Here is a 115,343-nt window from a genome sequence, read left to right as displayed (position 1 = left end):
TATTCACCGGTAGGTGGAACAAAATGTAATATTTTCGCGCAAGATGTGATGGCTGCGATGTCGGCTTCCTTGCCAGGTGGCTTAGCCAATCAAATGGCTGATGCTTTACTGAATAAAAAGGCGCCGGGCTGGTCCTCTGTAACTTTTCAGGATGCTCAAAAAAGAGCAAATCTCGGGTACCCTACCATCGGGATCAAAAAAGCGGACGGACATGGTCATGTCGTAGTCGTCAGACCGAAGGGATCATCGATCACGATCTTGAAGGAAGTACAGATCGCTCAGGCGGGGACCAAAAATTACAACAGTAATACTATTAATTATTCTTGGGTGGCAGCTGATCTGCCTGGCGTAAAATTCTATACACACGACTAAGTGGTTTTGAGATATTGGCAATCTAAACAACCCTGGAGGCAGATCCATTCGATCTGCCTCCAGGGTTGTTTTTTTATTTTGAAACAGAATGATTAGATACAATGAAGGCTTTGCCTGGCTTGATAAAAGCAACAGCATAACCATTAGAGAAGGAAGAAGATTCCGATCTGTATTCAAGCTTGGTCAGCAGTTGACCTTGGCGATTGATGTAACCGAATTTTCCGTCCGAAACAGATGAGTTTGCTTGTTTACCGACTAAAGCAATGCCTTCCTTGAATGGAGCTGTAACGTCATATTTTTGTTGATATTTAATGATCAATGTTCCGGTTCTATCAATAAACCCAACCTCATTTTTCGCATTTTTCACACTGGCCAGGCCCTCGCTAAAATCCTGTGCATCCGTAAATTTAAAGGGAATCACGACTTTTCCCTGTTTATTGATGAATCCCCATTTACCCTTGGCATTTTGTACTGGAGCTAATCCTTCCGAGAAGTCTCCGCCGGATTTGTATTGAGGTGGAATGACTTCTTTGCCTGCCGTATTGATATAACCGTATAGCCCCTTGCTATTTTGAACAATAGCCAAGCCATTCGAGAAACTACGGCTGTATTTATATTGATAAGGAATCGCTAGTTTACCGGAAGCATTCACAAAACCAATCTTCCCAGTGTTAGGGGCATAGGCAAGAGCCAGACCTTCTGTAAATACATATTCTGAATCCACATTTTCTTTAAAATGAGAAAGGATTTTTCCCGTTCGATCTATAATTGCATTTTCTTTGGTGTCTGCTATTGTGACCTTGGCTTTGCCTTCGGAAAAGACATTGGCTTCGGTATATTGGCAAGGAATAACCAGTGTCCCTTTGGTATTAATGTATCCATAGAGATTGGTTTTTGTATTTTTGACTACAGCTCGTTGCTCTTGAAAATCACCAATAGGTTTAAGCTCGGCGGGAAGAGAGAAAGCTTTTTGTCCTTTGGTATTGTAATACACAAGGTTTCCGGCAGATGTTTCAGCGGCCAATAAGCCATCATGGAAAGCGCCATCGCTTGAAGGACGAGCAATGTTGTAATCTACAGCGGTTTTAGAGACTTCAATGGTTGTTGTACTGGATGCGGCCCAACCTGTTCCTATAACGGAGAGGCTAGTCACCAGAATCAATGCAGCAAATCCTAACTTTTTCAACATGTATAAGCTCCTTTGTGAGTTGATTTTTAACTTCGGGCTTCAAAGAATTCTGCCCTCATACGTAAGGCCTTCCATAATATAGACGATAAAAATGTAGGAATGTTTCTTGATATTCAAATTTTTTCTAATTTTCAGTGTGTGAAAGCTCTAAACCTGACCTACATCTTTCGGATGCTCAACAGAGAGTTGCCGTTACGCATAAACTCATACGGGATCTTGGCCTCCGTCACCCGTAAGCCTTCTGCCTCCAGCTCAAGAATCAAACGATCTAGCAGATCGTAACGAGTGCCTGTTAAATCGGTCAGAGGAAAAATGCGGACTTCCTCTGAAGCCACTCGTAGCAGTTCGTGTACCGTATTTTTATGAAACTCATAGTCGAGTCGATCACTATACCTAAACAGAAAATGGGCAGACAGCACGATATTAAACTCTGTTCATCCTCAAAGCGAAGCTCTGGTAGTACCGCAGCAACGTAGCGTTCTGGGTGCTTCCTCATATATCTGCGTGCAATCCTGAAGTGCTTGATGCCGCTGCTCGCTAAGCCCTCGCACATCTCTTATAGTGAGAATCGATTATTATTGAGAGATTTAAGATAATATCAGTTCATTTTTCAAAAAAAGAAGAAAATGTGTCATTTTAAAAAAAGTCTATACATATATGTTAAATGTATAGACAAATCCGAAAAGCGGATTTATAATTACGCTGTAAACGTTTTCTAGTAGTTATCATCCAATCAGACCTTGAAGGGAAGGAATAATCATGAAGAGAATTTTACTGGCGTGCAGCTCAGGTATGTCTACAAGTTTGCTGGTTACCAAGATGCAGGAATATGCTAAGTCCATTGGAGATGAGGCTGAAATTTGGGCAGTAGGTCAAGATCAGGCGGCAGAAGATATGGCTAAGGCTGACGCGGTATTGATTGGCCCGCAAATGAGTTTTCTTAAAGGACAACTGGAAAAGGAAGCATCTCAATATGGTATTCATGTAGAAGTGATCGACATGATGGCCTACGGAATGGTTGACGGTAAGAAAGCCTATGAACAGGCCGTAAAGCTGGTGGAACGCAAAAATGGATAAGATCAATATAGCTGAACTGACGGAAGAGCAAATTAGTTTCCAACTTATTCTTCACAGTGGAAGCGCTCGCAGTAAAGTAATTCAAGCGCTGACTGAATATCGAAATGAAAATGTAGAAGGTGCGGACGAACTGCTCAAAGAAGCCAAGCAAGATTTACGTGCTGCACATGATATCCATTTTCAAATGGTTAAGAAGGAAGCGGGAGGTACTCAAACTCCCTTCTCGCTCCTTCTGATGCATGCCGAGGATCATCTGATGTCCACGGTTACCATGAAGGATCTGGTTAAAGAACTACTGGAGCTGTTCAAATCCAGAAGTTTATAGCAGGACCTGTAAAATTGTGAATTTTGGGACATGAAATGCTTGCAACTCTATTGATGCAAGTCACTTCGCGGGGAGGAATAGGCTTTGTTTGAAAAATTAAGCCGGATACTGATACCTATTGCCGGTAAACTGAACAACAACCGCTATCTTACTGTACTGCGTGATGCATTTATGTTGTCATTTCCATTAACAGTTTTTGGCTCCATCATTGTCGTTATTATCAATCTGCCGTTTCTAAAAGGTTGGATGGGCGACGGTAATTATGCGACTTTTAACAGTCTGCTGAACATTGCGCCGAGTGCCACCCTGAACATCATGACCTTATTCGTGGTTGTCGGGATCGGCTATTATTTATCCCGAAGTTATAAGGTCGAGCCCATATTCGGCGGCATGATCGCGTTGGTCAGCTTCTTGATGCTCACCCCGTTTGTGCTGACACAAGAAAGCGGTGCCACGATTGCTGGTGTCATTCCGTTGGATCGGATTGGGGCCAAAGGCATGTTCCTTGGCATGATCGTTGCTTTTATAGCTGCTGAAATTTACCGAAGAGTGACACAGCGGAACATTGTTATCAAAATGCCTCCAGGCGTTCCGCCAGCTGTTGCCAAATCGTTTGCCGCTTTGCTTCCGGCGTGTATCACATTGGGCATATTTTTGATCGTTAATATTGTAGTTACACTGACTCTTCATAATAACCTGCATGATCTGATTTATCATGCTGTACAGGCACCTCTGGTGCATTTGGGCAGTGGTATTATACCTACATTAATTGCTATTTTCTTTGTTCAGCTTTTATGGTTCTTTGGGCTTCATGGTCAGATTATTATCAACTCAGTCATGGAACCGATCTGGAATACGCTGGCACTTGAAAACTACGAAGCTTACTCCAAAGGAGCAGAACTGCCGCATATTATCACCAAGCAGTTTGTGGATATTTATACCGTAGGTATCGGTGGTACAGGTATGACACTGGCAGTCGTGCTCACGATTCTGATCTTCCTAAAGAGCAAGCAATTGAAGCAGGTCAGTAAGTTGGCCATTGGACCAGGTCTATTCAATGTCAATGAACCCGTCATTTTCGGTTTGCCGGTTGTGATGAATCCGCTTATTTTTGTCCCATGGGTCATTGCTCCAATGATCGTTACGCTGATTACTTACTTCGCGATGTCCACCGGGCTTGTACCGCCGCCTAACGGGATACAGGTTCCTTGGACGATGCCGTTGTTCTTTAGTGGAATGATGGCTACGGGATCTCTAATGGGAGGCGTACTGCAGTTGTTTAATATGGCTGTCGTTTTTGTCATTTGGTTCCCATTCCTGAAATTTATTGATCGGATGAACGTCCGTAGAGAGCAGGAAGAGGAGCTTAACCAAGCAGCCATTGCAGGTAAGGATCAAACTGTTGGAATGTAAAGTGAATGAGCTGCTGGGTTAGCGGTTTGTTCATTGGAAAAGAGAGAGGAGTAGAGCTGTGAATCATACCGAAATGAAAGATATCGAGCAGCAAGCCATTCAATACCGTTTTCCGTCCGACTTCTGGTGGGGCTCATCAGCCTCAGCTACCCAGACAGAAGGAACCGTAGAGGGAGACGGCAAAGGACCGAACATCTGGGATTATTGGTTTGAGCAGGAGCCAAACCGTTTTTATGACGGGGTGGGACCTGGCGATACATCCCGCTTCTATACTCGTTACAAAGAAGATATTGCACTTATGAAAGAGCTTGGTCATAACTCCTTCCGGTTCTCCATTTCCTGGTCACGCCTGTTTCCGGCAGGAAGAGGTGAATTGAACCAGAAGGCGGTTCAATTCTATAATGCCGTCATTGCAGAGTTGAATCAGGCAGGGATTGAGCCGTTTGTGAATCTGTATCATTTTGATTTGCCGATGGCTTTACAGGAAAAAGGAGGCTGGGTAAACCGGGAGACGGTCGAAGCTTACGTGGATTACACTAACACTTGTTTTGAACTATTCGGAGATCGTGTAGCCAAATGGTTTACACATAACGAGCCGATTGTCCCGGTGGAAGGCGGCTATCTGTACGATTTCCACTATCCAAATGAAGTGGATTTCGGGAAAGCTGTACAGGTGGGATATCATACCCTGCTATCGAGCGCGAGTGCCATTAAGGCTTACAGAGAAGGCGGTTATAAGGGCAAAATTGGTATTATTTTGAACCTGACGCCAACTTATCCGCGTAGTCAGCACCCGGCAGACGTGCAGGCTGCTGAAATATGCGACGCGTTCTTTAACCGTTCCTTTTTAGACCCATCTGTGACGGGAGAATTTAATCCTTTGCTCGTGGAGTTGTTACGCCAAGAGGGATTCGTACCAAACATGGAAGACGGAGACCGGGAGATTATACGTCAAGGCACTGTGGACCTGCTGGGGATTAACTATTATCAGCCGCGCAGAGTCAAGGCTCGCGAAAGTCTTCCGAATCCAGATGCGCCTTTTGTGCCGGAACGATTCTTCGATTATTACGCCATGCCTGGTCGTAAGATGAATGAGATGCGAGGCTGGGAGATTTATGAGAAGGGCATTTACGACATTCTGACCAACGTCAGGGAGAATTATGGAAACATTGAATGCTTCATATCAGAAAACGGAATGGGTGTTCAAGGCGAGGAAAAATTCAGGGATGAGAACGGCATGATCCATGATGACTATCGCATTGATTTTATCCGTGAGCATCTCAAATGGGTCCAACGGGCCATCTCAGAAGGCTCCAATGTGAAAGGCTATCACTTATGGACATTTATGGACAACTGGTCCTGGACGAACGCTTATAAAAATCGTTATGGCTTCGTATCTGTCGACCTTCAGAACGAAGGCAAAAGATCCGTTAAACAGAGTGGGCACTGGTTCAAACAAGTGATCGAAAATAACGGATTCTAAGGTGGTGGGTGGTCCTCTGGACCACCTTTTTTTATCACCAAGCCAAGTTACCCTGTATACTGCTGGTGAGAAAGTATATTGTTCGGTATACTTACTTATACCATAATACCTCGATGTCCCCGCCTGCAGAACCAAAAGAACCAGCGCTACCGATATTTTTGGTAAAATGCTGACATAAAACAAATTTTAGTACAGGTGGTAGACAGATGAATAAATACCAACGGATTGCACAAGAGGTCAAGAAGCGCATTATAGATAAGACCTATAGCAGTGATGATCCGATCCCCGACGAAATTTCACTGGCCAGTGAGTTCCGGGTAAGTCGGATGACGATTAAGAGGGCATTGGATACGTTGGTGTCGGAAGGGCTGTTGAATCGTAAAAGAGGGCACGGAACCTTTATCGTCAAATCGGTCTATAATGGTCCGGTTAATGTCGTTGTGAATGAAATGCTGGGGCTGACCAACGTACTGCGCGGGAAAGAAATCAAAAGTAAAATCATAGCCTTTGACGTTCAATTTCCATCTGAAGAGGTAGCGGCGCATCTATTTATTGATGCCAATTCTCCTGTGTATCATGTAGTCCGTCTGCGTATTGTAGAAGGAGAGCCGTATGTGATAGAGCGCACATACATGCCTACCAAGCTGATCAGCGGTATTACCGAGCAGGTGTTGCACGGCTCAGTGTACAAACATATTAAGGAGGAGCTGGGCCTTAATATTGTCAGTTCACATCGTACCATCCGTGCGTCCAAGTCGACCGAGCTAGATTGGGAACATTTGGATTGCGGTGCGGATGATCCAGTTTTAGAAATTGAGCAGGTAGGTTATCTGGATACGGGTATACCGTTTGAATACTCATTCTCACGGCATCGGTATGATAAATTTGTGTTTACCACAGTAAATCGGATACGTTGAGCGAATGAGTACGAAACAGGTGGTAAAGCAAACATGGCAGAAGAAGCCTATCTAATATGGGATTCTCCTGCCTGTTCTTTTTTAATGAAGCAAGTTAATGACCAAGCAACCTGACTTCATGCACCGTTGGGGTGTACCAGTTGTTTGGATTATTAAATAACACCGCATTAACAAGATTGATGCGCACGTAACGGGCTTGGAAGTTAACTTTGTCACTGGTAAAGCCATATGTGGTATTGCTTGTGCGGTCAATGGTGGAATAATGAACACCATCCGTACTATATTCGATTTTATACTTGTAATATGCCTCAGATCCTTTGTACATAAACCATGAAATATCCACTTCGCTAATCGTCTTGGTACTGCCCAAATCGACCTGCCACCATGCAGGCCAGGATGCAGATGTAGCCTTCCATGAAGTTTGAGGGTTACCATCGTTCGCCAGTGAAGCCGGAGAAGCGGAGGCGGCTGAGCTGGCAGTTGCTGTTTTGCCTTGCGCGTGATTCACAAGAGAAGGCAGGATGACTGTGCCTGTGGCAGCATCCAAATCCCAACTACTGTACCAATTGAGGGTTGCCGTTTTATTAGCATCATTCAAGGTCAGTGGCAACCAAATAAATTTGTGATCGCTCAGATTGAGCGGGTTCCAGCGGTCGCCCATATAGATGTAGCTGGTTCCAGCGTTGCCTGTAATTGTGGCGATGGAGTGGATTTGTGAGCCATAAGCCGCCGGATCGCCGAAAGGCGACAAAGCAGACCAGCTTCCAGTCATGGAGCTGGCGGTTGCATAAGCACCCTGATTCGGATACCAGCCGGATGCCTGTGAGGTAAACAGGTAGTAGGTGTTATTCTTTTTCACAACAGCGGGGGCTTCACGATAGCCATTTTCAAAAATCCAGCCAACGAACGACTGCACACCTGTATAATCGGCCGTCAGCTTGAAGATTGCCATCGTATCGTTGGCGCCGCCATTTTTACGGGAAGCTGTAATGAGGTAGCCGCTACCGTCAGTATCCGTAAATACCGTCATATCACGAGACTCATAATTCAGCGGGCGGAAGCTGCCTTGGTAAGTAAAATTCCCGTCGGGTGTATCGCTGGTAGCGACAGCTACGCGACCGAGTGAGTAGTCCGTGCCATTTTCATAGTGTGCCCATAATACATATTTTCCGGTGGATTTGTTGTAAATGACTTTGGGACGCTCAATTTTGCTTGAATTCAGCTCAGGGGCGGAATCTTTGGTGAGAATACTACTGCGGAAGGACCAATTTTTCAAATCGGTCGAGGTGTATACGTTCACTTTTTCAAATTTCCAGTTTTCGGCATGCTCGCCGTACCAATAATAAGTGGAGCCTACTTTTAGGATATTTCCGCTGTTTGCCTGAATCGGGTTACCTGCGGTGTCTTTCCAATCTGTTCCGTTCGTAATGGCTGTGCTTGCTATTGCACTCAAGGAAAGTTCTGCATTAGCGGCGTCTATACCATTCAGCGATGGGTTCATCTCGCTCCCATAGGTTGCTTGCGTAACGCCTGTAGTATTGGCATGTACCGCATTAGGTTGAAGACCTGCACCGACCACTGCGAGTATAATACAAATCCATGCGGCTAACGATTTGCTGTTGCTGATCCACTTCACGATATCATCTGCCTCCTTTAACACGGATAGGATGGGCCAGAAGGGCTTGTCCGGCACCTCATCTTTGATTTTATCTTAACTGGAAGCGTTTACAAGTGGAATAAATTGAAGTCTTTAGAATGGTAAACTGCTGTTAGAAGAAAGAGCAAATTTGATCATTACATACGAAATAGGTATATAGGGAAGCTCGTCACTTATATCAGAATTGTTTGTGATTGTGCGCTTTGTCATTGACACGTTCATGAATTATTTCAAATTTAAAGTGACTGGAATCACATAAACGATTGCTTTATGTGGGTATACTTGCTTTAATTGAGGGTTAACAAAAGGGAACTATGTTAATAACAACTATTGTTCATCTTATTTTGGAGAGAAGAGGGATACTACGATGTTAAGTGAGCAAACCATTGCAACGATTAAATCGACTGTACCTGTTTTGGAGGTACACGGAACTACGATCACCAAGCGTTTTTACCAGATGATGTTCGAGGCCCATCCCGAGCTTCTCAATATATTTAATCACGCGAATCAGAAGCAAGGACGTCAACAAGGTGCGTTGGCCAATGCTGTATATGCGGCCGCACAGCACATTGACCGTCTGGAGGAAATTCTTCCGGTGGTACGTCAGATTGCACATAAGCATCGTAGTTTGGGGATTAAGCCAGAGCATTATCCTATCGTCGGGAAATATCTGCTCGCTGCGATCAAGGACGTGCTAGGGGATGCAGCAACAGATGAGATCATCAACGCATGGGCCGAAGCCTATGGTGTGATTGCGAATGTATTTATAGATGTGGAAGCTGAAATGTACAAGAACGCTGAACAGCAGCAGGGAGGCTGGTCAGACTTCAAGAACTTTGTTGTGCAGAAAAAGGTTAAGGAAAGCGACCAGATTACGTCCTTTTATCTGGTGCCGCAGGATGGACAGGTGCTGCCTGCATTCGAGCCTGGGCAATATATCAGTCTGCAGATGCAGATTCCGGGTGAACATAACACCCACATCCGTCAATATAGCCTTTCAGATGCACCGGGCCAACCTTACTACCGGATATCCGTAAAACGCGAGGACGCCGTCGGGTCTCGCCCAGCGGGTAAAGTATCTGTGTATCTGCATGAGCAGGTGCAGGAGGGCGATGTGCTGCGGGTGTCTGCACCTGCGGGTGATTTTACGCTGGATCAGACAGATCGCAGACCTGTTGTATTGATTAGCGGTGGAGTCGGGCTAACCCCGATGGTCAGTATGTTGGCTTCCTTGGTGAAGTCTGCTCCAGATCGGCCCGTCACCTTTGTCCACGCAGCGGTCAACGGAGATAACCATGCTCTGCGTAATGAGGTGGAAAAGCTGGTCGCCACACATGCACAGGCGGCCGTTCGGTGGTGCTACAGCAGACCAACCGAGCAGGATCGTCTAGCCCAGGCTTTTCACAAGGAAGGACGTTTGGATCTAGCTTGGCTGCAATCCGTAATACCGGAACGTAATGCCCAATATTACTTTTGCGGCCCTGTGGGATTCATGCAATCGGTATACGGCCTGTTGAAGGAGTGGGATATCCCTGCATCGGATATCCACTATGAATTTTTTGGTCCTGCCAGTGCATGGGAAGCAGAAGCGCAGTGAGACATTAAAAAAGACGAAGGATCGTTGTCCTTCGTCTTTTTTGTGTTTATTACTGTGAGGAAATCCTACTCATTTGTCTCTACGCTTCTTCAGAGTGTGCCCATATTTTCATGACGTGGGCACACGCAAAAAATCCATATGCTGCGGCATATACTGGCGTAAAGCTTCTGGAATGCGGATCGAACCGTCCTCTTGTTGGTGATGCTCTAGCAGCGGGATCAAGATCCGAGGCGAAGCGACCGCTGTATTGTTGAGTGTGTAACAATATTGTAGCTTGCCGTCCGCGTTACGGTACCGGATGTTGGAACGACGCGCCTGAAAATCAAGCAGCTGGGACGACGAGTGTGTTTCGCCGTAAGCCTGTCGACTAGGCATCCATGTCTCAATGTCCACCTGCTTGTAGGTTTTTTGCGACATATCGCCTGTACAGACAGCCATCTTGCGGTAAGGCAGCTCCAACAGTTGAAGCAGATCTTCCGCATTACGCGTAATCTCCTGAAACATCATCTCTGAAGCGTCCAAGCTCGCCTCACAGATGATGACCTGCTCCACCTTGGCAAACTGGTGCACACGATACAGTCCGTGAACGTCCCTTCCGGCCGAGCCGACCTCGTTGCGGAAGCATACGGATACCGCCGCCAGCCGAATCGGATCTGTAACGTCCACAATTTCTCCGCTGTAATACGAGACCAGCGGAACTTCCGAGGTGCCTACAAGCCATTGATCCTCCCCTGCGATACGGTACGTCTGATCCAATCCAAGCGGGAAAAAGCCAGTGCTGCGCATTGCCTCGGAGCGTACCATTAATGGAACGTCCAGCAGCTGAAATCCTCGTTCGCTTAGCAGATCAACAGCAAGCTGCTGCACAGCCCGGTGCAACGCCACCCCAGCTCCCGTCAGATAGTAGTTACGGGTACCAGCTGTTTTGACACCGCGAGGCACGTCGATCAGGTTGTGAAGCTGGCCGAGCGTCATGTGATCCTTGGGTTCAAATCCAAAGTCAGGTATCGCCCCGACCCTCTCCAATTCTATATTATCTTGATCCGACTGGCCTCGCGGCGTATCTGGGGATACGATATTAGGCATTAGAAGCAAAAGCTGTTGAAATTGTTCCTCTACTTCCTGTTGCGGAACTTCCAGAAGATCTAGTCGTCCGTTAATTTCTTTAACCTGCCGCTTAGCCCGTTCCGCCTGTTCATTCTTTCCGGCATGAATCAGTGCCCCAATATCCTGACTGCACTGATTGCGTGTCTGACGAAGCTGTTCTACTTCCTGAAGCAACTGCTTTCTCCGATCATCCAGGGTTAACAATTCTGCGACCGATACCTGTATTCCTTTGTCGTCTGCTGCTCTCTGAACTTGCTCTTGATGCTCTCTGATCCATTTGATATCCAACATGACACCGCACTCCTTCTTTGGATAAAAATACAAAAAGCGCCCTCATCCACATGGGACGAGGAGCGCTTTGATCTCGCGGTGCCACCCAAATTGACCGGACAGCATGACTGATGTCATGACTCTCCAATCCACTTTGCTCCGCTTTAACGGGCGGGTCCGGTTTACTTAGGAACATATCGCCATATCGTACACTAACGTATAATCCTTGGCGTAAACGCCTCCGAGTTGGATGCTCTTCATAGGCATAATGTCGTTTGCTTTTTTGTTAGTATACGGATTTTTGGCAAGTTAATCAAGGGCGTGAGTCTGTACATTGGATTACTTCCGTTTTTCAACATGATCTTTCCAATAAAAATAAATACACAGTGTAAATAATTCGGATTTCATGTTTGCGAAGAGGAAAGGTAGGCTTTATTTCTTATGTATATCCATTCTGCTTCATCTGCGATGATGAAACTGGAAGAATATTTAAGTAATAGCCTCAATTCAGCGTCCAAAATGGGCTATAGTCTCTATAATGCTATTTTAATTTCATGTAAAATGTATTGATTACCAAAACGAACAGCGATGGAGGAGAACATGGAGGATTTTAAAGATCGTTTACATACGATCCGCCAAGAACAGAATAAGCTGCTCAAGGAGTATCAAACATTAATTGCAGATTACGAAGCTTCAGATATCATTCTGGAGAATGAGGTGCTGCGAAAAAAGTTCGAGGATTATCAGGCTCGCTGCATTCATTTGGAAGAGCGGGTACGACATATTGAGCAGGAAAATGGTAAGCTGCGTACTGCGCTGACAGAGCAAATGCTGAGCGAAAAGGCGAATATGGTTCGCATTTCGCGGGAAAAGCTGGAGACCTATTTTGCTTCCAGAACCGCAGAAGGGGAAAATCGGCTGACATCCATTGAGTATGGGGCTAAAAACCGGGTGGACCAGCTTATTCAGCAAACCACCCATGAGCTTAAAGAGGATCAGGATGAGATCGTCGTTAGACTGAGACTATTCTCAGAGGAGATTCGTGACCGGATCATGGAGCAACGCAGGCGGTTTCAGGAGGCAGAGCGCAAATTGCTTCATCAGACGGCACACGAGCTCCATCAACTCGGGGAAGAAGAGATCAGCGAAGAAACGATGCAGAAGCGTATGAAGCAGAATCAGTTTGAAATGATGCTGGGATTGAACTGGATTAACAAGCTAGGAATTTTGCTTATTATCTTGGGTGTGGGAGCCGCTTTTAAATACTCATACTCAAACTGGTTTACAGGAAATATGAAGGGCGTTGCCTTCTTTTTGCTAGGAGCGCTAATGTTGGGCGGCGGCGAGTGGTTGTATCGCAAGCAGAAGCAGACCTTTGCTCTCGGTATTTTGGGCGGCGGTATTTCTGTACTGTACGGGTCCATATTTTATAGCTACTTTTTGCTAGAAATCATAGGAATGTATACAGGCATAGGCTTGTCCGTTCTAGTTACGGTGACCGCTGTGCTGTTGTCATTAAGATATGAGTCTCGAACGATATGTTCCTTCGGTTTAGTAGGGGGATATCTTCCGTTGTTTTCCTATATGGCTGCAAACGGGTTGGAAGGAAACGCGGTGTATATTGCGATGGGTTATCTATTCCTGCTGAACCTGTTGATCCTGCTCGTATCCTTCCGCAAACGGTGGGTCATCGTGCAATATATCAGCTTTCTACTCAATACCCCATTAATGGTTGTACTCACGTGGTTATCAGACAGCACTATAGCCAGCATGCTGTATGCAATCATTACATTTGCGATGTATCTCGGGATGACACTGTGGGTGCCGTTCCGATTCAAAACAAAACTATCATGGCTGGATTTCTCCCTGTTGGCCCTGAATACAGTCGTGAGCTGTTCCGTTCTGTATTCTCTGTTCAGTGATGCAGGCCTCGATGATTACAAAGGATTGCTGGCACTCGTCTTTTGCTTGGTGTATGGGGGCTTGGGCCAATGGATTCGTCGATATATTCCAGAGGAGAAACAAACCAAAATACTATTTTATGCGACATCATTGACCTTTGCCATTCTCATGATTCCGTTCCAGTTTGGAGTCAGATGGTTGTCTATGGGCTGGTTAATCGAGGCAGTGCTCCTCACATTATATGGACATCGCTATCGCTTGAAGGAATTAGAGCGTGCAGGTTGGGGCATTCTAGGGATGTGTCTGGGCGCATTCTTTTTCATCGATTTCCCTATATATCTGTTATCAGGCTTTGAGACGGATTATTTTGGGCTCAAATATACGCTCATTACATTGGGAATGTTGATCGTTACTGTCTTTTATGCGATTGAATTTAGCCGTCCGAATGCTTTCAAAAACAATCGTTTGTACGAAATGCATATCATGCAAGGATTTAAGTATGTAGCTTTGGTGAACGTGTATTTCTATCTTTTGTATGAAGCTGGTCATTGGTATAACATCGTCGTATCTGATGAGTTTGCACATTACACCTTGTACAAGGTATTGTTGTTCACCTGCGTATCCCTGGTGTTAGCTTATTTCCTGCCTAAAGTGAGGCTGTTGTACGATCGGGTGATTAAATACTATAGCTTGGCATTGTACGTCATAGGCTACGCGCTGGCATTGGTGGTTACCGTAGCGATTCCAACCTTGCATGAGGATTACGCGCAGAATACGGCTGCTGATTACGTGGCGTTAATTGTACTGGCAGCCTTTAATGTACTGGTATTCTTCAGCAGCAGGGACTTCCTAAACGCACTGATGACTCGACAGTATAGAAGTAATGAGCTGTATCCGGTCATTATGGGAGTATATTTGTTGGGTATCATTACCGCCTTTCTCGGAGTTCAGTTCCGTCTGGGAGACGCAGGTCTTGTGTTCAGTCTGGTGTATCTGCTGCTGGCTATTTTGTATATTGTATACGGCTTCCTCAAACGAGTGGTCTACATCCGCCGATTTGGATTGGGTTTGACCCTGCTATCGACAGGTAAGCTGCTTTTGTACGATCTACATTTGTTAACGTCAGGAAGCACTATTGTAGCCTATTTCTCCTTTGGGGTTGTATTGCTGGCCATTTCGTATATTTACCAAAAAGTATCCAATCGTATGGGAGAGACCATTATTAAGAAGGATACTGAAGAAAAAATGTAGTTTTTTGTTGTATTGTGTAGATACCGAACATTATGAAAATAAATCCGGTAATAGTGAAAAATTATGCATGACCTTACATCCTACTTACGCTATAATGAGAAAAAATTATTTATGTACGCATGCTCAAGTTTATGCGTAAGTAGAGAGAATGAGGGGGATACCATGAATTTGGGCAAGGGGAAGAATAACCTGTCTGATAAGAATGAACGCTTCTCGTCGGCTGGATTCATTTTGGCAGCGATCGGGAGTGCGGCAGGACTAGGTAACATCTGGAAATTTCCGTATATTACCGGACAATATGGCGGAGCTGCATTTTTCTTGTTGTTTATTGTCTGCTTGTTGCTTGTTGGTTTGCCTGTGCTTTTAGCAGAGCTTGCGCTTGGTCGTGCAGGTCGAGGAAGTGCTGCCTCTGCAATGGTGAAAGTAGGCGGACATCCAATTTGGGGCAAGATGAGCATTATGTTTGTTATCGTGCCGTTTGTTATTTTGTCGTTCTATGCCATTGTAGGAGGATGGACACTGCATTATGCTGTAGAGGCATTTAGCGGAAGTCTGTTTTCTAATAATGATTTTGCTGGCCAGTTCGCTTCATTTTCTTCCGGCTATGCACCGTTGGTGTGGTTGTTAATTGTTTTTGCATTTACAGCAGTCGTGGTTACCCTAGGGGTATCGAACGGAATTGAAAAGTTCAATAAAATTCTGATTCCTGCTAAGGTTATCCTGTTGCTCGTGTTGATGATTAACGCTCTCATGTTGCCAGGTTCTGGTGCGGGTGTATCCTTCTTTTTGAATCCCGACTTTTCTAAGCTGAGTATTGAGTCTGCATTGGTTGCTTTGGGACATGCCTTCTTCTCCCTCTCACTGGGGATGGGGATTATGGTCACATATGGTGCTTATGTGGATCGTCGACAATCGCTGGGTGGAGCCATGCTGGCAGTTGGTGGCGGGGATTTAATTTATGCGTTTATCGCAGGTATGATCATTTTCCCTACAACCTTCTCCTTTGGTATTAACCCTGCCCAAGGACCGTCATTGGTCTTTATTGCTTTACCGGCTGCATTCTCTGCCATGCCTTTCGGAGCTTTCTTCGGTGGTTTGTTCTTCGTATTGCTGGCAGTTGCGGCATTAGGCTCTATGGTATCCCTGCTGGAGGTACCCGTAGCTTATGTTATGGAGCGGTTCCGTTGGGGCCGGGTTCGCTCGGTTGTCATCGTATCGATCCTGTGTCTGTTGCTGGGTGTCCCTTCTGCATTATCTATGGGGTTGGTTCCAGAGTTAAAGGTGGGCGACAAATCCTTCTTTGACTTTGTTGACTTCACAGCGTCCAACATCTTCTTGCCACTCGGTGGCTTACTGATTGTTATATTCACAGGGTACTACTGGAAAACTGCTGGCGAGCATGCCAATCTCAAGCCTATTTGGTTCCGTGTATGGTTGTTCGGCCTTCGCTATGTTGCACCGATCCTGATGTTGTTGGTATTCCTTCATACTTCAGGGATCATCAAATTTTAATAGATACGAATTTTAAAAAAAGGTATTTTCTTCCTAAGGGAAGAGATGCCTTTTTTTGTATATCTATCAGCAGTTACCTAACTGTGGAAAGGAATGATATAATAAAAACATTGTCATTAATTTTAACTTCAATGAAATCATTACGATTATGAATTTTTATATAATGAATGAAAAGGCTACAGGGCACCGCACAGACGATGTGCAGGAGAGGGAAAGGGCAGAAGAGCATTGAAACAGACAGAGAGTTCGAATTTGCAAGAAGGACGGCGGCTGAAATGAAGTCTAATCGGTTGTCGTCACAACGTCGTTATATGCCAGGTTTGGATGGATTAAGAGCACTGGCGGTCATCGCAGTCATTGTGTATCATCTGAATCCGGATTGGTTGCCGGGTGGTTTGTTGGGTGTAGGCGTCTTTTTTACTTTGTCGGGGTATCTGATTACAGATATTCTAGTCAGTCAGTGGGATACATATCATAGTTTTAAAATGAAAGATTTCTGGGTGCGTCGTGCCAGAAGGTTGCTGCCTGCCATGCTGACGGTTGTGGCTACCATTGTCCTGTGCTCGTTGCTTTTCGATCCGTCACGGCTTACGGCCTTGCGCGGAGATGTACCTGCTGCATTGGTGTATATGAGCAATTGGTGGTTTATTTTCCATCAGGTTTCGTATTTTGAAAGTTTCGGCCCTCCTTCTCCCCTTGGGCATCTGTGGTCGCTTGCGGTGGAGGAGCAGTTTTATATCCTGTGGCCTTTACTGCTGGCGCTTGGGCTAAAGTACATGCCCAAGCGTATTGTACTGGCCGGATGGGTGATTTGTCTGGCGTTAATATCCGCGCTCCTCATGGCCGTGATTTACGTACCGGGAAGCGATCCGAGCCGGGTATATTATGGAACGGATACACGTGGCTTTGCTCTACTGATTGGTGCGGCGCTGGCCTTGGTATGGCCAAGCGGCAAGCTGAAAGAGCATGCTTCTGCGAAGGCGCGCCTGCTTCTCGATGGCATCGGTGCAATCAGCTTGCTGCTGCTATGCCACTGGGCGTGGGCCTCGAATGAATATGATCCATCTCTGTACCGCGGCGGCTTGCTGGGGATTGCTGTGATCACTGCTATTGTGGTCGCAGCGTTGGCACACCCAGTGAGCCATCTCGGTCGCCTGCTTGGACGCAAGCCGCTACGCTGGATAGGCGCCCGTTCCTACGGACTGTATCTATGGCATTTTCCAGTTATCACGCTAACTACACCTCAGGTGGACACCGATGGTGTGCATGTGATGCGTATCGTTATACAATTGCTAGCTACCATACTGCTGGCGTCTCTCTCGTTTAAATATATCGAGGAACCGATTCGGCACGATGGATTCCGGCACTGGATTGCAGGAATTCGTTCAACGGTTCGCCGACAGGTACGGTGGAGATGGGTCTCTACAACCGCAACAGCAATGCTTTGTATAGGTATTGGTGTGGGTACAGTTCACCTGTACGTGGTATCTCCTGACGCAACGTTGCAGGCAGCATCTAGTGATGAGAAGCCAATTGCAAAGGCAAAGGCGATGCCGCCGCTTCACGGAACGGTGTCCGTAGCTTCCAAGGAGCCTACAGCCATCAAGCCACAAGGAGTCCAGGACAGTAAAGCTCCGTCTCAAGCCCAGACGCCTAAAAACACGACAGTCAAGGCTGGTACTGCGGATGGCGTTACGACGAAGACGGAACCTTCGACTACATCCAAACAGGCTAAGTCTATGACAGGCGATGGTTCGAGCGTGACCGCCATTGGAGACTCTGTCATGCTCGATGTACAGTCGTACATTGAGGAATACTTCCCGGGGGCCGTTGTGGATGGACGGATCGGCCGTCAAATGACGGAAGCGCCTGCTGTACTGGAGCAACTGAGACAAAACGGACAGCTGGGTAAGACGGTGATTATTGAACTGGGTACGAACGGCGCTTTTACCAAGGACCAGTTATCTGATCTGCTCGCCAGCCTGAAGGATACGAAGCGTATTATACTTGTGAATACCCGTGTACCACGGCCCTGGGAGAGCATTGTGAACAAGCATCTTGCCGAAGCTGCATCCCAAGATCCGCGAATTACAATGATTGACTGGTATGCAGCAAGTTCTGGTAAAAACTCATATTTTGAGCATGATGGAGTACATTTAAAACCTAAAGGCGCTAAAGCCTATGCATCTTTGCTGGCTGAGGCCCTAACGAAGCAATCTTAATGAGCAGAACCGCAATGATATTCATAAATTATGCAAATGCAAGATAAGAAACCACCGGGAAGTAGGTTGTCCGTCCCCTGGTTGAAGTGCACCCTTAAACTTTCATTGGCTAAACCTCAGAGTTTTGCAATGTTCGTTGTAAGGTGCCCTTTCACCCTGCTCCGGTGGTTTTTCTTATTTTGGTGTGGAGGTACATAATCTAATGGAAAAGGGTTATTCACATAGTAGAACAAGTGAGCACCGCTTGAAGAGGAACAGAAGAAGGCTGATACTGATTGCTATTATATTATTTGTGGCAGGCTGTATTACTTTTATTGCGATAAAGGTCTCGGATAGCAAGCCACACGCGCCGACCCAGGAGCTTGCTAAAAAAATGGATTCCGGCTCATCAAATATTAAATCCAGCGCAGGGGCAAAGGGTAAAGCGGCCTCTCCAAAAAACGATCCCGATGTAGAAGACGGTGCCTTTGTCGAAAAATATTTAAATCAGCAAATGCTAGGACAAATGCCCGATGGAGCTGATGGTAAAAAAGTGGCTTACTTATCCTTTGATGACGGACCATCCGTGACGGTCACACCTCAGATATTAGATATTCTGAAAAAGCAGAAGGTCAAGGCAACCTTTTTTATTGTAGGTAAAGAAGCCAATGAAAATGAGCATACCAGGAACCTTATCAAAAGAATTGCCAAAGAGGGTCACGCGATAGGGAACCATACGTACTCACATAATTATAAATATTTATATCCGAACAGACGAGTAAATACGGATCATGTTATGCAGGAGATCGAGAAGAACAATCAGGTTCTAAAAAGCATTCTGGGGCCAGAATTCTCCACCAGAATGATCCGCTTCCCTGGGGGCCACATGACATGGAACAGAAGAGATCCACAGGGAATGGCTGCTCTGGATAAGGTTTTGCGTCAAAAGGATTACCATCAGGTGGACTGGAATGTATTAACGAAGGATGCAGAGGGAAGATCCAAGAAAGCACCGGCACTAATCAACCAGTTTATAAGGTCAGTCAAAGGTCGAGAAAAAGCAATCATACTCATGCATGACACCTATGGTAAAGAAGAAACGGCCAAAGCATTGCCACAAATCATAGAATATCTGAAGAAACAGGGATATGAATTTAAAGTTATGAAGTAAGTAAGGTAGGCATAAATGAGGAAAGGACGGGGCTGATCGCCACCGTCCTTTGTGCTATCTAAGAGTATATAGTCCGCATCGTTTAGATGCGCTCCGCTTCACCCATCGCCTGAATGAAAGCGCCAATACCTTTGGGATCGTTAGTTATAATCGGCTCACTGATATAGTAAGCGAAGGTACCATCCCGGCGATCCTTACCTCCCAGACCGCTTACTTGTACTGTTTTGTTCAGATTCACAAGTCCTTCTTCAGTAATCGTGATAAACTCATCAATAATACCTTTACGGATGATTTCCGCTTCTTGACGATAATGCTCTGGCAGATAGCCTTTGCGAACACCTTTAGCAATAGCATATAGAATCATGCAGGAAGCAGATGCTTCCAGATAGTTGCCTTTCACATGGCCCAGATTGAGCACCTGATAAAAGACGCCGCTTTCCTTATCACGCACTTTCAGCAAGGCCTCCAGTGTTTCGTTCAGCATATCGATCAAGACGGGACGATCTGCATGATCTTCTGGGATGTAGTCCAGCACGTCGACGAGTGCCATGACAAACCAGCCCATTGAGCGGCCCCAGAAATTTTTGGAACAGCCTGTTTCCGGGTTGCACCAAGGCTGCTCCAGCTTCTCATCCCAAGCGTGATAGAGCAGACCTGTTTCAGGATCACGCGTATGCTTGTAGCATAGCTTGAATTGCAGGGTCACATCGTCAAACTCTGATGGATCTCCGAATTCGCGAATAAACTCAGCATAGAACGGGGCACCCATGTACAAGCCGTCAAGCCAAATTTGATACGGATAAATTTGCTTATGCCAGAATGCGCCCTCGCTTGTGCGTGGATGTTTTTCCAGCTGACTGCGTAATTGGAAGGCTGCCTTTTTATAGCGTTCATCTCCTGTGGCACGATACAGAGTGAAGAGCAGCTTACCGTTATTTACGTGGTCAATATTGTACTCATCTACTTTATAGCGCTGAATCACGCCATTTTCGTCAACAAAGTGATCCATATGTTTTTTTATATATTCCATATACTTGGGATCACCTGTCAGTTCGCCAACCCATTCCAGACCTCTGTAAATCACGCCATGGTCATATTCCCATTTCTCATAACGTTCTGGACTCCGTTTAAGCACGGATTCGCTCATACGTACAGCCCAGGATTCTGTTTTTGTAGGATTGGTTGTTGGTTGCGAAGTTGAATTTGCCATGATACAGTCACCTCTTCAGTAAAGTTTAATCTGTAATTGTTATTGCTGATTACATAGACGGAGTGTGTGTCTTAGGGTCAACGGGTCTGCTCTTGAAGCCCACATTGTTGTTGCCCCAGCACCGCTCGTAGCTGAAGCCTGTCAGCTGTTCGAACACTTTGCGAGCCTCTGGCTTGGCTGATTTCATCGAGCCGCCGTTTTTGAGGCGGTCAATCTCGGCGATTAGCTTCTTGTGGCTGTCAATATCCAGCTTCATTACGACAGAAGCAATCATCCCGATGATCGCGAGAACGATCGTACCCACCACGAGTACATAAAAGATAGCGTGCTGAGCAGAGACTGGCTGACTTTCAGCTCCGGATACAAAGCCAAAGTGCTGTAACACCCAGCCGAGAATGAAAACGACAACGGCCCGCACCATTTTTCCGGCAAAAGTCATCATACCCGCATAAATACCTTCCCGGCGACGACCAGTTAACGCTTCATCCACATCGGCAAGGAACGTGTATTGATTCCAAGGGATGTAGTAGACGCCACCCGTACCAAGTCCCATGAACAGTGTGATGACATATAGCCACATCATTGTATTAGAGGCTCCCGTCATATAGAGCAGGCCATAACCTGCTACGCTAAAGCAAACGACGACGAGTGCGGCGATGAAAGGCATACGAAACCCTTTACGCACACAGAATTGGATGAAGAAATAGGTAGAAATTAATTGAATGACAGAGTTAAAGCTGTTCAGATTGGATACCATCTCCGAGCTTTGGAACAAGGAGAAGACAATAAAGTACGTAAAAGCTGAAGTAAACAGCCACTCAGCTGAAAATCCGCCCAGGTACATCCCAAGATGATGACGGAACGTCTTGACCCGAAAAGTAGAGGAAATGTCGATAAACAACTTTTTCATGGAATCTATAAAGGAAAGCGGAGCTTCACCTTCCAGTTCCTTTTGCAGTTCTTCACTTGGACGTTCCCAAGAGTTTTTGTACAAGAAAGCCATGGCAATCAGCAGAATTGCTGCAAAAACGAGACCGGTATACAAGAAAGGCAATGGAGAGTCTTTGCCGTAAGCAGCAATAAAGCGACCAGGGATAAAAGCGGCAGCAAAATTGGCGATTTTACCAAACATGGCCTTCCATCCAGTCAATCTGGAGCGTGCGCCGAAGTCTCGGGTCATCTCGGACGCTAGTGCTTCATACGGCACCATGACAGAGGTGTACACCAGTTCAAACAGCACGTACGTACTCAGGTAATACCAGAAGCCCAGCCCATCTATCCAAAGCATCGGATACACGAGCATCAGCGGGATACCCATCATGATGAAAAAACGGCGTCTGCCGAATTTACGGCCTAAGCGGGTTCGGTGAAAGTTATCGCTGATAAAGCCCATGATCGGATTGCTGACCGCATCTATGATGCTGGCAACAGAGAAAATGGCTGCGGCCTGAACAGGAGACAGTCCGCAAAAGGTTGTATAAAAGTACATTAACCATGCACCGCTAATAGCAAGTGCGCCACTTCCCAGCATGTTACCGCTTCCATAGGCAAGTGTATGTTTCAGTGTGATTTTTCGTTCCATGATCTGTTCACCTCATATTTTGTCTGGTTATGAGGACAATCACCGGTCGCTATATTATGCAGAATTGTCTAGGTTGGTAGATGGGCCAGGCGTCCTGATTAGGTAGAGCTTTTACCGTGCCCCTATATTTCCGCTCGGAGTACCCGAGCCAATCAGATCGCTTCCTTTGGCCAGCTTAAGGAAATCACCCAGCTGGATGGAACCGTCTGCGCCTCGAGTGATGGAAGGCACGAGACTGACAAAGTCGTCTGCACTGGCTGCGAGACCTTTGGCATTCGTCGTTTTTTTGTTTTTCCACCAAACGTTTGAGTTATCTTGATCTGTGCCACTTGTTTTATCACTTGCTGTTCCTTCAAAAGAGAGATTGTTAATGAACACGTGTTCACCCTTATCAAAGGCGAAATTGCTTTGTCCATTGTCCCATGAAGTATTGTTGGTCAAAGTAATTGTGCCAGGGTTGCTATTGTAGGTGAATCCGTGTTTTTTGTTCTGGAAAGCAATACTGTTTTTTACAATATGGTTGACTTTGATTTTGTCTCCACCCAGCTTAAAGCCGTTGCCGTCACTGTTCGCAGTAGACGTTCCATCAGAGGTTTGCCCGTTGTGATGGGCCACACTGTTCAAAATGGTTACGGCACCGATAGGGCCTGTTTCCGTTTTGCTGTACAGATCCCAGCCATCGTCTACGTTGTACGCTGCCAAGCAGTTATCGAACACATTGCCTGATCCTACAGTCAGCTTGGCTGCGAAGCCATCGGCATCCTCACCATTATCGGGATCGGCATTATCGTGAGAGTAGGAATTCAAGATCAAATTGTTCGCAGGCCACTCACTGGTGGAAGCGTTAGGGGAATAACGCCCGAGTTGAAGTCCGGTGTCCCGATTGTGGTGGGTTTCCACATTTTCAATTCGGTTATTACTGCCGCCGATATAGATACCGTTATCTCCGGCACCTTTGACTTCAAGACCTTTGACCAGCCAGAAGTCTCCGTTAAGCTGAAGTCCCCGATTGGCTGAACCAAAGGCCTGAGCAGAAAAATCAAGTACAGGCTTTTCGCTACCGTAAGCGACTAACCCCTTGAGTGAGCCGTTACTGCCGTTATTTCCACGCTGAATTGTAATCGTTGAAGAGTAGGCGTAGTTACCACCGCGCAGGTAGATGGTTTTACCAGGAGCAATTTGTGTCAGTGCTGCTTCGAGGGTGGTAGGACTAGATATCGTGCCTGGATTGGACACGTTACCATTAGGAGCCACATACAAATCACCTGCCGCTAACGTGGTGGAAACAGCTGCTGAATCGGTTGCGCTGACGGCCTCCTCTGTGAGTGTGGTAGAGGGGAGGTTGTTGGATGGAACATCTGCGTAAGCGGTTCCAATAAAGAAAGAAGAAGCAAAAACAAAAGAAACACCGAGTCTTAGAGCGTTAAAGCCGTTTTTTGAACGATCATTCCGTTTAAACATGTAAATTCCTCCTTATCTGAGCTCATATTTTAAAAGAAGATAGCACATATAAAAGTGGATCATGCTGTCTTTCCATTAAAAAACAGGACACCTCCTGGGGGGACAGATTGATCTATCATAAGTCCAAAACGCTCTAAGAAGTATATGCACAGTGTAATATATGTTAACGTTTGCATCAACAGTTTTTTGTTGTTTTTTTGATATTGTGAAAAAAAAGTTCACACTTTTGTTTCAACTAAAAATATGGTTTTGCAAGGCTGGGAAAATTTGATTATACTTAAACATTATACATATAATAGAAATGAAAACTGTTGAAAAGGTGGGTTTAGCGCATGGAGAGCGGGAAGCATTTGACGAGTTCAACTTCCGAACCATTGCAGGAAAAGCGACCGCGAATGAACAATGAGATGATCGATTGGCTTAAGGCAATTATTGTTGCCATTGTGCTCGTGTTCATTATACGTTGGCTGTTATTTGCGCCATTTATTGTTGAGGGAGCATCCATGGAACCGAATTTCAAAACAGATGAACGAGTGGTCGTGAATAAGGTAATTTACGATTTTCGTGACCCCAAGGCAAGCGAGGTTGTTGTATTCCATGTAAAAAAGGAACAAAAGGACTTTATTAAGCGTGTTATTGGAGTGGCTGGAGATACCATTCAGTATCAAGGTGATCATCTTTATGTGAACGGTAAGAAAGTAGAGGAGCCATACATTCAAGGAGCTATCCAAGATGCTCACGCCAAGGGAGAATTATATAATAATGTGGACTTCCCAAACGGATCCATAACCGATTCCAAGGTTCCTGAGGGGTATATTTTTGTGATGGGTGACCACCGCAATAATAGTAGGGATAGCCGTGCTATTGGTTTTGTTTCCATCAAGGACATTGTTGGACGTGCGGATGTGATCTTTTGGCCGATGGATAGCGCGCAATGGGTTAAGCATAAATAATGTCAGAGTACGGGCATGGACATCACGAAGACAAGAGGACTTGCGTAAACTTTACGCAAGTCCTCTTTGGGCCATCTGTAAGGGATAGTTGTCTCAGCCTTTGACGGCCCCGGCCACTACGCCCTTAACAATATATTTTTGCAGAAAGATAAATACGATAATGGAGGGCAGCACAGCCATTACCATCGCGGTCATGGCATATTGCCAGTCTGATGTATATTGCCCAACGAAGGTATAGGCAGCCAGCGTAAGTGTTTTGGTGCTGGGTGAGCCGTTAACCATGAGAAGTGGAAGTAGAAAATCGTTCCATATCCACATCACGTCGATAATAACAATAGTGGCGGTGACCGATTTCAGCAGAGGAAAGATGACGGAAAAGAAAAGCCGAAAGCCTGAGGCTCCATCAATCTTGGCGCTTTCGTCAATCTCGACCGGAATGCCTTTCACGAAGCCGTGATAGATAAACACTGCCAGCGGGGCTCCGAAACCCCAGTATAGCAGGCCAAGTCCCCAAGTGCTGTCTGCCAAATTTAAGTCTTTTGCCAGTCGCAGGACAGTGAGCATGATGGACTGAAACGGGATCAGCATCGGCATAATGCATAGCATGTAAATCACGGAGCTCCATTTGCTTTTGGTTCTTGCCAGCTTGTAGGCCGCGATGGAGGATATCAGTACGATACCTGCCAGGCCGACGACGGTGATAATCGTGTTATTCAGAAATAAACGAGGATAGTCAATGAACTTCCATACGTATACGTAGTTATCCAGCGAAAGCTGCTTGGGCAGCGCAATGACGTCGGTCATGACCTCAGCAAAGCTTTTGAACGAATTGTTAATGGCGAGAAACAGCGGGTACAAGAATAACAGCGATAATACAATCATGCCCGCTTCCAGCAAAATACGTCCTGTACGGCTGCGTTGCATCAGGCTTCAACCTCCCTGCGTTTGAAAATAGACAATTGAATAATCGTAATGATCAGTACTGCAACGAATAAAATCAAGGCTTTGGCTGTTCCGTAGCCATACAGATTGTTCTGGAACGTATCTCGGTAAATATCATACGCAATGCTGTATGTCGTACCTCCTGGTCCACCGCCAGTCAGAGATAAAATGACGTCAAACACCTTGATCGAGTTGGTCAGTGCCATGAAGACCGAGATCGTAATCGAGGGTGCGAGCATTGGCAAAATAATACTGAAAAATCTCCGGATCGGCCCTGCTCCGTCAACGATGGCAGCCTCTTTTAGATCCTCAGGTACAGATTGCAAACCTGCAATATAAATGACCATGTAAAAGCCAATGGATTGCCAGATGGATACCGCCAAAATGGAAATAAACGCGAGCCCTTCCTCGCCTAGCCAACTGAGCTGGAAGATGCCCCAGCCTGTACTGTGGTCCAGTGACTCAAAGCCTTGCATAAAGATGAATTTCCATATAAAGCCGACAATAACGAGGCTGAGGATATAAGGTATAAAGAAAGCCGCGCGTAGCCAGGCCGAGCTTTTGAGCTTCATGTCGAGGACGAGTGCCAGCAAAATGGCCAGCACGTTTACCAGCACAATGTACAAAATGGCGTATTTGATTGTAAACCAGGCTGCATGTGCAAAGTTAGCGTCTCCGAGCAGGATTTGCTTGAAGTTATCTAGACCCACGAATTTCGGATGTTTGGATATGCCGTTCCACTTGGTCAGGGAATAGCGTATCGTCATCAAAAACGGAATATAAAATGCAATTGTAATGCACAAGATTACGGGCAGTGTGAATAAACCAAATTCCAGCTTGCTGCCCTTGTCGCCCCATGTTCCCCTTTTTTTCAGCATAACGCACCTCTTTTTCTCAGCATTTTCCGGTCTTTCGCTCCAAGCTGTTTAAGATATAATGAAAGTATAGGATAGCCCCTAGGGCCGGACCAATGGATTTAAGAAAACAGTTGAGGGTAAAAATGTGTACGCTTTCAAAAGGGGCGGTTATCATGATGTCAGGGCGTGTAGGGACAATTCTTCGATCCATGTGGAAGCGGATTACGCAAAAATTAGTGAACAAGCTCATTCTGCTTTTTACGTCGGTCATTATTCTGGTGGTGGGCTCACTCACGATTATTTCCTATCAGATGATTGAAAAGGAGTCAGTCAACCATAGCATCGCCAGCACGACGAATAATCTGCTGCTGGTCAATCAGAATTTGGAGGATTACTTGGAGGGGATGCAGCAGCTGGCTCTGCCACAGCTTCGCTATAACGATATCATGAACGCGATTGCTAATGAGAATCGGGACTATGCTGCACGAATGGTCATTGAAAATTACTTGCGCAACATGTTTTATTCCCGCAATGATCTGGAAGCGATCTATCTATATGTGGCGGACCGCCATCAATACTACGTAGTGACTAGGGAGACGTATAACATAACGGTACGCAAAGGAATAAACACGGATCTTCCCAAGCTTCCCTGGTATAAAGAGGCGATGGCCAGCACTGCAAACGAATCTTTTCAATCTTTTGTGGAATCCCGCTCTGATATGGGCTATGTGGCGCCGCAAGCCAGTTTTATGGCTTACCATCGAGTGCTGAGATCGATTGCATCCCGTCACCCGCAGGCAGTGTTGTCCTTTTATTACAACACGAGCGCTGTAGATGAAATCATGCGGAATATTCCACTGGGTAAAGGGGATCAACTGATGCTGATCAGCCCCGAACGGGTTCCCTTTTATGTGAACAGTCTTCCGCTGTATGAACGAATGCGTGATTCTGGAGTATTAGCTCAGATCGGAGAGGGAGGAAGCGGACAAGTAACGTGGTCAGACAGCAACAGCAACCAGGAGTATTTGGTCGTTTATGATGCAGGCCAAAAGGACGGGTGGCAGCTCATCAAGCCGATTCCATACCGCCAAATTTATGAAGCCGCTACGACCACACGGAATTGGAGTTATGTCATCGGGGCTTTATTTTTAGGTGTGTCTATTATTTTGGTGACATTGACCTCGAACGCGATTACCCGACCTTTACATAAGCTATCTACCCAGATGAAACGGTTCAGCACCGGAGATTTTGAGGCAAGGGCTCCTGTGAAGGGGCACGATGAGATTGCCTATTTGTCGCTGCATTTTAACGAAATGGTCCAAAGAACCGAAGAACTTATTAATGAGCGCTATCGTATGAAGCTGGTCGAAAAGAATGCCATACTCAAGGCGCTGGAGGCTGAGATTAATCCCCATTTTCTGTACAATGCCTTACAAGCCATATCCACACAGGCATTAAAGCGGGAGATGTTCGACATGGCGGATATGGTGGATGCATTGGCCCAAACTCTGCGCTATTCCATCAACGGCAAGGATATTGTAGCTGCCCGCGAGGAGCTCAGGCATATTGAACGGTATATAGGTCTGCAAAAGGCAAGATTCGGGGCGAGACTCCGAGTCGAAGTGGTATGGGAGGACACGCTGATGGAGCTGCCGATTCCGAGGTTATCCGTGCAGACGTTGGTAGAAAACTCTATCAAGCATGCGTTGGAAAAAGTATCAAGCGACATTCTGATCGACATTTCGGCCGAATCAGGTGCTACAGACGCTACAATTGCAGTCAGGGACAACGGACCTGGAATTTCAGAGGACAAGCTGAAAGTAGTGCTGGATTCGTTCGATGAAAAATGGGAAGACCGGGAGAGCGAGCATATTGGCCTGAAAAATCTGAACACACGGTTGAAGCTTTTGTATGGAGATCAGGCAGGGTTATTCATACTTACGGATGAAACAGGAACAGAAATGAGAATGCAAATTCCCCGGGGAGGAGTCAGCCATGTATAACGTATTGATTATTGACGATGAAGAACCGTTACGCGAAGCCATTCGTATTGTTGGAGACTGGGATCGTCTGGGTATCGAACATATTTATGAGGCGACGAATGGAAAGTTGGGAATGGAGCTGCTGGGTCAGCACCCTATCGATGTGGTGATGGTCGATATGAAAATGCCGGAGATGAATGGCATCGAATTTCTTCGTGTTATCGAGAAGGCGTATCCCCATCTGCTGACGATTGTCATTAGTGGCTACAACGACTTTGAATTTACACGACAAGCGATTCAATCGCGGGTGGTAGATTATCTGCTTAAACCTATCAACCGCCAGGATCTGAATCAGGCACTGCGCAAGGCGGTGGACATTCTGGAAAGCCGTAAGCAAAGCCAAGACGAGTTCATTAATCAGAGCATTACGCTAAATATGTCACTACCGAAGCTGAAAGAAAAGCTCTATATGTCCATTTTGGACGGTAGCTTTAAAAAGCAGGCCAATACCGCGTTGCTGCCATTGATTGGAGCAGATCAGCAGGAGAACCGCTTTGGCGTGATCGTGCTGCGGCTGCTGAACAGGGATGAGATTCGCAGGACACGTTTTCATGGCGATGCCGATCTGATGGATTTTGCTGTAACGAATGTATTAGCGCAGACATCAGATGAACGGTTGCGTTGTTTTAGCTTCCCCCATCCGCGAAGAGAGCGTGAGGTCGTTTCTATCTGTACCCTGGCCTCAGGACAACAAGAACATATGTCCCTCCTACTGGCACAGGTGGCACAGAAGGCGGTTGCGAACCTGCATGGGCTGTTCAATATGGTGGTAGCAGCCGGCGTGGGCAAGCTCTGTACAGACGTGGTGGAGTTGGCTTCTGCTTATAGGGATGCCAAGACGCTCATTCGCAGCACGGATGTGTTGAAGTTGGAAGGAGAATCTATTCTCCATACGGTGCCCCGGCAAGTGGGTGCGTCAGAGGAAGTGCCATGGACGGATCGACTGTTGTCGATCCAAAAGGATGCTCAGACCGGTCAAGCAAACCGGGCAAAGGTACTACTGAGCGATCTGTTGAAGCAATTGGCAGCAGGCTCTGTTTTCCGTTTGCAGGATGCGGACCGATTGCTGCGGGAGTTCCATTTTTTACTGAGAGAAGCAACGATTGAGCTGGGTACGCCTGTGTCTGCGCCTAATCAGGAGGAAACCTTAGGAGAACTGGGGCGCGTGGTTGAAGGCAATCTGTCTGCTGATTTTACGAGCCTTGCCGACTATAGTCAGAGATTACACCGCATGCTGGAGCTTTACATTGCCGGGGTCCAACATGCACAAGCGGGAAACCAGCCCTTTGATATTACAGAAATCAAAAGGTATATCGACCGTTACTATTTTGAAGATATCAAAATCTCATTTTTTGCCGAAACCTATTTTTTGAGCCGGGAATATCTGATGAAATTGTTCAAACAGCAGTTTGGTTACGGCATTCACGAATATGTACAGAAGGTCAGAATGGACAAGGCAAAGGAACTGCTGGGTGATTCCAGTCTGAAAATTCAGGAAATTTCCGATATGCTCGGTTACAAGGATAAAAACTATTTCAGTAAGGCTTTTCGCAATTATTATCAGGTGTCACCGTCGGAGTATCGCGTGAGCCTGCAATAAACCACTTTTTTACCCTTAACGCTTCACTAATCTGCCTTTTTAAATTGGACTATATTTTTTAGAATGAGCGCATGGACGTTGATCACAAACAAATGGGGGAGTATCCATGTTAAAGAAGATGATGGCGTTATCCGGCAGTTTGCTTTTGACGGTCGGTTTGTTGAGCGGATGTGGAGGCAGCGGCGGCACAGATGCGGCTAAAGAAAGCACTGGCGGCAAAGGAGATTTGAAAACGGTTACAATAAATATGTTTACAGCCTCACCGGAGTATACCGATGCTTTTAACGCGTATATCGAGGAGTATAAGAAGGTCAAACCTAATGTGAAGATCAATCTGGAGATCATGCAGGCAGACTACAACACAATTCTCAAGTCAAAAATAGCTTCAGGTAGTACACCGGATGTGTTCCAGACCACAGCCGGAGGCGACATCGACACCTATGCTGATTATAGTGCCGATCTGACCAATGAACCGCTGGCAGCAGCCATGACGGATGCTGTCCGGGCGAATATGAGTTCCAGTGACGGCAAAGTGTTGGGATTCCCAGTCAAGGGGAACCTGTTTGCGTTGATTTACAACAAAGATTTGCTTACCAAGGCTGGGATAACCTCCCCACCGAAGACAATTGCGGAGATGCAGGATGCTGTTACTAAGCTAGAGGCGAAAGGTATTACTCCATTTGCTAATGCGTATAAAGAGTGGTGGGTATGGAAGCATATCTTCCAACACTATGTAGATGCTGCTGCGCAGGATGCTGGCGTAGAGCCGAAGCAACTTGTTAATGATTTTATTGCAGGTAAAGCGAAAATCAAGGACTACCCCGTGCTGTACAACAACTTCTTTAGCTTCATCGATCTGACGGTGAAGCATGGTACAGATAAGCCGCTGGAACGGGACAGCAATGCAGAAGTGAGCGATTTTGCCTCTGGTAAAGCTGCGTTTATGACGGGCAAAGGTGCATGGGACGAGGAAGCAATCAAGAAAATTAATCCTGATCTCAAGATAGGCATCATGGGATATCCGGTGAGTGACAAAGCGGATCAATCAGTCATCATTACTGGTGCGGATCAGGCGCTGCGTATCAACAAGGATTCCGAAGTATCCAAGGAAACGATTGAATTCTTCAACTGGCTGTACACTTCGGAATACGGTAAGAACTGGTTCTCCCAAGTAGCGAAGGTAATCCCTCCAATCAAGGATGCGCCGCTTCCTGATCTGGAAATGCCTAAGGAAATGGAGAGCATTTTGAAAACATCCAAGTCTGGTGATCTGTCTGTCAACTACTCGCTGGATACATTCCACCAAAAGTTTGGCGAGCTGATGCAAGCTTATATTAGCGGCAACATGAACAAGGATCAGGCGGTTGCAGAGATTGAGAAGGCATGGGTTCAATTAGGCTCAGCGCAATAAGACTAGTTTTCGCAGAGGTGCCCGTAAGGGCGCCTTTTTGTGTTATGGCTAAGAGTCTGGAAAAATGCAGACAAAAAAATATTTAATAATATTTAAATATTTACTTGCAAAAAGTTATTAAGTTGTGGATAATAGATTGTGTGCAATATATCTACAACATACGATATACATAATGACTGCACGGTGCAAATATGAGGGATACTCCAGTTGGGGAATCTCTTTGTTTCGTTTGGACTGTGCCGATTATGCTTATAATAGACCGTGTAATTTGGAACGTATTTTCATTTATGTGGTAGAGATAAAAAGGAGATGAACGCTTTGAATAATTCGTTGTTTACACCGTACACTCTGAAGGATTTGGAATTGAAAAACCGGGTGGTTATGGCGCCGATGTGTCAATACTCGGTGACAGACAAGGACGGAATTCCGAATGATTGGCATCATGTCCACTACCTGAGTCGGGCTATTGGAGGCACGGGCCTGATTATTATAGAAATGACGGACGTGGAACCGGATGGACGGATTACGGATTACGATCTGGGGCTTTGGTCAGATGAACATATTCCGGCGTATAAAAAGCTGGTTGACGGTATTCATGCGCACGGGGCCAAGGTTGGCATACAGCTTGCCCATGCAGGCCGTAAAGCTGAGGATGCAGCAGAGCCGGTGGCTCCTTCGGCCATTGCATATCCGGATGTGAATTATAAACAGCCGCGTGCATTGACCACGGAGGAAGTGCGTGGCATGGTGCAAAAATTCGCAGACGCCGCCCGTCGGGCAGTTCAAGCAGGCGTGGATACGATTGAGCTTCACGGTGCACACGGTTACCTGATTCACCAATTCCATTCGCCAGTTACGAACAAGCGAGATGACGAGTATGGAAAGGATCTATCCCGTTTCGGCGTAGAAGTCATTCAGGCTGTGCGCAAGGAAATGCCTGCGGGTATGCCGTTAATCTTACGCATCAGTGCGGTGGAATACGTAGATGGTGGATACGATGTGGATCATGCCATTGAGCTGAGCCGAGCATATCAGGCTGCAGGCGTAGATATGATCCATGTCAGCTCGGGCGGAGAAGGCCCGGCTGGAGCCAGAAAGCCAGGCAACTATCCGGGCTATCAAGTGCCGTTTGCTCGCCAAATCCGCGAGGCGCTGAACATCCCAGTAATCGCCGTCGGCGTACTGGATGACCCAGCCTTGGCGCAGTCTGTAATCGGCAATGAGGATGCCGATCTGGTCGCTGTGGGACGCGGATTGCTGCGCGATCCTTATTGGGCGATTCATGCAGCGGTGGCGCTGCGTGGCGAAAAGCCTTCCGTACCTGAACAATATCAACGTGGCTACTGAGGCCTAAGTAATCCCACGTTGTTTATATATAAACAGGCACCTGCAACGAAGTGTACGCTTCGTCGGGTGCCTGTTTTGTTTTATCGGGATAATGATTGGCAAATGAATAAATGTGATTGTTTTTACATTTTGTGGATAGTACAGTCTGTATAATAATTATATTTGGTGTGTATAGGAGTAGGAGGAAGAAAAAAATGCAGTATGTTATAGAAACAAAAAAGCTTCGCAAACAGTTTGGGATGTCGATAGCTGTAGACGATATTTCCTTACATGTAGAACAGGGCAGTATCTACGGTTTTCTAGGTGAAAATGGAGCTGGAAAGACGACAACCATCCGCATGCTGATGAGGCTGGTTGAGCCTACAAATGGGGAGGTTTTTTTATTTGGCGAGCGGTTGGAGAAAAGCTATCCTTCTATTTTCTCAAAAATAGGTACGATTATCGAAACACCAGGTTTATACGAAAATCTGAGTGCACGAGATAATCTGAGAATCTGCTGTACGTACATGGGGGTGAAGGATGATGGGAGAATTGAACGAACCTTAACTACGGTGGGGTTAGAGCATACGGGGAAGAAGAAGTTTAAGGATTTTTCCCTAGGAATGAAGCAACGATTAGGAATTGCCAGGGCACTTGTTCATGATCCTGAGTTGCTTATATTGGATGAGCCGACGAACGGACTGGACCCATCTGGGATTAAGGAAATTCGTCAGCTATTGAAGCGATTGTGCGAGGAAGACGGGAAAACGATTCTTATCTCCAGCCACATCTTGAGCGAAATTCAGCAGTTAGCTACACACATCGGGATTATACATAATGGAAAGTTATTGGCGGAAAATCGTTTGAGTCGGTTGGAGGAAGGTTTTGAGCAATATACAGACCTAAAGGTAGACGATGCAGAAACAGTACAAACGTTTCTGCAAGAACACATGAAGCAGCTACAATCTCAGGTGATATCCCCACAACAACTAAGAATTCATAGTCCGATTGAGAATACATCTACGCTAAATAAACAGTTAATAGATCATCAGTTTTCAGTCTATGAGATGCACACTACAAAGCAGACGCTAGAAGAGTACTTTCTGACACTCATTTCAGAAGAGGGTGGGCGACGTGATTAGAGCAGAACTCATTAAGCTTAAAGGTTCTAAAGCCTTCTTGTTGAGTTTTATTATATTGCTGGCTATTATACTGTTGGAATTCACGACGAGCGCTATTTTTTACAGATATTCAATTGATAAGAGAGGTTGGACCTACTATTTTAATGGAATAGTTCTTCTGGTCAATGTTGCAGCCGGATTTATCAGCTATTACATTTTAACTGGTCATATTTTTGCAAGAGAGTACCAGGAAAACACGCATCTGTTTATGTTTACCACGCCTGTCACTAGAGTTAAATTTTATTTTAGTAAATTGATCCTTATTTATGGATTTATTATTGGGTCCTTATTTTTCGTTTTGTTTTTGTCTGCATTATTAGGCATGTTCATTACAGATCGTCCCTTAACGATGGCTATATGGGTATACCAAATCCAAGTGTTTGCTAAAATGTGTGTGATGCATGCGATGTTAATCCCGATCGCCTCTTTTTTTGCTATACGCTGGAAAAGTCTTATGGTGGTTGTACTCGTAGTTTGTACTGCTATATTTTTAAATTTTATGTACAAAAGTGAATGGTACCCTTGGATTGTACCCTATCTTTTATCCCCCAATGAAGGAAGCGCGGTCAGACACGTCAATATTCCCGTAGCGTGGTTGAGTTTATCCATAACCTTTCTTCTTGGATTGTTTTTATCTATATGGACATATCAAAGAAAAGACTAAATGGGGAGTTTTTTGAAAGGAGGGTTATTGTGCTTGACCTGTTTAAAGCAGAGTGCTTAAAGCTGAAAGGAACCAAAATTCTTTGGTTGAGTGTGATAATTTTAGTATTAACCATTGTTTTGGAACTATATAGTTACGCGGGTAGTCCCAAGTATTCCATAGATCGTGATGGTTGGAATGACTATTTTATGAGTATTGTTACTCTTATTAATTTCCTAACTGGGTATATGAGCTATTATATTTTGACCTGCTATATCTATGCGAGAGAATATCAAGAGAGGACCCATATGGCCCTGTTTACAAACCCAGTTCGCCGAACTCGGATTTACTTCAGCAAGCTGCTCGTTATCTATATGTACATCGCTGTTAGCCTGCTGTTGGCATTTGTGCTATCTACAGTATTAGGTACGTTTATTACGACCAGACCGCTAACTTTTGATATCGTTATGTATCAGCTTGGGATCTTCGCTAAAATGATTCTTATGCACGCTATGCTCATCCCGATCATTACGTTCTTCGCCATTCGTTGGAAAAAATTCGTGCCCGCCATTATTGGGATGTGTACGGTTATGTGTTTAAACTTTGTTTTAGTTAATACACCGGGGAATACCTTTTATCCATGGACAGTGCCGTTATTGTTTTCTCCCCATGGTGACATGGGCAGAACATTTACGAATGTTCCTGGAGGAATCGTCAGTATTTGTTTCATTTTTGTACTAGGGCTTTTATTGGCGTTAAGAAGCTATACCCGTATAGAGACAAAGTAGAGTGTGTAAGCAGAAAAAGACGATGAGTGTTTGCATAAGATTGGCTGGATAAGTATGTAAAATGTTGTCGCTTAAGGACGGATTTACGTGCTATAATTCCAGTAACAACAGAATGGCTTAGGTGGGCGGTCGGCTAAGTCTCCCGGAAGGGAGGTGATGCCTGTGGAGGTTAAGGATGCTCTGACATTAATGATGATGTTCGGCACGCTACTAGTAGCGTTGATCGGATTAATCGTTACGATTGTTATTGCGCTGAACCAAAACAAAAAGAAATAGACCGCCCTGGAGAGGGGAACACGGTCTATTTCTAATAGCTAGCCCTTTTCAGCCGACCGCTCTTCAAAGCGGCTGTTGCCAAGAGTAGGGATGTTACAGCATCCTTGCTCTTTTTTAGTATATCCTTCTACCTTTTATTTTAGCATATCTGAATAACCAATGTAACTGAATGCCGCTGTTTACTTGGTGAAAATTTTAACTTCCTTTGGAGCAAGAGTCACAGTGATCGAACCGTTGTTAATCTGAACGGAGTCGTTGCTCAGCTGGTTAGTCAGGCGGGTTCCGTTGGACAGATTATCGAAGTTGCCAATCGTGCGGGTTTGACTATTCCAGGAGTTGTTGATAAATACGATGGCCTCGTCGCCATTTTTAGAGCGCTGAAAACTGTAAAAGGAGTCGTCGACCCATTTTTCCTTTTGGCTGCCGTTTTGCAGAGCAGGGTGGTTGTTGCGCACAGAGTTCAGCTTAGCGATGTACTGATAAAGGTCATGGTTGGCGTTGAAATTCATATTCTCCCGATTGGCGGGATCATCTCCGCCATTAAAGCCTTGCTCAGTGCCTTGGTAGATGATTGGAATTCCGCGTGACGTCAGAGTAAAGCCCAAAGCAGTTTTGAGCTGTGGCCATTTGTCATAGTTAGCACCCGGCTTGCCAGAGGCGTCATTCAGGAAACGTTTTACATCATGATTGTCGATAAATACACCGTTGGTCTGAGCATCGCGATAGTAACGATCATCGGAGTAGCGATCCTTGATTTTTCTCATGGATTGATCGTGTCCGAATACGTCCTTGATTGTATAATACATCGGAAAATCTAATGCGGCATCGAGATACCGGGTGTAATCCCCCACATAAGCAGGGTCGCCATGGAAAATTTCACCCATGGTGAAGGTATTGGCGGCTTGGTCAAAATCCTTTAGAAAACCCTTCGGTACATGCTTGGCGGTATCCAACCGCAGTCCGTCAATGCCTGTCTCATTAAGCAGCCATTTGATCCAGTTTTTAAGCTCGTTTGCGGTAGCGGGGTTTTCATGATTTAGGTCATCCAGTCCAGCTACATCACCATTTTCGATTTTCCATTGATTGTTGGAGTTGTAGTCCCCGTCTGTAATGTCACCATTGTGATGATACCAGTCTGCTTTGTCGAAAGGAGCCTTGGCAAAGCCGTTCCCCGGTTGGAAATCACCTGTGTGATTCACAACTACGTCCAGCATCACAGCAATATTTTTGTCATGTGCCTTGCGAACCAGCTCTTGGAGCTTGTCCATTGTTCCGAGATGCCCATCTACTGCATAAAAATCATACGTATGATAGCCGTGGTAAGCGTATTCACTTTTTTGCATCGTTACTGGGGTAATCCAGATCGCGGTAAACCCCATATTTTTAATGTAGTCGAGTTTGTTAATAATACCTTGAAAATCGCCACCATGCCACTTGCGCTGATCACTATTGTTGGAATTGAAGCCACCGTAGTCATCGTTGGATGGATCTCCGTTGCTGAAACGATCTGTCATGATAAAATAAATGCTCTGTTTGCTCCAGTCTGTGTTGAGAGAAGTGGGGTTGGAAAGGGTACCCAAATCCATAGGGGTAAAGGCGCCTGAAGGCGCCTCCGTTTGAGCAGTTACTTCAACTCCGTTAGAGTTGGGTGCGTAGGTAGAAGTGCTTACGTTTAAGGATACACCTGAAAGTTTTTCTGTTTGGATAGGTCCTGTAACTTCGTTGAGGTCGGTTGCGTAGGTGGAAGTCACTACGCTGAGGACGCTCCCGGAAGGTGCCCCTGTTCGGATAGTTCCTGCGGCTCCGTTAGAGCCGGGCGTGTAGGTAGAAGTTCCAGTGCTGAAAAGGTAGTTTTTGGTATTGTTACTGTCCCAGTTGTTATTGCCATCATTAAAAGCGGCTTCCAATTGGGAGGCAGAACCGATATCGACGGTAATTTTAGCATAGCCGCTAATTTCGGCATCCTGCATTTTCACACCAGGTGCAGCAGTCCAGCTACCACCAGCCGGACGGTAGTGAATGTAAGGTGAGTTAAAGCCTTTTTTGTAGTATACCGTTACTTTGTTAGTTGTACCGCCGCCATCCCCGGGATTCGCACCCGATGGAGCGCCTGAAGTGATCGTTCCTGCATTGCCACTATTACCGGGCGTGTACGTAGAAGTGCCCGTGCTGAAGGAGTAGTTTTTGGTGTTGTTGCTGTCCCAGTTGTTATTGCCGTCGTTAAAAGCGGCTTCCAATTGGGAGGCAGAACCGATATCGACGGTAATTTTAGCATAGCCGCTAATTTCGGCATCCTGCATTTTCACACCAGGTGCAGCAGTCCAGCTACCACCAGCCGGACGGTAGTGAATGTAAGGCGAGTTGAAGCCTTTTTTATAGTATATCGTTACTTTGTTGCCTGTACCGCCATTATTGTCAGGCTTGGCTTTGCTGATGATATATTGTTTGAATCCACTCAACTCACCGGTTGGTGAGCCATCATTGTTGACGAGATTGTTGATGCGCAATAACGTAAACCCGTGATAACCGAACTTCGTGATTTTCTCCTCGATTTTTTGGAAGCCGCTACCGCCTGTCGGAAGTGCATTTTCACCATTCAGGCGAACACCCTTGGCATTCGCGATGGAGGAGACGGTATCAACCAGGGTGGACGGCAGCGAATAATTCGGTGCTGTGCCACTGTCACTCATCTCTAGGCAAGTAAATGTCAAGTCTAGATCGGCATCCTTGAATTTCTGAATGAGACGGTTGTAATCATAATATCCACCCGCTTGTTCTGTGCCGTGCGGCATGGCAGGATTGTTCATTTGCCAGTGCAGACCGGAAATTTTGGCCCCGATCCGGACACCGAACACAGAATCGAAGTTTTTGTGGGCAGCTGCTCCGATGACACCTAGATGCTTCTCAAGCACACTTTGGTACCACGACAGAAAATCCTTTCCATACACGGAGTTATACCCGCCGTTCGTGTAAAATCCATCCCCATCAGTCGGTGGATTGATTTGGCTAAGGCTGGTAAGCTTGGTGCCCCAAGCAGCATTAATCTTGTCCAATGATCCGTACTTGTCATTCATAGCTGTGCGGAATGCATTTTTGGCTGTTTCAGTATAAGCTTGGAACTTGCCTCGTCCCGGGTAGCTCCATCCTGCTGCTGGATAGTAGGACGGATAGCGCAATTCCCCGGAAGGACCGCCGCTCAAATAAATTTTGGGAATGATACTTTTATACCCGGCAAAGTTTTCAGCGAATGAGGCATACAGCTCATCATATTGTTTACCGGTTCCTCTCCACAATGGGGAAAGGGCTTCACTATTGTCATAGCCGCTTTCGTCCTTGAACTGCATTTCATCTGAACTGCCCTTGCTCGACAGCCAGCTTGGCAGTGGGATGTTGCAGTCATCTCCTACATTTCCTCCACACTTATGCGTTGAGATGATAGGAACCCACTTCAGTCCCGCTTCTTTCACGGCATTTGCATAGGTTTTGTAGTAACTCCAATCGAACTGGTTATCTCCTGCGCTCTCCACATAGCCCCACCAGACGTCGGTAGTGATGGCATATACGCCATTGTTTTTCAACGTTTGTAGCTGCTTTTTAAAGGAACCCCAGTCATTGATTTTCGCCAGCGGTCCCATAACGGAAGCTTGAAAATCATCTGCAACCGCAGCGCTCGCCGTATTAGAGGGTGAGCCAATGAAGGCGGTCAGAGACAGCACAAGGCTTAATAGAAGCATACACCCTTTTTTCCATAGACTTCGATACAAGGTCAAACCGATCATCCTCCCCAAAGCATAGTCTAATTCGACAACATTTTGTAAACGTCTACAAAAATAGTATAAAGCAAGCGGTTGCATAAAAAAGAAGAATTTATTGCACACTCAGGGTGGACAAATATGACATTTTACGTTAGCAACCGTGTGCATAAATTAGACCATGCAAAAAAAGACACAGGTCTGAGTAAGACATGTGTCTTTTATCGCTATTCCCGTGAAAGGGGAGGCAAAACCCAGTGTGTATGCAAGCAACGCATGAGGCTATCTGCTTAATAGATAGGGCGATTTTTTTCGTCGGGAATACCACTTTTGCGATAAAAATACGTATTGATTCGATCCCGCCATTCCTCGGCGTGCTCAGCCTGATGTTCAAGCCGTGTCAGCACCTGTTCGTAGATTGTCTCATGTAGTTGCTCTCGCAGACTAATCCATGTTGCATGAAGATGTGCCGCACGCTTTGCACCTTCAAAGTGAGTATCATAAATGTGCTGTATGACCGTTTGTCCGGAGTGGAGCACATGCGTATAAGGGACATGATGAAAAAATAAGAGCAGCTCATCTGGACAGCTGTCTATAGATTCGTAGATCCCGGCAACAGGAGGAAAATATTGTCCTGCATAGCCTGTTCCCGTTGCAGTCGTGCGATCTACCCCGATTCCCCAGCAATCGGCAAAATGGTAGGTGCCCCACATTGAATATTCATATCCATCTACATCTGGCCCATAGTGGTGATTGGGACTGACCATCCAGCCAACCCCGAGAGGAGCAGTGTAGGACTCGTAGATATTCCATGAATCGAGCAACATTTGCTTAATGGTAGGAATCAACTCGGTATCATCGGCATCCTTACCTTGGTCGCTGAATGTCAACCGAACCCATTCATCCGCGATTTCATCTGCGGATAGATCCGGGTCCCATGCCAATCGGCCGTAGCCGTAAAGATTGGACTGGGCGAGCAAATGTCCGGTCCAATTGGTGTCTGCACCAATATTGGAAACAGCGGCTATTCCAAAGTTCGTGCCCTTGGGAACATGATTCGTTGGCTCCTCCTGGAAACTGCCGCTGCCTGCATGGACAGTAGCCTTCCTGTGATGAGAACCAGATTCGCTGTTGCTATGCAAAGCGCCACTCACGATACGTTTGATGGTGGAGCCTTTCCCCTGTGCATAGGTGTCAAAATCAAGCACTTCCTTCCATTGCGGAACCAGGTAACATAGATGCTTTTGTTGTCCGGTATACTCCTGTGCAATTTGGAATTCCAGCAGTACCTGAGTGGCTTCCAGCGCGCCGAACAGGGGGGATACAGGCTCTCGCACCTGAAAATCCATAGGGCCATTTTTAATCTGTAAAATGACATTATCCCGGAACAGTCCATCCAGCGGTTTAAAATGGTCAAAGGCCGCGCGAGCCCGATCCGTCTTGCGGTCACGCCAGTCCTGTTTGCAGTCGTAGACAAAGCAACGCCAAATCACACGTCCGCCATAGGGCCGTAGTGCATCCGCCAGCATATTGGCTCCATCGGCGTGGTGGCGTCCATAGCTGAAGGGTCCGGGCCGATTTTCAGAATCGGCCTTGACCACAAAACCACCCAGATCGGGAACGGCTGCGTAAATCTCCTGGGCCTTGGTCTTCCACCATTCAGCTACACCAGGGTCTAGAGGATCGGCTGTAGTTAATCCACCGAGCTGAATCGGGCTGGCATAGTTAATGCTCAAGTAGATTTGGATACCATAGGCGCGAAAGATGGCAGCTACTTTGGCTACATCCGGTAAAAAACGATCTGTTATCAGCTCGGTTTCTACCTGATGGACATTCACATTGTTAATGGATAACGCCTGAATGCCTACAGAAGCAAGTAGACGGGCATAGTCTCGAAGGCGCTCCATATTTGTAGTAAAGGCATTGTTGTTGTAGAAAATAGATGCGCCGGCATATCCACGTTCAACACTACCATCCATGTTATCCCAGTGATTGATCATGCGTATCGGATTAGCTGGATTGGACAATAGGTCTAAACTGGGAGCATGCAATGATTCTTTGGCAGTGGGCTTCAGCTTGCCGTCTAGTCCTCCTTGCAGGTAGCGCAGCAAGTGAAAGACTCCATATAATACCCCTTTGGAGGTCTGACCCGCAATTATAACGCACTGTCCTTTGATATCATCGTGATCTTGACCGGTTGAATCAGCCAGTTTCTTAGCCTCTACCCCGCGAATTCGATAGCCTTCTACGCTCACTTCTGCCTGTTCCTCTGCACTAAATCGTTCTGCAATACATGAATGGTCTTGGAACGTACCCAGCGCAACGAATGGTACATGGACAGGAATGGTACTCATCTTTGGCTGCTGTCCAAACATAGAGGCCAATCCTTGCTGAAGCTCACTCGCAGCTGTCTGAAGCACTTCATCATCTGTGTCATGAACCACGATGACCCTGCACCAAGCAGGCATTTTTTCTATAAGACGATCGCGGTGGTAGTGTAGCCAAGCGTCATAGCCGCTCCCTTTAGGCATATCCATACGCTTGCTCATATTATTTGAACCTCCTTTGGGCGAGTGAGGGTTCGTTTGTCTTAGACATGCTGCTTCTCATCTTGACTCATATGCTGAGGGAGGGTAAACCGATTCCCTTTGCCTTCATACAGCCACAAAATAGCGGTAACCCCGCGTGGGTAATATTTGCTGCCGTGGGCAATGCCGGAGAGCATTTGGTCGCTCCAGCACCAATAGGATTCTTCAGGATGGAGGAGCCATGAAACATGGGCTGCGTCAGCCGCCTGCCCAGTTTCCTGCCAAGGCAGTTCCAGCAGCTCACGGGCAATAAACTGAGACAGATAGATTTTGCTCAACCAGGAGTTGTTACTGGTCGAGGATAGCTTCCAGCCTCCGTCTTCAAATAGACAAACTCCTGGTACCAGTACGGTTTGCAAATGGCGTCGAAGTGCTTGGATATATCCACCGAACCGCCCATCAGGCTCAAGCGCATCCTCGCATCCTGTAAAATAGGGGAAGATTAGCCCTTCAATGGCAGGAATAATCTGTGAGTCGTTGCCTTCCTTAATGACTGCAGGGATATAGCCCTTGTCTGTCATGTGAGCGGTGATCGATGCTGCGCATTTGTCTGCCTGTGAGCCAGCTTCCTGTGAAAGGGAGTTAAGCCCCTTTGAGGCAAATATCTTTTCCAGCGCAACATATACCGCCCAGCATTTGCTGCCTAAATAAATGTTATTGCGGGACTGACCCAAGGATACATCTAGACTATCGTAAGTCGTAATTTCTGCGCCCCCCTGGGTTCTTGAGCTATCCAGGCCCATTAAGCCGTTTCGTTGTGCCGGATCTGGATGATCCCGCCGCAGCATGCTTTCGAAGCAGTCGCACAAGACAGGCAGCATACGTGTCGTAAATGACTGATCCTGTGTCTGCTCGATATATACCGTGGCGCAGCAAAGCCAGTTCACCAGTTCCTCGTGGCTCATGTAAGAGAAGCAGTCGTCAATCCCTGCCAGTTCATAACAGGAGTACCCCTGCCGGGAGAACACATTGGCCACGCCCATATCATGCGTAAACGTGATCCCCCCCGGATAGGATTGTTCCTCTCCCGGGAAGCGCACCTCATCCCGATAGCTGTACCTTTGGACAAACCATTCTAGTTCGTTGCGTACCGTCCATGGATTCAAAATCAATTCATAATAAAGCTGATCCGCCGTCAGATCGAGTGTATTCATCATTCGGTACTCGCCTTCGTTCACAATCCAGATCGGTTCGCCATCCTCTTGCTGACTGAGCAATTGGGTGCTGCCATAATAGCTGTGAATTGCCTGAGCGAGCATAAATTCCTGATCCGGACTCAAGTTCGCCGATTCGATCCAGTCATTCCCCTGAATACAAGCTGCAGTCAGGTCGGTAAAATGCTTCAACGCATAGCTTCCCACGTCTTCAATATCCTTGAACAACCGGGTATAGTAATACGATGCTTCGATGCCTGTTGTCACAATGCCGCCGCGATAAAAGCATATGGCGAAGGAATACGTGCGCTTCTCTCCTGCGGGAACGTCCATCAGGAGCGCACCCGTTGTGCCCAGGCCAAAGGATAAGTTATCGGCCATGGTCTCCCCGAGCAGCTTCTCCATTGCAAATCCGCTGGCAGGTATGGCTTCACTACTGTTGGTCACAATAGCTGTACTTCGTCCTTGACCGATGCCTGTGAGTCTTCCCTCCAATTGAGGAGAATCCATAATGTCCCTGCGTGGATCTTCCCCTATAATACGTATGCCGCTATACGGATCACTGCCCTGATAGCCGAAAAAGGCTCTCCGTGCAGCAGCACCCTCTGTATTATCGATCGTCAGCTCGGCAAATACAGCCGGAACTAACGCTGCCCGCAGCTCATCTATGCCGGCAATTCCCGGCTCGGGCACCGGGCGAACGGGAGAGTACAGCCGGAACGTCAAATCGCTTGCCTGCCATGTATCTGTTCCTGCTTTTAACTCACGGGTGATGTCCTGATCGGCAAAGGCAACGAGCAGAGGCTCCGTTTTTTTATCCTTTTTCTCCACATCGTAGCGGGTACTTTCGTCCTGTGTGGATGCGAAAAAGGGAAGCGCCTCATAGGATCCGCCATCCCTGGATTGCAGTCCGATGTATACATTTTCATCGGCAGGCTTGCCCAGCTCCAGGCCGAGTCCGCCGCGATTACCCTTAAACCCAAGTGTAAAGCTGGAGAATGAACCGATAGGTGCATGCTGCGTGTTATAAAATATATTTTTCGACATATATTGAAACCCCTTTCATAATAAAATGTAACGTTGACTAACTTCAATTAGAGCCTAGCATGACATGTGCCGAGGAACCATTGTCAAATCGCTCCACTATTTATCCAAATCGCGCTGAAAACGATATACTGGAGGATATCGATGTAAATGAGCCAGGAGGGAGAATATGTCGTCACCACGTTTACCGAAGAGTCCCCATGATCCAGACCTTACGGTCTCCGGAGAGGAATTCTTTTTTCCCGATGTGCGAACTACGGTCAATCTATTTGCCATTCATACACGAAGTGTCGGAAGAGACTGGAGTTATCCACCACATGAACATCCGCAATATGAAATTAACATCGTGCTTGCGGGAGAACAGATCATGGTTGTGGATGGTCGCAGCTATATTCAGCGACAGGGTGATCTGATGCTTTTGCGCCCGGGAATTGTGCACTCCAGCTGTAGTAACGGGGAGGGATTTACGTATTTTTGCATGCATTTCGACATTGATGATAAATTGTTTCTTTCGCTACTGAGCCGTTTGGAGCAAGTGCTTTTTCCTGCGGATGGCACGGTGGCAAGGCAGATGGAGCCAGCGCTGGGCAAGCTGCTTGATCTTTCTGCCCTGGATGACATGGGGATAAATGGTGACTCGGTGGCAAAACGTATGCGGATTCAATCTGCTGTATTTGAACTGTTCGCAACGTTGTGGGAGGCTGTATCCAGTGAAGCTGCTCATCTGCCGGGACGTGGATATGTGCAGGCAGAGCTTGCTCATCAGATTGCCAGTCGTCTTCAGGGCAGAGTCAATCTGTCTTATAGACAGGCCGGCTCGTTGGAAAAACAGGATGGGATTGAGGGTATTTCATCCGAGCTGGGTATTAGCGTGTCCCATTGTAATCGCGTATTCCGTAGTGTTTTTGGCGTATCTCCGCGTGTGTATCTATCCGAGCTTGTCTTGCATGAGGCCAAGCTGCTGCTGGCTGATCCGCAATGGTCGGTGCAGCAAATAGCCGATCTGCTAGGCTATGGGGATATTGCACATTTTAGTAGGCAATTCAAACGCTGGTCTGGCCAGTCGCCGACATCCTACCGTAAGAGCGTAGCCCCTGAAAGCTCATCCGAATAAAAATATATATGATTATAAAATAGTTATGATAATATCCTTATGAAGGAGATGACAATAATATGAGTTTACATAATCAACCTGTTGTCGTGATTGGTTGCAGTGCAGGAATAGGGCTGGCAACAGCCGTAGAAGCAGCAAATGTAAGGAGCAAGTATCGTAATCGCTGGCCGTTCTGCAGACAGGCTGGCGCAAGCGAAGAAGGCCATTCCTGCAAAAGCGGTAGAGACCTTCGGAAGCGTGCTGTTCCTGGATGGCGGTTATACACTGATCTAATTTGCGGGAAACTAACGTGTACACGTCCACCAGTCCAATACATGCTTACAATGTGTTGAACTGGTTTTCTTTTTACAGGAGATGTAGCGAGAGGGATCAGGTGGATTATAAAATTCTACAGATATTGCAAAATCAAGCCCGCATGTCCATGACTAATCTTGGAGTAACTTGGGTAATATGGTAGACTTTTTGTTGAGGTATACGTTCTTATGATACGCAAGCTATTTGCGAAAGACTATTCCGTAGAATTTCAAGTTTCAATGAGTTTCATAAATTCATTTCTACTTGAAAAGGAGATATCACATGTTGAAGAAAGCAGTTCATACCATACTCTTTGTTGTGATTTTCTTTATAACCGTAGATCAGGCAAATGCTGCACTCCCTAAATATTTGTACAACCTTGTTCTTAAAGTAAACAATGTTGAAGTCACATCTGATGCAAATCCTTATATCGAACGAGCAACCAATACAACGTATGTCCCTATTAGATTTGTATCAGAGAGTTTGGGCGAAAGTGTAAGCTGGAATAGAGAGAAGCAGGAGATTACAATCCTTTCTGAGCATGGTGAAATCGTACGTCTGACTGTCGGGAGTAAAGTGGCTTATGTAAATGATAAAGAAAAAATAATGCCTAGTGCGCCTGTTATGCCAGAATCACCCAATCGCGTGATGGTGCCTCTAAGATGGGTTTCAGAGATTATGGGGGCGACTGTAAATAGTGCCCTAATAAATGAGACTATACATGTAAACATTATCAAGCCACATCTAAGTAACATTGACTTATTCTGAAAGGCGACAACTCTGTATAGGCATGGGAATATAGGGATGAATTTTAGCGAGGGAGGTTTTATTAATTGAAGATTGCATTACGTAAGAAGTTGGCTTGTTTGATTGTTCTTGGAGGGGTCTTGACCTTAGTTGCTACTGGTTTTGGAGGGGATAAGGAACCTTATAAACTTCCCGATAAGCCTAAAGAGGCTGCTGTCTCGACATTTTCAGAATATATGAACGCCTCTATGAGTCGTGACTACGATAAGATGCTTTCGCTGTCTGATGATTATCGTTTTAAAACAGAGCGGGCACGACTTAATTTTCTAAAAGCCCAAGGGACACCGATTGATTATCGTATCATGTCTGTGGATGATTCTGACCCTTCCAAGATTGTTGTTTCTTCGATAACGAAGTATGAGGATATGGAGTTACCTCCTATCAAGCATATTCTTGCTTTTGAAGAAGGAAAGTACAAGCTACAAATGAGGAATGTAGTGGTCAATATGATTCCTTCTTCACCTGACTATAAAACAGTCGAGTACGAGCCTGAGAAGGTAGATAATGATTTAGAAAATCATTTCAAGTAATTATTCTTTTGATTTTCTAATCAAACGATCGATAACATATCCTATGAGATACCAGAAACCTATTGTAGTGAAGTAAACAAGCGCTATGGGGATATGTGTTTTTCGCACAAATTGAAAAGATTCATACACCCAAACCAACGGGCTAATAATAGCCAAAAGTATATTATAGTCGTCATATCCCGTAATATTTACAGCAATAACTATACATGAGACTAGGACCAACCAAAAGCGAAAGGACTTCATTGCCCATACCTCCATTCCATTTTCAAAAGAGAAGCCGCGAGACGATTAATAGCATTCTGATCGCAGCGGCTTCTTGGGATTCTTCTGCTCTACACTTTTCTCACAGGGCGCAACACCGCGTAGCCGTATCCCTCAGGGAAATGCCGTTGATAATCCTGCTTCGTTTCCTCATCCCATTCATACCCCAGGCTGCTAGGATCAAAGTTCCAAGCTTTCTCCTCCACCGTTCTCATAACGTCTCCGTTGTTTTTTAAATAATTGAAGGGTGGGTGGAAAAAAACCAGGTAATCTGATTCGGGGATGTCCCGGCACTTCATTCCTGCGGGAATCTCTCCGGTGTAGTCAGCGGCAACCGGTATTCCATAGAGGTAGCCCTTCTGACCATTCTGATAGAACCAGCCTGCCGTTTGGCCCAATTGTCCGGGAAGCTTGAGGTGAGACATGCTTTCCAGGGTTCCGCAAATTTCATCACAATTATGACCATTTCTCCAGAAATCGCCGTAATTTCGAGAAGAAATATCCCAGAGACCAATAAATTTGTGTGCTGGTATATGCTCAATTTTGACTTCGGCTTCTTGCAAATGCTCTTTAACCATCTTATCCCGCTCCTTCAAATGGTAATGATAAGGAGAGAACACCTCAACGCGAATGGCTAGTGGAATAGGTCTCGGCTCCTTCTGGTATACAGCCGGAGTTACCTCAAATGCTTTTACAAATGCTCGTGTAAAAGCTTCCTGTGAAGAAAACCCATACTTTATGGCAACATCGAGGATGCGGACATTGCTATCCCGGAGTTCAAGAGCTGCCCGGCTAATCCTGCGCATCCACACATAATCCCTTAATGTCATTCCTGTCAGAGAATGAAATTGCTTTGTACAGTAGTAAGGGGAGTAGCCTAGCTGGTCGGACATTCTCAACAACGATGGTGCTGAGGTAAGATTATTATCAATCCAATCAATCATAAGCTGGACCATTTCGTTCCATTCGTACACGGGCGGTTCCCTCCTTTCGATTTCATCTTAACAGCCGGAGTGCAGGAAACATTTGACTTGAGTTGCATACACACTTTTGTTTTGTCTGTTTACTCTTCTACATAACGGATATATGGGTGTTGAAAGAATCTTTGAACAGACACGAAATCATATTGTTTTCCTACAACCAGAGGAGGAATTCTAGACTGTGAGGAAATCTATAAATCTTTATATCCGCCTCCGTTAGAGGCATCTCTCTGTACAACTAAGTAATCGTGCAGCTATTTTATTCTTTGTAATCAACATTTGCGCACCCCCATAATCTATGTATAAGTCAGGAGACATAAGAAAAAGAATCTATACTATTCCGTCCTTTCATCCGCAATAAAATATGTATGATTGGTTATTTATCCTGTATATGTATATTTTATGACGTATGTTCGGATGATGAAAGTATTTTTCACACAAAAAGCCTACCTACCGGAACACCGGCAGATAGGCTTTTATAACTTAAACATTCACTTACTTCGTATTCTATGCAGTCGGTGCCTTTACATTGCAAATGCATCGACAATGCATCCTGATCTATCGTTAGTTATTTTTACGCTGACGGGCGCGGGCCTCGCCGCCTTTGCGGCCTGCTTCTTCTCTGCTCATTTTCCCGTCGCTATCACTTTGGTCTGAATTGCCACGGGCTTCACCGCCCTTGCGACCGATTTCCTGATAGAACTCCTTGCCATGGTTTTTGGAAGTGGCTTCGCCGCCTTTTTCACCAATCTCCTGATAGAAGTCCTTGCCATGACTTTTGGAAGTGGCCTCGCCACCTTTTTCGCCGATCTCTTGGTAAAATTCTTTGTCGTGATTTTTAGCAGTAGCTTCTCCACCTAAACGTCCTGCCTCTTCGCGACTCATTTTGCCATTTTGGTTGTTGTTAGCCATGTTCAATCACTCCTCATCGAATTTTAGTAAAGCGTCTACGTGTATCTATTAACCCTCGTGTCAGGAATTAAACATGTCTATTTAATTTTGATAAATGGAAAATGGTTGGTAAATAACTGGGTATACCCGTCTCTATCAGACTTCCCAGGACTCTGTACGCAGTTGTTGCTGGCGGGTAAATAATGTCGGGTAAATGAACAGGCTGAGCAGCACGCTGGTCAAAATGGCAGAAGTCATGGTAGTGAATACGATGAGCAATTGCAAACGCACGGCGACAATTGGATTGGCGCCTGCAATGATTTGTCCGGTCATCATGCCGGGAAGCTGGACAAGCCCAAGTGTTTTCTGCCCCTCAATGGTTGGAATCATACTGGAACGTATACAATTCTTCAGTATAGGGAAGATGGCTTGTCTCGGTGTTCCTCCCAACGCAAGAATAAGCATGATTTCAGGCTTGCGCAGCAGGACTTCCGACTTGAGCCGCGATACCAGCAGACTGGACAAAATCATGGAGCTGCCAATGATCATGCCGCTAATCGGAATCATGTACCGGGCTGTCGCCGGAATGATATGCAGGCCAATTAGAAATGCCTGTGTAACGATTTCCACACACAGCAACGTCAGAAATGACTTCCACATAAGCTGGGGAATAAAACGTCCTTTGCGCGCAACATTTTGAGAAGCTACAGTGATCATGAGCAGAATGAATAACACGATAAATCCGTAGCTTTGCATCCCAAAAATCAAATGCAATACATATCCAATCACCAGTAGCTGAACGGATGCTCTGATCGTGGCAATAATAATATCTCGGTCCAGACCGAGTTTGAAGGACTTGGACATGACGATGGCGATAAATACAAAACCAAGAGAGAGAATCAAGGCAACAATCGTCATACCCATTCTCCTGCTACAAACTTGCGGGTTTCACTATGTTGTGGAGCGTTAAAAAACGTTTCCGTATCCGCTTGTTCTACTAGTCTTCCGTCGATCATCAGCCATGTTTCGTGGCCTACCCTGTGGGCTTGTTCCATATGGTGCGTAATCCAGATCATCGTTGTTCCCTCTTCTTTGTTCATTTGAAGCAGCAGTTCCTCGACCTCTTTGACTGAGGCGGGGTCCAGTGCAGAAGTAATCTCATCCAGTAGTAAAATATCCGGACGGTTCGCGAGCGTCCGCGCCAGGGCCAAGCGCTGTCTTTGTCCGCCGGACAGCTCCTGCGCCTTTTGCCCCAGCAGGTCACGGGTAAGTCCTACGCGCTCTAACAGGCCAACCGGATCTTCCAGTACCGTGCCATGCAGCCGCTCTACAGTCTGGAGATTGTAGAGGACCGTTCCCTGAAGCATGGGGGCATCTTGAAAAACCAATGCTACTTTCCGTCTCAGTTCAGGGATTTCCCACTCGGTTATAGGCTTGCCGAGGACGTTGATTTCTCCTTCATCCGATGCTAGCAAAAGATTGCATAGTGAAAGCAGTGTGCTTTTACCAGATCCTGACGGACCGACCAGTGTCGTGATTTTTCCGCGCGGGACCTTTGCCGTAACTCCGTTCAGGACAGCACGTTGTTGTCCCGACCCGGTGAAATATTTAGTGACACGATTAAACTCAATAGCTGGAAGTGGATTGGGTTCCATAGATATAGCTAGCTCCTTTGCAGGGAATCGGAAAAGATATCGAATCTGCTCTATAATCTCTTTGTATTATAGCAGTAATATCCTACCGGCTCTTCTTCTAAAAAGAGTTAGTGTATGGAGCTGTTGCAAACGGTACTTTCTTTGTATAAACTAACAGGATTAGTTAAGATGAAATAAGAATTTAGTCTGTATATGTATACGAAATTAACCTTACATAGGAATTTAACGAAAGGGGACCGGATGATGTCACCTAGAAATGGAGTAAAGCTACAAGATATCCTGGAGGCTGCCGAGGATGTTGCCAATGAACGAGGGATGGGAGAGGTCACGCTCACTACATTGGCGCAAAAGCTGCATATTCGTCCTCCATCTTTGTACAACCATGTGGACGGATTGAACGGATTGCGTCAAGCGCTGGCATTACATAGCCTCGAAAAGCTAGAGGAAGCATTGATGAGCGCAGCCGTAGGCAGAGCAGGCGAAGAGGCGCTGATTGCTATGGGGAGAGCGTATATGCAGTATGCGCGCGAGCGGCCTGGTTTGTATGAAGCGATGCTGTATGCAACCGACCGAAATGATACCGAGCTGAGACACGCAGCGGATCGAGTAGCGGAACTTATCCTTACCGTGCTATCCAGTGGCTACGGCTTCAACGAAGCAGATTGCATTCATGCAGCGAGGGGATTCCGCAGTCTTCTTCATGGTTTTGCCTCACTTGAACAAAAGGGTGGCTTTGGTTTACCTGTGGATGTGGATCAGAGTATTGAAGTGATGATGGACACCTTTTGCGCAGGTCTTCGCGTGTTACAGCAAAAGCGAGAGGGAGAGCATTCAGATAAAAACTGAGTTCAATCTGATATAGCCCATATGATTGCGTCCTGGACTCAAAGGGTAAAATATATTCAGTATACTGTAAGCGAGAGACCGTGAATACAGGAGGGGATATGAGTGAACGTACTGGTGATTGGTGCCAATGGAAAAGTAGGCAGACATCTCGTTCGCCTACTAGGGCAACATGAGTCGCATCGCGTAAAGGCACTGATCCGCAAACCGGATCAGGCCGAAGCGCTTGAACGTTTGGGAGCAGAAACGGTAGTAGCTGACCTTGAAGGGACGGTAAGTGAAATTGCCGCAGCTATACAAGGCAGCGATGCTGTCGTGTTCACGGCAGGCTCCGGTGGCAACACAGGAGCGGATAAAACGCTGCTCATCGACCTTGATGGAGCAGTCAAGGCGATGGAAGCCGCTGAACAAGCGGGTATCCGGCGCTTCATTATGGTCAGCGCTCTATATGCGGAGAACCGGGAGCAATGGCCTGAATCGATTAAGCCATATTACGTGGCAAAGCATTATGCAGATCGCTTGCTGGAAGCGAGCAATCTGGATTACACGATTCTTCGTCCGGGCGGGTTGACAGATGATGCGGGTACTGGCAAGGTTGCTACCGGTGAAGATCTCACCAGCCATACTATCTCACGTGAAGATGTAGCGGCAACGGTGGTAGCAGCACTAGAGGAAAAGCAGACGTATCATCGAGCGATTGATTTGGTGTCCGGCAGTACGCCTATTGCTGAGGCCATCCGGTAGAGCTGATGAATTGAAAGACATGTGCATAATATGGATAAAAGCAGACCCAAAGATAGGATTCCGGGTCTGCTTTTTGCTTTTTGTATAACGTTCCGACAGGTATTTACGAAAAAATTTGCCTAAAACTAATTACATTATTTATAATACTAACATAATTAGTTTATGATCAAGACAAGGAGATGAGATAAAATGCGTATCGTTCAGGTGCAGCATGTGTATCAATTAACGTTTATGCCCCGGCTGTTCCCAGTGAACTGTTATTTGGTGGAGGAGAAAGAGGGGCTTACCCTGATCGATGCCGGATTGCCATACAGTGCTCAGCGTATTGAACAGGCTGCGGCGCGGATTGGGCAGCCGATTATACGAATTGTACTTACCCATGCGCATGGAGATCATGTGGGTGCGTTGGATAAGCTGAAGGCAAAGTATCCTGAGGCGCAAGTATTCATTTCAAGGCGGGATGCTCGGCTACTGAAGGGTGATGTATCGTTGGAGGCAGGCGAACCAGACACTCCTATTCGGGGCAGCGTGCCGAAGAATATCCTTACCCAGCCTGACGTTTTACTGGAGGATGGGGATAACGTGGGTTCGCTGCTGGCGATCAGCGCACCGGGACATACGCCGGGCTCGATGGGATTTTTGGATACCCGTACCCGTGCATTGATTGCAGGCGATGCCTTCCAGACTCGGGGTGGTGTTGCAGTGGCGGGAAGGCTCAAGCCACTGTTTCCTTTCCCAGCACTAGCTACCTGGAACAAGGAAATTTCGCTGCAAAGCGCCAAAAAACTGGCATCTTACAATCCGTCTCTATTAGCAACCGGTCATGGAAACATGCTGAAGCATCCACAATTTCAGCTGGAAAGAGCGATTATGGAGTTGGAACAACAATGTTCAGTGTGATGATTACGTATTCAGCCAACATTCAGCCAGAACTCACAAAGTCCTAAGCTAAGGCAGATACAATATGAGGAAAATAGAAACAGAGAGAGGTGCATCGGACTTGAACGTTTGGAAAGCGAACGGTCTGAAATATATACTTCTATTTAGTCTCATATTGTGTGTTGCCGTTAGTATCGTTTCGTTATGGAGTTATTCAGGTAGTTCCGCGTCTCATTCTGCGGCTATTAGGCAGGGGCCATCCGGCGGGTTCGGAGGGGGAGCAGGCGGAGGCATGGGAGGGCCGGGGCAACGTCCCTCTGACGGTCAGACCGCAGGGAACCTGGGAACAGGAAGTGTAGGACAAGATCAGCATAATTCTCCCCCAACATCTACGGATGCGGCGAGCAGCTCTGACAGCAAGAATCAGGGGACGACGGGCCAGACGACCAACTCCTCTAGTGAGAATTCGTCGACATCGGGTGACAAAGGTACAACGGCCGGGAATGATACGTCTGCCTCGGACGGCAGTGGTGTTGCTAGAGACGGACAGCACAGAGGCCCCGGTGGCATGTCTGGTAACGGATCTGGAATGGGCATGGGCGGTCCTGGCGGTGGTATGGGTGGGGGAAGAAATGGAAATTCTTCATCTGCTTATGCTACTCCGATGGCGATTTTCGCTGCTTTGTTCTTCGGTGTGTTCGTGTTTATTGCGTATCGTTTTCGGGCTCAAGAATGGAAGCTCGGGGAACGTAACCGGGGACTGATGCTGTGGACTGTGCTGGGTGTGGGATTCTTTTTAAGAATGGCGATCGCCCCATGGATCTCGGGCCACATGGATTTAATGCTATTTCGAAACTGGGCTACGACAGCAGCGGATAGCTTGTCAGGCTTTTACACGAATGGTTCCAGTGATTATCCACCGTTCTATATTTATATTTTATATGTAATCGGTAAAATCGGCTCTACGGATGCTTTCAGTCCTTATATGTCCGTATTGCTGCGGCTTCCGAATATTTTAGCTGATATCGTGACAGCGTACATGCTGTACCGGTTGGCAAGCAAACGGGTCGGCTATGGAGTGAGCCTCGGATTGGCTATATTCTATGTGTTTAACCCAGCTGTATTTATCAATTCGACCTTCTGGGGGCAGGTAGATTCATTTTTTACCATGCTGATTGTGGGCATGATTGTGCTGCTGGTGGAAAACCGGATAGGCTGGTCCGCTGTACTGTTTACGATAGCGGTATTGATGAAGCCACAGGGGATTATTTATGCGCCGGTTCTGTTCTTCGAGCTGCTGAGACAGCGCAAAATACAGCCTTGGCTGTTGTCCATTGGTGGTGCCGTTGTGACAACCATTCTGGTCATATTGCCATTTTCATGGGGGCAGGAGCCATTATGGCTGCTTGATTTATACAAGGGGACAGTTGGCGAATATCCATATGCTTCGGTGAACGCGTATAACTTCTTCGCACTAATTGGTGGCAATTATACGCAGGACACTACAACGCTGTTCCTGTTCAGTTACCATACATGGGGGATGATCTGCATTGTGCTAGTGACTCTGTTTACATGGTGGATGTATATCCGTAGTCGGAAACCACAATTTGCAGCAGCAGCTGCACTGGTACTCATTGCAGGTGTATTTACCTTCGCTTCCAGCATGCATGAACGGTATCTGTTCCCTGCGGCGGCGTTAGCTGTACTGGCGTACCTGTATTTGAAAGATCGCAGATTTTTGTGGCTTGCGGGTGGATTCAGTCTTACGATTTTCCTGAACACCTTTGATATTTTCTATAGCTCCAATTCTCAGGATCATTACGGTATTGTTTTGTGTGTGACATCATTGCTAAATGTGTTGTTGTTTGGGTATTTGGTCAAAGTAGTGTGGGATTGCTCCAAGCCGGCTACAATTCAGGCTGCGCTTCCCAAGGCCACCAATATAGCTCCTTTATCCGCAGAATGAGTGATGGGCGGTCACCACACAGGTGATCGCCCATCTTCCAGCGATGAAGGCACGTTCTCAATACGGCGCGCTAATATCCTTTCATTTCACTGCGGCAAGGAAATGCTTCTCTCCACCATAAGAGGGATCAATTTGCGGAATGCTATCGTGCTGGCAGCTTGTTCATCCCTTTGATAGGCTTCATATTCTTTCCTGAAGGTGTTCTGCATTTCCTCCGATAAATGACGGATGTATCGGTGCGCACATGCGGCTACCTGTTCCGGGGATCCGAAATCAACCACCAAATCCAGAACATCCAGCACATAGAATTCCATGGGATTCGGCTGTGGCAAAAACCATCCGGTCAAGATGGCTTGTTCAAGCACCTCGTCGAGATTAGCACCATACTTGTCCACCAAAGGAACGACCTTGTCTCGAATCAATGTGATAATTTCCGCCAATTCCTTCTCCCGAGACGTTTCCTTGGCCAGATTCCATACCTTGCCTTTGTTCCGGAAGCTGCTCAAGCTGATATCCCAATATACTTTTCCGCTTTGCGTATTCATGATTTGGCAATTTACATTAAACTCCAAATAGCTGCCGGCCACATTGAAAGCATTGCTCGAAAAACGCACCTCGGCCGTAAAGGGGTCCATGTGCTTGACCATGCTTCGCCTAGATTTATAGTATTTGAATCCGCAAGGCTCACAGGCCGCAGCAATCCTAGAGCAACATTCTCGAAAAATATCCTTACCGGTTTGGTGATCCGCCATATCTATTCCTCTCCATTTTGCTTATTTTATAAAGAGTATGAAGACACAGAAATCTTGGCTTGATTTCAGGCTTATAAACTTTGTATTACTACGCAAAAACAGGCCTACGGTTTCTATTGTTATTTTACAGAATAGCTAATGGCCAAATGCACAGAATAAAAGAAACCGCCCTTTAACAACATGGAAGTGGTTGATGAATCAACTACAATCCATAAGTTAAAGAAGCGGTTTTTTTGTCCTCATGCCAGAGTAACCTGGTATATATCAATCCATATATTCGTTCAGTTTCTGTACATCGCGGATGGTAATCTCACGTGTACCCTTGATATGAATAATCCCCAGCTGTTCAAATTTTCCGAATTTGCGACTGATGGTTTCACGTGTGACACCCACATAATTAGCCATCTCTTCGCGTGAAAGGGGGAGATTTATTTTAATATAGGAGCCGTCCGGCTTGCCGTACTTGTGTCCGAGTTCGAGAATCATGTAGGCGATACGAATTTCCGGGTCTTTGGTAGCCAGGCTTTGAGCCAGGTTTTCGGTATGTGCCAAGCGTTTGGTAATCGTTTTGAGCAGCCTCAAAGAGATATCGGGATTGTTGCGGATCAACTCCTCCATATCATCTTTGGTGAGCATACAAATATCAGTATCCTTTAAGGCGTACGCACTAAAATTGCTCAACTCGTCGTTATTAAATATATTCAACTCACCAAAAAAATCGCCAGTTGTCAGAATGTGCAGAATTTGTTCTTTGCCCTGAGGTGTCATCTTCAGCAGCTTAACATGCCCGCTTTTAATAATGTACAGCGTATCGGAAGCCTGTTCCTCGACAATCAAGGCCTCGCCTTTCTGATATTTTCGGTGCCGGATCATAGAGCTAACCTTACACAAATCTTCGCAGGACAAAGAGGAAAAGATAGGCACTTTGCGGGCACAGGGCTCCTGTTCGCACTGGCAGGGGCAGGACATCTCATTCACATTCATTCACTCCATTCATCAACCGGAAACTAAAAAGTATAGCGTGTTCTTGTTATTCTGTATCATCTATAGGGGCAAAATGGCTTTGATCCTCACCGCAGACTGGACAAACCCAGTCTTCCGGAAGGTCTTCGAACGCTGTACCTGGCATAACGTCTTCATCAGGGTCACCCATAGCAGGATCATAAACGTATCCACAGGGCTGACATACATATTTTTTCATCTTTAGTTCTCCTTGTCATCCAAAATTTTTGTAAGCTCTGGTGCATCCGGACTGAGTCCTTGGATAATGGCTGCTTTATATGGAAGTGAAGCGAGAGCATCCCCAAAGCCGATCACACCGCAGATAGAGCCGTTTTGTATGAACATACGTGTATAAGAAACTTGATTTTCACGGGTCAGGCTGGTGTCACAGACTTGTTCGTCTACCAGACCGATGGAAAACAAGGGGCTTTCATAGCTGTTGGACAGGGTGACAGGAAGAGGACGCTGGTAAGCTGTGGAGGTACCCGCCATATTAGTGCCTGCTATTTTCCCTTGCTCCATAGCACTTTCCCATAATCCATCTACTCTATTGTGGAACTCGGCTACATCACCTGCCGCATATATATGGGCAGAGCTGGTCTCCATCTGCGCATTCACCAGAATGCCTTGACCAATATCAAGGCCGATTTGGCGAGCAAGCTCCGTATTAGGTACAATTCCGATAGAGTACACGACATGTTCGCAGGGAATAACAGTGCCGTCCTGCAGTTCTACGCCCTCTACATGATCTGTGCCTGTAATACGCTTTACGCCTTGCCCAAGGCACACCTGGGTACCCTGTTCGATAACTCGGCGGGTCAAAATAGCGGATGCCTTTTCATCTAGCTGGCGAGGCATGAGCCGTCGCGAAGCTTCCAGAATGGTAACGGCATATCCGGCTTGCTGGAAGGACCAGGCGGTTTCTACACCCTGAATACCACCGCCGATGATACATATCCGGTCTCCTTGTCGCAATTCCGTTTTAAGTCTGTCTGCATCTTGTCGAAACCGAATATTGTGAACGTTCCTTAGTGAAGCTCCGTCCAGCACAAGCTTACGGTTGTGGGCTCCTGTACACAGCAGCAGCTTGTCATAAGCAACGGTTTGCCCGTTGGCTGTTTCGATGGTGCAGTCCTCTGCGTGTATCGCCGTGATCTTTACACCGGAATACACATGAATCCGTTGACTAGCAAACCACTTTTCCTTTTTAATCAGGATTTTGTCGCTGTGCAAGTCAGTGAATAGTGCCTTCGAAAGCTTGACTCTGTTATATGGAAGGGAGGACTCTTCCCCGTAAATAGAAATTTCTGCTAGCTCATCATGATCTCTAATCGCTTTTGCCGCGTTGACAGCGGCCACGCCCCCTCCGATGATAACGTAATGTTGGTTATCCATTCGGCATCTCTCCTATTCCCTCTAAGCTTCCTGTGCTCAAATAACACTAAGCAGCAGATCTGAGACAAATTCAGCGGCATTTTTAATTTTTTTCACTTTTTCAACTTCTGTAGGAGAGAAGCGAATGCGTACTGGGAATTCCACATGCGTCATACCAGTTGACTTGATTACATCTGAAGTGCTCTGGACTTTCATATTAGTACCGTTCAAGTAATCCTGTACGACTTCAATGGCTTCACCGCTCCAGCCGTAGGAACCAAAGGCGGCAGCAAGCTTACCTTCCAAATTCATCTTTTGCATTTTTTGCAGCAGATCTTCCAATTTGCCTGTCATGTCGGCATATTTGGTAGAGCTGCCGACGAAAACAGCATCAGCTGAGGTAATACTATTTAATATCTCGGTTTCATCCGCTTTATCTACATCCCATAGCTCCACCTTGATTTGGTTCTCCAAAAAGCAATCTCTCAGGATGTTTGCCATTTTTTTAGTATTATTTTTTAAGGTGGCATAAACAATCGCTACTTTTTTATCATCCTTGGTTTCGGTACTCATCGATGCGTACAAATCAATAAATTTGGCAATATCATGTCGGATCGCGAAGCCGTGGGAAGGAGCAATCATCTCAATATCCAAGTCAGATACAGCTTCGATTAATGTACGCACATATCTGCGATGAGGATGAATAATAGCCTGATAATATCCGATAAAATCCTCGGTGATATCAAAGCCGGCCTCATCGGCAAATAGATGTTCTACAGCCACGTGTGTGCTGAAAATATCGCAAGGGAACAAGATTTTGTCTTCGATGCAATACGTAATCATAGTTTCTTCTGTATGGAGATAAGGTGTTTCCTTGAACAGCAGTGTCTTGCCTCCAATATCGAGTTGATCCCCATCCTTGATGACGAGGAAATTCCGATGCTGGAGCTTGTACATCTGCTGAATTTCCGGAACGGCAATCTCCGTGCAGACAATTGTGGCGTTTGCTGCCTTGGAAGCAAGTGCCGCTAACCCGCCGGAGTGATCCGGTTCCGTGTGATTGACGATTATATATTGAATATCCAACGGGTCGATTAATTCCGCTACAGCTTCTGCAAATTCTCTGCCGAACGCCATATCTACGGTATCTACAATAGTTGGTTTTCCTGTTTTCAGCAGATATGCATTATATGTTGTACCCTTTGATAGTAGAAGACGATGAAAGGGGACCTCACGATTATCAATTTTTCCTACCCAATAAATATCCTTTGCCAGCTTAAATCCTGGTTTCATAGGAATAACCTCCTGCTTTTTTGGTTTGTCTGACACAATTCGATTTTAGTTGGATGTGATGATGAAAAAGATGATTGAAATCAAATTTTTGAATATTTCAAAGTATTTATGACTTAAATTTATGTTTGTGATCGCAATCACAAGACGAGCGTAATAATCAAATACAATAAGACTATATAGGCCCAATCCAATTACAAACAGGAGAGTGAATCTACATGAAAAAATCAAACCTCATTCAATTTCAGGAATATAAAGAAGCTGCATTTACAAAACGAATTGTGCATAAGGAAGCCGACAATGTCATTTTTATTCTCAACTTCACCCCTAATGCTGAGTTACCAACACATAATCATCCAGGAGCGAATGTATATTTGCTTGTTCTGGAAGGAAGCGGTACTGTAACTGTAAATGGTGAAGAAACGGAAGTTGTCCAAGGGGATATGATCCATATTACCGGAGATGAGCACTTTTCCTATCGTGGTAGTGCGGAAGCGAATTCCAGCCTGCATGTGGTGTTGACCAAAACGCCAAGTGAAAGCTATGCACAAAATATATAAAGTATAGAAATTGCAAGAAGAGGAATTGCAGTCCAAACATACAAAAGCCGCTTGGTCATTTAGACCAGGCGGCTTTTGTATTGGAGAGTCACACCCCGGAATACGCTATAAACCGGCTGTCTAGCGGGATTACTGTACCTGTGACAGCGCTGAATGTCTAAGCCACAGTAGGTCACGGTTGTGTTCAGTGAGGAAGCAGCTGGGGGCAATAGTTTTCACGCTTTGGAGCGACCTTATGATGAAATCCCGTCTGTACAAATGGCTTCCGAAGTGCCACAATACGTTTTAAAGGCCATTTTTCTCCAGCTGGGATATCGCGCAAGGCTCGTGAAGTAGTCAACTCAAATAAATTGACGTTTCATCGAAAGGAGGAGGCAGGTTATGAAGCTACATAGAGCTATTGTGGTGGATGATGAAATATTCACCCGCAAAGGGCTGATTCAACTTGTAGATTGGGAGACCTGTGGCTTTGAAATCGTAGGAGAAGCTGATAACGGTGAGGATGCGCTGGAGCTAATCAGTCGTCTCCACCCAGACCTGATCATTACCGATATTCGTATGCCTGTGCTGGATGGATTAGAGCTGATTCGATCCGTACTCGAACGGAGTACCCAACATCCTGCTTTTATTATTATGAGTGGTTACAGTGATTTTACTTATGCGCAGCAGGCACTCCGCTATGGAGTTCATGATTTTATACTTAAGCCGGTTGATGATGAGGACTTTTCGGCTACACTGCGCAAGCTGAGTGAAAGATTGCACCGAGAACAACAGAACGCGCAGCGATATCAGAACCACCTTACAGGCGGGCTGCTAGAGACGATGATGATGAACCCAGTGGATGATGCAGTGTTGACACATTGGGAGCAGCAGCTGCGGCTTGGAGAAGCCACGTATATGTACTATGTACTCGTCGAGCTGAATGATCAGCATCCTTGGCGCTCCGGTGACGATGGCGTCATGCTATCACTTTTCCAGTTCAGGGAACTTATAGAGCAAGCACTTCATCGTTTAATGGGCAGCAAGTACCCTCTCTATGTCCATGAGCATCGTAACCGGATTGGTCTTATCGTACCGGACTTCTTTTTAGAGTGTTTTGAAGCCAAGGTGGAAGTTTTTATGAAAGCGCTACAACAGGAGATAGAGGGGATGGAGTCACTAAAAGACCGGTTGGGAAGTCGGGTGTTCGTTTATGCGGGAAGTCCTGTGAATCAGTTGCGAGATATCCAGCAGTCCTATGCCAGTGCAAAAGAAGCAGTGCTCCATAAATACATTCATGACCATAGTGGTATTGTTGTCTATCTGCCGGGGGAAATGCCCCCCCTCCACTATAGGACCATTCGTCAGGACGTACTCGATAGCTTGACAGAGCAGATCGAGGAACTCCAATTGGAAGAGCTGCGTGCGACCGTAGATTATTTATTTAGCAGCTTTCGGGAAGAGCATTATGCCCCTGAGGCTATGAAAATGAGTCTGCATCAATGCGTTCTTAGTATCGTGCGGGTCATTCAAAACATGCAGGGAAATGAGCGCTCAATTCAGTCGCTGGAACCGATGATCAACTGGCAGGATATGAATCTGTCGCTGGGTGAACTCCAGCGATTGTTTACAGCCTTTGCCGAGGAAAGTGGAAAATATATTGGGACGCTGCGCAAAGAATGTCAGCAGGGAGGAATCCAGCATATCCGTGCTTACATTGAGCAGCATGCTGACGAGAATATAAGTCTGAAAAGTATTGCGGCCCGCTTTTACATGAATCCGGTATACCTCGGTCAATTGTTCAGAAAAACATACGGTGTGTACTTTAACGAATTCCTGCTGAAATTACGCATTCAGGAGGCGAAACGCCTGCTACGGCAGACGGATCTGCGTATATATGAAATTGCGGAGCGCGTGGGCTTCGGCAGTTCAGACTATTTTGTGACTCAGTTTGAAAAGCTGGCGCACGTCACGCCAAGTGAATACCGCAATAGCCTGAGTGTTGGGTACGAGCCAGAGAGGTCCGGCGAATGAAGAGGCTGAGAACTATCCTGGATCATATACGGCTGCGAGATAAAATGCTGCTGCTTTATTTCCTCTGTGTTTTTACACCTATAGTGCTGACCAATCTGATCTTTTACCATGTTACCTCGCAAAATGTGAAGGAACAGCGTATTCAGGATATTACGCGCGCACTGGAACAAATTAAAATTGAATTTCACCGGGAATTTGAAGATGCGATGGAAATCTCGTCTATCTTTTATACCGATTATCGACTCAATGAGGTGTTGGAAGAAACATATCCCCACCCTGCTGACTATATTGCTGTTTATGACTCTTATTTACGTCGTATCTTAAACAATACGTACAGCCCTGTGTACCAATCCGTAGGTGGAATTACGATCTACACAGATAATTCAACGCTGCTGAATTCCGGGGGAATCAGCTTTATAGATGAGAAGGTCAAAGGCTTCCCCTGGTATACCCAAATCCCGCCTGGACGCCAGTCCAAGCCTATATTTGTCCGTACCGACGACAGTACCGACGAGCAGACACACCCCTTCAGCCTGATTCGACGGATGAACTACTTTTATTCCCCAAGTGGTCGTGAAAAAATACTAAAAATAGAGCTGCGAATGTCGTCCATTCGGGAGATTTTCAATAACCTGAATTTACAGGGGAGTCTCTTCCTGCTTAACGAACGGGGAGAAATTGAATACACAAATGATCCCAAGGTGGATATAAACCATAAAAGCGTGGCCTATAGTACCCTCAAGCTGCCCGAGAACACCATGGAGTTCAAGACTAGTTATGTGCTTACAAATAATCTGAACGGTTGGAGCATTGTGGCCGCAGTATCAAGGGATGAAGTGCTGTATGAAATGCAGGAACCTCGCAATTTTGCGCTCTTGTTAACCTGTGTGAATATGCTGCTGCCCACCTTGATCATTATTTGGATTACACGTTCGCTGAACGTGCGGCTTCATCGCATTTTGAAACATGTGAAAAAGGTGAAAAATCAGCATTTTGAACTCATTCCAGGTATGGAGTCGAGTGATGAAATCGGACAGCTAACAGGTGAATTTAATCGGATGACGCTGAGAATCAAACGACTGATTAACGATGTTTATATGGCCGATATTCAGCGAAAAAATCTGGAGATTCAGCGTAGACATGCCCAGCTGAATGCACTTCACAGCCAGATCAACCCCCATTTTCTGTTCAATGCGCTGGAGACGATTCGCATGCGAAGCCTGATGAAGCATGAGGATGAGACAGCCCGCATTATTCATAACATGGCACGGATTTTCCGCAATTCGCTGGTGTGGAACAAGGATCGAGTTACTTTGCGGGACGAGTTGGAGTTGATCCGTTGTTTTCTGGAAATCCAACAATATCGCTTTGGTGAGCGAATACAGTACGATGTACAGGCGCGCTCTGAAGACTTGGATAATCTGATTCCCAAAATGGTCGTACTGACGCTGGTTGAAAATGCAAGTATCCACGGCATTGAGCCGCTAAAGCATGGGGGACGCATTGAGATTCTTTTTGAGCATGAGGAAGGACGACTGATTCTAACGGTTCGGGATGATGGGGTTGGCATGTCTGCGGAACAGGTGCAGCGCTTATATGGTTACATGCAAAGGCAGGAAGAAATGGGTGAGCGTATAGGTCTGCAAAATGTCATCTATCGTCTAAAACTTTACTACGGGAAACGCTTTGAGCTCGCCATTCGCAGTGCACCCGGCGAAGGTACGGAGATTCGTATAATGATTCCTGCGGATCGGGACCTATAGTTTCCTAAGTAACACCTTTAGATTGACAGGTGAACAAACTGAACGGCATTTTATAAAATGAAAGTGCTTACAATTTAGGGTGCGCGGGATTCTCGTTGTTCAAGGGGCGTGCGCATGATATTCACACATAATTGACAAAAGAGGCCGAAAGGGGAAGGTCTGGCATGACAAGCAAAAGGTTCGGAATCATCAGTCTGGTAATGGTTATGATGGCATCTATGATCACTGCTTGCTCAGGGAGCTCGGATAAGGAGCCTGCGTCGGGAGATAGCAAGGAGAAGGTCACATTCACGTATTTTAATGCCACGGCGGGAAGAGACGTTAATACCAATGAAACGCGGATCGGAAAAGTTTTGGAAGATCAGACCGGCGTGAACTGGAAGCTGGAGCATTTGGTAGGGGATTCGAATACGAAGATTGGCACGTTTATTGCAAGCAACGATTACCCGGACGTAATTGTACCGGATGGGACGATTGATAAACTGCTGGATGCCGGGGCTTTTATTCCCCTGAATGATTTGATCGACAAATATGGGCCAAATATCAAGCGTGTATACGGACCCTACTACAACCTGATGAAAGCGGAGGATGGGAATATCTATTTCCTGCCGTTTAGCGCGGTGGTCGGCGATTATTTGTCTGCTCCTAACATAGAGCAGGGAGCTTTTTGGATACAGCGCAGAGTGTTGAAGGAGGCGGGATATCCAAAAATAAAAACGTTAGATGAGTACTTGGCTCTGATTCGGAATTATACGAAAAAGCATGCAGACGAGGGATTAACCGGGTACTTGGCGCTAACCACACAGGATAGGTTTTATGCGCTTACGAATGCGCCGATGCATCTGGCAGGCTATCCCAACGATGGCGGCACAATTATTGATATGAAAACACACCAGGCGACGGATTATGGAGATAAGGACATCACTAAACGGTACCTGAAAGAGCTAAATCAGCTTAACGCAGAGGGCCTGTTCGATAAATCGTCCTTTGTGGACAATTACGATCAATATTTGGCGAAGCTGACCTCGGGCAAGGTGCTGGGCTTTTTCGATTACCGCTGGCAGGCAGGGCAGGCTCTAAATAACCTGCAGGAGGCTTCCAAGCGATCGGGTAATGATGATCTGGAATATGTAGGGCTGCCTGTTGTATACGACCGGAATATAAAGGATCAGTATCTTGATCCGTCGTCATTTGTTAATAACCGAGGCATTGGAATTACGGTCAGTGCCAAGGACCCGGTACGTATCATCAAATTTTTCAACAATCTGCTGACCGACGAAAACCAAGTGTTATCCAACTGGGGGATCAAAGGTGAAACCTATGATGTAGATAAAAATGGGCGCTTTTATCGGACCAAGGAGCAAATTAAAAAGACGGGTGAGGATGCGTTCCGTGACTCATTTGGGTTCAAATATTTTGAATACAGCTGGCCGCGATACGGTAACGGTTCTTCCTTGCCTGACGGCAACTCGGCTAGCCCCGGACGGCAGCCTGAGGTTGCACGTATGTCGTATACCGAAGGTGATAAAAAGCTGCTAAAAGCAAACGGTGTAGAGTCCTTCTCGCAGATGTTTTCCGCACCTGACGAACGTCCATGGTTCCCAGCCTGGAGCATTCAGGTTGCCCAAGGCTCACCAGCGCAGATCTTTCAGCAAAAGAAAGGTGACCTGCAGCGCAAATATTTCCCGCGCTTGGTGCTGTCTGCACCGGCACAGTTTGATGCCATTTGGAATGAATACACCACCGAGTTTAACAAGCTGGATGTGAAGGCTTTTGAGGAACTGATCACGAAGGAGGTTGCCAAAAAAGTCAAGACGGTCGGGAAAAAATAAAGGAGGAAGCAGCTATGAGCTACACGTCACCGCCACCTGTTACGACCTCCTCGGGTCGTTTGCCGTCCTCACGGCGGACCGGCTTTAGGGGATTTATACACAAGCTGAACCAGCAGCGTGCACTCGTATGGATGTCCGTCCCTTTTTTAATCTGGCTGTTTATTTTTAAATATTTACCTCTGTGGGGCTGGACGATTGCTTTCCAGGATTTTAAGCCTGCCCGCAAGCTGCTTGACCAGCATTGGGTCGGGTTGAAGCATTTCCGTTTTCTGTTTCAGGATGAACACTTTCTGCGGGTGATGCGCAATACGCTGGCGATGAGCTTTATTAACCTGGTGCTGGGCTTTGTCACCGCTATAGCATTGGCGATTTTGCTGAATGAGCTTCGCCAGCTCGTATTTAAACGGGTGGTTCAGACGATCAGCTATTTGCCACACTTTATTTCTTGGGTGGTCGCGGCCAGCATCATTAGTACTGCACTGTCTGCGGACGGCGGTATCATCAATGAGGTGCTGATGTGGCTTGGGCTGATTAAGGAACCTATTCTGTGGTTAGGTGAGGGAAGCTACTTTTGGGGCATTCTCGGTGCGTCGGAGGTATGGAAAAATGTCGGCTGGAATACCATCATTTATTTGGCCGCGATGACGATGATTGATCCCTCGCAGTATGAAGCGGCCGAGATGGACGGAGCAGGGCGGTTTCAGCGGATTTGGCATGTGACATTACCAGGATTAAAGCCTGTATTTATCATCCTGCTCATTATGAACATTGGCAACCTGCTCGAATCAGGCTTTGAACCTCAATATTTACTGGGCAACGGCATGAACGTGGATTACTCGGAAAATTTGGATATTTTCGTACTGAAATATGGTATCCAGATGGGGAACTTTTCGCTTTCCATTGCTGCCGGAATGTTCAAAACGGTGGTTAGCTTCATACTGTTGTTTAGCGCCAATTATATTGCGAAGCGGTTAGGGGAGGAGAGGTTGTTCTAAAAAAAGAGTGAGTTTCTGGGGAGGGCTCGTTGTCGCTTCGCGTGCAGATTGTTCTTCTGAATGCTCCGCTTCTTCAGAACAATTCCGCCCGCTCCGCTACTACCCGCCGTAAAGTCACTTTTTTTAAGAACTGAGGGTAGTGGCAGGGAAGAGCTTAAGAAAGGCGCGTGACTCGCGCCTCCTTGTAATAACTGCGTCATGATGGTTGGCTCAGCTTCGCTATCGCCATTAGAGGATGTCTTTGGGAATGGGCTATTCGAGGCGATAGCAGGAGTGCGTGCTTATGCATACTACAGGTGCAAGTCTGTGGATTTTTAACAGGCCGCTTCGCGGACCTCATCAAGACCTTAAGTGCTGGGCTAGGCGATGTTTTAGAAAGGAGAGGAAGTCATGGGCAAAGGGAAGGCCGTACATGGGCGATTTCGGGCGCCCTCGGATCGGATTTTTGATGCGTGCAATGTTGTGTTTATGCTATGCCTAATGGTGTTCACGCTGTATCCATTTTTAAATACGTTGGCGGTTTCATTAAATGAAGCGAATGACTCCATTCGGGGTGGGATTTATTTGTGGCCGCGTGAATTCACGTGGAGTAATTATGAATTTGTATTCAAGGAAGCGACGATTTTCCATGCTACGTTGATTTCTGTATTACGTACGGTCGCGGGTACAGTGACCTCGGTGTTTTGCTGCGCGATGGTGGCGTATACGATCAGCCGGCCGGAATATGTGCTGCGCAAATTTGTTTCGATTTCCTTTATTTTGACGATGTATTTTAGCGGTGGCTTGATCCCCAATTTTCTCTTAATTCGTGAGCTTGGGATGCTGGGAACCTTTTGGGTGTACATCGTACCGGGGTTAATCGGGGTGTTTAATGTCATAGTCATTCGCTCCTTTATTGAGGGCTTGCCAGAGGGGATTTTGGAGTCGGCGCGTATTGACGGTGCTGGGGAGTTTGCTACTTTTATGCGTATCGTTTTGCCACTGTGTGTGCCGGTGCTGGCAACGGTGTCGTTGTTCACGGCGGTCTCGCAATGGAATTCATGGTTCGATGTATTTTTGTACAATTCGTCGTATGAGCAGTGGAGCACACTCCAATATGAGCTGATGAAAATTTTGCAAAATTCCAATACGTCCGTTAACGCTCAGGATTATGCCAGCCAGTTTTCAGGGTCAGAAAATCTGGCGAAGGCGGTTACGCCTACCTCTATTCGTGCCACGATGACGATTGTCGCCTCAGTTCCTATTATTTTAGTCTATCCGTTTTTACAAAAATACTTTGTGAAGGGTATGACCTTGGGAGGCGTGAAAGGATAGTAGACATTTTACATTTATTCTAGGAGCCACTTTTAATCCGCAAGTAACTGAAATCCAAGGGTGCCAAATACGAATTCAAAAATTTGAGTGCAGGAGGGATTGCTTTGCGGTCAGGTTGGTATACGCCTTTTTGTCTGGTGCTGGCTGGAGTGCTGTTGTTATCGCCTATCGGATGGTGGGGAATGTCTGTAGCGAAAGCAGTTCCATCTGTGGAACATTCTCCGTCGGTTTCGAACACGGTGCTATCGGCAGGGAAGGTCATTGGAGCGTATGGATTTGAGCAAGGAAACAGTGACGGCTGGAAGCCACGGGGAGCTTATACCCAAATTGCATCCGTCACGGAAGCGGCATATGGTGGTACGCACAGTCTGAAGGCAACCGCTCGTACGGCGGCTTGGAATGGAGCAGAGTTAGATGTGAAGCCACTGTTGCTGCCGGATGTGGAGTATGAAATTAGCGGATATGTGAAACTGGACGGCAATGCTGCAATTCCAAGCGTGCTTAAGTTTACGATGGAGCAGCAGCCGACAGGCGGGACTACAGCATGGAAGACCCTAGCTCAGACGGAGACAACAGATACATCGTGGATCAAACTCCAGGGGAGATATACTTTTACCGGGGAGATGAATGCATTGAAGCTGTATGTGGAGAACTCGAATTCTGCTCAGGCTTACTACGTGGATGAGGTGGAAATCAGGCAGGTTTCAGTAACACCAACAAATCCTACAAGTGGGATCGTATCCGGGTTCGAAGACGGTACAGCCCAAGGATGGATATCCCGCTTGGGAGACGAGACCGTGCAGGTCTTGAATGCCGATGCACGGACCGGCTCATACAGTCTGCTGACAACGGGCAGACAAAAGGCATATGCCGGACCCAAGCTGGACGTGACTGCCACAATGCAAAAAGGCAACCGATATACGGTCAGTGCCTGGGTGAAGCTGGCTCCGGGTGAGCAGCCTGCTAAGGTGAGGCTCAGTGCACAGCGTGATTACCAAGGCCAAAGTGCATATGAAACGGTTGTAGGCGATACGGCTGTCACGACAGGGGGATGGGTGCATTTGTCTGGTACGTATACGCTCGCACATGATGCAGATACCGTTTCTATGTACCTGGAATCGCCAGAAGGGACGTCTTCCTTTTATATGGATGATTTCGAATTGTCGCTGGTGCCGCCGCTGGCGATTGAAAAGGACATACCTGCTTTGCATGGATTATATCAGGGACAGTTCAGCATCGGCACAGCGATTGAGGCTTTCCAGACCGAAGGGGCTTACGGAGAACTGGTACAAAAGCATTTTAACAGCGTCGTTGCAGGGAATGCGATGAAGCCAGTCTCCTTGCAACCATCTGAGGGGCAGTTTCATTGGGAGGAAGCAGATCAAATTGTGCAATTTGCCAGACAGCACGGATTGGAAATCCGTTTCCATACCTTAGTGTGGCATAACCAGACCGGAGATTGGATGTTTAAGGACAAAAATGGACAGCCGATGACGCCGACTGCTGAGAATAAAAAGCTTTTGCTGGACCGCCTGGAGACGCATATTCGCGCCGTTGCGGCCCGGTATAAAAATGTCATTACCGATTGGGATGTGGTAAATGAGGTCATTGATCCTGATCAGCCGGACGGCATGCGCCGCAGCAAGTGGTATCAGATTACAGGAACCGATTATATTGAAAAAGCGTTCCGTGTCACGAGGGAGGTGGCAGGGCCGAACGCGCGATTGTTCATTAACGATTACAATACCCATGAACCGAAGAAACGCGATTTTCTGTACAATCTGGTGCGTGATTTGCTTGCCAAAGGCGTACCTATTGACGGCGTAGGTCACCAATCGCATATCCGCTTGGAGTTTCCTACCATAGCCGAAATTGAGCAATCCATCGAAAAGTTTGCTTCACTTGGGCTGGATAATCAGATCACAGAGCTGGATATGGGCCTCTACTCTAATGATACGGATCGCTACGAAACGATCCCGGACGTCCTGCTGATCCGGCAGGCTCATCGTTATCAGGCGCTGTTCGATATGTTTACAAGACAGCAGGAGCATCTCAGCAATGTGACCATTTGGGGAACAGATGATGGCAATACGTGGCTCAGTACATTCCCGATTGCCCGGCTGGATAAGCCGCTGCTGTTCGATGAACGGTTAAAGGCCAAATATGCATATTGGGCGCTGGTTGATCCATCCAAAGTGCCGTCGCTGCCAGTAGGGAGTAATGAATAAATGATTTGAGACAGAGGAGTAGAGCTGTTCAAAAGGAGAGCTGAAGCTATGGCTACCTTGCGCTATACGAATCCGGTTGTCCCCGGATTTTATCCTGATCCGAGCGTGGTACGTGTCGGAGAGGATTATTACATGGCGACAAGCTCATTTGAATACATGCCGGGGTTGCCGATTTTTCATAGCCGAAACCTGACCGATTGGCGGCAGATCGGGCATGCATTAAATCGGCGCAGTCAGATGGATTTGTCCACACGGAAGAGCTCAGAAGGTATATATGCGCCCACATTGCGCTATCATCAGGGTGTATTCTACCTGATTACGACAGATGTGATGGGGATAGGCAATTTTTATATTACGTCTGTGAACCCTGTGGGACCTTGGTCTGATCCGATCCGTATTCCTTACGGAAATATAGATCCGTCCCTGCTATTTGATGACGACGGGAAAGTGTATGTTACCGTACAATCCGGGGCAGATGCCGAGTCGCATATAATTCAGTACGAACTGGATATTGCTACAGGCCAGGCATTGACCGAGCCTGTGGCTATTGCTCATGGAGATGGCGGCGTATGGACCGAAGGGCCGCATCTGTATCACATCGGCAGTCGTTATTACCTGCTGTGCGCCTGTGGCGGCACGGGGCGTGATCATCGTACGCTCGTGTATCGGGCCAATAGCCCGTATGGTCCGTTTGAACGGATGAAAGAGCCCATGCTCACGCATAACGCTCTCCCTGCGCATCCGATTCAGAACACAGGCCATGCCGAACTGGTTGAGGACACTCGGGGGGACTGGTGGGCTTTTTTCCTGGGCGTCCGTCCGGTGGTGGATGCCCGGCCTGTGGATGATCGCATAGAGGTCATGCTTCAGACTGAAACAGCTGCTCAGTCGTATAGCGTGCTCGGACGCGAAACCTTTCTGGCACCTGTCCGCTGGACAACGGACGGGTGGCCTATGGCTGACAACAATGCAGGCATGGTGCAATTGCACATGTCTGTAGACCGTCAGCCGTTCGGTCTGGCGGAGCAGGCTTGCTCGCCTGCTCCTACGCTGCTCGCGTCTGCCAAGCGTCATAGCTGGCGCGATGACTTTGATGGTCAGCGGCTGGACTGCCGCTGGGCTGCTCCGCGCAGGCTGTGCGAAGCCTGCATCAGCTTGGAGGCACGTCCCGGCTGGCTGACGCTCGCCGGCAATCGCCACACGCTGCTGGACGAGGCGCCGAGCGTCTTCCTCGGTACCCGGCTGCGGCATCATCGGGTCGCCGTCCGCAGTCGGCTTTATTTTCAACCACAGCAGAAAGATGAAGAAGCCGGCCTAGCAGTACGGCTTAATGAGCGCGGTCACTTTACGCTGGGTATTCGCCGGGCTGGCGAAGGCGATTTGCTTACTGTAGTGGTCTCGGTCGCAGATCAGGGGAAATCAACTGAATGGGCCTCCGTGCCTCTGTTGGCAGCTCCAGATATACAAAGCGGTGAAGGTGTGGAGCTTCGAATCCTATCCGATACGTATCATTTTGCCTTATCCTATGCAGCACGTCCCGGCAATTGGGTATCACTCGCCAGGATTCCGGCCTATGTGGTTTCACCTGAACGCAATGGCGGATTTACTGGAGCTTTGGTCGGCATGTATGCTACATCGAATGGGGCCGTGAAGGAAGCAGCATCCTTTGCCGCGACTCCCGCATACTTTCAATATTTCTGCTACGATGGCCTATAAGCCGAACTTGAAGAATGAATATCCAAACTTGTGCAGACAAGAGAATCACCTCATTTAATACAAAAAAAAGCAGGCTGCTTACATGCTCGGACATGTAAGCAGCCTGCCTTGTTATCGCAAAGGAAAAAGCAGTTTTATTCCAAGTTGGCGTGTTGACCATACATGGATTCGGAGGTCAGCTTGCGCAGCTTCATCGTTCTGAGCACCAACGCATCGCCATACAGCAGCAGAGTTTGCTCAAACAGTGAGCCCATGGGCTGAATGGTCTGGTAATCCTTGTTGGACGGGTCCTTGGGTGCGCCGGGCAGCTTGACGATGATATCGGCCAGTTTGCCGATGGTGGACTCGGGGGAAGTGGTAAGCAGCGCCAGTGAGGCCCCGAGTTTCTTCGCTTTGTCTGCCATGGAGACTAAGCTTTTGGTTTCACCAGAGCCTGAACCGATAATCAGCAGATCTCCCTCGCTCAAGCCAGGGGTTACGGTTTCCCCAACTACGTAAGCTTGAACCCCCATATGCATCAACCGCATGGCCAGCGAGCGAATCATGAACCCTGAGCGCCCCGCTCCTGCTACGAATACCTTATTCGCAGCAGCGATGGAGTGGATCAACTGTTCTGATTCGGTATCGCTGATTAGCTGTGGAACGAATTGCAGCTCCTTGATGACCTCAGATAAATATTGAGAGGTTTCCATTGGATTAACCTTGTTTGATGAGCTGCTGCATTTGCGAAGCTACAGCCTTTTTGTCGTCTTCGCCAGTGATACCGCCGCCTACGATAACCAGATCCGGTTGAGCTTTTACCACTTCAGCCAATGTACTCAGCTTGATGCCGCCAGCTACGGCTGTTTTGGAGTTTTTTACGACTTTTTTGACGGTTTGCAGTGCTTCGAACGGACTTTGACCTTCCGCTTGCAGATCGTAGCCTGTATGCACACAGATGTAGTCAACGCCTAAAGCGTCGATTTCTTTCGCACGTTGCTCCAGGTTTTTAACACCGATCATGTCCACCAGGATTTTTTTGCCGCCTTGTTTCTTAGCTTCTTCTACAGCACCTTTGATCGTTGCATCTTCAGCTACAGCCAAAATCGTCACGATATCTGCACCAGCCTCGGAAGCTTTTAGCACTTCATAGCCCCCTGCGTCCATAACTTTCAGGTCAGCCAGTACTTTTAGATTGGGAAATGCTTCTTTCATTGCTTTTACAGCATGAAGTCCTTCATTGATGACAATCGGCGTACCGATTTCTACGATATCAATATACGATTCTACTTCTTTTACCAATGCGATACCTTGCGGGATATCTACCAAGTCTAAAGCCAATTGAAGTTCCATGTTATTAACTTCACTCCTTAAGTGAATTTGTATTTTAGTGAACAGGTACATGCTTTGTTGAGTCGTACTTATACTTTGTTTTCATGCACAGGTTTGATTGTAAGGCCCCGGTATTCGGTTGAAAAGTACGCACTAATTCGTAACGTAGTTACCCTGACGATACTATAGACCATGAAAACCACCCATATGAGAGCCAATATTTTGTCTTCTTTAGCATTATTTCGATAATGAAAATCATCTATTCATAACCAGTAAAATATACACATCCATGTCAGGTTGCAAAAGTATGAATGTACCGATGATTGAATTGACTTCAAGTTAGGTTTTGACTATATTTGTAATATACTGGTATGCAAAAAAAGGGAGTCTAACAGCATAACTACCCTGAAGAATAGCCACTAGGCTAGGGGTGACTTTAATTTTCAGGATAGGGAGGCGGGGTTTAGTGGAAGAGGTCCTGAACCAAAGGGAAGCTATTTATTTGTTGTCGGACAGCCACGCGCTCGATAAAGCTTGCGAGTTGTTTAGAATCAGCTATACGTGTAATGATTGGGATGAAGCGAACAAGGTTGCGGATTATCTGCATTCGTTGGCTGAAAGCCTGTATCACACCCAACTGAGAAATGCTGCGGACGGCAAGTACGAGACATTGAACACCAAACACCCGCTGGTGTTTTATTATGCTTACAGCTATCTGGCAAAATCAATTTATTATCAGAATATGGGCCAGTATGAGGAAGCCAGAGATTATATTATGAAGTATAGCGAAATGGGTTGGTTTATGGGGCTGGATCAAAGCGGTCACGAAGAAGTAGAGAGATTCCGTTTTCTCGCCAAGGCCAATTTATATACGATTGATTTACTTTCGGGGAAGAAGGAACTTTTACCAGAATATGTTCAGTTTCTTCACGACAATGACGAGGAGCTACTCCCGGGATTGGTTGGTATTGCCGAAGCAGCTAACTTGAACAATTGGGACATTGACGACCTGCTGAACGAGTTTGCCGATGATATTGAGATATTTGAAGGTTATGAAGATAGAGCCAACCGCGTATATTATTTAAAACTGGTCAACCAATTAGCTATTTACCAGTTGAAAAAGAAACAGTACATCGTTGCCTTGAATTATATCCTTGTTTCCCTGCAATTCTCTATTGGTGTAGAAGCCAATACTGATTTTAGGACACTGGTTGCACTGTTCGAGACTTATCGAGATTTGGCAACACTGTCACAGCAAGAGCAATACCAAACCATTTTATTAAGGGGGCTTCATAATGAAAAAGGCATTAATCTCGATAACTATGGTCTTAGCGTTTCTTAGTGTTGCTCTTCCGGTAGGAAATACATTGGGGAAGTTAGACCCCGTGTATCCTTCGAATCATGGTGTTTTTTCTTATACTGCTTGAGTTTAGATTTGGATTGTTAGACCCAGTAGGGATTTTGTAAATAAGGGGAACGCACTTTTTACGCCATTTGCGGATCAGTGCGCTCCCCTTTCTCATGCCAATAAACAATATTAGTTATTTTACAATATAGGAAGTCAGGTTCTCGGCCAGATGTTGCATCGTTTCGCTCGCCTTTTGCATACGCTCCATGACTTCGGTGAAAGAGCCTACCAGAGTCGCCTGCTCTTGAGAAGAGGCAACAATTTGCTCTATTTCCTGCTCCATCTGACGAATGGAGTTCTGTACATCCTTAAGGGCTCCCTCAATATCGACTGTCGCTTTTTTGGACTCTACAGATAGCTTGCGTACTTCTTGAGCAACGACACCAAAGCCTGCCCCTGCTTCTCCGACACGTGCGGCTTCAATCGCGGCATTTAATCCAAGCAGGTTGGTTTGATCGGAAATTTCCTTGATGAATACAGCGACCTGATTAATTTTACCTGAGTTTTGTACGGCAATTTGGGTGTTCTTCAAAATATGTTCACTGGTAGCTTGTAGCTCCTCCGAATGCGCTGTTACATGTTGCACCATCTCAATGAGCTGCTCTGTAATGGAGCGGTTTTCAGATACGATTTGATCCAGTTGATTTCTGTTGGTCAAATTATAGGAGGCGGCAAACGCTGCAATGACGTTCCCGTTATCGTCAAACACAGGAATGCTGATCATATCGAGAGGATATCCCAGCACTTCAGCCGGAATGTGGGTCAAGCTGGCCTCATGTCCATTTTTAAGCATGGCGAAATTTTGTAGTCCTCAAGCAGCTCCGAGCCGGTTTCAAAGCCGAGATTCATGCCCTCTGATTGGGTATAAGCCAGAACGTGAGTACGGTCGAAGAGAGCGAGGGTTACTTTCTCACGCATAATCTGTTGTATGTAGGGAATGGCTGCAATTAATGCATCTATTGTATTCAAGTGGAGTGCCTACCTTTCTTTACTAAATATATTTTTTATAGTCCTATATAATTGTCGGTCTAAAGACGGATAAAAGTTATAAAAGTATTGAGAATTTAAAGAAAATTCAGAAAAAAAGGCATATCGTTTCGTAATAGAAACGATATGCCTTCAGATTTAATTTGAACGTGTCAGTGCTGTGTATAAGCGGCTTACTTGCCACGCTGCTCGAACAATTGTGCAATCCCCACAATAACCTTGGTTGCAAGCACCATGTTATCCACCGACACATACTCGTACTTACCGTGGTAGTTCTCCCCGCCTGTGAAAATATTCGGTGTAGGCAGTCCCATGTAAGACAGCTGTGAACCGTCTGTGCCTCCACGAATCGGCTTGATAATGGGTTCAATATTCAGCTTCGTCATTGCTTCATGAGCGATATCGACGATATGCTTGACAGGCTCAATTTTCTCTTTCATGTTGTAATACTGGTCTCTCAGCTCCAGCGTAATACGGTTGTCTCCATAGGCAGCCTGGAGCTCTTTTACGATATTTGTCAAATAAGCTTTCCGGTTCTCAAAGCTCTCACGATCAAAATCGCGGATAATATAGTATAGTTTGGCTTGTTCTGCTGTGCCAGTAGACTCCAACAGATGATAGAAGCCATCGTACCCATCTGTATATTCCGGGGCTTCATTCACAGGTAATCTACTGTGCAGTTCCATAGCGATTTTGGCAGCGTGGATCATTTTGTTTTTAGCCGTACCGGGATGTACATTTACACCATGAATGGTAATATGAGCAGCCGCGGCGTTGAAGCTCTCATACTCCAGCTCTCCGAGCGGTCCGCCGTCTACCGTATAAGCATATTCAGCGCCAAAAGCGGCTACATCAAAGCGTTCAGGTCCTCTTCCAATCTCTTCATCCGGTGTAAAAGCAACGCGAATTTTGCCATGTTGAATTTCGGGATGATCAATCAGATAGTGGATCGCTGTCATGATCTCTGCGATGCCGGCTTTGTTGTCTGCACCGAGCAGAGTGGTGCCATCTGTTGTGATCAGGGTGTGGCCTTTATATTGAGTCAATTCGGGAAACTCACGTGGAGAAAGGACTACACCAAGCGAGGCATTCAGCGTGATATCGCCTCCATCATAGTTTTCCGTCAACTGTGGCTTCACTCCTGCGCCAGTTAGCTCAGTAGCTGTATCGAGGTGTGCCAGAAAACCAATGACGGGCACTTCTTTATCCGTATTGGAGGGAAGGGTTGCCATCACATAACCATGATCATCAATGGTTACGTCTGTCATGCCGATGGCTTTCAGTTCGTCCACCAGAAGGTTGCCCAATGTGAGCTGTCCGGGTGTGGTGGGGCAAGTGTGGCTGCTTTCGTCGGATTGGGTATCTACCTGAACATATGTAGTCAGGCGGTCAATCAGTTCCTGCTTCATGTGGTTATCCTCCTTGGGTCTTTTTCATTATGGTACGTATTTTATCATGATTAGGCTTATGATATGAAAAAAATGGTTTAACCTTTCAGAATGACAGATTGTTTTTAGCACATATAGAGAAATGTTAATCTATGAGTCTTTTAAATTGTGTCTTATTACTGAGTCACTTAACGTTACGTTCATAGATTGGAAGCATAGAATACACTATCAAATGCAAGGGAGGTGAGTTCTATGGCGATCCTTTTACCTTCGCAAATTTACAATCTTGCTGCTGGTGTAGGTAAGTCCTTTTTTGAAAACCTGAGAGGCGGTAGTGATGCTACAATTACCGTTAATAATTTCGGTGCCAATCCGGTGAATCTTGTGGTTACCCGTGTCAATGCTCCTGTGATCACTTATGTAATTCCGGCGGCTAACAGTCTGACGCTAGAAGTTGCTTTGTTGCTGGTAGCTGCTCTTCAAGCTACTCCAGCTGGAGCAGTAACAGGTAGCATCCAAATTGCTACTGCTGATTTTTAATCTGTAACGACTTGACCCTCTAACTCTAGCTTTGCCGAAAGGCAAGGTTAGAGTTTTTTTATTGTTTGAAATTTTCTGAAACTTTTCTCAGGTTGTACCGATATATACATATGGCAGCGTAAATAACACATCGAAAAGGAGTACCCTGTATGAGCTTTAGCAACCCGGTTTTACGTGATGACATCTTTTTGCGTGAAGATGAAAGAGAAGCTAGCGAACAACGTATGACTATCGGAGGAACGGTGAACAAAACGTTGCTTCTGCTAGTCCTGCTCATCGTCTCTGCCAGTATTACCTGGTATATGACCTATCAAGGAACCATAGAGGTGCTATCGTTGATGACGGCAGGCTTTATTGGGATGGCAGGCATAGCACTTTCGATATCCTTTTTTCCCAAAACGGCTCCATTGCTCTCTCCTGTATATGCGATTCTGAGTGGCTTTGCTTTGGGTGGCGTTTCCGCTTTTATGGAATATGAGTACCCTGGAATTGTAGTTAATGCCATTTTGCTGACAGTGGGTATCTTGTTCTTGATGCTCTTTATGTATACACAACGAATCATCAAGGTGACACGTGGCTTTATCTCATTTGTTGTCCTATGTACGATGGCGATTTTTCTAGTGACGTTGGTTGATTTTATTTTGAATTTTTTCGGTATGAATGTTCCGTACATCCATGAAACGGGCTGGGTGGGTATTGGTATTAGTTTATTTATCGTCATCATTGCCGCTTTGAATCTGCTCGTAGATTTTAATTTCATTGAGGAACAAGCTGATCAAGGTGCACCCAAATATATGGAATGGTATGGCGCTTTTGCATTGTTGGTAACGTTAGTTTGGCTATATGTACGAATATTGGATTTGTTAGCTAAGCTTAGCAATAGGGACTAAGGTTTGCGACTATTTCATATGGTTCAAGTAGGACGAAAAGAAGGACGGCTGAATGTCGTCCTTTTTTGTATGAAAGAGGCGGTTTAAAAAATGCATTTTACGTTAAATACATAGAAGTTGGGTAAAACATAGAGTATAGATAGGTGAGGAGTGAGGTATATGTATCAGGTGGTGCTGGTGAGGCACGGAGAAAGTGTGTATAACCGACAAAACTTGTTCACAGGCTGGACGGATGTCGATCTGACTGAGCAGGGAACTCATGAGGCTATCGAGGCAGGACGTATCCTCAAGGAGGCTGGGTATACGTTTGACTTGGCATTTGCTTCTGTGTTAAAACGTTCTATCCGCACGTTGTATCATATCTTGGATGAGCTGGATCATCTGTGGATACCCGTGCAGAAGTCATGGAAGCTGAATGAACGCCACTATGGTGCGCTTCAGGGGCATAGCAAACTGGATTCCGCCGTGCAATACGGCGAGGAACAGGTTCATATTTGGCGGCGTAGTTTGACGGTGCGACCTCCTATGTTGGATGCGCAGGATGAACGGAGTCCACATCGGGATGAGCGTTATCGCCATATTAAGCCAGAGGAGCTTCCGCTCGGGGAAAGTCTGGAAGACACGGTGCATCGGGTTGGTGGGTTTTGGAAGCAACGGATCGTGCCGTTGATTCTTAAAAAGGACCGGGTTATCATTTCAGCACACGGTAATACCTTAAGGGCCCTGATCAAGTATATGGAAAATTTGGATGAAGCTACTCTGCTGGATTTAAACATTCCGACAGGCATTCCACTGGTGTATGAGCTGGATGAGCATATCGATCCTATTCGGCGCTTCTATCTTGGTGATCCGAGTCATGTAGAGGCAAAGAAACAGGCTGTGGCCAACCAAAGCAAGGTGACGGAATGACTTTCCATACAACAAAGAGGACAGGGCGCCTTCTTGCATCCTGTCCTCTTTGTGTTAATATACATCAAGCGCTCGCGGTATCCTCTGCATCCAGGCTGTCTTCCTCGGTAGGAAGTGCCCATACCGATACACTGCCGGCACGAACGGGAAATATGCCATAGCCATCCTGTTCGATCTTTACGGTATGATCGTGATGCCCGGTCAAATCGGTCCATTTTTCTCCTGCATGTTGTTTACCCACGAACATGCGCTTTTCCCCGTCATTTGCGTTAGTGATCACCACAGCACATCCAGAGCCGTGTAGCTCAGGAATGCCCTGACGAACCCATCCAATCGTATGGGGATCATCAAAATAATCTTTTTGCTCACCATAAGCTTTGTGGTACCGGGCATATAGGAGCGGGTCTAGCTCAGCCTGCTTGCCTTTCACAGGCGTTTGTCCCTGAATACCGTAGTAATCACCGTAGAATACGCAGGGATAACCATCTTTGCGCAGTAGGATGAGTGCATAGGCACTGGGCTTAAACCAGTCCTCTACCCAAGATTCGAGCGCTTCGTGCGGCTGGGAATCATGATTATCGACAAAAGTAACCGAGTTCAGGGGATGGGTATGAACCAGCGTATCCTCGAAAATGGTGCTTAAATCGAAATCCTTACCACCCAAGGAAGCGCTATGTAGTTTGTAGTGGAGGGATACGTCAAACAGGTCGATTTTATAATCGATGGTATCCAGAAACTTTTGGCAAGATTCTAGATCCGGTTTCCAAAATTCGCCTACCATATAAAAATCCTGCCCACGCTTTTTAATCATTTCTGTAGCAAACTCTCGTACAAATTCATGATTAATATGCTTGATCGCATCCAGACGGAATCCGTTGCATTGTAGAGTATCCACCAGCCATTTGCCCCAGCGGATCATTTCCTTGCGCACATCCTGATGATTATAGTCAATATTGGCGAACATTAAATAATCATAATTGCCGAATTCGTCATCTACATTATCGCTCCAGTTTTTGTTTTTACCTAAAATACGATAGATTCCTGTCCGGTCCTGACTTGCATCGTAATCCGTTCCATTAAAATGTTCGAAGTTCCATTGAAATGTGGAATACTTACCTTGTCGGCCGGGGAATGTAAATTTAGTCCAGCCTTCGATATCAAAGGGCTCGGAAATGACCTCATTACGATTATCCGGGTTGACCTCGACGACTTTGAATACTTCGGTTTCATCTGCACCAGCCTTATGGTTCATGACCAGATCGACATAGACGGCTACGCCGTGGCGAACGCAGGATGCGACAGCTTCCAGCAGGTCTTCCCTGGTTCCGTATTTGGTGCGCACTGCACCTTTTTGGTCAAATTCGCCCAGATCGTAAAGGTCATAGACGCCGTAACCCGTATCCTCAGGAGATTGGCCTTTGGTGACAGGTGGAATCCATATCGCGTCAATTCCTTTGGCCTTCAGTTGCGGTGCCAGGCGGGCAAGCTTTTTCCAGTGAGAACCGTCAGCTTTGACATTCCACTCGAAAAATTGCATCATCGTATGGTTCCTTTTCATGTGCGTCCCTCCTTCATATATAACAAGTTACCCACCAAGTGAGGGGGGCTAAACGTCTGATGGCCAATATGATGTTGATGAAGAACATGGATCGCTGTATAACGTATGCTAAATCATTAAAATTTGTTATACATTGAGTGATCACAACGACTCGATGGCTAGAAAAGGAAACGTGAAAACGGTAAAATGAATCTAACTTAGCAATAGTTCCGATTTCGGGCAAACCATAAGCTCGACCAAGAGAGGGGAGGAGGGATGAACGTGACAGACCCGCAGCAGGATAAGGATGAAGCGAGAGAACCGCTGATGAAAAAATGTACGTATTGTCAGGAGACAAAACCATTAACGGACTTTCAGCGCCGAACCGGTCGCCGGGCTGGGCCTTATTCCCGGCGTGGTCCTTGCCGTTCCTGCCGGGGGTTAGCCCCGCAAGAACGGGCGGTTACGTCCGCTCCTTCCCATGAGGAAACGAAGCCCTTGGCTGCTCCTGTGGAGCGGCATAGCTCCGTAGCAGATACGGCTGCGCATCGTCTGGAAGCGTCCGCGCAGCCTTCTAATGATTCTCAACGCCCCCGTAGGAAGCCCGTCACGGACAAAGCGCGTGAGCGCCATCGGCAACGGGTTCGCCATTTGCTTAGCAGGCTGAAGCCTGCGGATACCCGTGCGTTGCGGCTTAATCGCAATGGCATGATTCGGCTAAGAGGCAAAACCGACCAAGGGAGACGCTGGCATCAGGAGATTGAGCTTGATTTGGCGATGACTCTGGTCAGAGAACGTATGGCGGTGATTGTAAATCCGTACACGGTCCGCAGACTTTATAGCAACAAGGAATTCCGCCAATATGTGCTTAAACGTGACCGCTATACCTGCTTTTTTTGCGGTGGCTATGGTGACACGATTGATCATTTACTTCCTCGGGCTAAAGGTGGACACACCACGCCAGTAAATTGTGTATGCGCCTGCACTGAGTGCAATCAAGTTAAAGCTGCCCGTGATGTAGAGGAATTCATCGAGTCTGGTGTGCCATTGCCGATTCCGAATGATTTTGAACCTCCTGATGCTTCTGAGGACACCTTACGTACCTAGGAGATTCCTGGGGAGTCGGCAACATTCCCTTAGTACAGTTCTACTTCAAAGCCGGATTCCTTCCAGGCTGTTGTACCGCCTTCGATAAAGGCCACATCGGTAAAGCCCATCTGTTGGAGTATATAAGCTGCCAGTGCGGCTTGTCCGCCTGCCCCGCAGGTGGTGATAATCGGGCGGTTGCGGTCACGTAAGCGTTCATCACGCAAATCTTGTGGAACGCCCAGGTCAGCGCGGATGGGCAGCATGCCTAGTGAAATATTGGCGCTTCCGCGAATTAGGCCGCAAGCACCTGCATCATGAGAATCCTGTACGTCGATAACGAATGTATCCGGATTTGATTCAATTCGCTGACGTGCCTCCTGTGAAGTAATGCCCTGAACGTGCTGCCTCGCTTCTTGAACCATATCTGCAATTGTTTTAGCCATCGTTCAACCCTCCGTAGGAATATGTTTTGTATTGGTTTTCATATTAATGAACAGAAACTCACTCTCTCTATTACCCATCTCTAGTATAAAATGCCCCTTTTTTAAGGTAAACTTAGACAAAAATCGTGCTTATTCTAGTTTTTATCTAAAATAACAATAAAAAATTTGCAGAAATTTGTGCAAATTTAAAATTTCTTCGACGATTGGGTTGTGAAAGGTGTAATATAGAGGTATAGGGTTCCGTTTCGTCCTGTTGTAGTCACGAGGGAGCGCTTCGTGAGATATTCCGCAGCAGTAACAACAACAGAATAACGTCCAAGCAATATACAATTGGCATCTGCGATCATCAGTCTTGCCCTTTAGGGTATAGGCCGGTTTAAGCTGTGCTTCTTGCATGTTTAAGGGCGAATTCATTGAACGTTTTATTGCTAGAGTTTATGATACAGGTTACGAGAAAGGAATGGACTTCTATTTTCACAGTAAAGGAGGACGTTCACGCATGTCTGAAAACCAACAAGAGGTGGCCGTAACACAAGAAGCTACCAAAGAGTCTCGGGATGTATTGGACCAATTGATGAAACCGGAGGTTCAGCAATCGCTGACCGTACTGGTAGAGAATCTGCCAAAGTTGACTGAGATGGTTACTTTTATGACCGATGCTTATGATGTAGCACGCAGTCTGGCAACTGACCCTGTCTTTATCGGAGATATGAAAAACTCCATGGGAGAGTTTGTGAAGCCTGTTACAGATTCGGCTAAAGGATTGGCTTCTGCTGCAATTGAAGCAAATGACCGTGTACAAACTACGGACGGCAGTGTAGGTCTGTTTGGCCTGCTCAAAATGCTTAAAGATCCTAATGTACAAAAAACGCTGCGTTTCAGCCAGGCTTTCCTGGATATTCTGAATGAGCGCCAACGCGAAAGCAAATAATTACCTGATCGAGAACGGAGGATGGACATGTCGAAGCAAATTTTGATCTTGGGCGGCGGATACGGCGGATTGCTGGCCGCTCTTACAGCACGCCAGCATATGGACGCTAGCCAAGCAACCATTACAGTGGTAAACCGCTTTGCGTCGCACCAAATTATTACGGAACTGCACCGTTTGGCGGCAGGTACTATTGCCGAAAAAGCTGTGGCGCTTCCTTTGGAAAAACTGCTGCGCAACAAAGATATTATCCTGAAAGTGGATACAGTTTCCGAAATCAAGCCGGAAGATAAGAAAGTAACCCTGGCCAGTGGTGCTACGTTGAGCTATGACGCTCTCGTTATTTCCCTGGGCAGTGAAACGGCATACTTCGGTATTCCAGGGCTGCAAGAACATAGCTTCACGCTGAAATCAGTAGCAGAAGCTAATCGCATCCGCGCACATGTGGAAGCTCGTCTGGATGCTTACAAGCAATCCGGTAACAAAGCGGACGCTACAATCGTTATCGGTGGTGGCGGTCTGACTGGTGTTGAGCTGGTGGGCGAATATGCTGACAAACTGCCTGCAGTTTGCCGTGAAAAAGGCATCAACTACGAAGATATCAACTTGTATTGCGTAGAAGCTGGACCATCTATTTTGGCAGGCTTCCCTCAACCATTGGTTGATCGTGCAGTAACAAGCCTTGAAAAACGTGGCGTTCAAATCGTAGCGGGTGTTCCGATTACAGAAATGAAAGCTGACGAAGTTCTCCTGAAAGACGGACGTTCGATCAAAACGAACACACTGATCTGGACAGGCGGCGTACAAGGTAATGCACTGGTTGGCGCATCCGGTATCGAAGTAAACCGTGGTCGCGCAACTGTGAATGGCGCACTGCAATCGACTTCCCACGAAGACATCTTCCTCGCTGGCGACAGCGCAGTAGTGTTCCCAGGTGAAGGCGAGCGTCCATACCCTCCAACTGCACAGTTGGCTTGGCAAATGGGCGAATTAGTTGGTTACAACATCTTCGCTTATTTCAACGGAGCGAAAATGGAACGCTTTACGCCAGTGTTCTCCGGTACACTGGGCAGCTTGGGAAGAACAGACGCGATCGGTACTGTAGGCGCGAATGGCACCCAACTGAAAGGCGCTGTAGCTACTTTGATGAAAGAAGGCAGTAACATCCGTTACTTGTCCCACATCAAAGGACTTTTTGCATTGGCCTACTAATATCTATATGGTTTATTAAAAGAGAGCGCTGTTCAGCGCTCTCTTTTTTCATTCTTTGACACTAGTGATGCTCACCATTCACAGATAGTTTTAATTCACTTCATCTGGGCTAACTCTTCCACCTGTGCAGGAGGGAGCGCGCCTTCAAAAATACTCAGCTCATCCATAGAACCTTTGAATGCAGGGTCCCACCAGTTGACCCCTAAGCTGAATGTTCCAGATTTAGAGGTAAAGACATCCGGAAACCCTGACCCGGTAAACTGAATTTTCCCATTCACATACACCTCTAGCACTCCATGATCTACAGTAAAGGCAAGGTGTGTCCATTCATTGGCTTTGATCTTCAGGCCAGTACTGCCGGTATACCAAGTTGAGCTGCCGGACCAGACCATGGTGTTATCCTTCTCAGGTCCTCTGGGCAGAAGGCTAACCCAGTGGTTACTATCCATAGCTCCAAAAAAAGTTGGTGTATGCACAGTCAATTCGCTAGGTTTCACCCACAGTGACACAGAATAGGCTGAACTGGATATGAGTCCTTCAGGCAGAGCAATACCTGACTTACCATCAAGGACTACAGCTTGTCCTCTTACGCCTTCAGCGTAGGATACATTTCCTCCCTGACGATCGATTCGGTCACCAATAACCTTACCATTGGCAAAAGCATCATTCTGATCCTTTAGATTATTTTCAAATGGGTATGAAGCAGTCAATGTTGCCTTCTCATAAGGAGCTACCGTAATGTTAAAAGCTTTGTCCCGACTGCTGTTCCCTTTGGTAATGGTAGCTGTCAAAGTGGCGGATACAGCCTTTTCTCCGATCCCGGGGCGCTTGATTTCACCAGTATCGGAAATGATGCCTGGGTCTGAAGTTTTCCAGGTAATGGATGATTGCCGACTGCCTTCCTTCGGAAGCGTCAGATTAGCTGTCAACCGGCTCGTATCGCCAAGATCTAATTCACGATACACACTGTCAACGACTGTCGTATCCGTCATATCAGGGAGCTTACTGCCCCAGGCCATTTCACCTTTATTCGATAGAACTGTAAACGCAAGGATGTATTGATTTGTAATCTGGTCCCATTGTCTCAGGAATACTCCATCATATACAGCACCATCCAGTGTTAGTTGGACATTCGCATCCCCCGACTTGCGCCATGTTCCTTGCACATCGCCTTTAATCGTATGATCTGCTCTCAGCTGAATGAACTGTGTATTTTTGATCGTCGCCGAAGAATCACTGCCATGGTTAATATATTGATAATCACCAATGAATTGTTTCTCATCCAGCTTTGTAAGCGTCTCGCCGCCGTAACGGTAAGGAGCTACAACAGGCCAGTCATCCTGATTCATGAACATTTGGTGTACACGCAGCTCATGAGTCTCCCCTTGCTGAGGGAATCGGGTATGAAAGACAACAAACATTTGTCCGGTAGCAGGATCGGTGTATACCGAGTTATGCCCAGGAGATACATAGCCGTAGCCCACACCTGTACCTGGATCGCCTATTTTGCTATCGAACAAGAAGTTACCCATTAATTTGTTGCCATAGGCTACATTTTTGGTGTTTGCTGGTAGAACGGCATTCTGTCCTTTGGCATCCTTATAAGGCCCTGCCGGACTCTTGGAACGGAATAACCTCATGTTATACCCACCGTCCGCTGCAAGTCCACCATAGGTTACATACAGATAGTAGTAACCTGTCTTTGAGTTGTATTCAATATATGGACCTTCCCCGGACTCACCGTATCCACCTGCGATCTTGGTGCCAAAGTAACGATCAATCAGACGACCATCCTCTGTAGTTCCATCTTGGCCTGGATAGATCGGTTTGCCAGTTGCTTTATCCAGCTCCAGTAGAAATATTCCTCCGGACCATGACCCGTACGTCATCCATAAGCGCCCGTCTGTATCATAAAAGACTGCTGCATCGATTGCATTCGGGAACACCCGATTCGCATAAGAACCATCGGCGTTAAACCATCCTGCTCTAGGCCCCTTCAGCTTGCCTTCATTAATGAGTTGAGAAATCGGCGTATTTGTCCACTTTTTATCCACTTTGCTATCTTTATCGAATGCAGTCTCCTTTGTAAAACCAGTGTTCACAATAGTATCCACATATTGATAGGGGCCTTCAATGTTGGGTGCAACGGCAATACCGATCGCGGAACGTATATAGGTGGAGGAGGCACTATAATAAATCATATAGGCCCCTTTTGTTCCATTCTTATTGACATAATGCTCATTCCAAAATACATCCGGCGCCCATACCGAGAATCCTCCCTTGCTATCCGCATCATTCTCGCCTGCCCAAGCGAAAGATCCGGCCAGATTCTTCGATAGATCCCCGTAAAGAGTATTCCCAGGCGTTGTGTAACCGTTTGCAAAAGAAGTCCAGTTTGTGAGATCTTTGGATTTCGCTGCGGAGATATGCGACCCATACACATAATAAGTATCGCCGTCTTTGACAATCGAAGGATCGTGAACCGATACATTAGAGAAGGTTGGCACATCCTGCTTCTTGTTCTGGTTCGTCTCCGCTGCTGCGGCGTCCAGTGTACCTAATGGTACAGCTACAATTGCCAATAATAAAGTCATTGTTAATGCAATGCTCGACCTGGCTCTACGTTTAACAAAACTTCTCATCGTATACATTTACCCCTTTCTAAATTGGAATACAGTGATACATTCTGCTTTCATCGCTAAAATACCTTTATATTTATAAATATTATTAATGTATTTGTGAATTACATAGCTACGAAGAAGTTGATTAATCTATAATTAGGTAGAGATTATAAATTATGGTTGACGATATGTATCTATGGAGGTACGTTATATATGAACAAAACAGTTATATTTGTGAGCTGTTTATCAATAAAGGAGGGTATTATGAAAATCAGGTTGCTAGTATGCCTTATAATTTTATTTAGCGTTGCTACTGTACACTCGAATTCGACATCAGCCCAAGCTCAGACCCCTATACACCTGAAGGTAAATAATCATTACGTTTTATACACCTATCCTGCATCACCTTTTATGGATACGAAGGGCAGACTGCTTATACCACTTCAAGCTGCTGAAGATATACTGGGCGGCAAAGTAACTTATAATGCAGCGAACAAAACGGCTTCTGTTGATTTGCTAGGCCGTAATGTAACGGCTACGATCGGATCACCCGAAATATCGGTTAACGGTGAGCCGGTGACAATGGACACAGTCCCCATCATGAAAAGCGACGCGATGTTTTTACCAGTTTCCATTTTGTTGAAAGATACAGATGCGCAGATGGAGTGGGATTCCAAGCGTGGCTTATTGAAGCTAAGACATGATAGCTTTACGGAAAGCCCAGTTCTTATGAGGTTCAAGGGACAAGACTTGGCCCAAGTCATTGATGCAAATGCATTTGATCTTACTTCTTTTAACTGGGATCAAAAGCAGGGTGTATTGAATATTCATGCTACGTATAAGAGCGACTTATCGCCCGTCTTCAAGCAAATTGACTTTAATCCTATGATTGTGTATAGCAAAGGGACCTATAGTGTAGATCCTTATTCTAAACCCGGTTCATTTCACAAAGTCAAAATAACCAGCGCAGGTCATTTGGTTTATACAAAAAATATCGGTACAACTAATGCGGATAGTGATTATATAAAATACATTACTTCTGTAGGCAGGCTGATTCAATAATTGAATGTAGGATGTTTGTACATCATAAAAAAAGCGACAAGGGCTTAAGCCTTGTCGCTTTTTTCGGAAGGTTAATCTTAGAAAGTAATGATTTGGCTGCTGTTTCCTTTATTACGTACATATCCAACGACTTTGGATACTGACTGTCTGTCTTTAAGATAATCAGTAACGCCATCTGTCAGGTTGTTTTTTTGATTGTTCGAAAGTTTATTCCAGTCATCCGAATTTACATAAACCTCAACGATAGCTTCACTGCTGTCGCCTCGTACGGTGAAATCAAAGCCGACTCCATTATAGGTACCATATCTATCGGACAAGTTACGTTGGATCGCACTTGAATCCAGAGAAGAAGCTACATCCTTCAAAGTAACATCGCCTCTGCTGTTGGTTGTAAAGGTCGCCATTTTATCTCTATTACTGGAGTTTTTCACTGTGCCTTCAATATCGGCATCTTTATACTCTTTCAAAATATCTTCTACGATATCCTCCAGGAAGCTTTCCTTTCTGCTGTTGGTTAGGTCAGTCCATCTGGATTTCGTCATTTCGATGGTCACTGAAATATCTTTTTTGTTACCATCCAGCGTGATATCCGAGTTGGTGTTGTAGTCATCCCGGTGATCATCATTCAGCTTACGTTGGAGATCTTTCAAAGAGTCTGAACTATTTTTGCTCGCTTCATCTTTCAGCGTCTGATTGTCTTTTTGCAGTTGAGCAATGGTAGCGTCTTTCGTTGTGTTCGCTGCTTTCGCTGTGTTCAGTTCCTGCGTCAGCGTCGTAATCTGGTTGTTCAGTGCTGTAACCGTAGACTGATCAATAGGAACGCCGTTGTCAGCAATGACTACGCGTTTGTTTGTGCCATCCCATGTTACTTTTTTATCCAAAGCAGTACCTGCCAGCTTCAGCGGGATATACGTCACGCCATCCAGCAGAAATGGTTCTGTTTTAGCATCAGCAGGAACCTCGGTTCCGTTGTAGATAATTTTAATATTGTTATATACTGCTTGGATCGGCTTAGTTACTTGTGCAGCATATGTAGATTGGCTGAACAGAGCCCCGGAGATGGCCAAGGCCGACACGGCAGTGATGATGACTGGTTTCTTCATGGACTTCAATGATTTCATTCGTTGGTCTACCCCTTTATTTAAGAATTATAGCTTGATACATAGACTAGAGTAACATTAATACATACAAAATCCAACAGGTTGGAAGGGTTGTTATTGGTTGTGCTTATATTAGTTAGACGCAAAAGCGACTGTAAAAGTTGCCCTGTTTGCGTAAATATTTTTTCCAAAAGTAACCGAACAAAATAAAACAAGCCCACTGTACAAGACAGCGGACTTGTTTGGAGTACAGTGCGTTAGGGTATTGAAAGTTGGCTTATTTGTGGTCCTTCAGTTTGCCTGCTGTTTCCTGAAGATGGCCTTTGGCTTTATCCAATTTACCTTCGGCTTGAAGTGACTTATTATCTGTAGCGTTCCCGATTTGATCCTTGATTTCGCCTTTAGCTTTATTTACATTACCTTTGATTTTATCGCTAATTCCGTTATCCTTCATGGTATAGCCCTCCTCATATAATCAAACTTTCTTTCAGCATGCTGTAGTTACTCATTACCCGAGCGAGGGTAATACGAAACGTGAGGCTGTAGATCACAGACAGGGGCATAATGTTAGATATGGGTTAATTAGATCGTGGAATGGGGAGTGAGCATATGCTCAGAATTTTATTGTTTATTCTCGTTATTCAACTTATCTATGTATCGGCGTATACACTACGCATGATTTTGACGCTGAAAGGACAGAAGTATATTGCTGCACTCATTAGCACCGTAGAAGTTACGGTCTATGTGTTGGGCTTGAATGTCGTGCTTAAATATCTGGATCAAGTGGCAAGTCTTGCGGTATACGCCATCGGCTACGCAGTGGGTATTCTTATTGGAGCATGGATTGAGGAAAAAATAGCGCTCGGTTATGTCACCGTGAAGGTGATCAGTAATGAAATCAATGGAGGGATTGCCAATGCGCTGCGAGACAAAGGCTACGGCGTTACAGCCTGGCTGGGCAGTGGACGTGATGGAGAACGTTTGGTGATGGAGATATTGGCCAAGCGAAAAAACCAGAATAAGCTGTATCAATCCATTCTGGAGCTGGACCCCAAGGCTTTTGTCATTACAGTGGAGCCAAAGCAATTTCACGGCGGTTTCTGGACCAAGGCTATCCGCAAATAAGGATTTTGGTAAAATACGCATATTTTCCGTAGGTTGGAGCATATTAATACCCGCACAGGAGGGAATTAACAGTATGCCGACAGGGGATGTTCCCCTATAACAACCAAGGGGGGATATAGATGTACAGACGCCAGGCCCCGGAAATCATTCCAGAGGAAAATACGGCTATTTGGTCGTGTACCAACGAGGGTTGCAACGGATGGATGAGAACGGATTTTACCTTTTTGAGCGAGCCAGCTTGTCCACTTTGCCAGGCCACGATGGGGCAGGAAATGCGGATGCTGCCGATTCTCAATCGGACGGGCAATTCCTTTGTCGCCCAGCGTTCTTAATTGAAGGTAAGCCTATGATTACGCTGCAAAGATTCTAAACGTCAAAAGCCGCTCCAGCGACATGCTGAGCGGCTTTTGGTTGTGGAAATTCACTGATCATGATCACTCAAGGGGCTGCACGGAATCACGATATACAATATGACCCTGTACAAGGACTCGACCAAAACGACTGCCGGGATGGCTTATTTTTTTCATCATTGAATCCACCGCGGTACGTGCCATTTGCTCAATGTCTACTCCGACCGTGGTCAGTTGCGGAACAATAAGCGTGGCGTATACATCGTTATCAAAGCCGACTACAGAGCAATCCTCGGGTACGCGGTATCCCAGACCAATCAGCTGGTGCACCAGATTGTGAGCAACCTGATCGCAGTTGCATACAAAGGCGGTCGGTAGTGGCTGAGGCAGCTCCATTTCAACATAGGACCCTTCGTCGTCCCGGTCACTGAGTACCCACTCGTTACGGAGGGGCAACCTGTGCTCCAGCAAGGATTTATAGTAGCCGAGGAAACGATCTTGAATACTACTGGTGGAATAGATATTTCCCACATAAGCAATATCTCGGTGCCCCTGGGCGATCAAGTAGTTGGTCAGCTCATAGGCTCCGTAAAAATTATCCGTCACCACAGAGTCGATATCGGCATGCTCATCATAAAAGTCGAGAAACATTTTAGGTTGGTCCATGGTTTGTACCAGCTCAATATATGGCTTGCTCACCTGGCCCAGAAGAATGAAGCCGTCCACCTTACGGTCGTAATAGATACGTGGCAGATTAAGCTGTTCTTCGTCCTCGCGATGGAGGATGTGAAGGATCCCGTAGTAGCCGTATGGCTCCAGTGCTCGTGAAATTTGCTGGTAAATATGCAGATAAAACGATTGGCCAGGACCGGTAAAACGTTCAGGGATGACAACACCAATGTTATAGGTGAGCCCTTCCTTCATGGACTTGGCAACGGTATTGAAACGATAACCCATTTCGCCCGCGAGCGTTTTAATACGTTCTTTTAGCTCCTCGCTAACCCCATCCTTGTCATTGAGCGCCTTCGACACGGTCACGCTGCTTATTCCCAGCTTATCTGCAATATCCCGCATCGTTACGTTGCTCTTCATTCCTGTTCCGCCTTCCAATTTTAAAAAGATAAGCATTTTGCCTACATCCAGATAAGAGTTGCAAAATGCTGGGGTGAATATGGATAGCTTATCCGCTTGTAGAAATTCAATTAGCTTAGCGGTGCAGCTGCTCTATAAAGATACAAGGACTGGCAGCCATAGCTGCCCATAGAACAACAATTAGCCTGCGGGTAACAGTTGTTCTATGGATAGTATACATGGTTCCACAAGCAGGATAAAGCTTACGGCTTAGATCTGCTGGAAAGGACGGTTGCTTGCTTGCAATAGCGCTTCATTGCGATGGATCAGCTCACGGCGGATAGCGGCGCTGCCGAGAGAACGCAATGGGTCGGACGGTGTATTGAAGGTGTAGTCTTCTAGACGGGCAATGGTGGTCGTCGCTACGTGGATACGTGTATCACTGGACGCGTAGTATATGAAGACTTCATCTCGTTCATTAACGACTGCCCCATTGCAGAAAATAACATTCGAAACATCACCCACGCGTTCCTCATCATAAGGAGCCAGAAAATGCCCGCCAGGCTTGGCAATGACGCGCGTAGGGTCTTCCAAACTGGTGGCAAAGGTATACAGCACATATCGCAGCCCGGCGGCTGTATTGCGTACCCCGTGAGCGATATGAATCCAGCCACGACTCGTTTTGATCGGAGCAGGACCTTGCCCGTTCTTGACTTCGTATACCGTATGATAGTAGCGCTCGTCAATGACTGTCTCATGTTCAATCACGGGCTGTGTAATATCTTTGCAGAGACCGAACGCGATGCCTCCGCCTGAACCGGTGGAAATAAACCCATCTTGGGGACGAGTATAGAAGGCATATTGACCGTCCACAAATTCGGGGTGCAGGACAACGTTGCGTTGCTGCGGGGACTGGGTAGTGATGTTGGGAAGCCGGGTCCATGTGCGGAGATCACGAGTGCGGACCAGTCCAGCCTGAGCGACAGCGCTGGAGGTATCGTGGGCTGGCGCGTCAGGGTCTTTTTTCTCTGAGCAATAAATACCGTAAATCCAGCCGTCCTCATGCTTCACCAGCCGCATATCGTACATATTAGTTTCATCCGGGTCGATATCATCCCATACTAAGGGAGCATCAATGAACCGAAACTGATCAATGCCGTTATCGCTCTCTGCCAAGGCAAAAAAAGACTTTCGATCCAGTCCCTCGGTGCGTGAAACAAGGATGTATTTTCCTTCATGATAGATCGCTCCAGGATTCAATGCCGCATTCACACCCAGTCGTTCCATGAAAAAGGGGTTGGTTTGTGCATCCAGGTCAAACCGCCAGTGAATGGGAACATGATGGCGTGTGAGCACCGGATAGAGGTAGCGTTCATAGATACCATTGTAAAAGGAGGTTTTAACCTCATTGGGGCGCGTAATCAGTTCTTCTTGCTGCAACAGCAGCTCATTGTATTTGCTATGAATCATTGTTTTTCCATCCTTTCTAACATTTCGATACAAAATCGGCTGTTATGATATGGGCACTTCCAAGGGCCTGCAATCTCTCTCGCATCAGGCTTACCGTCGGCTTGAACTGACCAGAACCATTCGCCTCCGGCGCGCGGGTCGATGATATATTGTCGGGTATAGGTCCATAGATTTCGCACAATGTGCAAAAATCGTTCATCCTGTGTCCGCTGAAACGCATTGTAAAAACCAACCATTGCTTCGGCCTGTACCCACCAGATACGTGAAGTGTCTACCCGCTCTCCCTCCCGCTCGTTGATGAGCGATCCGTCTGGCTGAATAGCCCGCTCAGCTACCGCGCCGGCAATATCCAACACCATGTTCACATACTCGGATGGATGATAACCCAGTACATTCATTGCGTCCTCCATCAACCAGCTGGCTTCGATGTCGTGACCATATGAGGTCAGATCGAGCAGTGAGCGCCATTCGCGATCGAAGAACACTCCCAAGCGCCGGGCGGAAGCATCGTAAACACGATGGTATAAAATGTCCAGCACGTTCTTCAGTGCATCCCGAACCTCTTCGTTTGGGTAGGCACGTAGCAATTGGGTATACGCTTCCAAAACATGAATATGCGTATTCATGGTAATATGCGCGGTAACTCCATTTTCGCTGAGTAGCTCATTAGGCTGCGCGTTCCACGAACGATCATATTGTTCACCGTATGCCTGTAGAGCAGGATCATACCCCTTTTGTTCCACCAGATGAAACAGTTCCATTGCCAGTGGCAATGCATTCGGGTCATCCGTAGCTCGTGCATATTCTGCCAGCGCATAGATGGCAAATGCCTGCGCATATACATGCTTGCACGTATCCACCGGCTGCCCCGTGTAGTTCACCATCCAGTACATTCCTCCATGTAACGGGTCAAGCAGGTGATCTTGCAGAAATGTAAAGGCATGTCGTGCCGCGTCTGCATAGGCGCGTTCCCCAGTTACACGGGCTGCTGCTGAGAAAGACCAAAGTAGTCGCGCAGTGGCGATGCCACCTTTGTCCGCTTGTTTATGGATGTGCAGATCCACGTCTACCTCTCCATAAAATCCGCCATGCGCTTCATCTTTCAAGCCTAACCAGAATGGGAGTATGTGTTCCTTCCATTCCTGTCTAATTTCGTGTACTAGTGTTTCCAAGAGACAAAGCCTCCTTCGGAAAATTATTTATTAGTTTATCGTTAACTTTACAGAAGTATTATATCTAGGTGTTTATAAACTGTCAACCATGCTAGATTCGTGTTTTAACATAATATGAGAGCGCTATTTTTACAAAAAAATATTGTAATTGACACGGTAAGCGCTAACATAATAAAATGATTTTGTTAGTTTAACGATAACCTTATTCAAAAACAACAGGAGGGGTCGTCTCATGAAGTTGTCCAAGGTTTTGATGTCATTACTATCCGTGCTTTTGATAGCGGGGCTGTTTACTGGCTGTAGCTCAAAGAAGGATGCGCCAGCTGCCGGTTCTGATCCGAAGGGACCGGAAGGGGAGATTACGGTTATCACACAGCGGACAGATATTGTGGATACCGTATTTCAGGATTACGCCAAGGAATTTAACAAACTTTATCCGAACGTGAAGGTTAATTTTCAGGCATTGGCCGATTATGATGGTCAAATTAAAATTCGGATGGGGACCCGGGATTACGGAGATGTCTTGCTGATTCCTGGCAGCATTCCGATTGAGGAGCTTCCTAATTTTTTTGAGCCTCTAGGTACTTATGACGAGATGAAAAACAAGTATACCGGCATTGAAGAACGTACAGTGGATGGTAACAGCTACGGTATTCCGATTGCGATGGTTTACTCTGGCGTGATTTATAACAAAAAAGTGTTCAAGGAAGCAGGAATCACACAAATTCCTAAAACACCGGATCAATTCCTGAAAGCGTTACAGCAAATTAAGGACAAAACCAAGGCAGTACCGCTGTTTACGAACTATGCCTCTGGTTGGGCGCTGACCCAGTGGGAGTCTAGCCTGGCGACAGTAGCGGGTACGAAGGAATACGTAAATGTGACACAACCGAATTCGGATGATAATTTCACGAAGGGCCAGCCCCACTATGAGCTGTACAAGGTCCTGTACGATGCGGCTAAAAATGGTCTAATTGAAAAAGATCCAACGACTACGGATTGGGAGACCTCCAAGGCGGATCTTGCACAAGGCAAAATCGGTACGATGGTCCTTGGCTCTTGGGCGATTGATCAGATCAAAAGCGTAGCTTCTAACAAGGATGATATCGGTTTTATGCCTTTCCCGACGAATGCCTCCAAGGTGCTTGTACCGCTGGCAGGTGACTTTAACCTCGCTATTAACGTAAACAGTGAAAATAAAGAGGCGGCCCGTGCCTGGGTGGATTGGTTTACCGAAAAGTCCAACTATGCAGTAGAGCAGGCAGGCAGCATTAGTCCGCTGAAGGGTGCCGCAATGCCTGCCATTTTGAAGCAGTACGAGAATGAGGGCGTTGCTTTTGAAGCGCTGACTCCGTCTCCGAAGGGGCAGGAAGGAATTGTCGATAAAATCGATAAAATGGGAGAAATCGGCTTGTGGCAGCCTGATTTCAAGAAACGCATTATTGAGGCAGCGGTGGGTAATCGCCCGGAATCGTATGACACCATTATGAAGGATCTGAACGATGCATGGGTGAAGGCGCGTGCTGAAGTGGCAGCCAAGGAAGCAAAATAGCCATCTGAACTGACCATAAGAAGAGATTGACGTGGCAGTTGATGGACGGATAGCCAGGAGGTGCAGCATGTTTAAATTTTCGAATCTCAGCTACTCCAAACAAAGATTAGCGATTATTGTTGCCTTTTCATTTATTCCGCTGGCGCTGCTGGTCACTTTTGCATACTTGCCGGTGATCAATATGTTTAAATACAGCTTTTCAGACTGGAACGGCTATAGTAAGCGTCTGGAATATGTGGGTTTTGAAAACTATATCAAAATCTTTACCGACCCCGAGTATTTCTCGGTGTTTAAGGTCAGTCTGTATTACTTTGTAGCCACGTTTGTACAGATGGGTTTGGCCCTTTATTTTGCAACCATTCTCAGCTTTCAAACCTGGTTTAAAAATTTCTTTAAAGGCATTTTGTTCTTCCCTTCCCTGATGAACGGGGTGGCGATTGGTTTTATTTTTCTATTCTTTTTTAAACCGGATGGTACCCTCGATACTCTGCTTCAGGCAGTGGGGCTGGGTTCGTATGTCAAGCTGTGGCTGGGCAACCCGGAGATTATTAATATTTCGCTGGCTGGTACGTCGATCTGGAGATACATGGGCTTTAACTTTATTGTGTTTCTAGGTGCGATTTCTTCTATATCCAGTGATCTGTATGAAGCAGCCGATATCGACGGAGCCAACCGCTGGCATCAGTTCCGCTCTATAATTTTGCCGACCATCAAGCGAATTTTGCAGCTGAACCTGATCCTGGCAATTAGCGGTGCGATCAGTGCATTCGATATTCCTTACATTATGACCGGTGGCTCCAACGGCAGTAAAACGTTCGTCATTCAGACGATTGATGTGGCATTCAAATACAGCAAGGTTGGTTTGGCCTCGGCGATGGCGGTTGTTCTGCTGTTGATCGTAATTGCTGTTACGTTGCTTCAGCGGTTGCTGATTCGGGGGGAGGAGGACTAATCATGTATAAGCTAAAAAGATTGCTGGCAAACAGCATCAAGTATGCCGCGCTATTGCTAGGTGCGTTCATTGCTCTACTGCCGATTGTTGTGATTTTGTTTGCATCTTTGAAGACGAAGGCTGAATATGCGGCAAGCAGTCCTCTGACTCCCCCGGTGAACTGGCTGAACTGGGCGAACTACGCCAAAGCCTTTGTGGATGGAAATATGCTAACCGGATTTTTGAACACAGCCTTTATTTTGCTGATCTCCATCATCGGGGCTACGTTGACCGGTTCCATGATCGCGTATATTTTGAACCGTTTTAAATTTAAAGGTAAAAGTCTCATGCTGGGTGCGTTCTTGCTCGCCACGCTCATTCCGGGGGTGACGACACAGGTATCGACATTCCAGATCATTAACAAACTGGAACTGTTTAACACACCTTGGGCAGCTATTTTACTGTATTTGGGAACCGATATTATTGCGGTGTATATTTTCCTTCAGTTTCTGGATTCCATCGCAGTGGCGCTGGATGAGTCGGCCATGTTGGATGGGGCTTCCTATCTGACCATCTACTGGCGCATTATTTTGCCGCTGCTGAAGCCTGCCATTGTGACGGTAATCATCATCAAGGGTGTTAATATTTACAATGATTTTTACACCCCGTTCCTGTATATGCCCAAAACAAGTCTTCAGGTGATATCGACGGCACTGTTTAAGTTTAAAGGGCCATACGGATCGCAATGGGAGGTCATTAGCGCGGGCATCATCATTGCGATTATTCCGACGCTGGTTGCGTTTTTATCATTACAAAAGTATATCTATAACGGATTTGCACAGGGTTCAGTCAAATAGAAAGATCAAAAAAATAAAGTGTTTAGGTGAGAGGAGAGTCAAGTATGAGTAAATTGAATGTGGATTTGGATGTAGGTAACGTACGAATTGTAGGAGATAGCCTGTCGAAAATGCCGTGGCAGGATAAGCCCGAAGGTAGCGAGGCTCCGGTGTGGAGGCATACTGAAAACCCGGTCATTGGACGGAATCCGGTACCCGGCATTGCCCGTATTTTCAACAGTGCAGTAGCTCCGTATGAAGGACGGTTTGTAGGAATATTTCGTGCTGAAACGATTAATGGACGTCCGCATTTGCATCTCGGCTGGAGTGACGATGGGCTGGCTTGGGATATTGAGACAGAGCGTCTGCATCTGGTCGATGAGGAAGGGAATGAGTATCAGCCTAATTATGCTTACGATCCGCGTCTGGTTCGAGTGGAAGATACGTATTATATCATCTGGTGCACAGATTTTTATGGAGCAGCGCTGGGGATCGCACAAACGAAGGATTTCAAAAGCTTTGTGCGATTGGAAAATCCGTTCTTGCCGTTTAATCGCAACGGAGTGCTGTTACCTCGCAAGCTAAATGGAAACTTTATGTTGCTATCCCGTCCGAGCGACAGTGGTCATACCCCGTTTGGTGATATTTTTCTAAGTGAAAGTCCTGACTTGGTGTATTGGGGCAAGCACCGTCATGTAATGAGCAAGGGCGGTCAGGGCTGGTGGCAATCGGTGAAGATTGGCGGTGGACCAGCACCGATTGAGACGACTGAGGGCTGGCTGATGTTCTATCACGGGGTGACAGGCACGTGCAATGGACTGGTATACAGCATGGGCGTAGCTGTTCTTGATCTGGATGATCCGTCCAAAGTTAAATATCGTTCCTCCAACTTCGTGTTGACCCCGGAGGAATGGTACGAAGAGCGTGGCTTTGTGCCGAATGTGGTGTTCCCGTGTGCTACACTGCACGATGCGGACACCGGAAGAATTGCAATTTATTATGGAGCCGCTGATACGTATGTAGGTATCGCATACACGACAGTATCTGACATTATGAAGTATGTCATCGCAACGGATGAAGTAGTCGCAGATGACCGTGAATCCGGCCGGATGTAGGAGGAAATTTACATGCCGGAGGATATGTCTTTACAGCAGCTACAATCCTATATGGGAAGTAATCCGAAGCCGCAGGATTTTGATAAGTATTGGGAACGGGCGCTGCAAGAACTGGAACGACAGCCACTGGAATATACACTGGAGCCTGCCGATTTTGTCTCTCCGCTGGTGGAGTGTTACCATCTGTATTTTACTGGAGTGGGCGGGGCAAGGGTACATGGGAAGCTGGCTCGTCCCAAGCATCTTACGGAACAAGGTCCAGCCTTGGCGATGTTCCATGGGTATTCCTGCGATAGTGGCGACTGGTTCGACAAGGTGAGCTATGCGGCACACGGATTCACTGTGCTGGCTATGGATTGCCGAGGACAAGGCGGACTGTCCGAGGATAATTTGCAGGTTCAGGGAACGACGGTTCGCGGCCATATTATTCGCGGGATTGACGACCCGGACCCGGATCGGTTGTATTACCGCAACGTATTTTTGGATACGGTACAGACGGTGCGCATTCTAATGTCTATGGAGCAGGTTGACCCTGAACGGATCGGTGCATTTGGCTGCTCCCAAGGCGGGGCACTAACGGTTGCCTGTGCTGCATTGGAGCCGCGTGTCCGTGTGGCGGTCCCGGTATATCCGTTCCTGTCGGATTATAAAAGAGCTTGGGCGCTGGATGCAACGACATCGGCCTATGAGGAACTGGTTTATTATTTTCGCTGGTTTGATCCCAATCATGTACGTGAGAGCGAAGTGTTTCACCGCTTAGGCTACATCGACATTCAACATTTAGCAGACCGTATTCGAGGACGGGTGCTATTCGTGACAGGGCTATCCGATGTGATTTGCCCACCTTCCACACAGTTCGCAGTGTACAATAAAATCGTATCGGACAAGGAATTGCTTGTGTATCACGAATATGGTCATGAGTATTTACCCTATCTGTCGGATCGTGCCATGAGCGAATTTTTGCGGCTCTAGGGGTTGAACTTAGCTAAAGGCTCCTTTATAGTAATAGCTATAACCTTCGTGAAGCGTAATAAATGAATGCCCCATTTGTATAACCTCAATAATATGGTTTGAGGGTCTCTACCAGGAACCGATAAATCCTGATTACAAAAAGTGTACGTCTTGTACATTTCTTGTGGTCAGGATTTTTTGCGTGTTACGAGGGATTTACATGACAGCAAAGGAGCTAATGTAATGAACTTCAAAGTAGTTATTTTAACCATTGCGACCTTTACGGTAGGTCTGGTGGAGTTGATTATCGGTGGCGTGCTGCCCCAGATTGCACAGGATTTGAATGTCTCTGTGAGCACGGCAGGACAGCTTATCATGATCTATGCGCTTGTGTACGCTATTGCCGGGCCGACTTTGTTGGCGTTGACCGCCAAAATTGAACGAAAACGACTGTATTTGTGGTCGATGTTTATCTTTATCCTGGGAAGTCTGCTGGCTTTCTGGAGTCCGAAGTATGCTGTGTTGTTTATATCTCGTATCGTTACTGCTGCAAGTGGGTCGTTGATCGTGACATTGTCACTAACCATTGCGGTTAAAGTGGTGTCCAAAGCTTATCAGGCCCGCGTTCTCGGTGTGATCTCCATGGGGGTCAGCTCCTCTATCGTGCTAGGCATCCCAGCCGGGGTGCTGATTGGAAATGCGTTTGGCTGGCGGGTGCTATTTCTGATTATTGCCTTGTTGACCGTAGTTTCTATGATCATCATGAACTTGTTTATGGAACGGATTCCAACAGAACATGTTGTGCCTATGCGTGAGCAGTTGAAGTCCTTGAAAAATGTTAAAGTAATCAGCGCCCATCTGGTAACAACGCTAACACTGGCGGGACACTACACGTTATATGCTTATTTCACTCCGTTTTTGGAAAACCTGATGGGCTTGAACGCCTCGTGGGTGAGTGTGGCCTATTTCGTCTTTGGGCTAGCAGCAGTGAGTGGAGGTTTTATTGGCGGTTCTTTGGCCGACCGATTCGGCACAGCGAAAAGTATTCTCATTGTGGTAGGTGTGTTTATCGCTGTGATGTTCCTGCTGCCGTTCTCGATTCACTCGATGTATGTGTTTGTGCCGCTTCTGATCATCTGGGGAATCCTGAGCTGGGCCTTGTCGCCCCCAATGCAAAGTTATCTTATTGAAAATGCACCCGAATCAGGCAGTATTCAGCAAAGCTTTAATTTCTCTGCACTCCAGGTCGGGATCGCCCTCGGTTCTGCCTTGGGAGGGGTAGTGATTGAGAATAGTACTTCTGTTGCCACAAACGCCTGGGTGGGCGGGGCATTTGTGATTGTTGCTTTTGTCTGCGGCGTGTTTTCAATTACCAGAGCTGGAACATCGCAGACAGTCGGAGGACACCACTCCGTTTTATAGCCCAGTAGGATATTTCTCCCTTTTATTATTCGAAAAAACATGTTATACTACTTCCAATTATGAAGAAGGGGGTGAGGTAGGTGAATCACGAGATGCTGAACAACCGTATTAGCCAGCTGCCGATTGCTATGGCTGGCATTGTTCATGCTTTTCCATACAACGGGAGAAGTCTGTCCAATTTTAATCATACGGTTGTAAACATCGCGAGAAGACGCCTACCTTAACTCGAACGGATTGCAGTATCTTCCGAAGAGTCGCGGGCTTGCTCCTGCGGCTCTTTTTGTGTTACCTGGGTAAGGGTCTTCCTAAATAAAGGAGAGCCTGAACATGTATATTGTAAATGGTCAACAATTGAAAAAATACCACGCTGCCAATCTGGTTTTAGATGGAGCAACGTTTGATATCCATAAGGGAGAAAAGGTGGGGCTCATCGGCCGCAACGGAAGCGGTAAAACCACCCTTTTACGCCTGATTGCACGCTTGTCCCGCCCGGATGAAGGGCAGCTTGTCATTGCCAAAGATACGAAAATCGGCTACTTGCCGCAAATCCCGGCGGAGTTTGAAAACTTCACCGTATACGAAACGCTGGCTTACGCCTATCGTGAGCTGAAGGATTGCCGTAATCAGATGAGCACGCTCGAACGGGAAATGTCAGATCCGATTGTGGCAGCGAACCCGGGGATGTTGGAAAAGCTACTGCAAATGTATGCTTCTCTCCAAGAGCGGTTTGAGCGTAACGGCGGCTATGAAATGGATGCCAATATAGATCAGGTAGCGGATGGGCTGCGTATTCCGAAAGCTATGTATACGCGCAACTTCGGTTCACTCTCGGGCGGAGAGAAAACCAAAATAGCGCTGGCATCACAGCTCATTGGACGGCCAGATTTGTTGCTGCTGGATGAGCCAACCAACCATCTGGATTTGAAAGGGCTGGAATGGCTAGAGCAATTTTTGCAGAGCTACACCGGGGCCTGTGTGGTTGTATCCCATGACCGCTATTTTCTGGATCGAGTTGCTGGCAAGATGATCGAACTGGAGGATGGCGAGGCCTTTACGTACTATACGAATTACAGCGGCTACGTTAAGGAAAAGGAAGAACGTTTGCTGCTGCAATTTGAGGATTATAAGGAACAGCAAAAGCGAATCAAAAAGATGAAGGAAGCCATTCGGCGTTTGGAAGAGTGGGGGCGCAATGGCGACAACGAAAAGTTCTTCAAAAAGGCAGCCTCAATCCGCAAGGCGCTGGAGCGCATGGAACTGGTGAAGCGGCCTGTACTGGACCCGCAGGGAGCAGAGTTTAACTTAAAACTGGAGGATCGTTCCGGTCGCCGGGTGCTTCAGTTTGAAGAAATCGCCAAAGCCTATGGAGAACGTCAGATATTAAACGGGGCTACAGGGAGCCTAGAATTCGGTGAAAAGGTAGCTTTGTTAGGCGATAACGGCGCAGGTAAAACGACGCTGCTCAAGCTGTTGCTTGGTCAGGAAAGCGCAGATACAGGCACGGTCCAATGGGGCGCGCGCGTCGAGTACGGATATTTGGCGCAACAAGAGAGAGAACGGGATAGCCGGGCAACGGTGCTTGCTTATTTCAAGGAGGAAGCAGGACTGGAAGAAGGCGAGGCGCGCGGGCAGCTGGCGAAGTATTTATTTTACGGCGCCGATGTGTTTAAGCCTGTGAGCATGCTGTCCGGTGGAGAGTGGTCCCGCTTAAGGCTGGCGCTGCTGGTCATGAAAAAGCCGAATTTGCTGGTGCTGGATGAGCCGACGAACCATTTGGACATCGACTCTCGCGAGGCCTTGGAGGAAGCGCTGGACACCTACACGGGAACGGTGCTGGCAATTTCCCATGACCGCTACTTTGTGAACAAGCTGGCTGGGCGCGTGTGGGAGCTGGAGAACGGGAAGCTGTCCTTTTATCTGGGCGGCTTCGATGAATACCGCGCGAAGAAGCGGGAGCTGGAAAACGCTCGCTTGCAACATGAGGCGGATGCAGGGGGACGATCGGCATCTGCAAGTAGAACCGCATCTGGTGGCGGCTCAGGCTCGGGCCTAGCTACGCCTGCTGGCGCAGCAAGCAATGATGCGGGAACGGCTTCGCGGACAGGAGCGACCACCGGAGCCGATGCGAGCCGTGCTCGCTCCGGGTCGGCAGGTCGCATGGGGGCGCCCGATGCCCGGGGTGGGGCACGCGGAGCGAAGGCAGCGAAGCCATCCCGCTCGCCCGCTGCGTCCCGCGAGCGCTTGGAGCGGGCGATTGCCGCCAAGGAAGCAGAATTGGCGGCGACAGATGCCGAGCTGGAGCTGCTCGGTACTGGTAGTGACACGGCGCGCATGGCGGAGCTGTGGAATGCCCGCGAGCAGCTGCAAGCGGAGCTGGACACGTTGCTCGGCGAGTGGATTGAACTAGAGTAAGTGATAGGCTGGTTGCTGAAGATAGGCAAACGTATATTTTATAAAGGATAGCCCTGAGGTAGTACGCCTACTGAGGGGTATTTTTGTATGGTAAAGAGAATGAGAGATTGGAAAAAGAATAACCATATATTAAAATAAATTGGTATTAATGATTTTTTATATTTTTATTTTACATATAAAGTAATTCGTTTACATTTCGCAACATATGATACTTTCTAATTTGTGCACGCGATGTTAACCAATATTAAATGGGCTTATCCATATTAATATCATGCCTATCAATTATACGATGGAGGGAACGATATGTCGGACTTCTTGCTGGAGGTCAATCAGGTAACAAAAAAAATGGGGAAAAGAAATTTATTAAATAATATTTCATTCAAGCTTCAGAAAGGGAAGATTTATGGATTCATCGGACCCAATGGAGCGGGCAAAACAACAATGATGCGTATTATGACTGGATTAATGAAGCCAACCAGCGGCTCTGTACAGATAGCTTCATATAATGTACATACGGACCGGGAAAAAGCGCTGTCCAAGGTGGGGGCCATTATTGAATCTCCGGTCTTTTTTGATTATATGACAGGCAGGCAGGTTTTACGTAATTTATCACGGCTGCACTCTGAAATTGCATCCTCAGATCGGGAGGCACATATCGAAGAGTTGCTTACAAAGGTGAGATTAGAAACGCGGGGCGACGACAAGGTAAAAACCTATTCGCTTGGAATGAAGCAAAGACTAGGTATTGCACAGTCCATGCTGGGTACTCCGGAGCTTTTGTTGTTGGATGAACCGTCTAATGGTCTTGATCCCATGGGGATGAGAGAACTGCGTGATATTGTGCTTGGTTTGCGTAACTCGGCCAATTATGCCTTTTTTATCTCCAGTCATCTGCTGGACGAATTGCAACAGATGTGCGATGAACTTATCGTAATTAAAGAGGGCAGGCTAGTTTGGCAGGGGGCTACTGATCAGCTGATAAAGGAAGGCCAACGTCTGGAGGATGCCTTTATGGGGTTAATGGGATTATGAAGCGATTGATACACAGTGAATTCGAACGATTGTGGAAGCGAAAGTGGTTCTGGCTTATGGTTTTGTGCACACCTGTGCTAGCCTATTCGACAGGATTATATTATTTGCGTACTCGGAATGTTCCAATAGAGGTGCTACACCAGAATTTTATCGTCACCAGTCTGCAGGAGAATTTATATTTATTTTGCAACAGTGCTGTGGCTGCTTTAGCTGCTGCTGTGTTTACTGAGGAATTTCAAAGTGGACGGCTACGGCTATTATTCATGCGTCGATTTACCCGTGGTCAGATTTTTTGGAGCAAGCTGCTGGTTTTGAATGTTTCTATCTTACTTCTTCTCATTATATATGCCTTATCCTCACAGGTGATCGCTGAAGTATGGAAATTTTCATATGATTTAAGTGATATAGGTCTGTCTGGAGTTCGATTGCTGCGCATCCTTGAATACTATGGCTGGGCATTTGCTTCTCTATTAGCTATAAGTTCCTTGTATTGCTTTTTTGCTATGTATAGCAAGAGTGTTACATATGCTATTGGTATTTGCATGGTATACAATTTGGCTTCTCTGTTATTTGATCCGCTGTATCTAAAATTGGCATCCTTTGTTTCTCATGTTCCATACCTATATGATGTGGTCACATTTATGATTATTCCATATCTGCAGCATACGGGATTGAATAATTCTTTAATCGGAAGTTTATCTGTGAACGGGGCCATCATTACCGTTGTAAGTGTATATCTTGTCTTGTTTACATGGGGGGCATATCGCCGCTTTGTAGCCGATGATTATTTGTGTTAGGGGGATTGCTTGATGCTGGGAATTTGGCACAGTGAAATGGAACGAATTTGGAAGCGGAAGTCCACTTATTCGTTGTACGTAGCCTATATATTAATAATTGTAGCGATTATATGGAGTTATAAAATGACGGGAACAAAGATCTTCCGTTTTGGTGAAGGAACCATGCTCGTCAACAATTTAAACCTGCCATGGCTGATGATGAGTGAGGTTGCTTTATTTCTAACTTTGGCGATGTTGCCTATCCTGTATGTGGATCAGTTGAGTGGTGATCTTTATTCAGGGGCGTATAGGCTCTACATGTTGCGTCCGTACCGTCGTTTGCAGTTTTGGCTGGCCAAGATGCTCGCACTATCGGTCACGACGGTCATTTTCGTTGGGACAGGTTTGTTTATAAGCGTGATTGCAGGATGGTTTCTTTTCCCGCATAGCTCTACTTTCTTAAAATATGGTGCATCAACACCTTCTACCTCATCTGATGCCATAACCTACATACTCGCATTTTATCTCATCCTGTTTATCGTTTGTTTGGTGAAGCTCATGTTGAGCAGTGCCGTATGCTTATTTATATCTCGACCCCTGTTTGCTTATTTATCAATTCTGGTTTTATCTGCATTTCTCTTTAAATTGTCTAGACCGCTCATTATGTTAATGGACCCGTTTCGGGAAATATTACTTGCTCTAAGGGTCCAAAATTCATTTGAATTTTGGGTGTGTACAGGGGGAATGTTGGTGGTGTGCATTATTATTAGTTGTGTACGGTGGCAAAAACGAATTTTTTAACATAGATTTTGCAGTTGACACTATACAAATAAAAAAGATCCAAGCGACCGTTTGAAGGTTAGCTGGATCTTTTTTTATACGAACGGTGTTGGACTTCGTGGCGGTAATTGCATCCGGTGTATCGTTTCTTTTCTGCAAGGGACGGGTATTAATTGTCTAGTCCCGCATAGATTGACATAGGGGAAAAGGAGGTATGAGCATGTGGAATGGGGTCAAAAGACTGTCTACACTAGCGGCGATCTTGCTGCTAGTGATCATTGTAAGCGCATGCAATAGGAGTGACAATTCAGGCAAGGTGCAAATTGAGTTTTTCCAAAACAAGCCGGAGGCCAAGGGTTCGTTCGATAAGCTGATCGCTCAATTCAATCAGGAACATCCCGGTATTGAAGTGACACAGGTCAATCCGCCAGAGGCAGAAACGGTGTTATTGACCCGGGTTGTCAAAAACGATGTGCCTGATATTGTGGGGCTTGGGGCCACAGATACCTACTCCATTTTGGCGCAGAGCGGTATTTTTACGGATCTCGCAAATTCAGAATTGCCACGTACGGTGGACCCGATTTACCTCAAAATGCTTAAGGATGTGACTGGGGTCGATCCTGTGTATGGAATTCCTTATGCTGCGAATGCGAATGGTGTGATGTATAACAAGACACTTTTTAAGGAAATGGGATTACAGGTGCCCAAAACGTGGGATGAACTGATTGCAACGGCGCAAAAGATCAAGGCTGCTGGTAAAATCCCATTTTATTTTACATATAAAGATGATTGGCAAACGAACCTTCCTTTTAATGCACTGGGTCCGAATTTGGTGGGCATTGATTTTTTCCTGCAACGGCGTGAGAATCAGGTCACCTTTCAGGACAAGTACCGCGAGGTTGCGGAAAAGCAGCTGGAGCTACTGAAATACGGACATAGTGATAATTTTGGCAAAAACTATGCTGACGGTAATCGTGCTTTCGCTAACGGGCAGGGACTGATGTACATTCAGGGCTCGTGGGCTATATCTGAAATTCGCAAAGCTAACCCGAAAGTGGAACTCGGATTTTTCCCGTTACCCACAGGGAATGACGCAAAGGCGGTCAAGCTGGTGTCTGGTATAGATACGCTTTTAGCTGTTTCGGAAAGCACGCCGCATAAAAAGGAGGCGGAGGAGTTCATTGCCTTCTTATTAAAACCGGAGAACAGCAAGCAATACATTACGGAACAAACGTTGTTTTCAGCGGTGAAGGGAGTCACGCAGGATGACCCGAGTGTGGCAGAGCTGCTGCCGTATTTTAAATCAGGCCGTGTCATTGATTTTGCCGATCATTATATTCCCAAAGCGGTCCAATTGAATTCAATTGTACAGGCGTTCCTGCAAAACGGAGACATCGATGCCTATCTAGCCAAGCTCGACCGGGAGTGGAATAAGGTAGCTAACCGCCGATAGGGGAGGAGGACGAGACATGAATAAGCGACTAACGACTTTTTACTGGATGACGGTGCCGGCGGTGCTATTGTTTTTTATATTTTTGACCTTACCTGCCTTGCAGGGATTTTATTACTCGCTCACCAATTGGAACGGATTCGGCCATCAGTATCACTTTGTCGGGTTTAAGAACTATATTAATTTGTTTCAGGACGACAATGTGGGCAATGCTTACTGGTTTACTTTCAAATTTGCGATTGTGGTTACCATTGCGATTAATATTCTCAGCTTGCTGGTTGCCATGGGGCTGAACGCTAAAATACGTTTTCGTAATTTCTTTCGCGGGATTTATTTCTTACCTAATATTTTAAGCGTGTTGATCGTAGGTTACATATTCAATTACCTGTTCTCGAACGTGTTTACGATCTGGGGACAGAACTTAGGCATCAGTTCATTATCGACAAACATCTTAGGCAGTGAGCAGTTGGCTTGGGTAGGAGTGGTCATCGTAGCCGTATGGCAGGGCATTGCCTTTAATACGATTCTCTATCTGGCAGGGCTACAAACGATTCCGACCAGTCTGTATGAGGCATCCAATCTGGACGGTGCAGGTAAATGGCGTGAATTCTGGAGCATTACCTTTCCGTTGATTGCTCCGTTTTTTACGATCAATATGGTATTGGCGATGAAAAATTCCCTGATGGTATTTGATCAGATCGTGGCCTTGACGAACGGAGGGCCGGGACGGGCCACGCAGTCGATTTCCCATCTGATATACACCGGGGGCTTTAGAGGTGGGGAATTTGCATATCAGTCGGCTAACTCTGTGATTTACTTTATTGTGATCGCGATCATTTCCATCTTACAGCTGCGATTCCTCCAGAGAAGGGAGATGGACAACTGATGGAAACAAGCAGACGTACCAACTGGCCTGTGCTGATTCTGGTAGCGTTGGGGACAATATTTATCCTGTTTCCCCTCTATATGACGGTGACGATTGCCCTTAAAAATCCCGAGCAGATGGCGCATTCCGCCTTTGCCTTTCCGACCGAGCTGCATTGGGAAAATTTTAGTCGTGCAGTGGAAATGACCAACTTTTTCAGTGCTTTTCAGAACAGTGTGATGGTCACGACATCGACGGTCATACTCACTTTGCTAACCAATTCGATGGTCGCTTATGCGATTGCTCGTAATATGCAGCGGCGTTTCTTCAAGGGGTTATATTTTTATTTTGTGAGCGCCATGTTTATTCCGTTCCCGATCATCATGCTGCCGATTGTGAAGCTGGCCTCGGGCCTCCATATGACCAATCTGTTGGGCCTTATCGTGCTGCATACGGTATATGGCTTGGCGTTTAATGTCTTCGTGTATGTCGGTTATATTCGCTCCATACCGGTGGCATTGGAAGAGGCAGCTACGGTAGATGGCGCGACGACATGGGGGACATTTTGGCGTATTATATTTCCGCTGATGGCGCCGATTAGTGCTACGGTAGGGATCCTCACTTGTCTGTCCACATATAATGACTTTTTGCTGCCGCTCATTATTATTAGCGATGCGGAGCAATATACACTGCCGCTCGTTCAGTATGTATTTCAGGGGCAGTTCAATACCGACTTTAATCTGGCCTTTGCTTCGTACCTGATGGCCTTACTGCCGATGATTATTGTCTACCTGATTGCACAAAAATGGATTATCAATGGTGTTACGCAAGGTTCTGTGAAGTAAAGCGGAGCTACAACAGCTTCACGCAGACTGTGCCTTGTTAGACAAATAAAAAAGGGGGTTCCTATACTGTGAATCACACAGGTATAGAGAACCCTCCTTTTATAGCATTGTTATTTAGATACTTTGCTGTTGCTTGTCAGTGGCTGCAAGGGTACGGTCGTCTCTGCTTCCGGGTCGTCTGTTGTATAGTAGAACATATAAATAGAAGCTTCCTTTCCCTTGAAGTTCTTGTAGACATCCACTGCCTTATTATTGCCATCTCCGGCGAAGTTGGCCGTGATCGGCTTGCCAATAATCCTTTCTTTCCCCAGGCCAATATGCGTCTGGTTAATCCCCCCAAAGTGAGTGTCCTCACTTTCGGTTTCTACGAACAAGTCCGAGCCTTGCTTGTAGTAGGTCCACTTCACAGGATAGCCACCGATTTGCGTCGTTAGCGTCTGTTTTTGCTCAGAAATATCAGCTAAACGCTGTGGCGTTTTGTCATCCGAATGGGTCGTAACCTTGTATTTGCCTGTAAAAGTAATGGGAGTGTCCTTGGTAATCACAAGATTGGCCGGTCGCTCAAAACGGATCGTGTTCAGATCGTGTTCCTGATCAGGTAAAGACCAACGGCTACCCTCTAACGTTGTACCGTTCACAGAAAGAAAATATTTTTGATAAGGTAACATGGCGAATTTCTCCTTGCTTCTGATCGTGACACGGATTTGTGTCGGTGTGACAATCATTTGTTCCAGCATAAAATTCGGATTGCCGTTCTCTAATGGGGTATTCAGCACGCTTTTTATTGTACCGCTCTCCATTTTCTTCTTGCTTAACTGCAGGTCAAAATTTAGGGGCTCATGTATACTTTTCTCGGTTTGTGCATATTGCAGTTTAAAAGTAGTTTGCCCTTCTGGTATATCCTCTTTAGTAAAATACTGCTGGGCTGTGTATTCTCCGTTCTCACCGGGTGTACCAAATGCCCCTCCAGATTGAGGATTCACAGGCTTCCCATCTTTGTAGGCAATAATTTGTGGATTGTCCCATTCCTTTGGTATGGACGAATCGAAGGTAATTGCTGAGGACAGCATCAGCTTGTCCTTACCTTGTTCAAATACTTGTACCTTCATATCTTGTAAGCCGTTACGATCCAGTTTGAAAGTCTGCGTCTGAGGTGATTTGATATCGAGCGGCAAATCCAGTTCCTGAACGCTGGTGAGCTCTATATGATCTACGGTCAGCCGCACGTTCTCTGTTTCTTGCTGCGGTGTCCAATCACTTTCAAAGTAACCGTTATAGCGTTGATTTTTCTCGTCCCATTGCTGGAAGCTATACTCCCCTTCGCTGCTTTTCCCCGCAGCATTTTTAAGTGATACGCCTTTGACATTCCAAAACTCGTTGTCTGTACGTTTTCCGACCTCCAAGCTGTACAGAATCACAGTCCGATTCTCATCGACAATAGCGGTATGCAACGTCAGCTTTATCCCGTCTCTGGTGACAGATTGCTCCAGCGGCTGTCCAAGGTCTTGATTTAGTGCCGTCTGAATGCCGCTTCTTCCGTGCAGCAGATTGCCCCAGTTATAATGGATGGCGGCATAGACGGGAACGGCAACGAGAAGTGCGCTCAGGGAAGCAGCGATGGCTATTTTGCGCCAATTACTATGTCGGTGTGGAGTGAATGAATCGGAAGCATCGGTTGGCGTAGGGGCAGTATATCCTGCCTGTTCCATCCGGTTCCACATTTCATTGAAGTTAGGATAGGCTATTTCCGAATCTTCATTTAGCTTACGCTTCAATGCCTTTTCTACGTTGTTCATAGTTCTCTCCTTCCAGCTCGGGAATCTGTGCGCCAGCCTCCCGCAGTATTTGTTCCATTAACTTTAGCCCTTTGTGTGTCCTGGATTTGACGGTTCCCAGCGGAATTTCCAGCAGTTTGGATATTTCCGCCAGCGTGAAATCATGCATATAGCGAAGTGTCAGCACAGCGCGGATTTTGGCTGGTAGGCGATTCATATAAACAGCCCATTCCTCAGCCGACTCGCGTTCCTCCACCTGCCTGTCCACAGGCTTGTTTTCTGTTCCGGTAAAAAGATGGGGATTGGCCGATACTTTCAAATGTAGGCTTTTTCGGCGTTTAAGATGGTTCAGACAATGATTGACCGTAACTTTCATAATCCAGGCTTTTAGTTGCTCGATGTGCTCACGATTGCTGCGAAACAAGGTAATAAACACTTCCTGCGTTAAATCCTCAGCATCTGAGGCGTTATGGACCATGTAGTAGCAGGTTCGGTACACATCCCGTTGATACAGATCAAACAACTCTCGATTACTTTGCAATGATGGCTCTCCTTTCTCGTGCAGTTTATCTATATAACAATTGGAGTTCACAAAAGGTTCATTTGGTTATGAAAATAAATCGTCCGCTTCGATGTGCCCACTTTTTCTCCAATGTACCACACAAAAAAAGAAGCCTGTAAATCTCAAAACTGCAGATTTACAGGCTTCTTATATGTTTCATTGCTAGACCCTACGGGATGAACACACCTTCGCGTAAAAACCCGTCAACGAATAGCTTATGGACAACCTTCCGCTTAATCAGCCAGCCGTACAATCGTTCTACCCTGTGAGCGGGCTGCCAGGATGTCTTCAAGCGCGCTTGGCAGGTCACCCAAGCCAATTTCGCGCTCAACGAGCTGTTCTAGCTGTTTCGGCTTCCAGTCACTGCCGAGGTGCTTCCAGATCGCTACGCGGGTGTCATAGGGGCAGAAGACAGAGTCTATGCCCAGTAGATTTACGCCGCGCAAAATAAACGGCAGCACCGTCGTAGGCAGCTTGGTGCCTGCCGTCAGGCCGCTCACGGCAACAGAGCCGTTGTAGGCGATCTGGCTGAGCAGCGAAGCGAGCGGCTTTCCGCCTACAGGGTCTACAGCCGCTTGCCAAAGCTGCTTGGCTAGCGGTCGAATGCTCTCGGCACCGTCGTAAACCTCCTCACGCGAAATAACATCGGCTGCTCCGAGCGCCTTGAGGTAATCATGGGATTCGACTTTGCCACTGCTGGCTACGACATGGTAGCCCCTCTTGTGCAGCAAGGCAATGGCTGCACCGCCTACGCCACCCGTCGCACCGGTGACGAGCACCTTACCCTTCTCCGGCGCAACGTCGTTTTGCTCCAGCCGATATAACGACAGGGCTGCGGTGAATCCGGCTGTCCCAAAAATCATCGCCTCTCTCAGCGTGAGTCCGTCGGGAAGTGGAACCACCCAGTCCGCAGGCACGCGCGCATATTGGTTGAATCCTCCGAATTGAGACACACCCAGCCCGTACCCGGTAACGAGTACCGCTTGTCCTTCGCTAAAACGGCTATCCTCGGAAGAAACGACGGTTCCCGAACAATCTATGCCGGGTACGAACGGATAGGATTTGACAATATTGCCATCCTTGCGGGCGGCAAGCCCGTCTTTATAATTGATGCTGGAATAAGCGACACGAATCAATACTTCTCCAGCAGGTAAACTGTCAGTTTCCAAAGAACGTACTTCTGCTTGAACCTCTCCGTCCTGCGTCTGATCGACGACAAGGGCTTGAAATGATTGAGTCATCTGTAAAAGCCTCCTTTATTACCGTTTAAGTCTATGAATGACCTATATAATCCATTTCTAAATTACAAATTATGCTTGGGAAGCATACAACAATCTGCACGTCCTGTCAGCGGCAATGCTCACAAGCTCTTAATCTATTATACCCTTTAGCTCATCAAGACATCGAGCGGACCGGATTATGGCTATATTCTTGCAACAGCTTGTTTCAATAAAGTTCGATAATCAAATATAAAGAAGGTGATAAATGAATTCTTACGTATTTTTCAAATCATTTTACGTAAACGGGATGTATTTTCCAGAATGACTGTGCTAACATACCCTTTGATCATTAAATATTCTATGAAGAAAGGTGAATGAATGACAACCAGAGCACTAAAAAATGGTTCGGTATTGTCCGAAGCCAAGGAACTGAATTTGTTCCGTTTGACATGGCCTATTTTCCTTGAATTGTTCCTGTTTATGCTAATGGGAAGCGTCGATACATTCATGCTCAGTTCTGTATCTGATAATGCAGTGTCGGGTGTGGGCGCGTCCAATCAAATTATTTCAATCGCTATCCTTGTACTGGAGGTTATCGGCAACGGCGCTGCTATCGTCGTAGCTCAATATATCGGTTCTAAGAAACTTGTCGAAGCGGCTCAGGTGACGGGTACGGCCATTACTCTGAATTTAATGGTAGGTCTTTTGCTAAGCGTGATTTTTCTTGTGTTTGGTACTCATATGTTGCAATGGCTAAATGTCCAGGGGGATATTCTGACTTACGCAGAATCCTATATGAGTATTGTCGGGGGGGCCATTTTCCTTCAGGCATTGATTAACTCGCTGGCGGCGACCATTCGTACGCATGGTTTTACCAAAGAAACGATGTATGTATCGGTTTTTATGAACGTGATCCACGTGGTCGGCAACTATGTTTTGATTTTGGGGCATTGGGGAATGCCTGCACTCGGTGTAGAAGGTGCTGCTATTTCTACAGTAGGTAGCCGCTTTATTTGTCTCTTGATCTTCTTCTGGCTGATGTACCGGGTAACTGAGGTCCGTGTCGAGTGGAAATATTACGTCCATTTATCCAGAAAATTCATCACAAAAATATTGCGTATTGGTGTACCATCCGCGCTGGAGTCCATCATGTATCAGTCGTGTCAGCTCATATTTACACTGTATGTGACTTACCTGGGCGCTGAAGCGATGGCGACACGTCAATATGCCAATAATATTTCGAGCTATATTTATTTGTTCAGTATGGCAGTTGGTATGGGAACGGCTATTGTAGTGGGGAGGCTCGTGGGAGCCAGGGAGAAGGATACGGCTTATAAACGTGTATTGAGCAGTGTGAAATGGGCGCTGCTCGTGACTGTGATCATTGATGCAGTGGTTATCTTTTTCCGTGTACCCTTACTCGGTTTGTTTACGGAAAACCCTGAAATTATTCGTTTGGGTGCGCAGGTTATTTTACTTAGCATTCTGCTAGAAACTGGACGGACGACGAATATCGTCATTATCAACTCGTTGCGTGCTGCTGGAGATGCCAAGTTCCCAGTCTTTATGGGCCTGATCTCCATGGTCTGCATGAGCTTGCCGCTGGGTTATCTGCTGGTGTTCAAGCTGGATATGGGACTCGCTGGTGTGTGGCTGGCGATTGCTGCTGATGAATGGACTCGTGCTGTCATCATGTATGCCCGCTGGAGAAGCCGGTTATGGGAAAAGCATTCGCTGGTCGAGCACGATACACCGGATCAACCTGCAACGCCTGTTCCGGCACACTAATCCAAGTAGTCATTCGGGTTAACTGGAACCTAGCTTTTTGATAGAGTTGTATACGTGGAGGTAGTTCAAGAGAACATCTTGAACTACCTCTTTTTCCTGCATAGAGGGGAAATAGCAGTGAGCCAAAAATTGTATATGAAAATGGAGTTGGCGAAGTGGCACCACAGGTAAGTTTTAAGCTCAGAATATATCATAATGGCATTCATAAATAGAAGTATGGTAAATTTACTAAAAGAAAGATATACTTTTGTTGCACTAACGCAGTACATGAAAGACAAGGAGTGTACCGATGAAGAAGCCAACGATTGAAGATGTTGCCCAGAAGGCGGGAGTGTCTAAAAGCACGGTCTCGCAATTTCTG

Annotated in this window: 97 protein-coding genes, 1 pseudogene and 1 riboswitch (2 of these 99 only partly in view); of the genes and pseudogenes, 62 read left to right on the top strand and 36 right to left on the bottom strand. The window is 46.4% G+C overall.

Annotation, left to right across the window (positions count from 1 at the left end):
• Window positions 1-372: the 3' portion of a hypothetical protein gene (locus tag ACU1JV_RS14035; protein ID WP_040102563.1), read on the top strand. 66 nt of this gene lie to the left of the window's left edge; the window shows 372 of its 438 coding nt (coding positions 67-438); its start codon lies beyond the left edge, outside the window; its stop codon occupies window positions 370-372.
• A 73-nt stretch (window positions 373-445) separates the two neighbouring features.
• Here the strand turns inward: ACU1JV_RS14035 and ACU1JV_RS14030 are convergent, their stop codons facing one another.
• Together ACU1JV_RS14030 and ACU1JV_RS14025 are read right to left on the bottom strand one after the other, a co-directional pair.
• The gene (locus tag ACU1JV_RS14030) at window positions 446-1,561 is read right to left on the bottom strand and encodes a WG repeat-containing protein (protein WP_413987206.1); all 1,116 of its coding nucleotides are present in this window, start codon (window positions 1,559-1,561) and stop codon (window positions 446-448) included.
• Window positions 1,562-1,719: 158 nt separating this feature from the next.
• Complete coding sequence (locus ACU1JV_RS14025) at window positions 1,720-1,980, bottom strand: hypothetical protein (RefSeq protein WP_255305322.1); 261 nt, start codon at window positions 1,978-1,980, stop codon at window positions 1,720-1,722.
• 340 nt (window positions 1,981-2,320) lie between these two features.
• On the opposite strand from ACU1JV_RS14025, the gene ACU1JV_RS14020 reads away from it, so the two are divergent.
• From ACU1JV_RS14020 to ACU1JV_RS14000, 5 genes are all read left to right on the top strand, one after another.
• On the top strand, window positions 2,321-2,638 hold the full coding sequence (locus ACU1JV_RS14020; RefSeq protein ID WP_040102565.1) for a PTS sugar transporter subunit IIB: 318 nt from the start codon (window positions 2,321-2,323) through the stop codon (window positions 2,636-2,638).
• Entirely contained in the window at window positions 2,631-2,963 is a 333-nt protein-coding gene (locus ACU1JV_RS14015; protein ID WP_013373717.1) for a PTS lactose/cellobiose transporter subunit IIA, read from the top strand. The genes ACU1JV_RS14020 and ACU1JV_RS14015 overlap by 8 nt, the downstream gene beginning before the upstream one ends.
• An 84-nt stretch (window positions 2,964-3,047) precedes the next feature.
• Window positions 3,048-4,376 (top strand): PTS cellobiose transporter subunit IIC, encoded by a 1,329-nt coding sequence (gene celB, locus ACU1JV_RS14010; protein ID WP_413987205.1) that lies wholly within the window; start codon window positions 3,048-3,050, stop codon window positions 4,374-4,376.
• 73 nt (window positions 4,377-4,449) lie between these two features.
• A complete protein-coding gene (locus ACU1JV_RS14005; protein ID WP_413987524.1) occupies window positions 4,450-5,859 on the top strand; it encodes a glycoside hydrolase family 1 protein in 1,410 nt (469 codons plus the stop codon).
• A gap of 206 nt (window positions 5,860-6,065) precedes the next feature.
• A complete protein-coding gene (locus ACU1JV_RS14000; RefSeq protein ID WP_013373714.1) occupies window positions 6,066-6,776 on the top strand; it encodes a GntR family transcriptional regulator in 711 nt (236 codons plus the stop codon).
• Between the two features lie 94 nt (window positions 6,777-6,870).
• Here the strand turns inward: ACU1JV_RS14000 and ACU1JV_RS13995 are convergent, their stop codons facing one another.
• A complete protein-coding gene (locus ACU1JV_RS13995) occupies window positions 6,871-8,412 on the bottom strand; it encodes a family 43 glycosylhydrolase (protein WP_165079895.1) in 1,542 nt (513 codons plus the stop codon).
• A gap of 388 nt (window positions 8,413-8,800) precedes the next feature.
• Between ACU1JV_RS13995 and hmpA the strand changes: the two genes are divergently transcribed.
• Window positions 8,801-10,030, top strand: a complete 1,230-nt coding sequence (gene hmpA, locus ACU1JV_RS13990; RefSeq protein WP_044786637.1) for an NO-inducible flavohemoprotein — start codon at window positions 8,801-8,803, stop codon at window positions 10,028-10,030.
• Window positions 10,031-10,138: 108 nt separating this feature from the next.
• Here the strand turns inward: hmpA and serS are convergent, their stop codons facing one another.
• On the bottom strand, window positions 10,139-11,428 hold the full coding sequence (gene serS / locus ACU1JV_RS13985) for a serine--tRNA ligase (protein ID WP_413987204.1): 1,290 nt from the start codon (window positions 11,426-11,428) through the stop codon (window positions 10,139-10,141).
• Between the two features lie 579 nt (window positions 11,429-12,007).
• Between serS and ACU1JV_RS13980 the strand changes: the two genes are divergently transcribed.
• The 4 genes from ACU1JV_RS13980 (at window position 12,008) to ACU1JV_RS13965 (ending at window position 19,444) form a co-directional block, all read left to right on the top strand.
• Window positions 12,008-14,560 (top strand): DUF2339 domain-containing protein, encoded by a 2,553-nt coding sequence (locus ACU1JV_RS13980; protein WP_413987203.1) that lies wholly within the window; start codon window positions 12,008-12,010, stop codon window positions 14,558-14,560.
• A 162-nt stretch (window positions 14,561-14,722) separates the two neighbouring features.
• A complete protein-coding gene (locus ACU1JV_RS13975) occupies window positions 14,723-16,072 on the top strand; it encodes a sodium-dependent transporter (protein ID WP_025675755.1) in 1,350 nt (449 codons plus the stop codon).
• A 167-nt stretch (window positions 16,073-16,239) separates the two neighbouring features.
• Window positions 16,240-18,294, top strand: a complete 2,055-nt coding sequence (locus ACU1JV_RS13970) for an acyltransferase family protein (RefSeq protein WP_413987202.1) — start codon at window positions 16,240-16,242, stop codon at window positions 18,292-18,294.
• A gap of 202 nt (window positions 18,295-18,496) precedes the next feature.
• Window positions 18,497-19,444 carry a polysaccharide deacetylase family protein gene (locus ACU1JV_RS13965; protein ID WP_165079890.1) on the top strand — a complete coding sequence of 316 codons (948 nt, stop codon included), beginning with the start codon at window positions 18,497-18,499 and terminating at the stop codon, window positions 19,442-19,444.
• Window positions 19,445-19,526: 82 nt separating this feature from the next.
• On the opposite strand, the gene ACU1JV_RS13960 is transcribed toward ACU1JV_RS13965, so the two are convergent.
• From ACU1JV_RS13960 to ACU1JV_RS13950, 3 genes are all read right to left on the bottom strand, one after another.
• Window positions 19,527-20,654 carry a glycoside hydrolase family 88/105 protein gene (locus ACU1JV_RS13960; protein WP_013373705.1) on the bottom strand — a complete coding sequence of 376 codons (1,128 nt, stop codon included), beginning with the start codon at window positions 20,652-20,654 and terminating at the stop codon, window positions 19,527-19,529.
• A 49-nt stretch (window positions 20,655-20,703) separates the two neighbouring features.
• Window positions 20,704-22,236 carry an MFS transporter gene (locus ACU1JV_RS13955; RefSeq protein WP_064962769.1) on the bottom strand — a complete coding sequence of 511 codons (1,533 nt, stop codon included), beginning with the start codon at window positions 22,234-22,236 and terminating at the stop codon, window positions 20,704-20,706.
• Window positions 22,237-22,347: 111 nt separating this feature from the next.
• Window positions 22,348-23,697: a right-handed parallel beta-helix repeat-containing protein gene (locus tag ACU1JV_RS13950; protein ID WP_413987201.1), complete on the bottom strand. Its 1,350-nt coding sequence runs from the start codon at window positions 23,695-23,697 to the stop codon at window positions 22,348-22,350.
• Between the two features lie 332 nt (window positions 23,698-24,029).
• Between ACU1JV_RS13950 and lepB the strand changes: the two genes are divergently transcribed.
• Window positions 24,030-24,650: a signal peptidase I gene (gene lepB / locus ACU1JV_RS13945; RefSeq protein WP_165079888.1), complete on the top strand. Its 621-nt coding sequence runs from the start codon at window positions 24,030-24,032 to the stop codon at window positions 24,648-24,650.
• Between the two features lie 93 nt (window positions 24,651-24,743).
• Here the strand turns inward: lepB and ACU1JV_RS13940 are convergent, their stop codons facing one another.
• Together ACU1JV_RS13940 and ACU1JV_RS13935 are read right to left on the bottom strand one after the other, a co-directional pair.
• Window positions 24,744-25,574, bottom strand: coding sequence for a carbohydrate ABC transporter permease (locus tag ACU1JV_RS13940; protein ID WP_039271872.1), 831 nt, complete (start codon window positions 25,572-25,574; stop codon window positions 24,744-24,746).
• The gene (locus tag ACU1JV_RS13935) at window positions 25,574-26,470 is read right to left on the bottom strand and encodes a carbohydrate ABC transporter permease (RefSeq protein WP_013373700.1); all 897 of its coding nucleotides are present in this window, start codon (window positions 26,468-26,470) and stop codon (window positions 25,574-25,576) included. The genes ACU1JV_RS13940 and ACU1JV_RS13935 overlap by 1 nt, the downstream gene beginning before the upstream one ends.
• Window positions 26,471-26,592: 122 nt before the next feature.
• On the opposite strand from ACU1JV_RS13935, the gene ACU1JV_RS13930 reads away from it, so the two are divergent.
• The 8 genes from ACU1JV_RS13930 to ACU1JV_RS13895 all read left to right on the top strand — a co-directional run bounded on the left by ACU1JV_RS13930 (window position 26,593) and on the right by ACU1JV_RS13895 (window position 35,716).
• The gene (locus tag ACU1JV_RS13930; RefSeq protein ID WP_165079907.1) at window positions 26,593-28,452 is read left to right on the top strand and encodes a sensor histidine kinase; all 1,860 of its coding nucleotides are present in this window, start codon (window positions 26,593-26,595) and stop codon (window positions 28,450-28,452) included.
• A complete protein-coding gene (locus tag ACU1JV_RS13925) occupies window positions 28,445-30,091 on the top strand; it encodes a response regulator transcription factor (RefSeq protein WP_165079887.1) in 1,647 nt (548 codons plus the stop codon). The genes ACU1JV_RS13930 and ACU1JV_RS13925 overlap by 8 nt, the downstream gene beginning before the upstream one ends.
• Before the next feature lie 106 nt (window positions 30,092-30,197).
• Window positions 30,198-31,502 carry an extracellular solute-binding protein gene (locus tag ACU1JV_RS13920; protein WP_165079886.1) on the top strand — a complete coding sequence of 435 codons (1,305 nt, stop codon included), beginning with the start codon at window positions 30,198-30,200 and terminating at the stop codon, window positions 31,500-31,502.
• 318 nt (window positions 31,503-31,820) lie between these two features.
• Window positions 31,821-32,849 (top strand): NADH:flavin oxidoreductase/NADH oxidase, encoded by a 1,029-nt coding sequence (locus ACU1JV_RS13915; RefSeq protein WP_185156501.1) that lies wholly within the window; start codon window positions 31,821-31,823, stop codon window positions 32,847-32,849.
• A gap of 194 nt (window positions 32,850-33,043) precedes the next feature.
• Window positions 33,044-33,970 (top strand): ABC transporter ATP-binding protein, encoded by a 927-nt coding sequence (locus ACU1JV_RS13910; protein ID WP_413987200.1) that lies wholly within the window; start codon window positions 33,044-33,046, stop codon window positions 33,968-33,970.
• A complete protein-coding gene (locus ACU1JV_RS13905) occupies window positions 33,963-34,673 on the top strand; it encodes an ABC transporter permease (RefSeq protein ID WP_137079489.1) in 711 nt (236 codons plus the stop codon). The genes ACU1JV_RS13910 and ACU1JV_RS13905 overlap by 8 nt, the downstream gene beginning before the upstream one ends.
• Entirely contained in the window at window positions 34,649-35,440 is a 792-nt protein-coding gene (locus tag ACU1JV_RS13900) for an ABC transporter permease (protein WP_413987199.1), read from the top strand. Before ACU1JV_RS13905 ends, ACU1JV_RS13900 begins: the two co-directional genes overlap by 25 nt.
• A gap of 162 nt (window positions 35,441-35,602) precedes the next feature.
• Window positions 35,603-35,716, top strand: a complete 114-nt coding sequence (locus ACU1JV_RS13895; protein ID WP_010347020.1) for a putative holin-like toxin — start codon at window positions 35,603-35,605, stop codon at window positions 35,714-35,716.
• A gap of 179 nt (window positions 35,717-35,895) precedes the next feature.
• On the opposite strand, the gene ACU1JV_RS13890 is transcribed toward ACU1JV_RS13895, so the two are convergent.
• The 3 genes from ACU1JV_RS13890 to ACU1JV_RS13880 all read right to left on the bottom strand — a co-directional run bounded on the left by ACU1JV_RS13890 (window position 35,896) and on the right by ACU1JV_RS13880 (window position 44,257).
• On the bottom strand, window positions 35,896-39,486 hold the full coding sequence (locus tag ACU1JV_RS13890; protein ID WP_413987198.1) for a family 14 glycosylhydrolase: 3,591 nt from the start codon (window positions 39,484-39,486) through the stop codon (window positions 35,896-35,898).
• 272 nt (window positions 39,487-39,758) lie between these two features.
• On the bottom strand, window positions 39,759-42,017 hold the full coding sequence (locus ACU1JV_RS13885) for an alpha-glucuronidase family glycosyl hydrolase (RefSeq protein WP_413987197.1): 2,259 nt from the start codon (window positions 42,015-42,017) through the stop codon (window positions 39,759-39,761).
• A gap of 41 nt (window positions 42,018-42,058) precedes the next feature.
• Entirely contained in the window at window positions 42,059-44,257 is a 2,199-nt protein-coding gene (locus tag ACU1JV_RS13880; RefSeq protein WP_413987196.1) for a glycoside hydrolase family 52 protein, read from the bottom strand.
• A 166-nt stretch (window positions 44,258-44,423) separates the two neighbouring features.
• On the opposite strand from ACU1JV_RS13880, the gene ACU1JV_RS13875 reads away from it, so the two are divergent.
• From ACU1JV_RS13875 to ACU1JV_RS13860, 4 genes are all read left to right on the top strand, one after another.
• Entirely contained in the window at window positions 44,424-45,368 is a 945-nt protein-coding gene (locus ACU1JV_RS13875) for a helix-turn-helix domain-containing protein (RefSeq protein WP_413987195.1), read from the top strand.
• Window positions 45,369-45,427: 59 nt separating this feature from the next.
• A complete protein-coding gene (locus tag ACU1JV_RS13870) occupies window positions 45,428-45,700 on the top strand; it encodes a hypothetical protein (RefSeq protein ID WP_413987194.1) in 273 nt (90 codons plus the stop codon).
• Between the two features lie 244 nt (window positions 45,701-45,944).
• The gene (locus tag ACU1JV_RS13865) at window positions 45,945-46,430 is read left to right on the top strand and encodes a copper amine oxidase N-terminal domain-containing protein (protein WP_413987193.1); all 486 of its coding nucleotides are present in this window, start codon (window positions 45,945-45,947) and stop codon (window positions 46,428-46,430) included.
• A 65-nt stretch (window positions 46,431-46,495) separates the two neighbouring features.
• Complete coding sequence (locus ACU1JV_RS13860) at window positions 46,496-46,999, top strand: hypothetical protein (protein WP_337682903.1); 504 nt, start codon at window positions 46,496-46,498, stop codon at window positions 46,997-46,999.
• A gap of 332 nt (window positions 47,000-47,331) precedes the next feature.
• Here the strand turns inward: ACU1JV_RS13860 and ACU1JV_RS13855 are convergent, their stop codons facing one another.
• From ACU1JV_RS13855 to ACU1JV_RS13840, 4 genes are all read right to left on the bottom strand, one after another.
• Window positions 47,332-48,234, bottom strand: a complete 903-nt coding sequence (locus tag ACU1JV_RS13855; protein ID WP_058711031.1) for an AraC family transcriptional regulator — start codon at window positions 48,232-48,234, stop codon at window positions 47,332-47,334.
• A 570-nt stretch (window positions 48,235-48,804) separates the two neighbouring features.
• Entirely contained in the window at window positions 48,805-49,152 is a 348-nt protein-coding gene (locus ACU1JV_RS13850) for a KGG domain-containing protein (protein ID WP_013373683.1), read from the bottom strand.
• Between the two features lie 135 nt (window positions 49,153-49,287).
• Window positions 49,288-50,049 carry an ABC transporter permease gene (locus tag ACU1JV_RS13845; RefSeq protein ID WP_216974568.1) on the bottom strand — a complete coding sequence of 254 codons (762 nt, stop codon included), beginning with the start codon at window positions 50,047-50,049 and terminating at the stop codon, window positions 49,288-49,290.
• Window positions 50,046-50,786, bottom strand: a complete 741-nt coding sequence (locus ACU1JV_RS13840) for an ABC transporter ATP-binding protein (protein ID WP_413987192.1) — start codon at window positions 50,784-50,786, stop codon at window positions 50,046-50,048. The genes ACU1JV_RS13845 and ACU1JV_RS13840 overlap by 4 nt, the downstream gene beginning before the upstream one ends.
• Window positions 50,787-51,029: 243 nt before the next feature.
• Between ACU1JV_RS13840 and ACU1JV_RS13835 the strand changes: the two genes are divergently transcribed.
• The 4 genes from ACU1JV_RS13835 (at window position 51,030) to ACU1JV_RS13820 (ending at window position 55,218) form a co-directional block, all read left to right on the top strand.
• Window positions 51,030-51,632: a TetR/AcrR family transcriptional regulator gene (locus tag ACU1JV_RS13835; protein ID WP_264217119.1), complete on the top strand. Its 603-nt coding sequence runs from the start codon at window positions 51,030-51,032 to the stop codon at window positions 51,630-51,632.
• A gap of 102 nt (window positions 51,633-51,734) precedes the next feature.
• Window positions 51,735-52,373 carry an SDR family oxidoreductase gene (locus ACU1JV_RS13830; RefSeq protein WP_413987191.1) on the top strand — a complete coding sequence of 213 codons (639 nt, stop codon included), beginning with the start codon at window positions 51,735-51,737 and terminating at the stop codon, window positions 52,371-52,373.
• Window positions 52,374-52,562: 189 nt separating this feature from the next.
• Window positions 52,563-53,273 carry an MBL fold metallo-hydrolase gene (locus ACU1JV_RS13825; RefSeq protein ID WP_413987190.1) on the top strand — a complete coding sequence of 237 codons (711 nt, stop codon included), beginning with the start codon at window positions 52,563-52,565 and terminating at the stop codon, window positions 53,271-53,273.
• 271 nt (window positions 53,274-53,544) lie between these two features.
• Entirely contained in the window at window positions 53,545-55,218 is a 1,674-nt protein-coding gene (locus ACU1JV_RS13820) for a glycosyltransferase 87 family protein (protein WP_413987523.1), read from the top strand.
• A gap of 86 nt (window positions 55,219-55,304) precedes the next feature.
• Here the strand turns inward: ACU1JV_RS13820 and ACU1JV_RS13815 are convergent, their stop codons facing one another.
• From ACU1JV_RS13815 to ACU1JV_RS13795, 5 genes are all read right to left on the bottom strand, one after another.
• Window positions 55,305-55,970 carry a hypothetical protein gene (locus ACU1JV_RS13815; protein ID WP_413987189.1) on the bottom strand — a complete coding sequence of 222 codons (666 nt, stop codon included), beginning with the start codon at window positions 55,968-55,970 and terminating at the stop codon, window positions 55,305-55,307.
• A gap of 264 nt (window positions 55,971-56,234) precedes the next feature.
• Window positions 56,235-56,939: a Crp/Fnr family transcriptional regulator gene (locus ACU1JV_RS13810; RefSeq protein WP_058711071.1), complete on the bottom strand. Its 705-nt coding sequence runs from the start codon at window positions 56,937-56,939 to the stop codon at window positions 56,235-56,237.
• Between the two features lie 61 nt (window positions 56,940-57,000).
• Window positions 57,001-57,171, bottom strand: coding sequence for a rubredoxin (rd, locus tag ACU1JV_RS13805; RefSeq protein WP_064797632.1), 171 nt, complete (start codon window positions 57,169-57,171; stop codon window positions 57,001-57,003).
• Between the two features lie 2 nt (window positions 57,172-57,173).
• Window positions 57,174-58,367, bottom strand: a complete 1,194-nt coding sequence (locus tag ACU1JV_RS13800) for an NAD(P)/FAD-dependent oxidoreductase (protein WP_413987188.1) — start codon at window positions 58,365-58,367, stop codon at window positions 57,174-57,176.
• Between the two features lie 36 nt (window positions 58,368-58,403).
• Window positions 58,404-59,639 (bottom strand): FprA family A-type flavoprotein, encoded by a 1,236-nt coding sequence (locus tag ACU1JV_RS13795; protein ID WP_013373672.1) that lies wholly within the window; start codon window positions 59,637-59,639, stop codon window positions 58,404-58,406.
• Between the two features lie 215 nt (window positions 59,640-59,854).
• Between ACU1JV_RS13795 and ACU1JV_RS13790 the strand changes: the two genes are divergently transcribed.
• From ACU1JV_RS13790 to ACU1JV_RS13755, 8 genes are all read left to right on the top strand, one after another.
• Entirely contained in the window at window positions 59,855-60,196 is a 342-nt protein-coding gene (locus ACU1JV_RS13790; RefSeq protein ID WP_013373671.1) for a cupin domain-containing protein, read from the top strand.
• A gap of 381 nt (window positions 60,197-60,577) precedes the next feature.
• The gene (locus ACU1JV_RS13785; protein ID WP_413987186.1) at window positions 60,578-62,209 is read left to right on the top strand and encodes a response regulator; all 1,632 of its coding nucleotides are present in this window, start codon (window positions 60,578-60,580) and stop codon (window positions 62,207-62,209) included.
• The gene (locus ACU1JV_RS13780) at window positions 62,206-63,972 is read left to right on the top strand and encodes a sensor histidine kinase (protein ID WP_413987185.1); all 1,767 of its coding nucleotides are present in this window, start codon (window positions 62,206-62,208) and stop codon (window positions 63,970-63,972) included. Before ACU1JV_RS13785 ends, ACU1JV_RS13780 begins: the two co-directional genes overlap by 4 nt.
• A gap of 164 nt (window positions 63,973-64,136) precedes the next feature.
• The gene (locus tag ACU1JV_RS13775) at window positions 64,137-65,804 is read left to right on the top strand and encodes an ABC transporter substrate-binding protein (RefSeq protein WP_446724574.1); all 1,668 of its coding nucleotides are present in this window, start codon (window positions 64,137-64,139) and stop codon (window positions 65,802-65,804) included.
• A gap of 14 nt (window positions 65,805-65,818) precedes the next feature.
• A complete protein-coding gene (locus tag ACU1JV_RS13770; protein ID WP_013373662.1) occupies window positions 65,819-66,799 on the top strand; it encodes an ABC transporter permease in 981 nt (326 codons plus the stop codon).
• A gap of 390 nt (window positions 66,800-67,189) precedes the next feature.
• Window positions 67,190-68,113: a carbohydrate ABC transporter permease gene (locus ACU1JV_RS13765; protein ID WP_413987184.1), complete on the top strand. Its 924-nt coding sequence runs from the start codon at window positions 67,190-67,192 to the stop codon at window positions 68,111-68,113.
• A gap of 104 nt (window positions 68,114-68,217) precedes the next feature.
• Window positions 68,218-70,341 carry an endo-1,4-beta-xylanase gene (locus ACU1JV_RS13760; protein ID WP_413987183.1) on the top strand — a complete coding sequence of 708 codons (2,124 nt, stop codon included), beginning with the start codon at window positions 68,218-68,220 and terminating at the stop codon, window positions 70,339-70,341.
• A 48-nt stretch (window positions 70,342-70,389) separates the two neighbouring features.
• Entirely contained in the window at window positions 70,390-72,057 is a 1,668-nt protein-coding gene (locus ACU1JV_RS13755) for a glycoside hydrolase family 43 protein (RefSeq protein ID WP_137079473.1), read from the top strand.
• Window positions 72,058-72,191: 134 nt separating this feature from the next.
• Here the strand turns inward: ACU1JV_RS13755 and hxlB are convergent, their stop codons facing one another.
• Both hxlB and hxlA read right to left on the bottom strand, forming a co-directional pair.
• Entirely contained in the window at window positions 72,192-72,749 is a 558-nt protein-coding gene (gene hxlB / locus ACU1JV_RS13750) for a 6-phospho-3-hexuloisomerase (RefSeq protein WP_337682916.1), read from the bottom strand.
• Between the two features lie 4 nt (window positions 72,750-72,753).
• Window positions 72,754-73,389 carry a 3-hexulose-6-phosphate synthase gene (gene hxlA, locus ACU1JV_RS13745; protein WP_013312540.1) on the bottom strand — a complete coding sequence of 212 codons (636 nt, stop codon included), beginning with the start codon at window positions 73,387-73,389 and terminating at the stop codon, window positions 72,754-72,756.
• Window positions 73,390-73,834: 445 nt separating this feature from the next.
• On the opposite strand from hxlA, the gene ACU1JV_RS13740 reads away from it, so the two are divergent.
• Window positions 73,835-74,710, top strand: coding sequence for a DNA-binding protein (locus ACU1JV_RS13740; protein ID WP_165079864.1), 876 nt, complete (start codon window positions 73,835-73,837; stop codon window positions 74,708-74,710).
• Between the two features lie 199 nt (window positions 74,711-74,909).
• On the opposite strand, the pseudogene ACU1JV_RS13735 reads toward ACU1JV_RS13740, so the two are convergent.
• Together ACU1JV_RS13735 and pepT are read right to left on the bottom strand one after the other, a co-directional pair.
• Window positions 74,910-75,745 (bottom strand): annotated as a pseudogene (locus tag ACU1JV_RS13735) (methyl-accepting chemotaxis protein).
• 191 nt (window positions 75,746-75,936) lie between these two features.
• Window positions 75,937-77,172 carry a peptidase T gene (gene pepT, locus ACU1JV_RS13730; protein ID WP_013373656.1) on the bottom strand — a complete coding sequence of 412 codons (1,236 nt, stop codon included), beginning with the start codon at window positions 77,170-77,172 and terminating at the stop codon, window positions 75,937-75,939.
• 231 nt (window positions 77,173-77,403) lie between these two features.
• Between pepT and ACU1JV_RS13725 the strand changes: the two genes are divergently transcribed.
• The 3 genes from ACU1JV_RS13725 to gpmA all read left to right on the top strand — a co-directional run bounded on the left by ACU1JV_RS13725 (window position 77,404) and on the right by gpmA (window position 79,490).
• Complete coding sequence (locus ACU1JV_RS13725; protein WP_025676686.1) at window positions 77,404-77,691, top strand: hypothetical protein; 288 nt, start codon at window positions 77,404-77,406, stop codon at window positions 77,689-77,691.
• Between the two features lie 149 nt (window positions 77,692-77,840).
• Window positions 77,841-78,581, top strand: a complete 741-nt coding sequence (locus ACU1JV_RS13720) for a Bax inhibitor-1/YccA family protein (protein ID WP_025676687.1) — start codon at window positions 77,841-77,843, stop codon at window positions 78,579-78,581.
• A gap of 159 nt (window positions 78,582-78,740) precedes the next feature.
• Window positions 78,741-79,490 carry a 2,3-diphosphoglycerate-dependent phosphoglycerate mutase gene (gpmA, locus tag ACU1JV_RS13715; protein WP_413987182.1) on the top strand — a complete coding sequence of 250 codons (750 nt, stop codon included), beginning with the start codon at window positions 78,741-78,743 and terminating at the stop codon, window positions 79,488-79,490.
• A gap of 64 nt (window positions 79,491-79,554) precedes the next feature.
• Here the strand turns inward: gpmA and ACU1JV_RS13710 are convergent, their stop codons facing one another.
• Entirely contained in the window at window positions 79,555-81,048 is a 1,494-nt protein-coding gene (locus ACU1JV_RS13710) for an alpha-amylase (RefSeq protein WP_413987181.1), read from the bottom strand.
• 261 nt (window positions 81,049-81,309) lie between these two features.
• On the opposite strand from ACU1JV_RS13710, the gene ACU1JV_RS13705 reads away from it, so the two are divergent.
• On the top strand, window positions 81,310-82,134 hold the full coding sequence (locus ACU1JV_RS13705; protein WP_413987180.1) for an HNH endonuclease: 825 nt from the start codon (window positions 81,310-81,312) through the stop codon (window positions 82,132-82,134).
• Between the two features lie 29 nt (window positions 82,135-82,163).
• Here ACU1JV_RS13705 and ACU1JV_RS13700 read toward each other — a convergent pair whose 3' ends face one another.
• Window positions 82,164-82,559: a rhodanese-like domain-containing protein gene (locus tag ACU1JV_RS13700; protein ID WP_413987179.1), complete on the bottom strand. Its 396-nt coding sequence runs from the start codon at window positions 82,557-82,559 to the stop codon at window positions 82,164-82,166.
• Between the two features lie 499 nt (window positions 82,560-83,058).
• Between ACU1JV_RS13700 and ACU1JV_RS13695 the strand changes: the two genes are divergently transcribed.
• Together ACU1JV_RS13695 and ACU1JV_RS13690 are read left to right on the top strand one after the other, a co-directional pair.
• A complete protein-coding gene (locus ACU1JV_RS13695; RefSeq protein ID WP_013373648.1) occupies window positions 83,059-83,490 on the top strand; it encodes a DUF1641 domain-containing protein in 432 nt (143 codons plus the stop codon).
• 27 nt (window positions 83,491-83,517) lie between these two features.
• On the top strand, window positions 83,518-84,699 hold the full coding sequence (locus ACU1JV_RS13690; protein ID WP_413987178.1) for an NAD(P)/FAD-dependent oxidoreductase: 1,182 nt from the start codon (window positions 83,518-83,520) through the stop codon (window positions 84,697-84,699).
• A gap of 95 nt (window positions 84,700-84,794) precedes the next feature.
• Here ACU1JV_RS13690 and ACU1JV_RS13685 read toward each other — a convergent pair whose 3' ends face one another.
• A complete protein-coding gene (locus ACU1JV_RS13685; RefSeq protein WP_413987177.1) occupies window positions 84,795-87,341 on the bottom strand; it encodes a LamG-like jellyroll fold domain-containing protein in 2,547 nt (848 codons plus the stop codon).
• 243 nt (window positions 87,342-87,584) lie between these two features.
• Here ACU1JV_RS13685 and ACU1JV_RS13680 point away from each other — a divergent pair, with 243 nt between their 5' ends.
• A complete protein-coding gene (locus ACU1JV_RS13680; RefSeq protein WP_413987176.1) occupies window positions 87,585-88,382 on the top strand; it encodes a copper amine oxidase N-terminal domain-containing protein in 798 nt (265 codons plus the stop codon).
• A gap of 77 nt (window positions 88,383-88,459) precedes the next feature.
• On the opposite strand, the gene ACU1JV_RS13675 is transcribed toward ACU1JV_RS13680, so the two are convergent.
• Window positions 88,460-89,503 carry a stalk domain-containing protein gene (locus ACU1JV_RS13675; protein ID WP_413987175.1) on the bottom strand — a complete coding sequence of 348 codons (1,044 nt, stop codon included), beginning with the start codon at window positions 89,501-89,503 and terminating at the stop codon, window positions 88,460-88,462.
• 256 nt (window positions 89,504-89,759) lie between these two features.
• The gene (locus tag ACU1JV_RS13670; protein WP_013373642.1) at window positions 89,760-89,936 is read right to left on the bottom strand and encodes a CsbD family protein; all 177 of its coding nucleotides are present in this window, start codon (window positions 89,934-89,936) and stop codon (window positions 89,760-89,762) included.
• Between the two features lie 155 nt (window positions 89,937-90,091).
• Here ACU1JV_RS13670 and ACU1JV_RS13665 point away from each other — a divergent pair, with 155 nt between their 5' ends.
• Both ACU1JV_RS13665 and ACU1JV_RS13660 read left to right on the top strand, forming a co-directional pair.
• The gene (locus tag ACU1JV_RS13665; RefSeq protein WP_413987174.1) at window positions 90,092-90,607 is read left to right on the top strand and encodes a DUF2179 domain-containing protein; all 516 of its coding nucleotides are present in this window, start codon (window positions 90,092-90,094) and stop codon (window positions 90,605-90,607) included.
• A 119-nt stretch (window positions 90,608-90,726) separates the two neighbouring features.
• Window positions 90,727-90,939, top strand: a complete 213-nt coding sequence (locus ACU1JV_RS13660; RefSeq protein ID WP_016822696.1) for a cold-shock protein — start codon at window positions 90,727-90,729, stop codon at window positions 90,937-90,939.
• A 102-nt stretch (window positions 90,940-91,041) separates the two neighbouring features.
• Here the strand turns inward: ACU1JV_RS13660 and ACU1JV_RS13655 are convergent, their stop codons facing one another.
• The 3 genes from ACU1JV_RS13655 to ACU1JV_RS13645 all read right to left on the bottom strand — a co-directional run bounded on the left by ACU1JV_RS13655 (window position 91,042) and on the right by ACU1JV_RS13645 (window position 94,670).
• Window positions 91,042-92,049: a substrate-binding domain-containing protein gene (locus tag ACU1JV_RS13655; protein ID WP_040103815.1), complete on the bottom strand. Its 1,008-nt coding sequence runs from the start codon at window positions 92,047-92,049 to the stop codon at window positions 91,042-91,044.
• A 249-nt stretch (window positions 92,050-92,298) separates the two neighbouring features.
• Entirely contained in the window at window positions 92,299-93,498 is a 1,200-nt protein-coding gene (locus tag ACU1JV_RS13650) for a glycoside hydrolase family 130 protein (protein ID WP_413987173.1), read from the bottom strand.
• Complete coding sequence (locus ACU1JV_RS13645; protein ID WP_064961570.1) at window positions 93,495-94,670, bottom strand: AGE family epimerase/isomerase; 1,176 nt, start codon at window positions 94,668-94,670, stop codon at window positions 93,495-93,497. Before ACU1JV_RS13645 ends, ACU1JV_RS13650 begins: the two co-directional genes overlap by 4 nt.
• Window positions 94,671-94,902: 232 nt before the next feature.
• Here ACU1JV_RS13645 and ACU1JV_RS13640 point away from each other — a divergent pair, with 232 nt between their 5' ends.
• The 14 genes from ACU1JV_RS13640 (at window position 94,903) to ACU1JV_RS13575 (ending at window position 109,637) form a co-directional block, all read left to right on the top strand.
• A complete protein-coding gene (locus tag ACU1JV_RS13640) occupies window positions 94,903-96,222 on the top strand; it encodes an ABC transporter substrate-binding protein (protein ID WP_058830316.1) in 1,320 nt (439 codons plus the stop codon).
• Between the two features lie 67 nt (window positions 96,223-96,289).
• The gene (locus ACU1JV_RS13635; RefSeq protein WP_013373635.1) at window positions 96,290-97,174 is read left to right on the top strand and encodes a carbohydrate ABC transporter permease; all 885 of its coding nucleotides are present in this window, start codon (window positions 96,290-96,292) and stop codon (window positions 97,172-97,174) included.
• A gap of 2 nt (window positions 97,175-97,176) precedes the next feature.
• A complete protein-coding gene (locus ACU1JV_RS13630; protein ID WP_025676717.1) occupies window positions 97,177-98,010 on the top strand; it encodes a carbohydrate ABC transporter permease in 834 nt (277 codons plus the stop codon).
• A 44-nt stretch (window positions 98,011-98,054) separates the two neighbouring features.
• Window positions 98,055-99,104 (top strand): glycoside hydrolase family 130 protein, encoded by a 1,050-nt coding sequence (locus ACU1JV_RS13625; RefSeq protein WP_064961571.1) that lies wholly within the window; start codon window positions 98,055-98,057, stop codon window positions 99,102-99,104.
• A 12-nt stretch (window positions 99,105-99,116) separates the two neighbouring features.
• A complete protein-coding gene (locus ACU1JV_RS13620) occupies window positions 99,117-100,076 on the top strand; it encodes an acetylxylan esterase (RefSeq protein ID WP_013373632.1) in 960 nt (319 codons plus the stop codon).
• A gap of 55 nt (window positions 100,077-100,131) precedes the next feature.
• Window positions 100,132-100,231, top strand: a riboswitch (purine riboswitch).
• Between the two features lie 67 nt (window positions 100,232-100,298).
• Window positions 100,299-101,477: an MFS transporter gene (locus tag ACU1JV_RS13615; protein ID WP_413987171.1), complete on the top strand. Its 1,179-nt coding sequence runs from the start codon at window positions 100,299-100,301 to the stop codon at window positions 101,475-101,477.
• A gap of 80 nt (window positions 101,478-101,557) precedes the next feature.
• Window positions 101,558-101,701 (top strand): RAxF-45 family protein, encoded by a 144-nt coding sequence (locus ACU1JV_RS13610; protein ID WP_016822706.1) that lies wholly within the window; start codon window positions 101,558-101,560, stop codon window positions 101,699-101,701.
• A 103-nt stretch (window positions 101,702-101,804) separates the two neighbouring features.
• Window positions 101,805-103,889 (top strand): ribosomal protection-like ABC-F family protein, encoded by a 2,085-nt coding sequence (gene abc-f, locus ACU1JV_RS13605; RefSeq protein WP_413987170.1) that lies wholly within the window; start codon window positions 101,805-101,807, stop codon window positions 103,887-103,889.
• A 303-nt stretch (window positions 103,890-104,192) separates the two neighbouring features.
• On the top strand, window positions 104,193-104,921 hold the full coding sequence (locus tag ACU1JV_RS13600) for an ABC transporter ATP-binding protein (protein ID WP_413987169.1): 729 nt from the start codon (window positions 104,193-104,195) through the stop codon (window positions 104,919-104,921).
• On the top strand, window positions 104,918-105,718 hold the full coding sequence (locus ACU1JV_RS13595; protein WP_016822708.1) for an ABC transporter permease: 801 nt from the start codon (window positions 104,918-104,920) through the stop codon (window positions 105,716-105,718). The genes ACU1JV_RS13600 and ACU1JV_RS13595 overlap by 4 nt, the downstream gene beginning before the upstream one ends.
• Window positions 105,719-105,730: 12 nt before the next feature.
• Window positions 105,731-106,498 carry an ABC transporter permease gene (locus tag ACU1JV_RS13590; RefSeq protein ID WP_413987168.1) on the top strand — a complete coding sequence of 256 codons (768 nt, stop codon included), beginning with the start codon at window positions 105,731-105,733 and terminating at the stop codon, window positions 106,496-106,498.
• Window positions 106,499-106,697: 199 nt separating this feature from the next.
• A complete protein-coding gene (locus ACU1JV_RS13585) occupies window positions 106,698-107,930 on the top strand; it encodes an ABC transporter substrate-binding protein (protein ID WP_413987522.1) in 1,233 nt (410 codons plus the stop codon).
• Window positions 107,931-107,946: 16 nt separating this feature from the next.
• Window positions 107,947-108,813, top strand: coding sequence for a carbohydrate ABC transporter permease (locus ACU1JV_RS13580; RefSeq protein WP_413987167.1), 867 nt, complete (start codon window positions 107,947-107,949; stop codon window positions 108,811-108,813).
• The gene (locus ACU1JV_RS13575; protein ID WP_413987166.1) at window positions 108,813-109,637 is read left to right on the top strand and encodes a carbohydrate ABC transporter permease; all 825 of its coding nucleotides are present in this window, start codon (window positions 108,813-108,815) and stop codon (window positions 109,635-109,637) included. Before ACU1JV_RS13580 ends, ACU1JV_RS13575 begins: the two co-directional genes overlap by 1 nt.
• 110 nt (window positions 109,638-109,747) lie before the next feature.
• Here the strand turns inward: ACU1JV_RS13575 and ACU1JV_RS13570 are convergent, their stop codons facing one another.
• From ACU1JV_RS13570 to ACU1JV_RS13560, 3 genes are all read right to left on the bottom strand, one after another.
• Window positions 109,748-111,433, bottom strand: a complete 1,686-nt coding sequence (locus tag ACU1JV_RS13570; RefSeq protein WP_413987165.1) for a DUF4179 domain-containing protein — start codon at window positions 111,431-111,433, stop codon at window positions 109,748-109,750.
• Complete coding sequence (locus ACU1JV_RS13565; protein WP_413987164.1) at window positions 111,402-111,953, bottom strand: RNA polymerase sigma factor; 552 nt, start codon at window positions 111,951-111,953, stop codon at window positions 111,402-111,404. The genes ACU1JV_RS13570 and ACU1JV_RS13565 overlap by 32 nt, the downstream gene beginning before the upstream one ends.
• A 254-nt stretch (window positions 111,954-112,207) precedes the next feature.
• Window positions 112,208-113,215: an acrylyl-CoA reductase family protein gene (locus ACU1JV_RS13560; RefSeq protein ID WP_446724573.1), complete on the bottom strand. Its 1,008-nt coding sequence runs from the start codon at window positions 113,213-113,215 to the stop codon at window positions 112,208-112,210.
• Window positions 113,216-113,572: 357 nt separating this feature from the next.
• On the opposite strand from ACU1JV_RS13560, the gene ACU1JV_RS13555 reads away from it, so the two are divergent.
• A complete protein-coding gene (locus ACU1JV_RS13555; protein ID WP_064961582.1) occupies window positions 113,573-114,982 on the top strand; it encodes an MATE family efflux transporter in 1,410 nt (469 codons plus the stop codon).
• A 289-nt stretch (window positions 114,983-115,271) separates the two neighbouring features.
• Window positions 115,272-115,343, top strand: partial view of a LacI family DNA-binding transcriptional regulator gene (locus ACU1JV_RS13550; protein WP_165079842.1) — the 5' end (the start) only. It continues 942 nt past the right edge of the window; 72 of the gene's 1,014 nt are visible here — the first part of the coding sequence; the start codon lies at window positions 115,272-115,274; its stop codon lies beyond the right edge, outside the window.

The organism is Paenibacillus sp. T2-29, from assembly GCF_052921365.1.
This window is presented reverse-complemented; position numbering and strand designations above follow the sequence as displayed.

Bases quoted from the DNA above. Each gene is read 5' to 3' on its own strand.
- ACU1JV_RS13970 (WP_413987202.1), top strand. From the start codon at position 16,240: ATGAAAAGGCTACAGGGCACCGCACAGACGATGTGCAGGAGAGGGAAA.
- hxlB (WP_337682916.1), bottom strand. From the start codon at position 72,749: ATGGAAACCTCTCAATATTTATCTGAGGTCATCAAGGAGCTGCAATTC.
- ACU1JV_RS13710 (WP_413987181.1), bottom strand. From the start codon at position 81,048: ATGAAAAGGAACCATACGATGATGCAATTTTTCGAGTGGAATGTCAAA.
- ACU1JV_RS13910 (WP_413987200.1), top strand. From the start codon at position 33,044: ATGCAGTATGTTATAGAAACAAAAAAGCTTCGCAAACAGTTTGGGATG.
- ACU1JV_RS13580 (WP_413987167.1), top strand. From the start codon at position 107,947: ATGAATAAGCGACTAACGACTTTTTACTGGATGACGGTGCCGGCGGTG.
- ACU1JV_RS13755 (WP_137079473.1), top strand. From the start codon at position 70,390: ATGGCTACCTTGCGCTATACGAATCCGGTTGTCCCCGGATTTTATCCT.
- ACU1JV_RS13595 (WP_016822708.1), top strand. From the start codon at position 104,918: ATGAAGCGATTGATACACAGTGAATTCGAACGATTGTGGAAGCGAAAG.
- abc-f (WP_413987170.1), top strand. From the start codon at position 101,805: ATGTATATTGTAAATGGTCAACAATTGAAAAAATACCACGCTGCCAAT.
- ACU1JV_RS13590 (WP_413987168.1), top strand. From the start codon at position 105,731: ATGCTGGGAATTTGGCACAGTGAAATGGAACGAATTTGGAAGCGGAAG.
- ACU1JV_RS13885 (WP_413987197.1), bottom strand. From the start codon at position 42,017: ATGAGCAAGCGTATGGATATGCCTAAAGGGAGCGGCTATGACGCTTGG.
- ACU1JV_RS13925 (WP_165079887.1), top strand. From the start codon at position 28,445: ATGTATAACGTATTGATTATTGACGATGAAGAACCGTTACGCGAAGCC.
- ACU1JV_RS13725 (WP_025676686.1), top strand. From the start codon at position 77,404: ATGGCGATCCTTTTACCTTCGCAAATTTACAATCTTGCTGCTGGTGTA.
- serS (WP_413987204.1), bottom strand. From the start codon at position 11,428: ATGTTGGATATCAAATGGATCAGAGAGCATCAAGAGCAAGTTCAGAGA.
- ACU1JV_RS13795 (WP_013373672.1), bottom strand. From the start codon at position 59,639: ATGAAACCAGGATTTAAGCTGGCAAAGGATATTTATTGGGTAGGAAAA.
- ACU1JV_RS14020 (WP_040102565.1), top strand. From the start codon at position 2,321: ATGAAGAGAATTTTACTGGCGTGCAGCTCAGGTATGTCTACAAGTTTG.
- ACU1JV_RS14030 (WP_413987206.1), bottom strand. From the start codon at position 1,561: ATGTTGAAAAAGTTAGGATTTGCTGCATTGATTCTGGTGACTAGCCTC.
- ACU1JV_RS13765 (WP_413987184.1), top strand. From the start codon at position 67,190: ATGGGCAAAGGGAAGGCCGTACATGGGCGATTTCGGGCGCCCTCGGAT.
- ACU1JV_RS13670 (WP_013373642.1), bottom strand. From the start codon at position 89,936: ATGAAGGATAACGGAATTAGCGATAAAATCAAAGGTAATGTAAATAAA.
- ACU1JV_RS13655 (WP_040103815.1), bottom strand. From the start codon at position 92,049: ATGAAGAGCAACGTAACGATGCGGGATATTGCAGATAAGCTGGGAATA.
- ACU1JV_RS14000 (WP_013373714.1), top strand. From the start codon at position 6,066: ATGAATAAATACCAACGGATTGCACAAGAGGTCAAGAAGCGCATTATA.
- ACU1JV_RS13555 (WP_064961582.1), top strand. From the start codon at position 113,573: ATGACAACCAGAGCACTAAAAAATGGTTCGGTATTGTCCGAAGCCAAG.
- ACU1JV_RS14005 (WP_413987524.1), top strand. From the start codon at position 4,450: ATGAAAGATATCGAGCAGCAAGCCATTCAATACCGTTTTCCGTCCGAC.
- ACU1JV_RS13625 (WP_064961571.1), top strand. From the start codon at position 98,055: ATGAGTAAATTGAATGTGGATTTGGATGTAGGTAACGTACGAATTGTA.
- ACU1JV_RS13700 (WP_413987179.1), bottom strand. From the start codon at position 82,559: ATGGCTAAAACAATTGCAGATATGGTTCAAGAAGCGAGGCAGCACGTT.
- ACU1JV_RS13835 (WP_264217119.1), top strand. From the start codon at position 51,030: ATGTCACCTAGAAATGGAGTAAAGCTACAAGATATCCTGGAGGCTGCC.
- ACU1JV_RS13840 (WP_413987192.1), bottom strand. From the start codon at position 50,786: ATGGAACCCAATCCACTTCCAGCTATTGAGTTTAATCGTGTCACTAAA.
- ACU1JV_RS13575 (WP_413987166.1), top strand. From the start codon at position 108,813: ATGGAAACAAGCAGACGTACCAACTGGCCTGTGCTGATTCTGGTAGCG.
- ACU1JV_RS13845 (WP_216974568.1), bottom strand. From the start codon at position 50,049: ATGACGATTGTTGCCTTGATTCTCTCTCTTGGTTTTGTATTTATCGCC.
- ACU1JV_RS13660 (WP_016822696.1), top strand. From the start codon at position 90,727: ATGTACAGACGCCAGGCCCCGGAAATCATTCCAGAGGAAAATACGGCT.
- ACU1JV_RS13615 (WP_413987171.1), top strand. From the start codon at position 100,299: ATGAACTTCAAAGTAGTTATTTTAACCATTGCGACCTTTACGGTAGGT.
- ACU1JV_RS13600 (WP_413987169.1), top strand. From the start codon at position 104,193: ATGTCGGACTTCTTGCTGGAGGTCAATCAGGTAACAAAAAAAATGGGG.
- ACU1JV_RS13685 (WP_413987177.1), bottom strand. From the start codon at position 87,341: ATGAGAAGTTTTGTTAAACGTAGAGCCAGGTCGAGCATTGCATTAACA.
- hmpA (WP_044786637.1), top strand. From the start codon at position 8,801: ATGTTAAGTGAGCAAACCATTGCAACGATTAAATCGACTGTACCTGTT.
- ACU1JV_RS13825 (WP_413987190.1), top strand. From the start codon at position 52,563: ATGCGTATCGTTCAGGTGCAGCATGTGTATCAATTAACGTTTATGCCC.
- ACU1JV_RS13780 (WP_413987185.1), top strand. From the start codon at position 62,206: ATGAAGAGGCTGAGAACTATCCTGGATCATATACGGCTGCGAGATAAA.
- gpmA (WP_413987182.1), top strand. From the start codon at position 78,741: ATGTATCAGGTGGTGCTGGTGAGGCACGGAGAAAGTGTGTATAACCGA.
- ACU1JV_RS13635 (WP_013373635.1), top strand. From the start codon at position 96,290: ATGTTTAAATTTTCGAATCTCAGCTACTCCAAACAAAGATTAGCGATT.
- ACU1JV_RS13675 (WP_413987175.1), bottom strand. From the start codon at position 89,503: ATGAAATCATTGAAGTCCATGAAGAAACCAGTCATCATCACTGCCGTG.
- ACU1JV_RS13800 (WP_413987188.1), bottom strand. From the start codon at position 58,367: ATGGATAACCAACATTACGTTATCATCGGAGGGGGCGTGGCCGCTGTC.
- ACU1JV_RS13930 (WP_165079907.1), top strand. From the start codon at position 26,593: ATGTGTACGCTTTCAAAAGGGGCGGTTATCATGATGTCAGGGCGTGTA.
- ACU1JV_RS13965 (WP_165079890.1), top strand. From the start codon at position 18,497: ATGGAAAAGGGTTATTCACATAGTAGAACAAGTGAGCACCGCTTGAAG.
- ACU1JV_RS14015 (WP_013373717.1), top strand. From the start codon at position 2,631: ATGGATAAGATCAATATAGCTGAACTGACGGAAGAGCAAATTAGTTTC.
- ACU1JV_RS13775 (WP_446724574.1), top strand. From the start codon at position 64,137: ATGACAAGCAAAAGGTTCGGAATCATCAGTCTGGTAATGGTTATGATG.
- hxlA (WP_013312540.1), bottom strand. From the start codon at position 73,389: ATGGAACTTCAATTGGCTTTAGACTTGGTAGATATCCCGCAAGGTATC.
- ACU1JV_RS13955 (WP_064962769.1), bottom strand. From the start codon at position 22,236: ATGGAACGAAAAATCACACTGAAACATACACTTGCCTATGGAAGCGGT.
- ACU1JV_RS13935 (WP_013373700.1), bottom strand. From the start codon at position 26,470: ATGCTGAAAAAAAGGGGAACATGGGGCGACAAGGGCAGCAAGCTGGAA.
- ACU1JV_RS13980 (WP_413987203.1), top strand. From the start codon at position 12,008: ATGGAGGATTTTAAAGATCGTTTACATACGATCCGCCAAGAACAGAAT.
- ACU1JV_RS13960 (WP_013373705.1), bottom strand. From the start codon at position 20,654: ATGGCAAATTCAACTTCGCAACCAACAACCAATCCTACAAAAACAGAA.
- ACU1JV_RS13695 (WP_013373648.1), top strand. From the start codon at position 83,059: ATGTCTGAAAACCAACAAGAGGTGGCCGTAACACAAGAAGCTACCAAA.
- ACU1JV_RS13560 (WP_446724573.1), bottom strand. From the start codon at position 113,215: ATGACTCAATCATTTCAAGCCCTTGTCGTCGATCAGACGCAGGACGGA.
- ACU1JV_RS13815 (WP_413987189.1), bottom strand. From the start codon at position 55,970: ATGGCGGATCACCAAACCGGTAAGGATATTTTTCGAGAATGTTGCTCT.
- ACU1JV_RS13920 (WP_165079886.1), top strand. From the start codon at position 30,198: ATGTTAAAGAAGATGATGGCGTTATCCGGCAGTTTGCTTTTGACGGTC.
- ACU1JV_RS13950 (WP_413987201.1), bottom strand. From the start codon at position 23,697: ATGTTTAAACGGAATGATCGTTCAAAAAACGGCTTTAACGCTCTAAGA.
- pepT (WP_013373656.1), bottom strand. From the start codon at position 77,172: ATGAAGCAGGAACTGATTGACCGCCTGACTACATATGTTCAGGTAGAT.
- ACU1JV_RS13875 (WP_413987195.1), top strand. From the start codon at position 44,424: ATGTCGTCACCACGTTTACCGAAGAGTCCCCATGATCCAGACCTTACG.
- ACU1JV_RS13790 (WP_013373671.1), top strand. From the start codon at position 59,855: ATGAAAAAATCAAACCTCATTCAATTTCAGGAATATAAAGAAGCTGCA.
- ACU1JV_RS13820 (WP_413987523.1), top strand. From the start codon at position 53,545: ATGGGAGGGCCGGGGCAACGTCCCTCTGACGGTCAGACCGCAGGGAAC.
- rd (WP_064797632.1), bottom strand. From the start codon at position 57,171: ATGAAAAAATATGTATGTCAGCCCTGTGGATACGTTTATGATCCTGCT.
- ACU1JV_RS13770 (WP_013373662.1), top strand. From the start codon at position 65,819: ATGAGCTACACGTCACCGCCACCTGTTACGACCTCCTCGGGTCGTTTG.
- ACU1JV_RS13975 (WP_025675755.1), top strand. From the start codon at position 14,723: ATGAATTTGGGCAAGGGGAAGAATAACCTGTCTGATAAGAATGAACGC.
- ACU1JV_RS13850 (WP_013373683.1), bottom strand. From the start codon at position 49,152: ATGGCTAACAACAACCAAAATGGCAAAATGAGTCGCGAAGAGGCAGGA.
- ACU1JV_RS13810 (WP_058711071.1), bottom strand. From the start codon at position 56,939: ATGTCCTGCCCCTGCCAGTGCGAACAGGAGCCCTGTGCCCGCAAAGTG.
- ACU1JV_RS13585 (WP_413987522.1), top strand. From the start codon at position 106,698: ATGTGGAATGGGGTCAAAAGACTGTCTACACTAGCGGCGATCTTGCTG.
- ACU1JV_RS13665 (WP_413987174.1), top strand. From the start codon at position 90,092: ATGCTCAGAATTTTATTGTTTATTCTCGTTATTCAACTTATCTATGTA.
- ACU1JV_RS13720 (WP_025676687.1), top strand. From the start codon at position 77,841: ATGAGCTTTAGCAACCCGGTTTTACGTGATGACATCTTTTTGCGTGAA.
- ACU1JV_RS13865 (WP_413987193.1), top strand. From the start codon at position 45,945: ATGTTGAAGAAAGCAGTTCATACCATACTCTTTGTTGTGATTTTCTTT.
- ACU1JV_RS13940 (WP_039271872.1), bottom strand. From the start codon at position 25,574: ATGCAACGCAGCCGTACAGGACGTATTTTGCTGGAAGCGGGCATGATT.
- ACU1JV_RS13690 (WP_413987178.1), top strand. From the start codon at position 83,518: ATGTCGAAGCAAATTTTGATCTTGGGCGGCGGATACGGCGGATTGCTG.
- ACU1JV_RS13630 (WP_025676717.1), top strand. From the start codon at position 97,177: ATGTATAAGCTAAAAAGATTGCTGGCAAACAGCATCAAGTATGCCGCG.
- ACU1JV_RS13880 (WP_413987196.1), bottom strand. From the start codon at position 44,257: ATGTCGAAAAATATATTTTATAACACGCAGCATGCACCTATCGGTTCA.
- ACU1JV_RS13650 (WP_413987173.1), bottom strand. From the start codon at position 93,498: ATGATTCATAGCAAATACAATGAGCTGCTGTTGCAGCAAGAAGAACTG.
- ACU1JV_RS13870 (WP_413987194.1), top strand. From the start codon at position 45,428: ATGAGTTTACATAATCAACCTGTTGTCGTGATTGGTTGCAGTGCAGGA.
- ACU1JV_RS13900 (WP_413987199.1), top strand. From the start codon at position 34,649: ATGGACATATCAAAGAAAAGACTAAATGGGGAGTTTTTTGAAAGGAGG.
- ACU1JV_RS13785 (WP_413987186.1), top strand. From the start codon at position 60,578: ATGAAGCTACATAGAGCTATTGTGGTGGATGATGAAATATTCACCCGC.
- ACU1JV_RS13640 (WP_058830316.1), top strand. From the start codon at position 94,903: ATGAAGTTGTCCAAGGTTTTGATGTCATTACTATCCGTGCTTTTGATA.
- ACU1JV_RS13620 (WP_013373632.1), top strand. From the start codon at position 99,117: ATGCCGGAGGATATGTCTTTACAGCAGCTACAATCCTATATGGGAAGT.
- ACU1JV_RS13570 (WP_413987165.1), bottom strand. From the start codon at position 111,433: ATGAACAACGTAGAAAAGGCATTGAAGCGTAAGCTAAATGAAGATTCG.
- lepB (WP_165079888.1), top strand. From the start codon at position 24,030: ATGGAGAGCGGGAAGCATTTGACGAGTTCAACTTCCGAACCATTGCAG.
- ACU1JV_RS13680 (WP_413987176.1), top strand. From the start codon at position 87,585: ATGAAAATCAGGTTGCTAGTATGCCTTATAATTTTATTTAGCGTTGCT.